Raw genomic sequence first — 113,304 nt, 5'->3', positions numbered from 1 at the left:
CGTCACGCACGGGTGCGGTGACGGCAGCCGCGGCAGCGGACAGCGCGGCGATGGCACCGACCTCCGCGGCCACTTCCGGCCGGGCGCCCGGCGGCGTGCTGTGGCTCGCGGGCGCCGAGGCCGCGGCCGGTGCGGCCTTCTCCGCCTGGGGCGCGGCCGGTGCCGGCGACGCGGCGCCTCCGGCCACGCGCAGCTTGAGAATCAGGTCGCCGGTGCCGACTTCGGCGTCCAGCTTGACCAGCACCTCCTCCACCACGCCGGCGGCCGGCGAGGGGATCTCCATGCTGGCCTTGTCCGACTCCAGGGTGATCAGCGATTGATCAGCCTCGATGCTGTCGCCGGCCTTGACCATGACCTCGATGACCTTGACCTTGGCGGAGGTGCCGATGTCCGGCACGTGCACATCCTGCACGCTCTCGCCGGCGGGCTCGGCCGCTGCTTGCGGCTCGGGTGCGCTGGGCGCCTCGGCCTCGTCGACGGCCTGGGTCGGCTTGCTCGGGGCCGGTGCCGAAGCCGCTTCGGACTTCGCCTCGGCGGCCGGGGCGGCCTCGACCTCCAGCTCCAGCAGCTCGTCGCCGGTCTTCAGCTTGTCGCCGAGCTTGACCTTCAGGTTCTTGATCACGCCGGCCTTGGGCGAGGGCACCTCCATGGAAGCCTTGTCGGATTCCAGGGTCAGGATGCTCTGCTCGGCCTCGACGCGATCGCCGACCTTGACCAGCAGTTCGATCACTTCACCTTCGCCGCCGATATCGGGTACGCGTATCAACTCGCTCACAATGCGTCTCCTCAGCAGTCCAGGGGGTTGGCTTTTTCAGGATCGATGCCGAACTTAGCGATGGCGTCGGCCAGCACCTTGGCTTCGATCTCGCCACGGTCGACTAGCGCCTCCAGCGCGGCCAGCACCACCCAGTAACGGTCCACCTCGAAGAAGTGGCGCAGTTTCTTGCGGCTGTCGCTGCGGCCGAAGCCGTCGGTGCCGAGCACCTTGTATTCCTTGCTGGGCACCCACTGGCGCACCTGCTCAGCGAACAGCTTCATGTAGTCGGTCGAGGCCACCACCGGGCCCTTGCGCCCGGTCAGGCATTCCTGAATGAACGCCTGCTTGGGCTTCTGCCCCGGGTGCAGGCGGTTCCAGCGCTCCACGGCCAGGCCGTCACGGCGCAGTTCGTTGAAGCTGGTGACGCTCCACACGTCCGAGCCGATGTTGAACTCGTCGCGCAGGATCTTCGCCGCCTCGCGCACTTCGCGCAGGATGGTGCCGGAGCCCAGCAGCTGGACGTGGTGCGCGGCTTCCTTCTTGTCTTCCTCGAGCAGGTACATGCCCTTGATGATGCCGTCCTCGGTACCGGCCGGCAGGGCCGGCTGCTGGTAAGACTCGTTCATCACAGTGATGTAGTAGAAGACGTTCTGCTGCTGCTCGATCATCTCCTTGATGCCGTGGCGGATGATCACCGCCAGCTCGTAGCCGTAGGTTGGATCGTAGGTCCGGCAGTTGGGGATGGTCGCGGCCATGATGTGGCTGTGGCCGTCCTCGTGCTGCAGGCCTTCGCCGTTCAGCGTGGTGCGCCCGGCGGTGCCGCCGATCAGGAAGCCACGGGCACGGCTGTCGCCGGCGGCCCAGGCCAGGTCGCCAATACGCTGGAAGCCGAACATCGAGTAGAAGATGTAGAACGGCAGCATCGGCTGGTTATGCGTGGAGTACGAAGTGCCGGCGGCGATCCAGCTGGACATGGCGCCGGCCTCGTTGATGCCTTCCTCGAGGATCTGGCCCTTTTTGTCCTCGCGGTAGAACATCACCTGGTCCTTATCCACCGGCTCGTAGAGCTGGCCGACCGAGGAGTAGATGCCGAGCTGGCGGAACATGCCTTCCATGCCGAAGGTACGCGCCTCGTCCGGCACGATGGGCACGATGCGTGCGCCCAGGTCCTTGTCCTTGACCAGCTGCGAGAGGATGCGCACGAAGGCCATGGTGGTGGAGATGTCGCGGTCGCCAGTTCCGTCGAGGATGGCCTTGAGGGTTTCCAGCGGCGGGGTCGGGATGCTGAAGCTCTGCGCGCGGCGTTGCGGCACGAAGCCACCGAGGGCGGCGCGGCGCTCGTGCAGGTACTTGTATTCCGGGCTGCCCGGCTCGGCGGTGACGAAGGGCAGGTTCTCCAGCTCGTCGTCCTTGACCGGGATGTCGAAGCGGTCGCGGAATTTCTTCAGGCTGTCGATATCGACTTTCTTGGTGTTGTGCGCGGTGTTCTTCGCCTCGCCAGCACCGGTGCCGTAGCCCTTGATGGTCTTGGCCAGGACCACGGTCGGCTGGCCCTTGTGGTTGACCGCCTGGTGGTAGGCCGCGTACATCTTGTACGGGTCGTGGCCGCCGCGGTTGAGGTTCCAGATTTCCTGGTCGGAGAGGTCCTTGACCATCTCCTTCAGCTCGGGGCTGTTGAAGAAGTGCTCACGCACGTAGGCCCCGTCCTTGGCCTTGTAGTTCTGGTACTCGCCGTCGATCACTTCGTCCATGCGGCGCTGCAGAAGACCGTCGACGTCCTTGGCCAGCAGCGGGTCCCAGAAGCGGCCCCAGACCACCTTGTTGACGTTCCACTCGGCACCACGGAACACGCCTTCGAGTTCCTGGATGATCTTGCCGTTGCCGCGCACCGGGCCGTCCAGGCGCTGCAGGTTGCAGTTGATCACGAAGATCAGGTTGTCCAGCTTCTCGCGGCCGGCCAGGGAGATGGCGCCCAGGGATTCCGGCTCGTCGCACTCGCCGTCGCCCATGAAGCACCAGACCTTCTGCTTGCCGGCGGGAATGTAGCCGCGGCTCTCCAGGTACTTCATGAAGCGCGCCTGGTAGATCGCCTGGATCGGGCCCAGACCCATGGACACGGTGGGGAACTGCCAGAAGTCCGGCATCAACCACGGGTGCGGGTAGGACGACAGACCCTTGCCGTCGACTTCGCGACGGAAGTTGTTCATCTGCTCTTCGCTGATGCGGCCTTCGAGGAAGGCGCGGGCGTAGATGCCGGGGCTGGCGTGGCCCTGGTAGAAGATCAGGTCGCCGCCGTGTTCTTCGGTCGGGGCCTGGAAGAAGTAGTTGAAGCCGATGTCGTAGAGGGTCGCGCTGGAGGCGAAGCTGGAGATGTGACCGCCCAGGTCCGGGTCCTGCAGGTTGGTGCGCATCACCATGGCCAGGGCGTTCCAGCGCACCAGCGAGCGGATGCGGCGCTCCATGAACAGGTCGCCCGGCATGCGTGCCTCGTGGCCAACCGGGATGCTGTTGCGGTAGGGCGTGGTGATGGCGTACGGCAGTTGGGTACCGCTGCGGGTGGCCAGTTCGCCCATGCGGGTCAGCAGGTAGTGGGCGCGGTCTTCACCTTCTTTGTCGAGGACGGACTCGAGGGCGTCCAGCCATTCCTGGGTTTCGACGGGATCGAGGTCTTGCATGGCTTGCTCCAGGGCGGAAAGGCTTCCAGAATCGGAGGCCTGGGCTCGTGCACGCTTTTTGGGCGGGCTACGTGAAGTCGTGTCGACCGACGTAGTCGTGGTCGCTCTTGTAGTTTTACTACATTTCGATGGCGCCTGTAGAGTCCGGGACACATTCTTTAGTAGTAAAACTACAGTTTCAGGAAGGGCAGCGGCGCCTGGGTATGGATCGGGATTCGCCGCCCGTCCCCAAGGATAGACCATGAGTTTGCCCGTACCGGCCGCCCTTCCGAACACCCTGCAAGCCCTCGCCGATCGTGCCTCTGCCGTGCTCCCTGCGGACTGGTCGGAGCCCCGCGCGCAGGACCTGCGCCGACTTTGTGCCCTCAGCGATTTCGTCCACGAGCAGGCCGTGCGCGACCCCGAGCTGCTGCCGACACTGGGGGCGAGCGGCGAACTGGAGCGACGCTTCGCCGCAGGCGAGCTGCGCGGGCAGTTGCAGGCCCTGCTGCAGGACTGCGCCGACGAGGACGAACTGGGCCGTCGACTGCGCCGCTTCCGCAACCGGCAGCAGGTGCGCATCGTCTGGCGCGATCTGACCCGCCGGGCCGACCTGGCCGAGACCTGCCGCGACCTGTCCGACCTCGCCGACGCCTGCATCGACGGCGCCTACCACTGGCTCTACCCGCGTCACTGCGAACAGTTCGGCACGCCGATCGGCCGGCGCTCCGGCCAGGCGCAGCACCTGGTCATCCTCGGCATGGGCAAGCTCGGCGCCCACGAGCTCAACCTGTCCTCGGACATCGACCTGATCTTCGGCTACCCCGAGGGCGGCGAGACCGAGGGCGTGAAGCGCTCGCTGGACAACCAGGAGTTCTTCATCCGCCTCGGCCAGCGCCTGATCAAGGCGCTCGACGCCATCACCGTCGACGGTTTCGTGTTCCGCGTCGACATGCGTCTGCGTCCGTACGGCTCGTCCGGCGCGCTGGTGCTCAGCTTCAATGCGCTGGAGCAGTACTACCAGGACCAGGGCCGCGACTGGGAACGCTACGCCATGATCAAGGCGCGGGTGGTCGGCGGCGACCAGGCCGCCGGCAAGCAGTTGCTGGAGATGCTGCGGCCCTTCGTCTATCGCCGCTACCTGGACTTCTCGGCCATCGAGGCGCTGCGTTCGATGAAGCAGCTGATCCAGCAGGAGGTGCGGCGCAAGGGCATGAGCGACAACGTCAAGCTCGGCTCCGGCGGCATCCGCGAGGTGGAGTTCATCGCCCAGGCCTTCCAGCTGATCCACGGCGGCCGCGACCTCAGCCTGCAGCAGCGGCCGCTGCTCAAGGTGCTCGATACCCTGGAAGGTCAGGGCTATCTGCCGCCGGCGGTGGTCGCCGAGATGAAGCAGGGCTACGAATTCCTGCGCTACACCGAGCACGCCCTGCAGGCCATCGCCGACCGCCAGACCCAGATGCTGCCGGACAACGACATCGACCGCGCGCGGGTGGCCTGCATCATGGGCTTCGCCGACTGGGCCAGCTTCCATGCGCGCCTGATGGAATGGCGCGGGCGCATCGAGTGGCACTTCCGCCAGGTCATCGCCGATCCGGACGAGGAGGAGGGCGGCGAGGCCGAGACCTGCGTCGGCGGCGAATGGCTGCCGCTGTGGGAGGAGGCGCTGGAGCCCGAGATGGCCGAGCGGCAGCTGGCCGAAGCCGGCTTCAAGGAGCCGGCCGCCGCGCTCAAGCGGCTGATCGACCTGCGCGGCGGCACCCAAGTGCGCACCATGCAGCGGCTCGGTCGCGAGCGCCTGGATGCCTTCATCCCGCGCCTGCTGGCCCAGGCGGTGGAACACGACGAGCCGGACCTGGTGCTGGAACGCGTGCTGCCGCTGGTGGAGGCGGTGGCGCGGCGCTCGGCCTACCTGGTGTTGCTCACCGAGAACCCCGGTGCGCTGCAGCGGCTGATGAGCCTATGCGCGGGCAGCCCGTGGATCGCCGAGCAGATCACCCGATTCCCGTTGCTGCTCGATGAGCTGCTCAACGAGGGGCGCCTGTTCAGCCCGCCGCTGGCGCCGGAGCTGGCCGCCGAGCTGCGCGAGCGGCTGACGCGGATTCCCGAGGATGATCTGGAGCAGCAGATGGAGGCCCTGCGCCACTTCAAGCTGGCTCACGGCCTGCGCGTGGCCGCCTCGGAAATCGCCGGCACCCTGCCGCTGATGAAGGTGTCCGATTACCTGACCTGGCTGGCCGAAGCCATCCTCGACCAGGTGCTGGCCCTGGCCTGGCGCCAGACGGTGGCCAAGTACGGCAACCCGCGTCGCGCCGACGGCAGCCTGTGCGACCCGGACTTCATCATCGTCGGCTACGGCAAGGTCGGCGGCCTGGAGCTGGGCCACGGTTCCGACCTCGATCTGGTGTTCATCCACGACGGTGATTCCCAGGCCGAGACCGACGGCGCCAAGCCCATCGACGGCGCGCAGTTCTTCGCCCGCCTGGGTCAGCGCATCATCCACCTGCTGACCACCCAGACCACTTCGGGGCAGCTCTACGACGTCGACATGCGCCTGCGGCCCTCCGGTGCGGCGGGGCTGCTGGTCAGCTCCCTCGGCGCGTTCCAGCGTTATCAGGAGAACGAGGCCTGGACCTGGGAACATCAGGCGCTGGTGCGCGCCCGCGTGCTGGCCGGCTGCGGTCGGGTGGCGGAAGGCTTCGAGCGGGTGCGTGCGGCGATTCTCGAGCGCGAACGCGACATGGCCAAACTGCAGGCCGAAGTCAGCGAGATGCGCGCCAAGATGCGCGACAATCTCGGCACCCCGACGACCGCCGCCGGCACCGCGGAAAACGCCTTCGACGCCGCGGCTTCCTTCGATCTGAAGCAGGACGCCGGCGGTATCGTCGATATCGAATTTATGGTGCAATACGCGGCCCTTGCGTGGTCGCGGCAGCACCCCGAGCTGCACCGCTACACCGACAACATCCGCATTCTCGACGGCCTGCGCGATGTCGGGCTGATGCCCGCCGCGGACGTCGAACTGCTGCAGGAGGCCTACAAGGCCTATCGCTCCGCCGCCCACCGGCAGGCGTTGCAGAAGCAGCCAGGCAAGGTCGGCGGCGACCAGTTCGCCGACGAACGCCGCAGCGTGATGCGCCTGTGGCGCGCGCTGGGCCTGAGCTGACCCGAATTTGAACGAGACGAATACTGAGGAGTGGCAACGATGTCGATGTCCGACCGTGATGGCGTGATCTGGTATGACGGCGAACTGGTGCAGTGGCGCGACGCCACCACCCACGTGCTGACCCATACCCTGCACTACGGCATGGGCGTATTCGAAGGCGTGCGCGCCTACAACACGCCGGACGGCACCTCCATCTTCCGCCTGCAGGCGCACACCGACCGCCTGTTCGACTCGGCCCACATCTTCAACATGCAGATCCCCTTCTCCAAGGAAGAGATCAACGAGGCCCAGCGCGCCGCGGTGCGCGAGAACGGCCTGGAGAGCGCCTACCTGCGCCCGATGGTGTTCTTCGGCAGCGAGGGCATGGGCCTGCGCGCCTCGGGCCTGAAGGTGCACGTGATCGTCGCCGCCTGGCACTGGGGCGCCTACATGGGCGAAGAGGCGCTGCAGACCGGCATCAAGGTGCGCACCAGCTCCTACACCCGTCACCACGTCAACATCTCCATGACCCGCGCCAAGGCCAACGGCAACTACATCAACTCGATGCTGGCCCTGCAGGAAGCCATCTCCGGCGGTGCCGACGAGGCCATGCTGCTGGACCCGGAAGGCTACGTGGCCGAGGGCTCGGGCGAGAACATCTTCCTGGTCAAGGACGGCGTGGTGTACACCCCGGAAGTCACCTCCTGCCTCAACGGCATCACGCGCAACACCATCCTGACCCTCGCCGACGAGCTGGGCATCAAGGTGGTGGAGAAGCGCATCACCCGCGACGAGGTGTACATCTGCGACGAGGCGTTCTTCACCGGCACCGCCGCCGAAGTTACGCCGATTCGCGAAGTGGACGGCCGGCAGATCGGCATCGGCCGCCGCGGCCCGGTCACCGAGAAGCTGCAGAAGGCCTACTTCGATTTGGTCACCGGCAAGACCAGCGCCCACGCCGAATGGCGTACCCCGGTCAAATAAGCCCGGATTGAAAAATCGTGACCGAAACCTTATGTATGGGTCACGATCGCTCCGCCGCGAACCGCCGTGGTTCGGGCCGGTGCGGTGACGAAAGAGATAAGAGGGCAGTGACTGGGGAGGCGTGAGCCTCCCCGCTCATTTCCGGAGTCGTGATGAGAATACTGATCGTGGGCCCGAGCTGGGTCGGTGACATGGTGATGGCGCAGACCCTGTTCGTCTGCCTCAAGCAACGCCACCCCGGCTGCGAGATCGACGTGCTGGCGCCCGAGTGGAGCCGGCCGATCCTCGAGCGCATGCCCGAGGTGCGCGCGGCGCTGAGCTTCCCGCTCGGCCATGGCGTGCTCGACATCGCCACCCGCCGCAAGATCGGCAAGTCCCTGACCGGCCGGTACGACCAGGCGATCCTGCTGCCCAACTCGCTCAAGTCCGCCCTGGTGCCGTTCTTCGCCGGCATCCCCAAGCGCACCGGCTGGAAGGGCGAGATGCGCTACGGCCTGCTCAACGACATCCGCAAGCTGGACAAAGAGCGCCTGCCGCTGATGATCGAACGCTTCATGGCGCTGGCGTACGAAGACGGTGCGGAGATTCCCAGGCCTTACCCGCAGCCGCGTCTGGTGATCGATGAGGCCAGCCGCGCCGCGGCCCTGGCCAAGTTCGGTCTGTCCCTGGATCGCCCGGTGCTGGCGCTGTGCCCCGGTGCCGAGTTCGGCGAGGCCAAGCGCTGGCCGGTCGAGCATTACGCCAAAGTTGCCGAGATCAAGATCCGCGCCGGCTGGCAGGTGTGGCTGTTCGGCTCGAAGAACGATCATCCCGGCTGCGAGGACATTCGCCACCGCCTGATTCCCGGGTTGCGCGAGGAAGCGGTCAACCTGGCCGGCGAGACCAGCCTGGCCGAGGCTATCGACCTGATGTCCGCCGCCGGCGCCGTGGTCTCCAACGACTCCGGCCTGATGCATGTGGCCGCCGCCCTCAATCGCCCGCTGGTGGCTGTGTACGGCTCCACTTCGCCGCAGTTCACTCCGCCGCTGGCCGATCAGGTGGAGATCGTGCGTCTGGGCTTGGAGTGCAGTCCTTGCTTCGACCGCACCTGCCGTTTCGGCCACTACAACTGCCTGCGCGAGCTCAAGCCGCGTCCGGTGCTCGAGGCGCTGGACCGCCTGGTCGGCGATCCCGTCGAGGTCGCCGGATGAGGGTGTTGCTGATCAAGACGTCGTCCCTCGGCGACGTGATCCACACCCTGCCAGCGCTCACCGACGCGGCGCGGGCGATTCCCGGCATCCAGTTCGACTGGGTGGTGGAGGAGGGCTTCGCCGAGATCCCGGCCTGGCACCCGGCCGTGGCCCAGGTGATCCCGGTGGCCATCCGCCGCTGGCGCAAGCACCTGCTGCAGACCTGGAAGAGCGGCGAATGGAAGCGTTTCAAGCAGCGCCTGGGCGAGGTCGACTACGACCTGGTGATCGATGCCCAGGGCCTGTTCAAGAGCGCCGTGCTGACCCGCTATTCCAAGGCGCCGGTGGCCGGCCTGGACCGCGACTCGGCACGCGAGCCGATCGCCTGCCGCTTCTACGATCATCTGTACCCGGTGCCCAAGGAGCAGCATGCGCTGGAGCGCACCCGTCAGCTGTTCGCTCAGGCCCTGGGTTACGAACTGTCCGAGACCATGGGCGACTACGGCCTGGATCGCGCGGCCATGGCCGATGCCGCCGCGCAGCCGTATCTGCTGTTCCTGCATGGCACCACCTGGGCCAGCAAGCACTGGCCCGAGGCCGAGTGGCGCGCCCTGGCCGAGCGCATGGCCGCGCAGGGCTGGGCCATCCGCCTGCCCTGGGGCAACGAGACGGAGCGTGAGCGTGCCCAGCGCATCGTCGCCGGCATCGACAATGCCGCCGTGCTGCCCAGGCTGAACCTGGCCGGCGTGGCCAAGGTGATCGCCGGCGCCACCGCCTGCGTGGCCGTGGACACCGGCCTCGGCCACCTGGCCGCGGCGCTGGATGTGCCGACCATCTCCCTCTACGGCCCGACCCTGCCGGGCAAGGTCGGCGCCTACGGTCGCGGCCAGGTGCACCTATGCGCCAGCGGCCCGGGAGCCGGTGAGGGCGATCGGCACAAGCCCTGTTTCGACGGCCTTGACGCCCAGCGCGTGGGCGATGCGCTGAACACCATGCTGCTGGCGCAGCAGGAGTCCGTGTGATGCAGCTGGCCTTCGTGCTCTACAAGTACTTCCCCTTCGGCGGCCTGCAGCGCGACTTTATGCGCATCGCCCTGGAGTGCCAGGCGCGTGGCCACGCCATTCGTGTCTATACGCCGATCTGGGAGGGTGAGATTCCCGCCGGTTTCGATGTGCGCGTGGCGCCGATCAAGGCGTTCTTCAACCACCATCGCAACGAGCGCTTCAGCGCCTGGCTGGCCGCGGATCTGGCGCGCGACCCGGTGGAACGGGTCGTGGGCTTCAACAAGATGCCGGGCCTCGATGTTTACTACGCCGCCGACGGCTGCTACGAGGACAAGGCGCAGACCCTGCGCGCGCCGATCTACAAGCGCTGGGGCCGCTACAAGCACTTCGCCGACTACGAGCGGGCGGTGTTTGCTCCCGAGTCGAAGACCGAGATCCTGATGATCTCCGAGGTGCAGCAGCCGCTGTTCATCAAGCACTACAAAACGCCCGAGGCGCGCTTCCACCTGCTGCCGCCGGGTATCGCCCAGGATCGCCGCGCCCCGGCCAATGCCGCCGAGATTCGCGCCGAGTTCCGTCGCGAGTTCAAGCTAGCGGATGACGACCTGCTGCTGGTGCAGATCGGCTCCGGCTTCAAGACCAAGGGTCTGGACCGCAGCCTCAAGGCCCTGGCCGCGCTGCCGCGGGCGCTGAAGCAGCGTACGCGGCTGATCGCCATCGGCCAGGACGATCCCAAGCCCTTCCTGCTGCAGGTCAAGGCGCTGGGGCTCAGCGATCAGGTGCAGATACTCAAGGGGCGCAGCGACATTCCGCGCTTCCTGCTCGGCGCCGACCTGCTGATTCACCCGGCTTACAACGAAAACACCGGCACCGTGCTGCTGGAGGCCGTGGTTTCTGGCCTGCCGGTGCTGGTCAGCGAGGTGTGCGGCTACGCCCACTACATCGCCGAGGCCGACGCCGGCCGCGTGGTGCCGGCGCCGTTCGCGCAGGACGAGCTCAATCGCATGCTGGCCGAGATGCTCGGCGACGACGCGGCGCGGGCGAAGTGGGGCGCCAACGGCCTGGCCTTCGCCGATACCGCTGACCTGTATTCCATGCCGCAGCGCGCGGCCGACGTGATCCTGGCGGAACGCGCATGAAGCTGATCCTCGCCGAGCCATTCAAGTCGCTGTGGGCCGGGCGTGATGCCTTCGCCGCCGTGGAGGCCTTGCAGGGCAAGGTCTACCGCGAGCTGGAAGGGCGCCGCACGCTGCGCACCGAGGTCGAGGGGCGTGGCTACTTCGTCAAGATCCACCGCGGCATCGGCTGGGGCGAGATCGCCAAGAACCTGCTCACCGCAAAGGCGCCGGTGCTCGGCGCCGGCCAGGAATGGCGCGCGATCCAGCGTTTGACCGAGGCCGGCGTGCCGACCATGACCGCCGTGGCCTATGGCGAGCGCGGCGGCAACCCGGCGGCGCAGCATTCGTTCATCGTCACCGAGGAACTGGCGCCGACCACCGACCTCGAGCAACTGACCCTGAGCTGGGCCGAGCAACCGCCTGCGCCGCGCCTCAAGCGCGCGCTGATCGCCGAGGTGGCGAAGATGGCCGGCACCATGCACCGCGCCGGGGTCAATCATCGCGACTGCTACATCTGCCACTTCCTCGTGCACACCGACCGGCCGATCAGCGCCGACGACTTCCGCCTGTCGCTGATCGACCTGCACCGCGCCCAGGTGCGCGCCGCCACGCCGCTGCGCTGGCGCAACAAGGACCTGGCCGCCCTGTATTTCTCGGCCCTCGACATCGGCCTGACCCGGCGCGACAAGCTGCGCTTCCTGCGCGCCTATTTCCAGCGTCCGCTGCGCGACATCCTGCGCGACGAGGCGGCGCTGCTGAGCTGGCTGGAGCGCAAGGGCGAGCGCCTGCGTGAGCGCTACCTGCGCAAGTACGCGCCAGGAGCTTCGCGGTGAGTGGCTGGCGTCTGACCGAGGAGGCGACTGACGCGCTCGCTCGGGAGCTCCCCGGACTCGAGCAGGTGTTCGCCCTGGAAGGCGAGCAGGTGACGCGCGACCCGCTGTCCGAGGTGATCCTGATCGAGCGCGACGGCGTGCGTTACTACGTCAAGCGCTACTGGGGTGCCGGCAAGGGGCTGCGCCGCTACATCGGTCGCCCGCGGGTGAAGGCCGAGTGGCAGAACCTCAGGCATTTCGCGCGGTGGGGCATTCCTACCGCGCCCATCGTTGGCTACGGGCTGGAACGCAAGGCCGGCGCGTTCGTGCGCGGTGCGTTGATCACGCGTGAGCTGGTGCAGACGCGCGACCTGGCGGTGATGGCGCGAAGCGCTGACGAGCGGCTGCGCGATGCCGGTTGGGTGGACGGTGTCAGTCGACAGCTGGCCAGGGCGACCCGAGCCCTGCACGACCATCACTTCGCCCATAACGATCTGAAGTGGCGCAACCTGCTGGTCAACCAGCAGGGCGAGCTGTTCTTTATCGATTGCCCGACCGGCGCCTTCTGGTGGGGGCCGTTCCTGCGCTATCGCATCGTCAAGGACCTGGCCTGTCTGGACAAGGTGGCCAGCAAGGTGCTGTCGCGCAGCCAGCGCCTGCGTTTCTACCGGCAGTACAGCGGTCGCCAGCGCCTGAACGCCGCCGACAAGCGCCAGGTCAGGCAGATTCTGAAGTTCTTCGAGGGCAGGGAATGAGCGATTTCATCGCCGCTGAGGATCGGGCATTGCTCGAACGCCATGGATTGGCCAGCTACGACGCCCTCTGGGCGCTCGAGCTGGAGGCGGTGGACGAACCCAATTGCGAGCGTGGCGGCTGGAGCAGCGTGTATCGGCTGGACCTGGGCGAGGCCGCCTACTACCTCAAACGGCAGAGCAATCACCTGGCCCGCAGCATTCTGCGGCCGCAGGGTGAGCCGACCTTCGCCCGGGAGTTCCGCAATATCCACCGCTACGCGGCGCTGGGCATTCCCGCTCTGAAAGCCGCCTTCTTTGGCGAGCGGCGTGTGGCCGGTGAGCGTCGGGCCGTTCTGCTGACCCGGGCACTCGACGGCTGGCAGGATCTGGACCAGTGGCTGCAGGACTGGCCGCGTGTGACCGAGGTGCGCCGCGCCGCCATTCTGCGCGCCTGCGGAGCGCTGGCCAGGCGCCTGCATGACGCGGGTCAGAAGCACGGCTGCTTCTATCCCAAGCATATTTTCCTGCGTGAGACGCCGGACGGGTTCGAGGCGCAGCTGATCGACCTGGAGAAAACCCGTCCGCTGCTGCTGGGCGAGCGCGACCGTGTCAAGGACCTCGAGCCGCTGCTGCGCCGAGCCAGTGCCTGGAGCGAGGCCGAGGTGCGCCAGTTGCTGGCCGCCTATCTGGGCGAGGGCAAGGATCTCGAGCGCTGGAGCCGGCGCCTCGGCGCCCGTCGCCAGCACAAGGAGTCGCGCTGATGCGCTTGCACGAACTGCGGCAGGCGGGGCGCGAGCCGAACCTGCCGCTCGCGCTGGAGCTGAACGGCGAGGCCCTTGCGATGGAGCGCCTGCTGCGTGTGCTGCCGGGCCAGCGATACGTCGGCCTGGCCCGCTGGCGCGGGCGTGCGGTGCTGGCCAAGCTGCTGGTCGGGGACAAGGCCGAGCGACACTTCCGGCGCGAGCTGAACGGTGCGCGACAGCTCGCCGAGCAGGGCCTGGTCACGCCGTCGCTGCTGGCGGACGGCTTCGAAGCCGGCGAGGGCGGCTGGTTGCTGTTCGACTACCTGGACGATGCCGAGAGCCTCGGCGACGCCTGGCGTGCGGTCGAGCGCGAGCCGCTGCTGGCGCAAGCGCAGCAGGCGGTTCTGGGTGAAGCGCTGGCGGCAATCGCGCAGATGCATGCCTGCGGGCTGTGGCAGGACGACCTGCACCTGGACAACCTGCTACGGCACGAAGGCTTGCTGTATCTGATCGACGGCGGCGGCGTGCAGGCCGAGGCGGCCGGCCAGCCACTGTCCCGGCAGAGGGTGCTGGAGAATCTCGGTGTGTTCTTCGCCCAGCTGCCGGCCGAGCTGGAGCCCTTTATCGAAGAGTTGCTGGTGCATTACCTGCTGGCCAATGCCGAGCATGCCTTGCCGTTGGAGGCTCTGATGAAGGAAGTGGCGCGGGTACGCCAGTGGCGCCTGCGCGACTACCTGAAAAAAGTCGGGCGCGACTGCAGCCTGTTCGCGGCACGCATCGGTGCCTTCGGCCTGCGCGTGGTGCGCCGCGAGCACGAAGCCGAACTGGCGCCGCTTCTGGCGGACCCGGACAGGCATATCGCCGCTGGCCAGTTGCTGAAGGACGGCGGTAGCGCGACGGTGGTCTGCCTCCACTGGCAGGGTCGTCCGCTGGTGCTCAAACGCTACAACATCAAGGGCTGGCAGCACTGGCTGAAACGCTTCTGGCGCCCGAGTCGCGCCTGGCACAGTTGGGTCGAGGGCCATCGCCTGGAACTGCTGGGCATCGCCACGCCCAGGCCGCTGGCGGTGGTCGAGCGACGCTGGTGCTGGCTGCGGTCCCGCGCCTGGCTGGTCACCGACCATTGCGCAGGCGAGGACCTGACCACGCGCTTCGCCGCCCATGTCGACGGCGTGCCGCCGGAGGTCGAGCTGCAGGCGCTGGACCGGCTGTTCGCCGCGCTGATCCGCGAGCGCATCAGCCATGGTGACTTCAAGGGCACCAACCTGTTCTGGCACGAGAACCGCTGGAACCTGATCGACCTGGACGCCATGCACCAGCACGCCGATCAGTCCGGCTTCGCCCGCGCCTATGCCCGCGACAGGGCGCGCTTCCTGCGCAACTGGCCGGCCGAGTCCGCCCTGTACCGTCTGCTGGACCAGCGCCTGCCGCGACTGTAGCGCGACCGCGCGGTCGGCACCGGCGATACCCGCGGCCGGAGTCTGTCGTTATAATCCCCGCCTTTGCGTGGGCGAAACCGTTCGCCCCTCCACTTTCCCGGCGGCCCAGCCCGCCCGTAGCTGTAAGAGGCTTTTCCCGTGGCATTGACCATTCTCGGCCTGTCCGGCGCACTCAGCCATGACCCGTCCGCCGCCCTGTACATCGACGGCAAGTTGATCGCGGCGGTCGAGGAAGAGCGCTTCGTGCGCGACAAGCATGCGAAGAACCGCATGCCCTACGAGTCCGCCAAGTTCTGCCTGGAACAGGCCGGGATCAAGCCTTCCGACGTCGACGTCGTGGCCATTCCCTTCGCCCCGATCAGCCTGTTCGGCAAGGCCCGCTGGCACTACGCCAAGCGCTACTGGTACGCCCCGGACCGTTCGCTCGACGCGATCCTGATGGGCAACCGCCGCTACAAGCGCTACCACAAGAAGATCCAGTGGTGTCTGGAGCAGCTGGGCTTTGACCTGAAGAAGGTCAAGATCGAGCCGGTCGAGCACCACCTGGCCCACGCCTCCAGCGCCTACCACTGCTCGGGCTTCAAGGAAAAGACCGCGATCCTCGGCATCGACGGCAAGGGCGAGTACGCCACCACCTTTTTCGGCTACGGCGAGAACGGCAAGATCCACAAGATCAAGGAGTTCTACGACCCGGATTCGCTCGGCGGCCTGTATGGCGCGATCACCGAATTCCTCGGCTTCGAGATGCTCGACGGCGAGTTCAAGGTCATGGGCATGGCGCCCTACGGTGACGCGGCCAAATACGATTTCTCTCGCCTGGCCAAATTCGAGAACGGCGAGCTGATCATCAACACCGACTACGCCAACGTCATCGGCTTCCGTCGCTATAAGGAAAACGGCAAGGGCTATTACTTCTCGCCCAAGCTGATCGAGTGGCTGGGGCCGAAGCGCCAGGGCGACATCGCCGACGACCCCTACATCCACTACGCCGCCAGCATGCAGGCGCTGTTCGAGAAGCTGGCGCTGGAGATGATGGAGTATTACCTCGGCGACATCCTCAAGGAGACCGGCAAGATCGCCTTCGCCGGCGGCTGCGCGCTGAACGTCAAGCTGAACCAGAAGATCATCGCCCGCGACGACGTGAAGGAGCTGTTCGTGCAGCCCGCCTCCGGCGACGCCGGTACCTCGGTCGGCGCCGCCGCCTATGTCTCGCACCAGCGCGGCGTGCCGGTGGAGAAGATGGAGCACGTCTACCTCGGCCCGTCCTACTCCAACGAGGACGTGATCGCCGCCTGCGCCCGCCACCCGAACAAACCCGTCTGGCAGAAGGTCGACGACGTGCCCGAGCGGATCGCCAAGATCATGGTCGACGGCAACCCGGTGGCCTGGTTCCAGGGTCGCATGGAGTTCGGTCCGCGCGCCCTCGGCGGCCGTTCGATCATCGGCTGCCCGAGCGTGCCGGGCGTGGCCGACCGCATCAACGAGCAGATCAAGTTCCGCGAGCGCTGGAGACCCTTCTGCCCATCAATGCTCGACACCGTCGCGGCGCAGATGCTCAAGGTCGACCATCCGAGCCCGTTCATGACTTTCACCTTCGAGGTCAACGAGGGGTGGAAGGAACGTGTCGGCGAAGTGGTGCACGAAGACGGCACCTCCCGCGCCCAGGTACTGGAGCGCCGCTTCAACCCGCGCTGGTACGACCTGATGCTCGAACTGGAGAAGCTGACCGGCAACGGCGTGTCGCTGAACACCTCGCTCAACCGCCGCGGCGAACCGATGATCTGCTCGCCGACCGACGCGCTGGACATGTTCTATGGCTCGGATCTGCAGTACCTGATCATGGAAGACATCCTGGTGATCAAGGACCAGGCCGGCCATACCGCAGTCGCCGTTGAAGCAGCGCAATAGCCGATGGCCCGACTGAAGGCGATTCTGTTCAACGACACTTCTTCGGAAGGGCATCACGGCTGCCAGCTGGTGATGCGGCAGATATTCACGCTGGCCGAGCGCGCGGGCATCGATATCCAGCGTGCATGTCCGATGTATCACGATTGGCAGACGGACCCGGACTTGCAGCGGGATATCCAGGCCGCCGATCTCTGCATCGTCAATGGTGAAGGCACGATGCACGACGATGCTCCGCTGGCGCTGCGTTACGGCGCCCTGGCCCGCTACTGCCAGGAAAAGGGCGTCCCCTGCTTTCTGATCAATTCGGTCTGGCAGAACAACGTCAAGCTGAACGCAGACGCGCCGTGCTTTACCGCCTTGTACATGCGCGACACGATGAGCCAGGCGGCATTGGCCGAAGTAGGGGTCGCCGCGCAGGTCGTGCCCGATCTGACTCTTTCCTACGAGCACACGCCGGCAGGGCGGTCGCGTCGGGGAGTGCTGGTCAACGGTAGTGTCATCGTCGAGCGGTTGCGCGAGGCCTGGCAAGCCAAGCTTGCGAACCCAGAGCTGCGCTACGTCAGCATTCGTACCGTGGCGCCCCTGCAGATGGGTAGAGGTTTCGACTTCTATCTGATGCGCAGCCTGCGCAAACGCCTCAAATCCTACAAGCGGATCGTCGCGAGCTATTTCTACCGCTATCCCGCCGACCTGCCGAAATCTCTGATCGACAGGCTGCGCTGGCGTTATTCCGTGTTGTCGACCGACCGTTTCCTGGCACTGCTGGGGCGCTCGGAGGGTGTGATTACCGGTCGTTTCCATCTGGTAACCCTGTGTTTGGTGACCGGCACGCCTTTTTTTGCCCTGCCTTCCAATACCCACAAGATCGAGGCGCTGCTGGCGCAGGCCGGGCTGGCTGGCCGCCTGCAGCCTTCCTACGAGCGGGCGCTGTCCGGCAGTGCTGGCATGGCCTTCAGCGAAGCTGAACTCGCCGGTATTGAGCGCTTTCTTAGGGAAAGCAGGGAGAAAGCCGCTGAGATGTTCGGAGCGATGGCGCAGCTCGCGAGGAATCACAGGGTGGCCGCCACCCTAACAGTCGCAGCCGTCAGCCACTCCCATCAGCAGTAGAGTCTTCTTCCATGAACGCTAGCAACGCAGACCAACAATGAGCGCTAGCAATATCACGCAGTCCTGGATTCTGCAGATTTGTCATGGCTATGACGGGCCGTTTCTGGACTGCGCTCGCCAATATGCCAGTCTGTTTTCCGGCACGCCGTACAAGGTGCTAACCGTGTACCTGACTGGGCGCGCCGATGCCGTGGTCGAAAAAGGTTCGGCGTCCGATGAGGTGGTTTTTCTCGGCTACGACTCGCGCGATATGCGCGGTCTCAAGCTGCGGGCCATTCGCGACATCCGGCGTCTGTCCCGCTCGCGCAGCTTCACACTGTGCATCGCGCACCGTTTCAAGCCTACCTATGTGGCCTGTCTGGCCACGGGGCTGCCGGTCATCGCCGTGAACCATGCCTTCGGGGTGTATCGTCGACGTGTCCGCCAGATATTCGCCCGCCTGTTCCGCCAGCGGCTGACGCTGCTCGGCGTCTCCAATGCGGTGCGTGACGACATCCGAACCTGCCTGCCCGGCTGGCTGATCGACCGAGTTGCCACCCTCTACAACAGGCTCGATGTGGCAGGCGCCGAGATGCATCTGGTCGAGCGGCGGGAAGCGCGTCTCGCGCTGGGCCTGCCCGAGGATGCCTGGGTCGTCGGCAACGTAGGGCGGCTGCATCCTGACAAGGATCAGGCAACGTTGATCAGGGGATTCGCCGCGGCCTTGCCGAGCCTGCCTGCGAACAGCGTACTGGCGATAGCCGGCAGAGGGCGCCTGGAAAAGACGCTGAAAAGCCTGGTTGCCGATCTCTCGATTGAAGAACGCACGGTGTTTCTCGGGCAGGTTCCTGACGTTCGCAGATACTTCCGCGCCTTCGATGCGTTCGCCCTGAGTTCGGATCATGAACCATTCGGCATGGTGCTGCTCGAGGCGATGGTGGCAGGGGTCCCGGTCATCTGCACGAGCTGTGGTGGTGGTCGCGAAGTGGCCGAAGGCGTCGGTTCGCTGTTCCCGCTGGGGCGCCCCGATAAGCTGGCCGAATGCCTGATCGAGCTTTCGCGGCTCTCGCCCGAGGGGGCTCGAGAGATCCGCCAGGCGATGCGGCAGCGTCTGACGGAGCACTTTTCAGATAGGGCGGTCAGGCAGCAGTTTTGGGCGCTACCGGCCGTGAAGAAACTCATGGATCAATCTGGATTTTGTGAATGAAGGAGCAACACGCTCAGGAAGGCGGCGCCCCCAGCATCCGCTTCCTCATCCCCTATTTCGGCCGCTGGCCGTTCTGGTTCGAATTCTTTCTGGAGAGCTGTCGCCGCAACCCCAGCATCGACTGGCTCTTGTTCACCGACTGCCCCATCCCCGATGACGCGCCCGGCAATGTGCAATTCACCCGCATCGGCTTCGACGAGTACTGCGAGTTGGTCTCTGCGCGCCTGGGCATCGACTTCCGGCCTCGTGACCCCTACAAGCTGTGCGACATCAAGCCTGCTTTAGGGGCAGTGCATGCCGACGCGCTGGCGGGATACGATTTTTGGGCGTTCGGCGATATCGATGTCGTTTACGGGGATCTTCGTCGGTACTTCACGGCGGATCGCCTAAGTCGCAAGGATCTGTTCGCCACCCATCAGCGTCGAATTTCCGGGCACCTCTGCCTGCTGCGTAACACGCCGCGCATGATCAATGCGTTTCGCCGCATTCCGCGCTGGCAGCAACGCTACGAGGATCAGGCTCATCAGGCACTGGACGAGGGCGCCTTCAGCCGTATCTTCATCCGTCACAAGAACTGGCCCGAGCCCTTGCAGCGCTTCGCGGCCCGCTTCAACACCTGGAACCGGCAAAGCGAGTTCATGGAAGCCCACAGCACCTACACCCTGCACGAGGACGGGCGCCGAGTGGTGCCCGAAACCTGGTTCTTTCGAGAGGGTCGCCTGACCAACAGTGAGCAAGGGGGCACCGAGCTTCCTTATCTGCATTTCATGGTCTGGAAGAACAGTGCCTGGAAGGGCGTATCGCCAGATGTTCTGCTCGGGCCGCCGGGCCTGCCCAAGGCGGACGCCTGGCAGATTGGCCCGCAAGGTTGGCGAGCGTTGCCGGTCGAGGAGAGGGTTCAATGAATGCCCACGAGCCGCTTATTTCGGTCCTCGTACCTTGCTACAACTACGCCTCGTATGTAGGGGAAGCCTTGCGTAGCGTGCTGGAGCAGGACTATCCGAACTTCGAGCTGATCGTCGTCGACGACGGCTCTACGGACGAGAGCGTGCAGGTCATCGAGCACACCTTGCAGGCCTGTCAAGGTTCGAGCAGGGTGCGTCGCCTGCACTTCGTCAGGCAGGCGAACCAGGGCGTCAGTGCCGCGCTGAATGCCGGGCTCGCACTGGCGCAAGGCGTGTTTGTCGCGACATTCGATGCCGATGATGTGATGCCGGCGGGTCGGCTGGCGCTGCAGGCCGCCTACCTGAGCGAACATCCGGAGGTGGGCTGCCTCGGGGGCGTTGCGATTCGTATAGACGAGCAGGGCGCTGTGCTGCCCAAAAAGGACAAGCAGCGGGGCGTTCGGCGCTACGATTTCGCTCAGGCCTTGGCGGCTGCCCTGGTGGTTGGCGGCAATATCGCGGTTTATCGACGCGACGCGATGGTCGCGGTGGGAGGCTATGACGCCACCATTAAGGTGCAGGATTTCCAGATGACCTTGAAGGTGGCGCAGGCGGGCTACTTCGTCGATATCCTTCCCGATGTCGTAACGCTCTACCGCAAGCATGCCAACAGCTTGTCCAAGAACTACAAGTCCGAATACGACTACGGTCTGCAGGTCATCCAGGCCTATCGGGAACATCCGGCCTACGGTTCGGCCAAGGCCAGGCTGATTACCAAGGCGCTGCGGATGGCGGTCACCGACGACAAGCCCTATGCGTGGGGCCTGCTGCGTCAGGTGCCTTTCAAGTATTGGGACAAGCAGCTATTGAAACGGATAAGGCACTTGCTGTTGAAGAAGAGCAATGCCGTGGAGAAACGCCATGCTTGATTCGCAGAGCAGCCCGGCTGTCATGGACGTGGTCATCCTGAGTTTCGCCAAGAATGACGAGCTTCGACGCATGACGGAACACTGTCTGCGCACGCTTCTGGCTTCGGAAGATCCTGCTGCGATCGAGTTTCGGGTCAAGGTCATCGAGTCCAACCATGCATCGCCGGTCTACGACTTCGAGCGCGTCGAGACGCTTTATTTACCGCCTCCCTTCAATTACCACCGTTATATGAATCGAGGCATCGCCGCGGGTAACGGTGCTTTTGTGGCGATCTGCAATAACGATCTGGAATTTCATCCGGGATGGGCGTCGAGTCTGCTCAAGGCGTTTGCGGAAGACCGGCAGTTGGTCAGTGCGAGCCCAGTCTGCTCCCGGCACCATCCCCCCAGTGGCTTCCCGCTGAATAGCGGGCTTTATTATGGCTATGGAGTCCTGAAGGAAATATCCGGTTGGTGCCTCGTTTTCCGACGCAGCTTGCTGGATGTCATCGGTAAGTTGGATGAGCGATTCTATTTCTGGTACGCCGATGATGATTATGCGCTGACGCTTCAATCCCACGGTCTCAAACATGCGTTGGTGTCAACGGCCGTCGTCGACCATCTCGACAGCCGAACATTGGCAACCCACACTTCCGCCAGGCAGTGGCTGATGACAAAGCGCGCCAAATACATATTTGAAGAAAAGTGGAAAGGAAGAAGCTGGAGCTATTTGCTGCGTAAGCGCCTCAAGCTCTACCTGAAATTTCCGCTCTATTATTTGGGTTTGAAGAAAATCAAATGATCGTTCATCGCGCTTTACGAGGCTCTGCTTGATATCAATCGTCATATGCAGCGTGCAACCCGAGCGCCTGCAGGCCGTCGCTGCCAATATCGCCTCGACTATCGGCGTCGAACACGAGCTTATCGCCATAGACAACAGAGTCGAGGGGCGCGGGCTGTGCGAGGTGTATAACGAAGGTGCATCGAGTGCGAGCTACGACTTCATCTGCTTCGTGCACGAGGATGTCGAATTTTTGAGTGAGGGTTGGGGCGTGCGAGCGCTCGCTCATTTCACTGCCGATGCGGATCTCGGGCTGGTCGGTCTCGCGGGGAGCCGATACAAGGCGAAAGTGCCGTCCGGCTGGCACTGTGGCGATAAGCGCGATATCTGCATCAACATCCTTCACGGCTCGAGCCGCGAAGCTGCGGTGACGGGATTCTGCAAGCCAGAAGCCCTTGCGGACGCGAGCAGTATTCCCGTCGTGGCGATCGATGGCGTATGGATGCTCGTCCGGCGCTCTGTCTGGTCCGCGGTTCGCTTCGATGAGGCCCGCAAGGGCTTTCACTTCTACGATGTCGATTTCAGCCTGCGGGTATCCCAGGCAGCTAAGGTCGCGGTGATCTACGACGTCGATCTTCTGCATTTTTCCCTCGGCAGCTTCGGCGAGGCTTGGGCTTCAAAGGCGCTGGATTATGCGGCCAGCCCACCTTTCCCTTTTCCGGCAGGCGTGAGCGGAGCAATCAAAAACGGCCGTAGTAAGGAAATTCTCGCCGTGCGCTACTGGTTGCGCCTGCTCAGGCGTGCGCGCCTGCCGCTGCCGCTGCGTCTCCGCTGGCTCAAGGCCTCTGGCGTGTATCGATATCCCTCCCAGTGGCGTTTTGCGCTCAGGTTCCTCCTGAGTTAATTGCCGTCTGCAGCAATGATGTCTGCATAACGAAATATGGACGCGCCCAAGACAAAGTCGGCGAGAGCCTGCGTCGAGACAGGGTGCTGAGCCAGCGCGATCAGTTGCTCGACATTGGAAAAGTTGGGCAGATCCCCCACCTCGAGATTCAGGCTGGGCGCGAGATAAAGCGCGCAGGGGATATCGAACAGCGTCGCCTCGAACAAGCTGGTCGTATTGAAGCCTACTGCCAGATCGTATCGTTGCTGGGTAAGTGTTTGTGCCAGCGTCTCGTTGGTATCCAGTATCGCATTGCGGGGTAGTGCTTCTCTGATTTCACGACTGTCTGCCAGCAATGGGTGCAGGCGAATCGTGAGTTCATAGTCGCTCGGTAGATCACGCAGTAGATGAAGTAGAGCAGTACAATCTTGCACATAACGCTTGCCAGGCAGTAGGCAAACGATTCGGGTCAAGTCGGATTGGTGCGACTTGCTGATAGGTGCACTACGCTCGATAGAGTTGATATAGCCGGCTACGGTTATATTGAATTCAGGTGTTCTGCCCAACTCACGATGAAATTCCATTATTTCGTTACGGCAGAAATCACTCCAAACAAGCAGTTCCTGCGCAGTGACGTTGTCATAATTAATGATGTCGATAGGGCGTTCATGGCGATAACGGTGATAGAGGCCGTGCTGTAGTGAATAGGTCTTGATGTCCCGCTGCCGGCACATATTGACTAGAAAGCACTCCGGAATATTGGCGCTGTTGTAGCTTACCACGGAGGTTAATCGGTCGAGTATTTTTGCCTCTTTTATAGCTTTTACATGTTTTATGCTGTGGCAGAGTGCGCAAAAGATATAAATGCGCTCGAGTAGTGATTGTTTGCACTGAAGTGTGATCCTCAGTGCCGCACCCATGGCTCTCCAATCCAAAGACTTGCAGGAGTCTTTCTTGATGTCAGGGAGGAAGTTGATGTTTAGCTTTTTCTTCCGGGAAATTTCCTTGGCGATGCTCAGTGCGAGTTGCGCTTGATCCTCTCTGTCGCAATGCCAGATAAAAGCGTCCCCCTTTAACGTATCCCGGCAGCTGTACCGCGGAGTGAGCGTGATCAACTTGAGAGCGCGGCGGATTTTCTTTCTAACGGGTCGGTGATCGAAGAAAATATGCGCCAGCAATGCCGCGGTTGGGTTACAAATGTCGTATCCGCCATGGCTGGCGAGTCTTAAGTTTTCTTTTGTCTTGGCGTAAAGTTCGTACATGATGCAAAGGTTCCTGCCATCGCTGCGCTGCAAGCGTCACGCGTCAATAAGATTCATAATATAAAAGGGCTTAGGTGTGGGGAAGTTGGTTGTTTTTCAAAAAGATGATTTAGGGCAGAGTCAGATTCGGGCGTTGACCCAGGTGTTTCAAGGACTGGTCGATTTCTCGCCGGGCAGGGCCGTTGCCAAGATTCATGGTGAGGACGGGGCGGTCTTCGTCAAGCGCTATCGTAGGTCAATGAAGCCTTGGTGGAAGAGACTCTTTCGCAAGCCATACCATTCTCCACTGTTTGACGAGGCGACCGTCTTAGCCAAGCTGCATGAGCTTCGTTATCCGTCTCCCGAGCCCCTCATGTATACCGAGTCCCATCGTCCCGGCTTCCACGAGAGCTTGCTGTTGACTCGCCACCTTCCGGGAGTGCCATTGGCCACCCTCGCCGGCCAGGAATTGCGGTCGGGTGCGTGCCTGTCGCTAGCGCTCTTGGGGCGTTTGCATGCCCTCGGTATCGCTCATGGCGATTGCAATCCGTATAACTTTTTGATTGACACGGAAGCCTATGTGCTGGATTTCGAACGCTCAGTGGCGTTTACGGAAGCCGGAGGCATCGAGGATTTCAAGAAGATTATGTTGCGCCTACGTGCCTTGGGTTTAGGCAACTCGGACATGAACGCAGCCGCCACAGCCTATCTCGATAACGCAGGTGTAGCGACATTCGATGCGCATGCACTGCTAGCGGAGTGGCGTGACGAAGTCCTCCTGGTAAAGCCGACGAGATGGCGGCCGCCTCAGGAACTGCACCTGCCTCGGTAGGGCTGGGCGACCGAGGCTGTTCATTGGAAAATGAGGCATGGGGCACTGGCCCTCATTTAATTTGGCTGCCGGGGTCCGAGTGATACACTTGCGTGCTTCGCTCCAGAGCCAGTGTCTCATGTCTGATCCTCGCGTTAATCAGTCCTCCCTCTCCAGCTTCAAGCTCTACATGCGCTTGCTGAGCTACATGAAGCGCTACTGGCTGATGTTCGGGGTCAGCATGGTCGGCTACATCATCTTTGCGTCGACTCAGCCGATGTTGGCCGGTCTGCTCAAGTATTTTGTCGACGGTTTGGCCGACCCGCAGGCGGCTGCGGTCGATCTGCCGCTAGCGGGCGACGTCCACCTGCTTTACGGGGTGCCGCTCGCGCTTCTGATGATCACCGTCTGGCAGGGGATAGGGTCCTTTCTCGGTGGCTACTATCTCGCTCGCGTGTCGCTCGGTCTGGTGCAGGATCTTCGTATCGCGTTATTCAACAATCTGCTGACGCTGCCTAACCGTTACTTCGACAACCATGCCACGGGTTATCTGATTTCCCGCATCACCTACAACGTGGGCTCCGTCACCGGAGCCGCGACGGATGCCTTGAAGGTGATGGTGCGGGAGGGGCTGACGGTCGTTTTCCTGTTCGGATATCTGCTGTGGATGAACTGGAAGCTGACCATGGTGATGGTGGCGATCCTGCCGTTGATCGCACTGATGGTGAAGAGCGCGAGCAAGAAGTTCCGCAGCCAAAGCCGCAAGATTCAGAGCGCCATGGGCGAGCTGACCCATGTGTCGTCGGAAACCATTCAGAATTATCGAGTGGTACGCAGCTTCGGCGGTGAACGCTATGAACGCGAGCGCTTCCGCGAGGCGAGCGAGGACAGTACGCGCAAACAGCTGCGTATGACCCGCACCAGCGCAATCTATACCCCGACTCTGCAGCTGGTGAACTACGCCGCCATGGCATTCCTGATGTTCCTGGTGCTCTTTCTGCGTGGGGATGCGAGCGTGGGTGATCTGGTGGCCTATATCACGGCGGCCGGATTGCTGCCCAAGCCGATCCGTCAGCTGTCCGAAGTTAGCTCGACGATTCAGAAGGGGCTGGCCGGCGCGGAAAGCATCTTCGAGCAGCTAGATGAAACGCCAGAGCCCGACTCTGGAACTGTCGAAAAGGGTGACGTGCGCGGAACGCTCGAGGTGCGCAATCTCAGCTTCGTCTATCCGGGCACCGAGAAGGTCGTTCTGCAGGACATCAGTTTCAGTGTGGAGCCGGGGCAGATGGTCGCTCTGGTCGGCCGTTCCGGCAGCGGCAAGTCGACCTTGGCCAACCTGATACCCCGCTTCTACCAGCACACGGATGGCCAGATCCTGCTCGATGGAACCCCGGTCGAAGACTATCGCGCCGAGAACCTGCGTAAGCACATCGCTCTGGTGACGCAGCAGGTATCACTGTTCAACGACACGGTGCGCAACAACATCGCCTACGGAGATCTGCGCGATCTGCCGCGGGAGGCCATCGAGCAAGCGGCCCAGTCGGCCTATGCCAGCGAATTCATTGACCGCCTGCCGCAGGGCTTCGATACCGTCGTGGGCGAAAATGGCGTGATGCTCTCGGGCGGTCAGCGCCAGCGGCTGGCTATCGCACGTGCCCTGCTTAAGAGTGCGCCGCTGTTGATTCTGGACGAGGCGACCTCGGCCTTGGATACGGAGTCCGAGCGCTATATCCAGAGTGCGCTGGATACCGTCATGGAAGGGCGCACCACGCTGGTTATTGCGCACCGGCTGTCGACCATCGAGAAGGCGGATCTAATACTGGTGATGGACCAGGGGCGAATCGTCGAGCGCGGTACCCATGGGGAATTGTTGGCGGCAAATGGATACTATGCGCGGCTTCACGCCATGGGGCTGGATGATGAGCAGCCGCCTGTTCAGGCTGACGTCTGAGGCGTCTTTGAATACCGACCTGTTATTGCGTTAAGCGTTAGGTAGCCAATGGCTGATAAGCTGATCAGTGTGGTCATTCCGACTTACAACTACGCCTCTGTGCTGCCGCGAGCGGTAGGGTCGGTGATGGCGCAACTGTCGGATGCCGATGCCGAGTTGCTGGTCATCGACGATGGCTCCACGGATAACACTCGCCAGGTGATTGCCGAGCTGCGGGACCTGTATGGCGACCGCTTCACTGCCCTGCATAGGGAAAACGGCGGTCTGGCCTCGGTGAGAAATCACGGGATAGCTGCTTCTCGTGGCCAGTACCTCGTTTTTCTCGATGCCGACGATGAAATGCTGCCCGGCGCATTGGCTGCCTTGAGTCTTCATATCTCGCAGCAGCCGCACACCAGAATGGTCATCGCCGGTCATCACTCTGTGGCCTTCGACGGGCGAAAGTTCGAACATCCCGTGGGGCAACTGCCCGCTACGCCCGATGCACGTCTAATAGCTTACCTGTTCGACAAGACCCTCTCGCTGTGCAATGGCGCTTGTGCCATGCACCGAGAGGTATTCTCCGCGGGGGTGTACCCGGAGCGTATTCGTAATGCCGAGGACATCCCGGTGTTCGCGCAGGTGCTGGCACGTTTCCCCTGCACGGTGCTGAATGCGCCGATGGCGGCGATCTACAAGCATCCCACTAGCTTGCGGCGCAATCTCGACTACGCGCGGCAAACCGGCGTCGAGCTGGTCGATGAGGTGTTTTCGGAACGGCGGATGCCGGCAGATCACCAGCACCTGCGGCGTCGCTATCACGCTCAGCGTTGCCTCTCGCTCTTTCGCCTGTTCAGCACTGCGGAGCGCAACGCAGAGGCGATGAAGTTCTTTCGTGACGCCCTGAAAGCGGATCCCCGGGTGCTGCTGCGCTGGACTTACACACGTAAAGCGCTACGCATATTGCTGGGCTTGCGGAGCCGGAGGCGGCCCTCATGACGCGCCGTTTCAAAGTGCTGCAGCTGCAGAATCGCTACAACGTCAGCGCCGCCGACCTGGCCGAGCAGATCGTCAAGGCGCTGCCTGGCGAGCGATATGAAGTCACCACCGCCTTCCTGCGCGGGCGCCCCTCGGCCGATGAACCGCACAGTTGTGCGCCTCGTTCCGTGTATTTCGGCTTCAGCCAGGCGGCGACCAAGGGCATGCGTCTCAGAGTGCTGTGGGCGCTATACCGGCACTGTCGGGAAAACGATTACGATCTTGTGATCGGGCATCGTTTCAAGCCTATCAACCTGCTCATGCTGCTGAACCGGGTCTTGAGATTCCCCGCCTGCGTCGGTGTATTGCATGGCCTGGGCGAGTTTGACCGTCGCTATCGCCAATGGGTGACGCGAGGTCTGTTGACCGGGCAGTGGCGCTTCGTCGGTGTTTCCCGGGCGGTCAGGGAAGATCTGCTTGGTTCCAGCTGTGGAATGGAGCCGGGCAATACGGTCCAGATCAACAACGCCATCGATATCGAGCGGTCCGAGGCGTTGCAGCTGGACCGCGGCGAGGCCCGTGCGCGCTTGGGGCTGGAGGCATCCGCGTTGATCGTCGGCACCATAGGCCGCCTCGTGCCGGTCAAGGGGCATATCTACCTGCTGGAGGCGTTTGCCCGCCTGAAGCAGGAGTTCCCGGCGGCACAGCTCGTTATCATCGGTGACGGAAGATGCCGCGCCGAATTGCAAGCCTGCATCGACCAGCAAGGGCTGCAGGGCCGCGTACACCTGCCGGGTACACTGGATGACGCCCTGCAATACGTGAAGGCTTTCGATATCTTCATCATGCCGTCGCTGAGTGAAGGGCTGCCGCTTGCGCTGCTGGAGGGTATGAGTGGCCGACTCCCGGTCATGGGGGCATCCATCGATAGCCTGAAGCCGATCCTCCAGGATTGTGGCGGCCTGATGTTCGAGCCTGCCGACGTTCCCTCGCTGGAGCGGCAGCTGCGCAACATGCTCGGCCAGCCTGCCGAGGCGCGCGAGGCGATGGGCCGGCGCGCATACGACTATCTGCGCGGTTCACATGCGGTCGAAGATTTCCGGCGGCATTATCGCGAGCTGATCGAGCGGATGCTGGAGCGCCGTGATGTCTGACCAACCTCTGGTCAGCGTGATCATCGCCTCATATAACCATGCTCCCTACATCGAAGCGGCGATCGAGAGCGTCCTGTCTCAAGCCTACGCACCGATAGAGCTGCTGGTGGTCGACGATGGCTCCACGGACGACAGCGTCGCACGTATCCAGGCGCTGCAGCGCACGCACGGTTTTGACTTCCGGACCCAGGCCAACCAGGGGCTTGCACGTACGCTCAACGATTGCATCGCTCGCTCGCGCGGCAGCCTGATTGCGCCATTCGGTTCCGACGACGTGATGCTGCCCGGGCGCCTCGCCACCCAGGTGGCCTACATGCGAGACAAGCCGGAGGTCGGCATCTGTGCCGGCAACATCGCCCATATCGACGGTAACGGAGCCTCGCTGTCGAAACGAGACCGTGAGCGAGCCTTCCGTCGGCTGGATTTCGATGCCGTGTTTTGCGGCGATCAGGCGGGCGCGCCGGCGCCCACATTGCTCTTTCGGCGTGAGGCGCTTGAGCGGGTCGGCGGCTTCGATCCCAGCATTCGTCTGGAGGATCTGCTGATCGAACTCAAGATTACGCAGGCGGGTTACTTCATCGATGTGTTGCCGGACGTGTTGGCCCAGTATCGCGTGCATGGCGCGAATACCTACAAGAACCGGCGCTTCATGATCGAGACGGTCATGGCGACCTATGCGCGCTTCGCCGACCATCCTGCCTATCCACAGGTCTGTGCGCGCTTTCTGAATTCGATGCTGTTGAAATGCGCTCGCCAGGACAAGCCGCTCGCTCGCGAGCTGTTACGGCAACTTCCCCTGCGCCATTGGAACGCCAAGACGCTACGGGCGCTGGGGCGGTTGCTCTTCGCTTGAGCGCCGAGCGTCAGCTTTCGAGTTGTCTTAGCGAGCTTAGACCGAGTGCTTTCTGAGGCCAGGCTCGGCTGCACAGGCGTCAAGGGATTTTGATCGCCTGCAGCGCGCGCTCGAGCCTGTCCGCAAATATATCGCCGCAGCGTTGCCGATAGCCGGCCAGGAGCGCCGCTCTGTGCTGTTCGGCCAGCCAGCTCCGGTCTTCCGCATAGCGCAGCATGTGCTGAAGGTTGCGTGCGCGCTTCCAGTGGGAGAGCGCTTGCTTGCCGATCTGCATGTCGGACAGGTCGATCAATCCCAGCCTGTCATCTGGAAGGATGAGCACATTGCCCAGGTGCAGCGAGCGGAAATAGATGCCCTTCTCGTGCAATTCGCCGAGGAATGAGCCGAATCGTTGTACTTCCTGCTGGCGTTCGACTGCGGCAAGCGTCTTCCAGTGCTGGCGCAGTGTTTTGCCTGGCAGTGGACGGTAGCGGACGGCATTGAGTTGTCGTGCTGGAATGACCAGCAGGTCGGTGATGGCCGGCGCGACAAAACCCAGCGTTTGCAGCCGCTGCGCATTACGTGCGAACAGCTTGGCGGGCAGCGCCCAGAGTGCCGACGAAAGCAGGCGCTTGCGGCGATAGAGCTTGAGGAAGTCGCCATCCTTGAGGCGTGCCACCTTGACGCCGTAACCGTCTTGCTCGATCACCTCCGAGCCTTCGAGAAGGCTGTCGAGGTCCTTGTCGCGCAGCGTCCTCATCGCTCTGCGAGGCCTCTATGACTGATCGACAGTGCGGCGATCAACGACAGGGGAATCCAGATGATGAACCAGCTTTCATTGGGGCGGGCCAGGAAGTTGCTGCCCTCCGTCAACCCGGCGGCCAATCCGTAGATCAGCAAGGCCGACGCGATCTGGAAGCGGGGTAGGTGACGCTGGCGATAGCAGCGCCAGAGGCTGAGCAGGTGCATGCTCAGCCAGGCGATCAGGCCGACTATCCCGAGCTCCAGGAGCACTGCCAGTTCGACGTTGTGGGGGTCGGTCAGGGGAGTGTGCCCCGGCACATCGAATACGAAGCGGCTGTCATAGCCATGCCCGATCCAGAATGCCTCGAGGGCCTGACGCAGCGCGTCCGTCCAGAGCTCCGGACGGAACGAGACGCCACGCTGCAGCAGCCAGTCCGGTGCGAGCACAACGACGAGCGCGGTCACGGCAGCCAGCGCGCCTATCAATACCCGGCCTCGCTGCCAGGAGAAAAAAGTCAGCCAGCCGCAGACGATCACTAGGGCCATCAGCGAGGTGCGGGATCCTGTCGCCAGGCAGGCGGCGAGCAGGGGCGCCGCCAACAGCAGCGGGAGCCATTGTCGTTGCTCGTTTCGGCTGGCCCAGCTCGCCACCCAGAACGTCAGAAAGAAGCCGAACACGTGGGAGCTCAACAGGGAATTGCGCAATGCTCCCCCGCCGACCATGCGCACGCTCGGCGATGTCCACAGGTGGTAGGTCACGTTGATGAGCGCTGCCAGACTGGCGGCAATGGCGGCAAAGCGCAGCGCTTTCATCAGCAGCGCCTGGTCGCGCAGGGCGATCAATGTGCAGGATGCGATGGCCATGAATACATAGAGCGGCCGCTTTGCCAGGCTGGTGAGGCTGGAGTCGGAGGTCGTCCAGGTCAGACTCAGCAGCAACCAGGCGGCGAGGCCCAGGTAGGCGAGCACGATGGGCTCACGCAGCATTTCCCCCAGCACCCTGGGCGCGAGAATCATGGCCAGCAGAGCCGGGGCGGCCATGGCGGCGTAGTACACCTTGGTGTGGGCGCTGGGGTTCGGAAGCCAGAACAGCCCGGTCAAAAGCAGGAAGTAGCCGAGCGTGAGCCAGCGCATGCTGATGAAGTCGCTTAGCGGCGCATAGAGAGAGGGCAGGCGATGACTCGATGGATAGTGCATTACTGAGACTGGGCCAGATATCGGAGGGGGGATTCTAAAGGCAATCGCCGCCGAGCGGCAGTAACCGCTGTTGCGTGGCTTGATATCTGGCGCCAGGCGCGGCCGGGCTGACTCGGCTGCCGGCCCGACATGCTATGATCCGCGGCGATTTTGCCGCTCCCCTGCCGAGAGTTCTGTGTCCATGAAGCTGTCCATGCCCCGTTACGACCAAGCCCCCGTTCTGGTGGTGGGCGATGTGATGCTTGATCGCTACTGGCATGGCGGCACCTCGCGCATCTCCCCCGAGGCGCCGGTGCCGGTGGTCAAGGTCGAGCAGATCGAGGATCGCCCGGGTGGCGCCGCCAACGTCGCGCTGAACATCGCCGCGCTCGGCGCGCCGGCGCAGCTGGTCGGGGTGACCGGCGAAGACGAAGCCGCCGACAGCCTCACCGACAGTCTCAACGCCGCCGGTGTGAGTGCCCACTTCCAGCGCATCGACACCCAGCCGACCATCGTCAAGCTGCGCGTCATGAGCCGCCACCAGCAACTGCTGCGCATGGACTTCGAGGAGCCCTTCGCCACCGACGCCGAGGCCCTGGCCCGCGAGGTCGACGGTCTGCTCGCCGGGGTCAAGGTGATGGTGCTGTCCGACTACGGCAAGGGCGCGCTGAAGAACCACCAGGCGCTGATCCAGCTGGCCCGCGCCAAGGGCATCCCGGTGCTGGCCGATCCCAAGGGCAAGGACTTCTCCATCTACCGCGGCGCCAGCCTGATCACCCCCAACCTCAACGAATTCGAGACCATCGTCGGCCACTGCGCCGACGAGGCCGAGTTGGTGGCCAAGGGCGCCGAGCTGATGCGCGAGCTGGAGCTGGGCGCGCTGCTTGTGACCCGCGGCGAGCACGGCATGACCTTGCTGCGCCCGGACTATGCACCGCTGCACCTGCCGGCCCGTGCCCGTGAGGTGTTCGACGTGACCGGCGCTGGCGACACGGTGATCTCCACCCTGGCCGCCTCCATCGCCGCCGGCGAGGAGCTGCCGCAGGCCGTGGCCCTGGCCAACCTGGCCGCCGGCATCGTCGTCGGCAAGCTGGGCACCGCCGCCATCAGCGCCCCCGAGCTGCGCCGCGCGGTGCAGCGCGAGCAGGGTTCCGAGCGTGGCGTGCTGGGCCTCGAACAGCTGCTGGTGGCCATCGAGGACGCCCGCGCCCACGGCGAGAAGATCGTCTTCACCAACGGCTGCTTCGACATCCTGCATGCCGGCCACGTGACCTATCTGGAGCAGGCCCGCGCCCAGGGCGATCGCCTGGTGCTCGCGGTCAACGACGATGCCTCGGTATCGCGCCTCAAGGGCCCGGGCCGACCGATCAATTCGGTGGACCGGCGTATGGCCGTGCTCGCCGGCCTCGGCGCGGTGGACTGGGTGGTGAGCTTCAGCGAAGACACTCCGGAGAACCTGCTGCGCGCGGTACGCCCAGACGTGCTGGTCAAGGGCGGCGACTACGGCATCGACCAGGTGGTCGGCGCCAACATCGTCCGCGCCTACGGCGGCGAAGTGCGGGTGCTCGGCCTGGTGGAAAACAGCTCGACCACCGCCATCGTCGAGAAGATCCGCAGCAAGTGATGCCCGCGGCCGCCCTGCGGCGGCCGCTTCCCCTCAGCCGACCAGGCGGCCGGGTTCTCTCTCCGCCTGGTTCAGGCGCGCCAGCCAGTCCCGCCAGCGGATGCGCTCGTCGCGTACCAGCCAGCCGTCCTGCGCGGCGAAACTCTCCGATAGCCACAGGCCGCGGGTGCTGATCGGCGTCAGCTCGCCGCGGCGCAGGGTGAGCAATTCGCCGCTCGGCTTGCCCTGGTTCAGCGGCAACAGGTAGATGTCCGGACGGCGCCGCTCCAGGCAGGCCACCAGCTCCTCGCCCTCCAGGCGTTCGTCGACATGGAACAGGCTGGGCTTGCGGCAATCGGCTGGCAATTCCAGGCGCAGGTCGTAGACCAGTTGCAGCGAGGCGGTGGGCAGATGCACGTAGGCGCGCGGGCGTTCCATCAGCATCAGGTTGCCGCACTGCACCGGACGCGCGGAGCCGGACAGCGGGCTCAGGCGAAAATGGCTGCCCTCGCGGTAGCGCAGCGGGTAGGGCGTCGGCAGCCAGGTGTCGGCGTAGCGGCCGCCGAGCCAGAAATCGCCGTCGCTCTCGATCAGGCATTCCTCGGCGACCTCCTGGATGGCAGTGAGCAGCGGCAGGTTCAGTTCGTGGGCCGGCACGTAGCCCGAGATCAGCTTGAGCACGGTGTCGCCACGGTCCGGGCGTTGCTGGCGCACCACCACCCAGTGATCGCGGCCCTGCCAGGCCAGGGTCAGGCGTACCGAGACACCGAGGTTGGCCAGCTCCAGAGCGAAGCGCTGGCCGTCGGCAACCTGCACCGGCCGGCGCCGCTCGAGCATCTGGGTGAAATTCAACGGCAGGCCGAGGCCGCGGTAATTCAGTCCGTCCGCCGTGGCTTCCACGTACAGCGGCAGGGTCTTGAAGTTGCCTGGGGCCTTGCGGGCCAGCAGTCTCGACATGTCGGCTCCTCGTTCGGCAGCGCTGGGCTGCATCGGATGGGCGGGTACGCGGTCAGGTTCAGACCGCGGTCGGAGCCTTGCAGTTTAGCCGCGGATCACCGCGGCGGCGGCGGCCGCGTTTGCCGCCAGATGTTGCGGATTGATGGTGCCGACAATGGCGGCGCCGACGCCCGGGTGGCCGAACACCAGCTCGAGGCTGGCGCGCACCGGATCTTCCCCTACCAGCACCGCATGCCCGCTGGCCAGCGCTTTCTTGATCAGGATGCCCTTGCCGTGGTCCGCGGCGTGGTCGAGCACCGGCTTCTCGCCGCGCTCGGCCAGGTTGTAGGTGACCATGGCGCAGTCGCCGCGCTCGAGCGCCAGCAGGCCGCCTTCCACGGTCTTGCCGGACAGGCCGAAGGCGAGGATCTTGCCCTCGCGCTTGAGCTCGGCCAGGGTCTCGTACACGCCGCTGTCACGCAGGATGGCCACGTCGTTGCCGTCCGAGTGCACCAGCACCAGTTCGATGCGGTCAGTCTCCAGGCGCTTCAGGCTGCGCTCGACCGACAGGCGGGTGTGCGCCGGCGAGAAGTCGAAACGCGACAGACCGCCCTCGAATTCCTCGCCGACCTTACTGACGATCACCCAGTCCTCGCGCTGGCCGCGCAGCAGCGGGCCCAGGCGCTGCTCACTGACGCCGTAGGCCGGCGCCGTGTCGATCAGGTTGATGCCCAGGTCGCGGGCCTGATGGAGCAGGGCGCGGGCGGCGGCGTCATCGGGGATGGTGAAGCCGTTGGGGTATTTCACGCCCTGATCGCGGCCTAGCTTGACGGTGCCGAGGCCCAGCGGCGAGACGATCAGGCCCGTGTCGCCCAGCGGGCGATGCAGGTCTTGCAGGCTCACGGCAGCAGTTCCTCCCACACCGGCTCGCCCAATGGCGGGCGCGGCAGCTCGGGCAACGGAGCGTGTGTGCCTGGGGCGATGCCGTCGCGCTCGAGCGCGGCGATGACCCGGTCGGCAAAGTCCGGCGACAGCGCCAGCTTGGTCGGCCAGCCCACCAGCAGGCGGCCCTGTTCGGCCAAGAAGGCGTTATCCGGGCGCACCAGGCCGGACTGCGCGGGCTCGGCGCGGTCGACGCGCAGGGTTGCCCAGCGGGCATCGGAGAGGCCGATCCAGGGCAGCAATTGTTGTACTTCCTTCTGCGCCGCGGCGATCTGCGCCGCCTCGCTGCGGGCCACGCCATCGGCCTCGGCGATGTCGCCGCCGAGGTACCAGACCCACTGGCCATCGGCGGCCGGGTGGCTGGTCACGGTGATCCGCGGTTTGGGTCCGCCGCCCAGGCAGTGGGCGTATAGCGGCTTGAGGGCCTTGCCCTTGACCAGCACCATGTGCAGCGGGCGCAGCTGCTGGCGGGGTTGTTCCACGCCGAGGGCGGCGAGCAGCTCGGCGTTGCCCTGGCCGGCGCTGAGCACCACGCGGCGGGCGCGGATCTCGCGGCGGTCGACGCGCAGGCCGATCAGCTCGTCGCCTTCGCGCAGCGGCGTGATCTCCCGGCCGGCCAGCAGGCTCTCGCCGGCCAGCTCGGCCAGGCGGGCGATCAGCCCGGGCACGTCGAGCACCAGCTCGGCCAGGCGGTAGACCTTGCCCTTGAATTTCGGATGCTGCAGCGCTGGCGGCAGTTGCTCTCCCTTGACCTGGTCGACCCGGCCGCGCACCGCCTTGCTGGCGAAGAAGCTGGTCAGGTTGCCGGCCAGGCTGCCCGGCGACCATAGGTAGTGGGCCTCGGACAACAGGCGCACGCCGGACAGGTCCAGTTCGCCATGGCCCTCGATGGCCTCGCGCCAGCGCCGCGGCATGTCGGCGATGGCCTCGGAGGCGCCGGTCAATGCGCCGTGCAGGGCGTACTTGGCGCCGCCGTGGATGATGCCCTGGGACTTCAGGCTCTGGCCGCCGCCGAGGCTGCCGCTCTCCACCAGGACGGTGGCGTAGCCGAGCGCGCGCAGGCGGGCGTTGAGCCAGAGGCCGGCGATACCGCCGCCGACGATCAGGATATCGGTGCTGAGGGACTGGGACATGCCGGGGCTCGCTGCGAAACAGGCGCGCAGTATAACCGGCCGCGCTCAGTGGCCGCTGCTGCCGGAGAACAGCTGGATCACCAGTACGCCCGCGATGATCAGGGCCATGCCCAGCAGCGCCGCCAGGTCGAGCTTCTGGCCGTAGACCAGCAGGCCGGCGATGCTGATCAGCACGATGCCCAGGCCCGACCAGATGGCATAGGTCACGCCCACCGGGATGGTCTTCATCACCAGGCTGAGCATCCAGAACGCGATGCCGTAGCCGATCACCACCAAGATCAGCGGCAGCGGCTTGCTGAAGCCGTCCACGGCCTTCAGCGCGGTGGTGGCGATGACTTCGGCGACGATGGCGATGGCCAGGTACAAATAGCCGCTCATGACATGCTCTCCAGGGGATCGGCGCGCATTGTGGCACGCCGGTCGGGTGCCAGGCCCGCGCTGTTGGGGATTGAGCGGAGCCGCGGCGGCGTAGGTGGATCCCCCTTGGCCTGCTAAGCTGCGCGCCCATGAACAGACCGCTCTATACCCTGATCCTGCATCTGGCCCTGCCGTTCATCTTCCTGCGTCTGGCGTGGCGCGCCTGGCGTGCTCCGGCCTACGGGCAGCGCATCGGCGAGCGTTTCGCTGTCGGCCTGCCGGCGTTTTGCCGCGGCGGCATCTGGATTCACGCTGTGTCGTTGGGCGAGAGCATCGCCGCGGCTCCGCTGATCCGTGAGCTACTGGCGGGCCATCCCGAGTTGCCGATCACCGTCACCTGCATGACGCCGACCGGCTCCGAGCGCATCCAGACGCTGTTCGGCGACCGCATCCAGCACTGCTACCTGCCCTACGACCTGCCCTGGGCCTGCGCCCCTTTCATCGAACGCCTGCAGCCGCGGCTGGCGGTGATCATGGAGACCGAGCTGTGGCCCAACCATATTCATGCCTGCCATAAGCGCGGCATTCCCGTGGCGCTGGCCAATGCGCGGCTGTCCGAGCGCTCGGCGCGCGGCTATGCACGTTTCGCCAGGCTGACCGCACCGATGCTGGGTGAGCTGGATCTGATCGCGGTGCAGACCGCCGCTGAGGCCGAGCGCTTCCGTCGGCTGGGTGCGCGGTCCGATTGTGTCGAGGTGACGGGCTCGATCAAGTTCGACCTGAGCGTAGACGCCGCGCTGCCGCGCAGCGCAGCCGAGCTGCGCGCCTCCTGGGGCGCACAGCAGCGGCCGGTATGGATCGCCGCCAGCACCCATCTGGGCGAGGACGAAGTGGTGCTCGCGGCCCATCGCCAGTTGCTCGCCGAGCGGCCGGATGCATTGCTTATTCTGGTGCCGCGCCATCCCGAGCGCTTCGAGCAGGCCGTCGAGTCGAGCCGACGCGAGGGCTTCGCCACGCTGCGCCGCTCCACCGGCGAGGCGGTGACGGCGGATACCCAGGTGCTGGTCGGCGATACCCTCGGCGAGCTGCTGTTCCTCTACGCGTTGGCCGACCTGGCCTTCGTCGGTGGCAGCCTGATTGCCAACGGCGGACATAACCTGCTGGAGCCGGCGGCGCTGGGCAAGCCGTTGCTCACCGGCCCGCACCTGTTCAACTTTCTCGAAATCGCTGCCCAGCTGCGTGGCGCCGGCGATCTGCTGGAGGTCGAGGATGCGGCGCAGCTGCACGCGGGGCTGCGCCTGCTGTTCGCCGACCCGGCCGAGGCGGCACGGCGGGCCGATGCCGGGCTGGGTGTACTGCGCGCCAATCAGGGCGCCCTGGCGCGCCTGCTCGCCGGTCTAGAGCGCCTGCTGGCGCGGGCGTAGCAATCCGCGCAGGGCCATGCCGCCGAGAGCCAGCGCCAGGCAGGGCAGCCAGACCCAGCGGGCCTCCGACGCCAGCACTTCGAGCCCGCGCTGGCTGAAGAAGCCATGAATGAAGGGCGAGACCTCGATCGGCCGCCAGGGCAGGAAGTGGCGCTGCTCGCTCCACGGCCATAGCCAGACCACGCCGAGGCCGCCGTCGGTGGCCGCGTCCAGCAGGCTGTGCGAGGCGGTGGCCAGTGCGATCCAGCAGAAGGCCCTGAGCGGGCCGCAGCGCAGCAGCCGGCAGGCGAGCGCTCCCAGGACGCCGCAGCATCCGGCGAACAGCAGCGAATGGCTGAAACCGCGGTGGCCGAAGGCGTCGGCGTAGGCGATGCCGAACTTGAAGGCCAGCATGTCGGCGTCGGGCAGCAGGGCGAGCAGGAAACCGGCCAGCAGCAGGCGCGGCGGAATCACCCGCGGCCCGAGTGCCAATCCAAGCGCCAGGATCGGCAGCGGGTGGGTGATCAGCGTGGTCACGTGTGTTCGTGCATGCGCGCCAGCTGGCGCTCCAGCAGCGAGGGATAAGGCTCGAGCAGGCGCTCGACGCAGCTGGCGCCCTCGGGGCTGGCGATGGCGCGGATGCGCGCGCACTTACGCAGCAGCGGGTCGTCGGCGACGCTGCGCTGCACCAGCAGCAGATTGCGGCTGTGCTGGGCCAGGGCCAGCGCGTCCTGGGCCGCTTCACTGAGCAGTAGTTCGGCGTGGCTCGGGCTGATCTCGTCGTCGGTGCGGGTCAGGCCCAGTTGCAACTGGAGGGTGATACCGCTGTCGGCCACCTCGATCTGCAGGGCGTGGCCGAGGGCGCGCATCAGCTCGCCGCAGCACAGGGCATGGGTCAGGTAGTCGTCGCCGCTCTGCTCGCTGCTGAAGAGCATCAGGCTGCTGCCGTCGCTGAGGGTGAACAGCTTGCCCTGGTACAGCGCGGCGGCGCGTTCCAGGCAGTCGCGGTAACGCTGCAGCAGCTCCAGCAGGCGGGCGCGCGGCAGGTGGCGCAGCTGTTCCTGGGCGCCAAGCTGGATGGCCAGCACCGCGCTGCTGACGGCCTGCTCGGGCTGCGACGGCTGATAGGTCGGCAGCGGCGCAGGCTCGGCGGGAGTCGTTGGCGCTGCGACTTCGCTGTGCAGATCGCGGACCTCGGCGAACGGATCGTCCTCGTCATGCGGCGGTGTGGGCGTCGTACGCGGCGCGGGTTCGTCGAACGCGTCGTCGTCATCCGGCTCGGCGCGCAGCCCGGCGGCGTCGAATGTGGCCTCGCGGTCGTCGTGCTCGCCGTCGAATTCGAGGTCGGCGTACTCGTCGTGCTCCTCCAGCTCTTCCGGCTCCAGCTCGGGCTCCGGCTTCGGCGGCACCAGACGGGATTGCAGTTGGCGGGCCAGATCACCGATTTCGTCCTGGCGGCCGGCGCCGGGAGCGGGGTCGTCCGGATCGCGCAGCCAGACGCGCAGCTGCAGCAGTGGCGTGGAGATGTGTCGGCCCAGGCGCAGGCTCAGAGACATGGCCAGCGCTAGCAGGATCAGGCTGAGCAGCCCCATGCTCTGCAGGCTGATGGTCATCGGTTGCTGGAACTGCTGCATGTCCAGGCTGATGCGCAGCTGGCCGGCGATCACTTCCTGGAAGGTGATGGGCGTGGAGTAGAGCCCCTCGTTTTCGCCGAGGATGCTCTGGGTCGGACGCGAGCCGGCCTCGGCGAGGATGCGGTTGTCCACGCTGTAGATGGCCGCATGGGCCACCAGAGGGTTCTTCGCCAGGTTGCTGAGCAGCACGTTGAGGCTGAGGATGTCGTTGGACACCAGCAGCTCGGTGGCCGAGGCGGCGGTCTGCACGGTCAGGCTCTGGCCGAGGGCATCGGCCTGCTGCTGCATGGCCTGCTTGAACTGCATGCCCATCACCCAGGCGTAGATCACCAGTGCGAGGGCGACCAGCAGCAGGCTGTGGCTGGCGATACGCAGGGCGAGCGGCACGCGGCGCTGGCGCAGGGCATTGAACAGCAACAGGAAGAAATTATCGGGCTTGACCTGAACGGGCCGGTTCACAGAGCGCGGCTCTTCTCGACTTGAATTGCCGCGCAGTATAACCAGCGCCCCCAGGCGGGCAAAGCGCCGCCCGTGCGCCGAAGGGCCGGATTAGGGGTAGAATGTGCGCCTTTTCGCCGACCCATTTGTACGCCTGGAGTGAAGCCTTGCGCGAAATCGTCCTGATCAACATCACCGGGGAAGATCGCCCGGGCCTGACCGCGGCCGTCACCGGCGTGCTGGCGCAGGGCGGCGTGAACATCCTCGACATCGGCCAGGCGGTGATCCACGACACCCTCTCGTTCGGCATCCTGGTCGAAATTCCGGACACCGAGCGCGGCTCCTCGGTGCTCAAGGACGTGCTGTTCACCGGCTACAAGCTGGACCAGCAGGTGCGCTTCACCCCGGTGTCCGAGACCGACTACCAGCAGTGGGTCGGCGGCCAGGGCAAGAGCCGCTACATCGTTACCCTGCTGACCCGCAAGGTGACGGCCGAGCAGCTGCAGCGGGTCAGCGCGATCACCGCCAAGTACGGTCTCAACATCGACCATATCGACCGCCTCTCCGGGCGCATGCCGCTGGACATGCCGGCCGACGAAGGCAAGGGCTGCATCGAGTTCTCGGTACGTGGCGAGCCGGCGGATGTCGATGCCCTGCGCGCCGAGTTTCTCAGCGTGGCCCAGGAGCTGAACGTCGACATCGCCTTCCAGCGTGACTCGGTGTTCCGCCGCAACCGCCGCCTGGCGGTGTTCGACATGGACTCCACGCTGATCGAGGCGGAGGTCATCGACGAGCTGGCCAAGGCCCATGGCGTGGGCCACAAGGTGTCCGAGATCACCGAGCGCGCGATGCGCGGCGAGCTGGATTTCCGCGCCAGCTTCAAGGAGCGCCTGGCCCTGCTGCAGGGGCTGTCGGAGGGCGTGCTGGAAGAGATCGGCGCCTCCCTGCGCCTGACCGAGGGCGCCGAGGTGCTGTTCGCCGAGCTCAAGCGGCTGGGCTACAAGACCGCCATCCTCTCCGGCGGCTTCACCTACTTCGCCAAGCAACTGCAGGCCAGGCTGGGCATCGACTACGTGTTCGCCAACGAGTTGCAGACCGTCGACGGCAAGGTCACCGGCGTGGCCGTCGAGCCGATCGTCGACGCCCAGCGCAAGGCCGACCTGCTGCGCGAGCTGGCCGAGAAGGAAGGCCTGCGCCTGGAGCAGACCATCGCCGTCGGCGACGGCGCCAATGACCTGCCGATGCTCGGCCTGGCCGGCCTCGGCGTGGCCTTCCGCGCCAAGCCGCTGGTCAAGCAGTCGGCCAAGCAGGCGATCTCCACCTTGGGCCTAGACGGCATTCTTTACCTGCTCGGCTTCCGCGATCGCGACGGTCAGGAGTAGTCGCCTAGCGCACCGAACGAGTGGCCCGGCGGTGCGCATGGCGCGTCCCGGAGGTAACGAAAAAGCCCCGCGATTGCGGGGCTTTTTTCATGGGGATGGATCACTCGTCGCCGGCGGAGAAGTCGTAATCCATCGACTGGCTCGGGCCCTGAAGGTAGTGGCCCTGAATGTAGTTGACCCCGGCCTGCCAGAGGGTGGCCAGCACGCTGGCGCTCTCGACGAAGGGCACGATGGTCAGCTTGGCCTGGGCATGCAGGCTGGCCAGCAGGGTCTTCAACGCCTCCTGGTTGTCCGCGTTGGTCAGGTCCTGGGAGAAGGAGCCGTCCACCTTCACGAAGTCAACGCCGATGTGCTTGAGGGTGTTGAAGGGGTTCAGCGCGCAACCGAACTGGCTCAGGGCGACCTTGCAGTGCAGCTCCGCCAGCCCCTGGGTGAGCGCCTTGGCCTGCTTGAGATAGGCCACGGCGTCGGGCTCGCCGATCTGAAACACCAGCGCATCCGACGGCAGGCGTGCGGCCTTGAGTGCCACGCTGAGCCAGGGCAACAGGGTCTGATCCTGCAGGCTGTTGGCCGACAGGTGCACGAACAGGCGAGTGCTGTGGCCCTTGCTGCGGTGCTCGGCGAGCAGCTTTATCGAGTTGAGGATCACCCAGCGATCGATCTTCTCGGCCAGCCCGGCGTCCTTGGCGGCGCTGAGGAAATCCGCGGCCGGGACCTCTTCGCCCTGTGGATTGAGCAGGCGCAGCAGCACTTCGTAGTGCTCGTCGCTGTCGCCACGCAGGCTGATGATCGGCTGGAACAGCAGGCGGAAGCTGTTGTTCTCCAGGGCCTGCTGGATCATCGCCACCAGGCTGCCGCGGTTGGCGGCGGCGGCGAGTTCGTCGGCCGGGTTGTAGACCTTGATCGCGTTGCCATCGAGCTCGTCGGCGCAGCGGTGCGCGCGATCGAGAACTTCCTGGGCCTTGCTGGTCTGCTCGCTGAGGCCGGCGATACCGACCGACAGGGTGGTCTGCACCGTGCGCCCGGCGACGTCGAAGAGATGGCCTTCGACCCTCTTCAGCAACGGCTGCAGCTGTTCCTGCAGCTGCTGCGGCGAAACCTGAGCCAGCAGGGCGGTGAACACGTCGTCGCCGAAGCGAGCCAGCTCGGCATTGTCGCCGAAATGGGCACGCAGCATGTTGGCCAGGTCGGTGAGCAGGATGTCGATGCCGGCCACGCCGACTTCGCCCATGGCCTCGTTGTAGCGGTCGATGCGGATGTAGGCGAGGCTGGAAATCTGGTTGTCGTTGACCGCGCGCTGTGCCGCGCCGTCCATCAGCTCGAGGAAATAGTTGCGGTTGTAGAGGCCGGTGACCAGGTCCTGGCTGCTGATTTCGCGCAGCTTCTCTTCCAGCTCGGCGTTGTCGCTGTCGGCGCGGATCACCACCTGGATGCATGGCTCGCCGTCGTAGGTGGCCGGCGAGAAGGTCATGCGCGCCTGGAAGCGCTGGCCGTCCGGCTTGACGCCGCCGCAGCTGAGCTCGGTGCTGCCTTCGCCGCTGGCGTAGCCCTTGAGGAAATCCTTGAAGCGTACCTGATCGTCGCAGTGGATCAAGTCGATCATCGGCATGCCTTCCAGCTCTTCGGCATCTTCGTAGCCGAACAGCTGCAGGTAGGCGCGGTTGGCATAGATGTGCATGCCGTCGTGGACGTAGGTGATGGCGTCCACCGAGCTGTCCAGCAACAGCTGGCAGCGCTTCTCGGCTTCGCGCAGGGCCACTTCGGCGGCGCGGCGGGAGCGGCGCTCCTCGAGGTTGGCCAGCTCGCGGTTGGCCACCAGTATCAGGCGCTCGTCCTCGCCCTGGGGCAGGGCATCCTGAGCGCCCAGCATCAGGGCTTCGGTGATGGCATCGGAGTCGTTCTCGGCGACCAGCTGGATTACCGGGATGTCCTTGGACTGGCGGCGGATGGCGGTGATCGCCTCGCTCGGCTCGAGGTGCTCGCTCTCGGGCGCGCTGATTAGCAGATCCCAGCTCTGCTGCAGGGCGTCGGCGAGGTTATCGCTGGAGGTGATGCGGTGAACGCGCGTGGCCCGACCGGCATTGCGAAACAGGCTGACCAGACGTTCGGCCTCGTTCTGCGAATCCTCGAGGATCAGCAGGCGTATGGTTTTTTTCTCGATGGCCATTAGGGGATTTTGCTTGGAAAGCGCCGAAGAACGGGCGCAAAAAGGCGACGGATGGTCTGTTCCGGCAATCTACAGCGACTTCCAGAGTGAGTCAAAGTCTTCCTCGCCGCCCTTGCCGGGGGCTTTCGTGGCTGTGACGGAGGTCCCGGTCGCCGCCGGCGCTTCGCCGATCACGCGATATTCGAACTGGCTGAAACTGCCCGTACTGGTCTGTTTGCGGCTGAGCACGGCGCGGGTTTCCTCGCCGTTGTGGTTGATCACCACCTTGTTGCTTTCCTGGAACGGCAGGCGCGGCGTGATCAGCGTCGCTGCCCGGGAGATCACGCGGATTTCCGGCAGCAGCAGGGCGCGCAGATATTGACTGTTCTGCTCGCTCTTGCGCACCAGCTGCACACCGCAGGGCTGGGCGTGAGGGGCGATCAGCTCGATACCCATCTGCGTGCCGCCGCCGCGCACCTGGCGGATCCAGCGCACCACCGCCACGCTCCAGGCCGAGTCGGGGCTGTCCTGCACGCCGAGCAGCTCGCCGGCCTGCAGCTGGGGAGGAACCTCCCTGGGCCAGGTCAGGCAGTAGCCGCCGGGACTGTGGTTGACGATGGCCAGCTCGTGGCTGGGGTAGCTCTCGGTGACTTCCTCGGGCGGCGGATCGCCGGGCTTGGAAGCGGCCTTGTATTGGATCTCTTCCAGCGGCAGACCATATTCCCACTGGCTGTTGCGCTGGGCGTCGAAGGCGTTGGCCCAGACGTCCGGTCCGCTGCCGGCGCCGAGCTTGGCGGCTTTGAACTCGGCGCTGCGCGGCGCTTCTTCCTGCTTGAGGACATCGGCGAACTTGCGCTTGCCGGCCAGGTTGAAATGCAGGGCCGACATGCCGATGCACAGGGTCAGCACGCCGCGGCCGGGGTTGCGCTGGAAGGTGCGCTCGGCGATGTCGCCCCAGGCCGAGGCCAAGTGCTGCAGCAGGTCGACGGTCATGCCTTCCGGTATCGGCAGGCGGCGCGGTTCGGTGCTGTCCGGTGGCAGCAACAGATATTCCTTCAGCGCGTCGACCAGGGCATGCGGGTCGAGGCCGATCAGGCTGTGCAGTTCGTTGTCGCCGAACAGCGACTTGTAGCGCGGAGGGCCGTCCAGTTGCGGGGCGATGGCGAACAGGCTGTTCGGCGAGTCGACGCGCTCCAGTCGGGCCAGGGCGCCCCAGTCTTCCAGCGCCTCCGCCAGGCGGGCGATGCCGCTCTGGCGCATCTGGTTGCAGCGGGCGCAGCCGAGCAGCAGCGCGGCGAGGTAGATCTGTTCCTGGCTGAGGCTCTTGCCGTTGCGCGCCAGGCCGTCGCGCACCTGCACTTGATGCAGGCCGTGCTGACGGGCGAGGCGCGACATCTGATGAAGCTCCAGCCACAGCCCCTCGGGCACCGGGCAGTACAGCTGGCTGGCTCTCACCAGGGGGCCGAGCAGGGCGTGGCTGGCACGCTGCAGGGAGACGGCCAGCAGCTGGGTGCGGTCCTTGGTAAGGCGCGGCAGTTCCTGGAGGATGATCAGCTTGTAGCCGATCGCCATGTGGTTCTGCAGCGCCTGGCACAGGTTGGCGACCTTGCGCGGGCGCTCGTCGAGGACGATGGACTGGTTGAGGAAGTGTCGCTCAAGGTGGGTGCAGACGAAGTGCACCTCGGGGCGCAGCAGCTCCATGAGCTGCAGGCGGTTGTCGCTGGGGGTGATCAGCTGATTCAGTTCGATCAGGCCCTGGTACAGCTGGCGCGCCGTCTCGCCGATGTTGGCCTTGGGCAGGCCGGCGATCCAGCGTTTCACGTCACGGGGAGTGGCCTCGCAGAAGGACAGGCCCTGGCGGTCGGGGGTAGGTGCGCGCAGGAGCAGGTGAGGGCTCTGTTTATCCATACCGGGAGGAAAGTCCGTAGCAGGCGGAAGGCGACCCTTCGCCGGGTGTTTTCGGAACTCTAGCAGCATCGCAGCGGAGCCGCAGCCTTGCCGCCGGCAAATGCGGAGTCATGCCGATTAGGACTCCGCGGCCCGCTGGACGTTCCTTCCGCGGGCCGCAGGTGGCGGGTTCAGACCCGCGCCGAACCCATGTTCTGGCCCATGCGTACCGGGCTGCCGGCGACCAGCTCCTCGGCCCACCGCACCTGTTGCGGCCCGAACAGAACGATGGCGGTGGAGCCGAGCTTGAAACGGCCCAGCTCGGCACCCTTGGCCAGCTCGATGGCGCCGCGGGCAGCCTCGTCGTAGCGAGTGGTCTTCAGCTCGCGCTTCGGTGGGGTCACCAGGCCGGCCCAGACCGTCTCGATGCTGGCGACGATCATGGCGCCGACCAGCACCACGGCCATCGGCCCGCGTTCGGTGTCGAACAGGCAGACCACCCGCTCGTTGCGGGCGAACAGTTCGGGCACGTTCTCCGCGGTGGTCTGGTTGACCGAGAACAGGCGGCCCGGCACATAGACCATCTCGCGCAGGGTGCCCGCCAGCGGCATGTGCACGCGGTGGTAGTCCTTCGGCGACAGGTAGACGGTGGCGAAGTCGCCACCCATGAACGGTGCGGCGCGCTCGGCATCGCCGCCGAGCAGCTCCAGCACGCTGAAGCTGTGCCCCTTGGCCTGGAAGCAGCGACCCTGCTCGATCGGCCCGAGCTGGCTGACCGCGCCGTCGGCCGGGCAGAGGATGGCGCCGGGCGTTTCGTCCAGCGGGCGGGCGCCGTCCTTCAGGGCACGCGTGAAGAAGGCGTTGAAGTGCTCGTAGGCGGTGAGCTCTTCCACCTGCGCCTCGGCCATGTTGACCTGGTACTGCCTGGCGAACCAGCCGATCAGGCGGTCCTTGAACCAGGCCGCGCGGCAATCGGCGGCAAAGCCGATCAGGCGCGACAGCAGGTGGTGCGGCAGCAGGTACTGGCTGAGGATAAACAGGCGCTCTTTCATCGGGGTTCCTTGCATCAATATTCGATCGGGGTGTCGGGCAGATTGCCCCACTCGGACCAGGAGCCGGCGTAGGCCCTGACCCGCGGATAGCCCAGCGCCTTGGCCACCACGTAGGTGAAGCCGGAGCGGCGATGGGTTTGGCAATGGGTGATCACTTCCTTGTCCTTGGTGATGCCGAGGCCTTCCAGGACCTCGGCCATGTCGGCGCGGATGCGCAGGCCGCGCTGCGGGTCCATGCCGGCGGTCCACTCGAAGTTGACCGCGCCGGGCACGTGACCGCCACGGGCGGAGAGGAGTTTCTCGCCGCGGAATTCCTCGGGCCCGCGGGCATCCCATACCGCCAGGTCCGCCGCGCCGAGGCGGTTCTGCAAATACTCGCGGCTGGCGGTGGGTTCGTCTTGCAGGACCAGGTCCACACTGCCGGAGATCGGCGCCGGAACATCACGGCTTAGCGTGCGGCCCTCGCCCATCCAGGCCTGTAGTCCGCCATTGAGGAAGTGATAGCGCGGGTGGCCGATCACGTCGAGCAGCCAGATGAAGCGGCCGGCCCAGCCGCCGCCCTCGTCGTCGTAGACCACGTAGACCGCCTCGGGGCGATGGCCGAGGTCGGCGAACAGGGTTTCGAGCTGCGCCTTGTCCGGCAGCAGACCGGGGGCTGGCGGCTGGCCCCACTGGGTGCGCTTGCTGTCGACCCAGCGGGCACCCGGCAGGTGGCCCTCGGCGTAGCGGGCGGCCGGGCTGAGGTCGACCAGGATCAACTCGGGGGCCTGCAGGCGAGAGGCCAGCTCGGCTGGCTCGATCACCAGCGGCAGGCCGGAGAAGACGGACATGCAGAGTCTCCGGGGCGGGATCAAAGGGGCGATTGTATCAGCTGCCCCGGCGGGCGAAGCCGGCCAGCGCGCGCTCGATGCATTGCACGGTTTTGCCGAACACCGGCAGGGTCGTCTCGTTGAGTTCGCCGCCGCCCTGGTCGACCACCAAGAGCATCGCCACCCGGCCGTTGCTGGCGATCGAGCGCAGGATCAGGTGCTCGCCGGCGAACAGCGCCTTCAGGCTGCCAGGCAGCAGTGCCGAGACCTGCGCCAGGTTGGCCGGGCTCAGGCGCAGTTGCCCGGGTTCGGCGAGCAGGCGGCGCAGCACCTGGCTCTGGGCCGGGTCCAGGCGCAGATTCGCCGCGCCCTCGGCCAGCCCCAGTGCTTGCTGCGCCTGCAGACGCGTGTGGTTGCGGTCGGCCAGCAGCACCAGCACACGCCGCATGCCGGCGCACTTGAGCGCCAGACTGGCGCACTCGGTGAGCTGCACCACGTTGGCGAAGGCCGAGGGCTGCGCCAGCAGGCGCGTGCACTGTTCCTTCCACTGGCGGACCGTGTCGGCGTTCGGCGGCGCGGCCGGCTTCGGCGCCTGCAGCAGCTTGAGGCGGCAGGCATCCCAGGGCCACAGCAGCGCTTCGGCCGGGTGCCACAGCCCTGGTTGCTGGTGCTGGCGGGCGCTTAGCGCGGCCTGCTGGTGAATCAGCTGCTGCAGCTCCGGTATTGCCGTGTGCAGGTAGAGCCCGGCGAGGCGCTGCCAGCGCAGGTGGTGCTCGCAGCTCCAGTTGTGGTGGCTGGACAGCGCCAGACCGTTGGCCAGCAGCACGCTGTTGCCCGGCTGGGTCAGCCAGCGCTGCAGGGTCGGGTCGGCGTCCAGCTGCTGTTGCTGGTGCAACGGGTGTTCGTTGTCGCGGGCGATATGCAGAGCCTTGACCAGCAGGCGGCGGTCTTCGACCAGCAGGCGGTAGCCCTGGATGATCCATTCCGGCAGGCGCCAGTGCCGCGCCAGCGCCAGGCACAGCTGCAGCAGCGGTACGCCGAGCAGCTCGCGTTCGACCTTGCTGGCCGGTTCGCCCTGGCCCAGCACCCGGCGTTCCCAGGCCTCGAACAGCTCCGGCCGGGACGCCGCGAGCGGCCACAGCGGCGCGAGGAACAGCAGGCTGCCCCAGTGAATCTCCTGCCACAGGCGCGCCAGGCGCCCGGCGAACAGGCCGCTGGCCTGTTGCGAGGCGTGCAGGCCGATCAGCTGCAGCTGGCGCAACGGCAGCGGAATGTCCTGTTCGTCCTGCACCGGCAACTGGGCCAGCAGGGCTTCGGCGCGCTTCAGGCCGAGACGGGTGAGGGCAAGCTCCAGGCTCTCGGCCGGCTCGCCCAGTTCGCTGACGTGTCGGTTGGCATCGCGCAGCACGGCGAGGGCGATGGCCGGGCTGGCCTGCATGCGATCGGCGATCTCGCGCATCGACTTGCGGCTGTCCGCCAGGGTGCGGCGAATGGTCTCGTGGTGGCTGCTGTCCACGGGCAGGCGTATGCCGTCCAGCTGCTTGAGCCAGGCGTCGAGACTGCGTGGTAGGGCGTTCTGAGTAGGCATGCGGGGGTGGCCAAACTGGCTTTTCGCCTTTACAGCCTATAGTCTGGCGCAATACTTCCGATAAATAGAAGGGTTGTTTGACACAACCCTTTCGACTGGCTCTTCAAGCGTTAATCTCCATGGTCAAAATCATCGGCATTCTGGTTGTCTTCGGCTGCGTGTTCGGCGGCTTCATTCTGTCCGGCGGCAAATTCATGGCGCTGGTGCACCCGTTCGAGGTGATGATCATCGGCGGTGCCGCGCTGGGGGCCTTCCTCCAGGCCAACCCCGGCAGCGCCTTCATGAAAGTATTCAAGAAGTCGCTGGCGATGTTCAGCAGCCGCTTCACCCACGCCTTCTACCTGGAAGTGCTGAAACTGCTCTACGAGATTCTCAACAAGAGTCGCCGCGAGGGCATGATGGCCATCGAGGCGGATGTCGAGGATCCGGCCGCCAGCCCGATCTTCAGCAAGTACCCGGGCGTGTTGAAGGACCCGCAGATGACTGCCTTCATCTGCGACTACCTGCGCATCATGTCCAGCGGCAACATGGCGCCGCACGAACTGGAAAACCTGTTCGACATGGAAATCAACAGCCTGAAGGAAGAGCTGGAGCACCCGGCTCACGCCGTGTCCAAGGTCGCCGACGGCATGCCGGCCATGGGTATCGTGGCGGCAGTACTGGGCATCGTGATCACCATGTCCATCCTCGCCACCGCCGACAACGCGCAAATCGGTGAGAAGGTAGGTACCGCGCTGGTCGGTACCTTCCTCGGCATTCTGGCGTCCTACGGCTTCTTCGCCCCGCTGGCGGGTGCGCTGGAGCACGACGCCAAGGAAGAACTGAACCTCTACGAGTCGATCAAGGCGACCCTCGTGGCGTCCGCGTCCGGCATGCCGCCGACCCTGGCCGTGGAGTTCGGCCGCAAGGTGCTGCTGCCCGCGCACCGGCCGAGCTTCAGCGAGCTCGAACAGGCCATGCGTGGCAGCTGAGGCGGGTCGCTGAATCATGGAAAACAACCAGCCGATACTGGTCAAGCGGGTCAAGAAGATCGCCGGGGGCCATCACGGTGGCGCCTGGAAGATCGCCTTCGCCGACTTCGCCACGGCGATGATGGCGTTCTTCCTGGTGATGTGGCTGATGTCGTCCGCCACGCCGGAACAGAAGAAGGCGATTTCCGGCTATTTCCAGGACCCCATCGGCTTCACCGAGAGCGCCAGTCCCTACGTCATCGACCTCGGCGGCACGCCGACGCCGGCGCCGGATCGCACCCTCAATCCCGAGCTCAAGGATGCCCCCGACTCCGCCGAGGCGGCCGTCGATTCGCAGTCCGACCAGCAGGGCTCGGTCGACAAGGAGCAGGCCGAGAGTCTGGCCGAGCAGGTCGAGCGCGAGCGCCTGGAATTGCTGCTGCAGGAACTGCAGACCAAGGTCGACGAGAACCCGCAGCTGCAGAAATTCAAGGACCAGATCCTCTTCGAGATCACCCAGGACGGCCTGCGCATCCAGATCATGGACGCCGAGAACCGGCCCATGTTCGACCTCGGCAGCGCGCGCCTGCAGCCGTACTTCGAGGACATCCTGCTGATCCTCGCCGAAACCATCAGCGCGGTACCGAACAAGATCAGCGTCAGTGGTCATACCGACGCCAAGCCGTTCGCCGGCTCCGGCGATTTCGGCAACTGGGAGCTGTCGGCGAGCCGTGCCAACGCCGCGCGCCGCGCCCTGGTGGCCGGTGGGTATTCGGAAGGCAACGTGGCGCGGGTGGTGGGTTATGCCTCCTCGGCGCTGTTCGACCGCAACGATCCGCTGAATCCGGTGAACCGGCGCATCGACATCATCGTGCTGACCAAGAAGGCGCAGCGCGCCATCGAGGGCGAGCAGGACGGCGACGCGGCGGCCGAGCCGCCGATCCCCAGCGAGGCCATGGCGCCCGGTCAGGCGCCGGCGGGTACGGATGATCCGCTGCAACCCGAGGAGCTGCGCGAGCGCCTGAACATCTTCGAGGATGGGGCCCTGCAGTTCGACGAACCCCAGGAATGAAAACGAAGAGGCCGCGATGATCGCGGCCTCTTCGTTTTGGCTCAGTACTCGGGTTCGGGCAGGCTGGCGAGGATGTGCCGGTAGCTGGCCATCCGCTGCGGCTGGATACGGCCATCCTCTAGGGCCTGGAGCAACGCGCAGCCGGGCTCGCGGTCGTGCTTGCAGTCACGGAAGCGACAGGTGCCGAGCAGGTCGCGGAATTCGATGAAGCCAGCCTCCACGTCGTCGCGACTGACGTGGCCCAGGCCGAATTCGCGGATGCCGGGTGAGTCGATCAGCTCGCCGCCGCCGGGGAAGTGGAACAGCCGCGCCGTGGTGGTGGTATGAGTGCCCTTGCCGGTGACTTCCGACAGCTCGCCGACGCGGGTGTCCACACCCGGCAGCAGGCTGTTGACCAGCGACGACTTGCCCACTCCGGACTGGCCGACGAACACGCTGACGTGCCCGTCCAGGCGCTGCTGCAGCAGCTCCATGCCGCCGCCCTGGCGCGCCGAGACTTCCTGCAGCTCGTAACCGAGCTGGCGATAGGTACTCAGCAGGTTTTCCAGGTGCGCCGAGTTCTCTTCGTCGATCAGGTCGGCCTTGTTCAGCAGCAGCAGCGGGCGGATGCCGGCATGTTCGGCGGCGATCAGGTAACGGTCGATCAGGTTGGCGTGCGGATGTGGCAGCGGGGCGAAGACGATGACGATCAGGTCGACGTTGGCCGCCACCGGCTTGAGCTGGCCGCGCATGTCCGGGCGGCACAGCTCGGAATTGCGCGGCAGTTGGGCGACGATCACCCCGTGGCCCTGGTTGCCGGCGCGCCACACCACGCGGTCGCCGGTGACCAGCGCCGGCAGATTGGCGCGCAGGTGACAGCGTTGCGTCTGGCCGAGCAGCTCGCCTTCCAGGGCCTCGACCTCGACCTGCACGCCGAAGTGGGCGATGACCAGGCCGGTCTGCTCCGGGCCCAGGTCGCCGCCTTCCAGCTCCTCGAGCAGGCGCGATTCGCGCTTGGCCGCGCGGGTGGCGCGCTCTTCCTGGACTTTTTCGATGCGCCAGCTCTGGCGGCGGGTCAGTTGGCGTTTGGCCATGGCCTTTCCGGTGGGATGAGAAACGGCGGCGAGTTTAGCACGGGCCCCATCTGGTTCTGGCGGCGGCCTGCTGGTACAACGGGCGCCATGCTCGACACCCTGCGCTGCCGCTATCCCGCCGTTCTCGCCCTGCTGGCCCAGCTCCTGGCCCTGGCCGCGTTGGCTGTGGCCGTGCTCGCCGCGGCGCGCTTGGGCGAGTGGCGGCCGAGCTTGTGGCAGGCGGCGCTGGGTCAGGGCGGGCTGGCCGCGGCGCTCGGCCACTGGCTGGGCCTGCGGCGCTGGTGGTTGCCACTGAACCTGGCGTTCGTGCCCGGGCTCCTGGCGCTGCAAAGCCGCGAATGGCCTGCCTGGTGGTTCCTCGCCGCGTTCCTGTTGCTGTTGTTGCTCAACTGGAACAGCTTCCGCGAGCGTGTGCCGCTGTATCTGAGCGGCGCGCGCACCCGCCAGCGGCTCAGCGAGCGCCTGGTCGGGCTGCCGGCGGACTTCCGCTTCGTCGACCTGGGCTGCGGCCTGGGCAGTGCCCTGGTACAGCTGGCGCGTGACTACCCGCGGGCGCGGCTGGTCGGCGTCGAGACGGCGCCGCTGGTCTTCCTCTTCGCCTGGCTGCGCTGCCTGCCGTACCGCAACTGCCGGGTGCGCTACCGCAGCCTGTGGGACGAGCCGCTGGGTGGCTACGACGTGGTCTACTGCTTCCTCTCGCCGGCGCCGATGGCCGAGCTGTGGACCAAGGCCCGCTGCGAGATGCGCCCGGGCAGCCTGCTGATCAGCAACAGCTTCGAGATCCCTGACGTGGCGCCGGACGAGGTCATCGAACTGACCGACTGGCGCGCTTCGCGGCTGTTGCTCTGGCACCTATAACGGGCCCGGCGGCGTTCACAAACGGCTAAACTGCCCGGCATTCGCACAGGAGCAGACGTCATGCCGCAGAACCCCAACAACCTGATCTGGATCGACCTGGAAATGACCGGGCTGGAGCCGGAGCGGGACGTGATCATCGAGATCGCCACCATCGTCACCGACAGCGAGTTGAACGTGCTGGCCGAGGGCCCGGTGATGGCCATCCACCACAGCGACGCGGTGCTGGCTGGGATGGACGAGTGGAATACCCGCACCCACGGCGAGAGCGGCCTGACCCAGCGCGTGCGCGACAGCGCCATCGATACCGCGGCGGCCGAGGCGCAGACCATCGCCTTCCTCGAGCAGTGGGTGCCCAAGGGCAAGTCGCCCATCTGCGGCAACAGCATTGGCCAGGATCGGCGCTTCCTCTACAAGTACATGCCGGCCCTGGAGGCCTACTTCCACTACCGCTACCTGGACGTGTCGACCCTGAAGATCCTTGCCGGCATGTGGGCGCCGCAGGTCAAGGATTCGTTTCAGAAGCAGGGCGCGCACCTGGCGCTGGACGATATCCGCGAATCCATCGCCGAGCTGCGGCACTACCGCCAGCACTTCCTCAAGGTCTGACGGCTCTTTCGTAGGAGCGGAGGGCGCCCGGTTATTTGCTCGCAAACCGGGGTGCGGCGAGAGCTTGGCAGCAGATATCGCGCCTGCAATCGTCGCCAGAGGCCAATCCTGGGACGCAGGGAATTTCGCCCGCGGATTGCATCCGGGCTACCGTGCTTCCTGAGGTGTAAGCCCAGCCTTCCGTAGGGTGCGCTGTGCGCACCGCCGGTCTACCGACAGCGTTCCTGGGTGCGCACGGCGCACCTAGCTTCCGCGTTGCTGGTGGCGCGCCAGCGCCCATTGCACATGCTCGCGCACCAGTTCCGACGGATGCTCGCGGCGTGCCTCCAGCGCCTGCAGCACGGGAATGGTCGAGGGCGCGTTGCCCAGCCCCACGGCCAGGTTGCGCAGCCAGCGCTCGTAGCCGGCGCGGCGCAGCGGCGAGCCTTCGGTGCGGGTAAGGAATTCCTCCTCGGTCCACAGGAACAGCTCGACCAGGCCGCCGCTGTCCAGGCCGTGGCGCGGCTGGAAGTCGCCCTGCTCGGTGGGGCGGGCGAAGCGGTTCCACGGGCAGACGATCTGGCAGTCATCGCAGCCGAATACCCGGTTGCCGATGGGCCCGCGCAGCTCCTCGGGAATTGCGCCCTTCAGCTCGATGGTCAGGTAGGAAATGCAGCGCCTCGCGTCCAGCACGTAGGGGCCGACGAAGGCATTGGTCGGGCACACGTCCAGGCAGGCGCTGCAGCGGCCGCAGTGCTCGCTGCCGTGCGGGGCGTCCACCGGCAGAGCGATGTCGACGAACAGCTCGCCGAGGAAGAACCAGCTGCCGGCCTTGCGGTTGAGCACTAGGGTGTTCTTGCCGATCCAGCCCAGGCCGGCCTTCTCCGCGATGGCCTTCTCCAGCACGGGCGCACTGTCGACGAAGGCGCGGTAGCCGAACGGGCCGATTGCGGCCTGAATACGCTCGGCCAGTTGCTGCAGGCGCTTGCGCACCAGCTTGTGGTAGTCGCGGCCCAGGGCGTAGCGCGACACGTAGGCCTGCTCCGGCTGGGCCAGGCGCTCGGCCATCCGGGTGTCGCCGGGCAGGTAATCCATGCGCAGCGAGACTACCCGCAGGGTGCCGGGCACCAGTTCGTCCGGGTGGGAACGTTTCGAGCCATGGGCGGCCATATAGTCCATCTCGCCCTGATAGCCGGCCTCCAGCCAGCGTCGCAGGTGCGCCTCGTGCTCGCCCAGCTCCACGTCGGCGACGCCCACCTGCTGGAAGCCCAGCTCTCGGCCCCAGTCCTTGATGGACTGCGCCAGTTGAGCGAGGTCGAGCGGGGAGTCGGGCATGATGGGACGGCAAGGCGGGGGAGATGGGTATAATTCTGCCAGACCTCAGCCCCATAAGCCGAACCATGCCCGCTGCCGACGCCGCATTACCCCTTCCGCTATACAGCGCAGCCCAGGTCCGCGACCTGGATGCCCGCCTGATCGCCGCCGGCACGCCCGGTTTCGAACTGATGCAGCGCGCCGCCCATGCCGCCTGGCGAGCCCTGCGTCGCCGCTGGCCGCAGCTCGGCGAGATCACCGTGCTGGCCGGCGCCGGCAACAACGCCGGCGATGGCTACCTGATCGCCGAACTGGCGCAGAAGGCCGGCTGGCGCGTGCGTGTGCTGGCGGTCGGCGCGCCGGAGACGCTGAGCGGCGATACCGCAGTGGCCCGCGACGCGGCACGTGCAGCCGGTGTAGCGGTCGAGCCCTGGAGCGAGCCTGCCGAATTGCGCGGCGTGCTGGTCGACGCCCTGCTCGGCACCGGCTTTCGTGGCGAGTGGCGCGCGCCTTATGCCGCCGCCGTCGAGGCGATCAATGCCGCGGGCCTGCCGGTGCTGGCCGTGGATATCCCATCGGGCTTGTGCGCCGACACCGGCCGGGTCGCGGAGTCGGCGGTGCGCGCCGATCTCACCGTCAGTTTCATCGGCCTCAAGCTGGGGCTGTTCACCGGCGACGCACCGGACTGGGTCGGCGAGCTGGCGTTCGATGATCTGCAGGCCGATATCGTGCTGGTCGCCCAGCAGCCGCATGTCGCGCTGCGTCTGGCGGACGACGCCGTGCCGCTGCTGGCGCCGCGCGCCCGCACCGCGCACAAGGGGCGCTTCGGTCACGTGCTGGTGATCGGCGGCGACCGTGGCTTCGGCGGCGCCGCTTTGCTCAGCGCAGAAAGCGCGCTGCGTGCCGGCGCCGGCCTGGTGTCCTTGGCGACCCGCAGCGAGCATCTGCCCGCCAGCCTGGCGCGCCTGCCCGAGGTGATGTGCCAGCCCACCGAGTCCACCTATCAGCTGCTCGGCCTGTGCGAGCGCGCCGATGTGCTGGTGGTCGGTCCCGGTCTCGGCCAGCAAGCCTGGGGGCGCAGCCTGCTCAGCGCCGCGCTGGCCAGCGAGCGGCCGCAGGTCTGGGATGCCGATGCCCTCAATCTGCTGGCCGAGGGCGTGGTGCAGGCGCCGCGTGATGCGGTGCTCACGCCGCATCCGGGCGAGGCAGGTCGTCTGCTGGGACTGTCCACTGCCGAAGTGCAGGCCGACCGCCCTGCGGCTGCCCTGGCGCTGGCGCGCAAGTACCAGGCGGCAATCGTGCTCAAGGGCGCCGGCAGCCTGGTAGCCGCGCCCGATGGCCGGCTGCTGTTGTGCGACCTCGGCCACCCAGCCATGGCGACCGCCGGGCTGGGCGATGTCCTCGCCGGGCTGATCGGCGCGCTGCGTGGGCAGGGGCTGGCGGCCTTCGAGGCCGCCGCGCTGGGCGTCTGGCTGCACGCGGGCGCCGGCCAGCGCCTCGGCGAACACGGCCGCGGCCTGGCGGCCAGCGATCTGATTCCGACCATTCGTCAGCTGTTGCAGGAGCATGCGCCGTGTCTGAGGTGACCCCGTCGAAGGCGACGCCGCCAGCAGTGACCCTCTATGCCGAGGGCGAAGACGCCATGTACCAACTGGGCGCGCGCATCGCCCAGGCGACCGGCGGTCGTGGAGTGATCTACCTGCACGGTGATCTGGGCGCCGGCAAGACCACTCTGTCGCGCGGCATCCTGCGTGGCCTGGGGCATGGAGGTGCGGTGAAGAGCCCGACCTTCACGCTGGTCGAGCCCTACGAGCTGGGCGAAACGCGGGTCTTCCACTTCGATCTGTATCGTCTGGCCGACCCGGAAGAGCTGGAGTTTCTCGGCATTCGCGATTACTTCGAAGGCGATGCCTTGTGCCTGATCGAGTGGCCCGAGCGCGGTGCCGGCGTTTTGCCAAAGGCCGACCTGGACATTACCATTAGCCCGCAAGGAGTCGGCCGCGCGCTGCAGTTGCAGCCACATGGCGCGCGAGCCGAGGCGTGGTGTGCTGCCTTATAAGAGTTCAAGAAAGATGGGGAAGGCTATGCGCATGCTGGCACGGATGAGTGGTGTTGGGCTGGTGCTGGCGGCGCTGGCCGCGGACGTCCTCGCCGCGAGTGAAATCCGCAGTGTTCGCCTGTGGCGCGCCCCCGACAACACCCGGCTGGTCTTCGACCTGTCCGGCCCGGTGCAGCACAGCGTGTTTACACTGGCCGCGCCGAACCGCATCGTCATCGACGTCAGCGGCGGCCAAATGTCCACGAAACTGGATCAGTTGTCGCTGAGCAATACCCCGATCACCGGTATCCGCTCGGCCCAACGCTCGCCCAACGAGCTGCGCCTGGTGCTCGATCTGTCCGCCGTGGTCACGCCGAAGAGCTTCAGCCTGGCGCCCAATCAGCAGTACGGCCACCGCCTGGTGGTAGATCTGTTCGATCAGGAATCCGCAGCGCCGAGCACGCCCCAGGCGCCGCAGGTCACCCAGCCGGCCGCGGGCGTCACGCCGCCGCCGGTGGTCGCGGTGCCGGGCAGTGCGCCGGCCAAGCTGCCCGTTGCGCCAGGCGCCAAGCGCGACATCGTGATCGCCATCGACGCGGGCCACGGCGGTGAGGACCCCGGCGCCCTCGGCCCGGGCCGCAAGCTGTACGAAAAGAACGTCACCCTGGCCATCGCCAAGGAGTTGCAGCGGCAGATCAATGCCGAGAAAGGCTTCCGCGGCGAGCTGGTGCGTACCGGCGATTATTTCATCCCGCTGCGCAAGCGCACCGAGATCGCCCGCAAGAAGGGCGCCGACCTGTTCGTCTCCATCCACGCCGACGCGGCGCCGCGGGCTGCGGCCTTTGGCGCCTCGGTCTACGCCCTGTCCGAGCGCGGCGCGACCTCCGAGACGGCGCGCTGGCTGGCCGATGCCGAAAACCAGTCCGACCTCATCGGCGGCGCCGGCAACGTCAGTCTCGACGACAAGGACCGCATGCTCGCCGGCGTGCTGCTCGATCTGTCCATGACCGCCTCGCTGTCCTCCAGCCTCAACGTCGGCCAGAAGGTCCTGAGCAACATGGGCCATATCACCCCGCTGCATAAGCGCCGGGTCGAACAGGCCGGCTTCATGGTGCTGAAGTCGCCGGACATCCCGTCGATCCTGGTGGAGACCGGCTTCATCTCCAATCCCAACGAGGCCAAGAAGCTGTCGACCTCCCGGCATCAGCAGGCCCTGGCGCGCTCGATCACCGCGGGCGTGCGGCAGTTCTTCCATCAGAATCCGCCGCCCGGCACCCTCATCGCCGTGCTGCGCGACCAGGGCAAGATCACCGCGGGCCCGCGCGAGCACGTGGTCACCTCCGGGGAGAGCCTGGCGCTGATCGCCCAGCGCTATCAGGTCAGCCTGTCGTCCCTGCGCAGCGCCAATGCGCTCAAAAGCGACACCATCAAGGTCGGCCAGACCCTCAGCATTCCGGCCACGGCCCTGGCGGGCCAGCCATGAGTGAGCTGCGCCGCATCCAGCTGCTGAGTCCGCGGCTGGCGAACCAGATTGCCGCCGGCGAGGTGGTCGAGCGGCCCGCCTCGGTGATCAAGGAGCTGCTGGAGAACAGCCTGGACGCCGGCGCCCGCCGGGTCGACATCGAGGTCGAGCAGGGCGGCATCAAACTGCTACGGGTGCGCGACGACGGCGGCGGCATTCCCGCCGACGACCTGCCGCTGGCCCTCGCCCGCCACGCCACCAGCAAGATCCGCGAGCTGGAAGACCTGGAGGCGGTGTGCAGCCTCGGTTTCCGCGGCGAGGCGCTGGCCTCGATCAGCTCCGTCGCGCGCCTGACCATGACCTCGCGCACCGCCGATGCCGAACAGGCCTGGCAGGTGGAGACCGAAGGCCGCGACATGGAGGCGCGGGTGCAGCCCGCGGCGCATCCGGTCGGTACCTCGGTGGAAGTGCGCGACCTGTTTTTCAATACCCCGGCGCGGCGCAAGTTCCTGCGCGCTGAGAAGACCGAGTTCGATCACCTGCAGGAAGTGATCAAACGCCTGGCCCTGGCCCGCTTCGATGTCGCCTTCCACCTGCGCCACAACGGCAAGACGGTATTCGCCCTGCACGAGGCGCCGGACGAGATCAGCCGCGCCCGTCGGGTGGCCAGCGTCTGCGGCCCGGCCTTCCTCGAGCAGGCGCTGCCCATCGAGGTGGAGCGCAGCGGCCTGCGCCTGTGGGGCTGGGTCGGCCTGCCGACGTTCTCGCGCAGCCAGGCGGACCTGCAGTATTTCTACGTCAATGGCCGCATGGTGCGCGACAAACTGGTCGCCCACGCTGTGCGCCAGGCCTACCGCGACGTGCTGTTCAATGGCCGTCATCCGACCTTCGTGCTGTTCCTCGAGATCGATGCGGGGGTGGTCGACGTCAATGTGCACCCGACCAAGCACGAGGTGCGCTTCCGCGACAGCCGCATGGTTCACGACTTCCTCTATGGCACCCTGCACCGGGCGCTGGGCGAGGTGCGGCCGGAGGACCAGTTGGCGGCACCGGCGGCGGTGGGGCAGATCGTGCGTCCGAGTGGTCAGGCGGCCGGCGAGTTCGGCCCGCAGGGCGAGATCGGTCTGGCCGCCACCGTGCTGGAGCGGCCAGCGGTCGAGTCGTCCGTCTGGCGCTCGCCGGGCGCCGGTTATCAGTCGCCGCGGCCGCAGCCGGCCATCCCGCAGGCCGAGGCCCAGGGCGCTTATCGCGAGTACTTTGCACCGCTGGCCGAGCCGTCGGCCGTATTGCCTCAGACTCAGGGCGATATCCCGCCGCTGGGCTATGCCCTGGCTCAACTCAAGGGCGTCTACATCCTCGCCGAGAACGCCCAGGGCATGGTGCTGGTGGACATGCACGCGGCTCACGAGCGCATCACCTATGAGCGGCTGAAGACCGCCATGGCCTGCGAGGGCCTGCGCGGCCAGCCGCTGCTGGTGCCCGAATCCATCGCCCTGAGCCAGCGCGAGGCCGATTGCGCCGAAGAACACGGCCAGTGGTTCCAGCGCTTGGGCTTCGAGCTGCAGCGTTTGGGTGAGGAGAGTCTGGCGATCCGTCAGATTCCCGCGCTGCTCAAGCAGGCCGAGGCGACCCAGCTAGTGCGCGACGTGCTCGCCGACCTGCTGGAGTACGGCACCAGCGACCGCATCCAGGCCCATCTCAACGAGCTGCTAGCGACCATGGCCTGCCACGGCGCGGTGCGTGCCAACCGGCGCCTAACCCTGCCGGAGATGAACGCCCTGCTGCGCGATATGGAGCACACCGAGCGCAGCGGTCAGTGCAACCACGGCCGGCCGACCTGGACCCAGCTGGGCATGGATGATCTGGACAAGCTGTTCCTGCGCGGTCGCTGAGGCAGCGTTCGTGCGGCTACGCGTGCTCGCGTCACGTTGAAAATCCGTTCGGATTGCTCGGGTGCAGCGAGTAAACTGCGCGTCCCTCACCGATTCATGTCTCGCTCGAGCGTCACTTGCGACGCTCGGCGAGCGACTCCAGAGTTATGACCGAGCGCCTGCCTCCCGCCATCTTCCTGATGGGCCCCACCGCCTCCGGCAAGACCGACCTGGCCCTGGCCCTGGCCGATGCGCTGCCGTGCGAGCTGGTCAGCGTCGATTCGGCGCTGATCTACCGTGGCATGGATATCGGCACGGCCAAGCCTGACAACGCCACGCTGGCGCGCTATCCGCACCGCCTGGTGGACATTCGCGATCCGGCCGAGAGTTATTCGGCGGCGGAATTCCGCGCCGACGCCCTCGCCGCCATGGCCGAAATCACGGCGCGCGGACGCATCCCGCTGCTGGTGGGCGGCACCATGCTGTATTACAAGGCGTTGCTCGAAGGCCTGGCGGATATGCCGGGCGCCGATCCTGTCGTTCGCGCCGAGCTTGAGGCCTGGGCTGCGGCCGAGGGCTGGGAGGTGCTGCACCGGAACCTCGCGCGACTCGATCCGGAGTCGGCGGCGCGTATTCATCCCAATGACCCCCAGCGCCTGATCCGGGCGCTGGAGGTGCAGCGGGTCAGCGGCCTAAGCATGACCGAGCACCGTCAGCGTCAGGCGGCGCAAAATGGCGGTCTAGAGGCGCCAGGCGCGCGGCATTTGCCTTATACTGTCGCGCAATTTGCCATTGCCCCGGATCAGCGTCAGGTGTTGCACGAGCGGATCGCCCGCCGATTTCACCTGATGCTGGAACAGGGCTTTGTCGAAGAGGTCGAAGCGTTGCGCCTGCGGGGTGACCTGCATGCGGGACTGCCATCGATCCGCGCGGTAGGCTATCGCCAGGTATGGGATTACCTGGAAGGAAGCCTCGACCGCGAGGAGATGGCCGAGCGGGGCATCATTGCCACGCGTCAGCTGGCCAAGCGCCAGTTCACCTGGCTCCGTGGCTGGGAAAATCTGCAGTGGCTGGACAGTCTGGCCAGTGACAATCTGACTCGTGCCTTGAAATACCTGAAGGCGGTCTCCATATTGTGATGAGACCTGCCTATTCGCCGTCTATCCTTGGTTTTGATACGGCATAAGCCATTTTTAGCGTTACTACAATTTGACCCCTTGAAGGAGTGCGGCACATGTCAAAAGGGCATTCGCTACAAGACCCTTACCTGAATACCCTGCGTAAGGAACGCGTACCGGTTTCCATTTATCTGGTTAACGGCATCAAGCTGCAAGGCCAGATCGAATCCTTTGACCAGTTCGTGATTTTGCTGAAGAACACTGTCAGCCAGATGGTCTACAAACACGCCATTTCCACCGTGGTGCCAAGCCGCCCGGTGCGCCTGCCCAGTGCTACGGAAGGCGAACAGGTCGAGCCGGGCAACGCCTGATAGGAGCCTGACTTGTTCTTCGAGCGTCACGGTGGCGGTGAGCGGGCCATTCTCGTTCACCTGGAAGGCAGTAACCCCGAGGCGGCCGAAGATCCGCAGGAGTTCCAGGACCTGGCTCTTTCGGCGGGCGCGGACATGGTGGCCCTGGTCACCGTGACGCGCCACATGCCCACGGCCAAGTTCCTCATCGGCAGTGGCAAGGTCGAGGAACTCCGCGACCTGGTCAAGGAGTCCGAGGCCGAGCTGGTCATCTTCAATCACACCCTCACCCCGAGCCAGGAGCGCAACCTCGAGCGCGTCTTCGAGTGCCGGGTGCTCGACCGTACCGGTCTGATTCTCGATATCTTCGCCCAGCGCGCCCGCACCCACGAGGGCAAGCTGCAGGTGGAGCTCGCCCAGCTCGACCACATGAGCACGCGCTTGGTGCGTGGCTGGACCCACCTCGAGCGGCAGAAGGGTGGCATCGGTCTGCGTGGCCCGGGTGAAACCCAGCTGGAGACCGACCGTCGTCTGCTGCGTGTGCGCATCCGCCAGATCAAACAGAAGCTGGAGAAGGTGCGCAGCCAGCGCGAGCAGGCTCGTCGTGGGCGTCGACGTGCGGACATCCCTTCGGTGTCGCTGGTCGGCTATACCAACGCCGGCAAGTCCACGCTGTTCAACGCGCTGACCACCTCCGAGGTCTATGCGGCGAACCAGCTGTTCGCCACCCTGGACCCGACCCTGCGGCGCCTCGAGCTCGAAGACCTTGGAGCGGTGGTGCTGGCCGACACCGTGGGATTCATTCGCCACCTGCCACACAAGCTGGTGGAGGCCTTCCGTGCGACGCTTGAAGAGTCCAGCAACTCCGACCTGCTGCTGCACGTGATCGACTCCCACGAGCCGGAGCGCGAGCAGCAGATGGAGCAGGTCATGGCGGTGCTCGGCGAGATCGGCGCCAATGAATTGCCGATGCTCGAGGTGTACAACAAGATCGACCTGGTCGAAGGTGTCGAGCCGCAGATCCAGCGCGATGGCGACGGCAAGCCCGAACGGGTCTGGCTGTCGGCGCGCGACGGTAAAGGACTCGAATTATTGCGCCAGGCGATTGCCGAACTGCTGGGCGAGGACCTGTTCGTCGGTACGCTGCGCCTGCCTCAAAGCCTGGGGCGTTTGCGTGCGCAGTTCTTCGCCGCCAACGCGGTTCAGAGCGAGGCACATGACGAGGTCGGTGATACGCTGCTGGCGATACGCCTGCCGCGCGCCGAGCTCAATCGGCTTGTGAGCCGCGAAGGTCTGAAGCCGCAGGACTTCCTCGCGCAACACACTTTGCAATAAAGCCTGGATCGCGGTTTTTGCCGCGACTCGGGGGCTTCGGTAGCATGGGGCGGCGCGCCGCGGGCGCGTCTTTGCTTTATCAGATGGAGAGCGCTATGGCTTGGAATGAGCCGGGTGGCAATTCGAACAATCAGGATCCCTGGGGTGGCCGCAAAGGCGGTGGTCGCCAGGGACCACCGGATCTCGACGAAGCCTTCCGCAAGCTGCAGGAGAGCCTGAACGGCATCTTCGGCGGCGGCAAGAAACGTGATGGCCAAGGCCAAGGTGGTGGTGGCTGGGGCCTGCTCGGCATCGGCGCAGTGCTGCTGGTCGCGATCTGGCTGTGGAACGCCGTGTACATCGTCGACGCCCAGGAGCAGGCGGTGATCCTGAGCCTCGGCAAATACGACCGCACCGTCGAGCAGGGCCTGAACATCTACTTCCCGCCGATCGAGAAGAAATTCCAGGAGAACGTCACCCGCGAGCGTTCCTTCTCCAAGGAAGGGCAGATGCTCACCGAGGACGAGAACATCGTCGAGGTGCCGCTGACCGTTCAGTACAAGATAAGCAACCTCAAGGACTTCGTGCTCAACGTCGACGCGCCCGAAGTGAGCCTGCAGCACGCCACCGAGAGTGCGCTGCGCCACGTCGCCGGTTCCACCTCGATGGACGAGGTGATCACCCTGGGTCGCGCACAGATGGGCCTCGAGGTCAGTCAGCGCCTGCAGAACTTCCTCGACGACTACGGCACCGGTATCACCGTCACCCAGGTCAACATCCAGCGCGCCACGGCTCCAGCCGAGGTCAAGGACGCCTTCGACGACGTGATCCGTGCCCGTGAGGACGAGCAGCGCGAGAAGAACCAGGCCGAGACCTATGCCAACGGCGTGGTGCCCGAGGCCCGCGGTCAGGCCCAGCGCATCATCGAGGATGCCAACGGTTACCGCGACGAAGTCGTTGCGCGTGCCGAGGGTGAGGCGGATCGCTTCAGCAAGCTGGTGGCCGAGTACCGCAAGGCGCCGGAAGTCACTCGCCAGCGTCTGTACCTGGACACCATGGAGCAGGTCTTCAGCAACACCAGCAAAGTGCTGGTGACCGGCGAGGAAGGCCAGAACAACCTGCTCTATCTGCCGCTGGACAAAATGATCGACAGTCGCGCCGGCACTGGCGCCGCTCCCAGCGTGCCGAGCGCCAGTGGCGAAGCCGGCAGCCGCGTAATCAACAATGTCGAGCGGGGCGACCTGCGCTCTAGGGAGAGCCGCTGATGAGCAACAAGTCGCTGTTTGCCCTGATCGCCGCTGTGGTGGTCGTGGTGCTGGCATGGAACAGCCTGTACATCGTCACCCAGACCGAGAAGGCCGTCCTTCTGCGCTTCGGTAAGATCGAGAACCCGAACGTGCAACCCGGGCTTCATGTGAAGATCCCGGTGGTGAACCAGGTGCGCAAGTTCGACGGCCGCCTGCTGACCTTGGAGTCGCCGATCCAGCGCGTGCTGACCCTGGAAAAGAAGGCCGTCATGGTCGACGCCTACGCCAAGTGGCGCGTCGCCGACGCCCAGCGTTACTACACCGCGACCTCCGGCATTCGTCAGATCGCCGATGACCGTCTTTCCCAGCGCCTGATCGCCGCTCTGGCCAACCAGTTCGGTACCCGCACGCTGCACGAGGTGGTCTCCGGCGAGCGCGATGCGCTGATGGCGGCGATCACCAAGTCGCTCAACAGCATGGCGCAGAAGGAGCTCGGCATCGAGGTGGTGGATGTTCGCGTCAAGGCCATCGACCTGCCGAAAGAGGTCTATCGCAGTGTATTCGACCGTATGAGCTCGGAGCGCGAGCGTGAGGCCCGCGAGCACCGCGCCAAGGGCCGCGAGCTGGCCGAAGGCATTCGCGCGGACGCCGACCGGCAGAAGCGTGTGATCCTCGCCGAAGCCTATCGCGAGTCCGAAGAGATCCGCGGTGACGGCGATGCCAAGGCCGCTTCGATCTACGCGGCCGCCTATGGCCAGGACGCCGAGTTCTATGCGTTCTATCGCAGCCTGGGTGCGTACCGCGACAGCTTCTCCAGCAAGAACGACGTACTGGTGCTGGATCCGAAGAGCGAGTTCTTCCGCTATCTGCAACAATCCAAGCCGTGATGCATCGCCCCGACCGGCCGTTCGGCCGTGTCGGGGTGACCGCACGGGAAAACGTGTTATCATGGGTCAGCCGGGAAAAACCCGGCTTTTTTGCGTCTGGGAATCATGTGGCAGGAACTCGGCATCGCGTTTTGTCTGATGTTGGTGCTGGAAGGCGTCCTGCCTTTCCTCTATCCACGACGCTGGCGCGGAACGATCGCGCAACTGGCACAGCTGCCTGACCGTCAGTTGCGCCTCATGGGGCTTGCTAGCATGTTGCTGGGGACCGCCCTCCTGTATCTGCTTCACTGATGGCTTGCCGCCCGTACCGAGAGGGGAATGGCGAAATGGCAACGGTAGACCGCTGGCTCCTGCCAGATGGCATCGAAGAAGTACTGCCGCCGGAAGCGGCACTGATCGAGGCGGCGCGCCGCCAGGTGCTGGATCTATTTCAGCGTTGGGGCTACGAGTTCGTCGTCACCCCGCACATCGAATATTTGGAATCCCTGCTCACCGGTGCCGGCCAGGACCTGGATCTGCGCACCTTCAAGGTGACCGACCCGCTTTCCGGTCGGCAGATGGGCTTCCGCGCCGACATCACGCCGCAGGTGGCGCGGATGGATGCGCACACCCTGCGCCGCGAAGGCCCGAGCCGCCTGTGCTACGCCGGCAGCGTGCTGCATGCCAAGCCGCGCGCCCTGGCCACCTCGCGCAGCCCGATCCAGCTGGGTGCCGAGCTGTACGGCGACGCCAGCCCGGCCAGCGACGTGGAAGTCATCAGCCTGATGCTCGACACCCTGGCTCTAGCCCGCGTGCCGGATGTGCACATGGACCTCGGCCATGTCGGCATCTACCGCGGCCTGGCCCGAGCCGCCGGCCTGTCCGGCGAGGCCGAGCAGCAGTTGTTCGACGCCCTGCAGCGCAAGGCTGTCGACGAGGTCGATGCACTCACCGAATCGCTGCAGCCGCACCTGGCCAGCATGCTCCGTGCCCTGGTCGAGCTGTGTGGCGGTCGCGAAGTGCTGGACCTGGCCCAGGCCTGCCTGGTGGAGGCTCCGGCCGAGGTGCATGCCGCGCTGGATCAGCTGGTGGCCATCGCCGACCAGCTGGAGCTGCGCTATCCCGAGCTGCCGCTGTACTTCGATCTCGGCGAGCTGCGCGGCTACCACTACCACACCGGCGTGGTGTTCGCCGCGTTCGTGCCGGGCGTCGGCCAGTCGATCGCCCAGGGCGGCCGCTACGATGACGTCGGCGGCAATTTCGGTCGGGCGCGCCCGGCCACCGGTTTCTCCACCGATCTGAAGACCCTGGTCACCCTCGGCGACATGCGTGTCGACGAACCGGCCGCCGGGGTCTGGGCGCCGGATCATCATGATCTGTACCTGTGGCAAGCCGTGCAGCGCCTGCGCAGCGAGGGCGTGCGCGTGGTCCAGGCTCTGCCCGGGCAGGATGTAAGCGCGGCGGGCGAGGCGGGCTGTGACCGCCAGCTGCAGCTGCGCGATGGACGTTGGCAGTTGGCGCCGCTGGCGTCCTGATGGTTTTCCGCCGGCTATGGCCGGCATCGAGCTTCCAAAGAGGACAAGTGTTATGGGTAAGAATGTCGTGGTCCTGGGCACCCAGTGGGGTGATGAGGGCAAGGGCAAGATCGTCGATCTGCTGACCGAGCAGGCTGCCGCGGTAGTGCGCTACCAGGGTGGTCACAACGCCGGCCACACGCTGGTGATCGACGGCGAGAAGACCGTGCTGCACCTGATCCCGTCCGGCATCCTGCGCGAAGGCGTGCAGTGCCTGATCGGCAACGGCGTGGTAGTCGCCCCCGACGCCCTGATGCGCGAGATCACCAAGCTGGAAGAGAAGGGAGTACCGGTGCGCGAGCGCCTGCGCATCAGCCCATCCTGCCCGCTGATCCTGTCCTACCACGTGGCCCTCGACCAGGCCCGCGAGAAGGCCCGTGGCGACGCCAAGATCGGCACCACCGGTCGCGGCATCGGCCCGGCCTACGAAGACAAGGTGGCCCGCCGCGGCCTGCGCATCGGTGACCTGTTCCACCGCGAGCGCTTCGCCTCCAAGCTGGGCGAGCTGCTGGACTACCACAACTTTGTGCTGGTCAATTACTACAAAGAGCCGGCCATCGACTTCCAGGCCACCCTGGACGAGTGCATGGCGTTCGCCGAGCTGCTGCGCCCGATGATGACCGACGTCACCGCCGACCTGCACGAGCTGCGTCGCGCCGACAAAGACATCATGTTCGAAGGCGCCCAGGGCTCGCTGCTGGACATCGACCACGGCACCTACCCGTACGTCACCAGCTCCAACACCACCGCCGGCGGTACCGCCACCGGTTCCGGTTTCGGCCCGCTGTACCTGGACTACATCCTCGGTATCACCAAGGCCTACACCACCCGCGTCGGCTCCGGCCCGTTCCCCACCGAGCTGTTCGACGAGACCGGCGCCTACCTGGCCAAGAAGGGCCACGAGTTCGGCTCCACCACCGGTCGTGCCCGTCGTTGCGGCTGGTTCGACGCCGTGATTCTGCGTCGCGCCATCGAGATCAACAGCATTTCCGGCCTGTGCCTGACCAAGTTGGACGTGCTCGACGGCCTGGAAACCATCCGCATCTGCACCGGTTACAAGGATGCCGCCGGCAACCTGCTGACCGACGCGCCGACCGACGCCGACAGCTACATCGGCCTGCAGCCGGTGTACGAAGAGATGCCGGGCTGGACCGACTCCACCGTCGGCGCCAAGAGCCTGGAAGAGCTGCCGGCCGCGGCGCGTGCCTATATCAAGCGCGTGGAAGAGCTGGTCGGCGCGCCGATCGACATCATCTCCACCGGCCCGGACCGCAACGAGACCATCGTCCTGCGTCACCCGTTCGCCTGATCCCGCTATAACGAAAAAGGCCGCTTTTGAGCGGCCTTTTTTGTGGGCGCGGTTTCCAATAGGCAAATCGCAGGCAATAAAAAGGCCGGCTTGTGGCCGGCCTTCAGGGGGTGGTACTGGCTTATTTTTGGTAAGCCGCTACCGCCTTCAGAATTGCTTGGCGGGCTTCGTCAGCGTTGCCCCAGCCTTCGACCTTGACCCACTTGCCCTTCTCGAGATCCTTATAGTTCTCGAAGAAGTGCTTGATCTGCTCCAGCAGCAGGGCCGGCAGGTCGGTGTACTCCTGGACGTCCTTGTAGATCACGGACAGCTTGTCGTGCGGGACGGCGATCAGCTTGGCGTCGCCGCCGGCTTCGTCGGTCATGTTCAACACGCCCACCGGACGGCAGCGGATGACCGAGCCCGGAGCGACCGGGTACGGGGTCACGACCAGCACGTCGAGGGGGTCGCCGTCGTCGGCCAGGGTGTGCGGGATGAAGCCGTAGTTGGCCGGGTAGAACATCGGGGTGGCCATGAAACGATCGACGAACAGGCAGTCGGTGTCGTGATCGATTTCGTATTTGATCGGCGCGTGATTGGCCGGAATCTCGATGGCGACGTAGATGTCGTTCGGCACGTCTTTGCCGGCCGGAACTTTGCTGTAGCTCATGGGCGACTCCCTTGGGTGGGCCAAAAAAAGTGGGCGGATTATAGGCACATTCCGGTGGCGTTACTACGACTGCCTGTTCATCCGTTGGTCGTGTCGCGGTAATCCGGATGGCTTTGCTGCAGGGCCTGCAGGCGGGCGAGCGGGTCCTGGCGGTAGAAAGCGGCGAGCTGGGTGTACACGGCCGGGAAGGCCTCGTGCAGCAGATCGGGCGCGGTGAAGAAGTATTCGCTGGTGACGGCGAAAAACTCGGCGGGATTCTCCGCCGCGTAGGGATCGATGGCGGTTGCAGCCTCGGGATCGGCGTCGAGCACCACGTTCATCCCGTCGTAGGCGGTCTGCATGGCCTGGGCCCAGTCCTGCACGCGCATGTCGCGGTGCAGCGGTGGCAGGCCGTTGGCGTCGCCACCCAGCATGTCGAGCTTGTGCGACAGCTCGTGGATCACCAGGTTATAGGCGTCCCAGCCACCTCCGGCCTGCACGCCGGGCCAGGCGAGGATCACCGGGCCCTGATGCCAGGCCTCGCCGCTGCGCTCGTCGTCCCATTCGTGTTCGATGCCGCTGGCATCGCGGTGGCGTTGCGGGCTGACGAAGTCGTCCGGGTACAGCACGATCTCGTGGAAGCCCTGATACCAGTCCAGGTCGGCCAGGTGCAGCAGTGGCAACTCGGCCTGGGCGGCCAGCGCCAGGCGGTCGATCTCGTCTAGCTCGACGCCGGGCAGGGCGGTTAGGCGCTTGCGATGAAGGAACAGGACGGCGCGCTGGAGCAGGCGCTGCGTTTCGGCCTCGCTCAGGCCGTCGAGGATCGGCAGGCGCGCGCGTGTTTCGCGCCAATGCTCGGGGGTGTAAGGCGAGCGGGACAGGATGCGCCGGCGGCGCCAGGCGCGGAAGGACCACATGGCTATGTCTCGGGCGATGCGGACGAGCAGCGGCTCGCCCGCGCGGCTATCAGTCGCCCAGCTCCAGGATGTAGTTCTTGAACAGGGCGTCTTCGCGGAAGCCGATGGACTCGTAGGTCTTCTGCGCCACCTCGTTGCTCACGCTGGTGGCCACGCGCATGCGCACGGCGTTGGTTTCCCTGGCCATCTGTTTGGCGGTCTGCAGCAGGCGGTCGGCGACCAGCATGCGGCGGGCGTCCTCGGCGACGAAGATGTCGTTGAGAATCCACACGCGCTTGAGCGACAGCGAGGAGTAGCTGGGAAACAGCTGGCAGTAGCCGAGCAGCTTGTCCTCGTCATCGGCCAGGGCCAGGTAGATCACCGACTCCTTGCGCTTGAGGCGGGTCTCGAGGAACTTGCGCGAGGAGTCCGGGAACGGCAGCTCGCCATAGAACTCACGGTACTTGATGAACAGCGGGGTCAGCAGGTCCAGGTGCTCCAGCGTGGCTTGGACAATGCGCATGGCGGGCCTCGTCGTCTTGAAGTGTGAGGGTGGCGCTGCAGATGCTGTGCCGGGTCATCCCGATGCTGCCCAATGCCGATGGAAAGCGCAATCCAAGCAAACGTTTGATTGCAGCGCAGGCGGCGAGTCGCCGCGCGGCGCGGCTCAGAGCCGGCCGTGCAGGGCGTTGGTGAACAGTTGGCCGACTTTCTCCTCGGTCAGCGGCAGCGGGTTGCCGCCGGCGGAAGGGTCGGCCACCGCCATCTGCGCGATCAGTGCGGTCTTGCCGTCGTCCAGCCCGAGTTCGGCCAGGCTGTGCGGCACGCCGACCTCGGCTCGCAGTTGCAAAACCATTTCCAGGAAGCTGTCGAAGCCGGGATTGGCCAGGCCCAGGTAGGCCGCCAGGCGGGTGATGCGCTCCTCGATGGCGCTGCGGTTGAACTTCAGCACGTAGGGCATCAGCGTGGCGTTGGTCATGCCGTGGTGAGTGTCGTACAGCGCGCCGATCGGGTGCGCCAGCGCGTGCATGCCGCCGAGGCCCTTCTGGAAGGCGGTGGCGCCCATGGCTGCGGCGGCGAGCATGTCGGCGCGGGCGTCGAGGTCGTCCGGCTGCTTGACCGCGCGCACCAGCGCGCCCTTGACCAGGCGCATGCCCTCCACCGCGATGCCGTCGGCCAGCGGGTGGAAACCCGGCGCGCAGTAAGCCTCCAGGCAGTGGGAGAGGGCGTCCATGCCGGTACCGGCGGTGATGAAGGCCGGCATACCGACGGACAGCGCCGGGTCGCTGATGACGATGCGCGGCATCATCTGCGGGTGGAAGATGATGCGTTTGGTGTGCGTGCGCTCGTCGGTGAGAATGCCGGCGCGGCCGACTTCCGAGCCGGTGCCGGCGGTGGTTGGCACGGCGATGATCGGGGCGATGCCGCGCGGATCGGCGCGGGTCCACCAGTCGCCGATGTCCTCGAAGTCCCACACCGGTCGCGCCTGGCCGCTCATGAAGGCGATCAGCTTGCCCATGTCCAGGCCGCTGCCGCCGCCGAAGGCGACCACGCCATCGTGCTTGCCGGCGCGGTAGGCGGCCAGGCCGGCGTCGAGGTTGCCTTCCACCGGGTTGGGCTTGAGGTCGCTGAACAGCGCGGCGCCGAGGCCGGCTTCCTTGAGCGAGTCGACGGCGGCGAGAGTGATCGGTGCGCTGCCCAGGCCGCGGTCGGTGACCAGCAGCGGGCGCAGCATGCCGATGCTCTTGCACAGCTCCGGCAGCTCTTGGATGCGGCCGGCACCGAAGCGCACCGAGGTCGGGTAGTTCCAGTTGGCGGTCTTGCTCATGGCGGGCTTCCTTGTTGGGTGGTAGCCCGGATGTAATCCGGGGCAGTGCCATCCCGGATCGCATCCGGGCTACGGGGGTGTTCTCGCGAAGCCTTGCGGGTGGCGATTCGCGAGCGAAGCGCGTTTCTCCAAAAGGGGGCCGGTATCCTCCTTGGCGTCAGAGCTGGTGGCGCAGGTGGAAGGACTTGGGCCGGGTCAGGTGCTCGTAGCCCAGGCGCGAGAGGGTGGCGCCGCGTCCGGTGTGCTTGACGCCGGTCCAGGCCAGGGCCGGGTCCAGGTAGTCGCAGCGGTTCATGAACACAGTGCCGGTCTCCAGCTGTTGGCCGATGCGCTCGGCGGCGTCCAGGTCCTCGGTCCAGATGGCCGCGCTGAGGCCGTAGGGGCTGTCGTTCATCAGGGCGATGGCCTCGGCCTCGCTGGCCACCGGCATGATGCCGACCACCGGGCCGAAGCTCTCGTCGCGCATCACCGCCATTTCGTGGTTGACCCCGGTCAGTATCTGCGGCGCCATGTAGGCGGTGCCGGGTGCGTCGTTGGCGAAGCTGGCGGGATCGATCAGCGCCTTGGCGCCCTTGGCCTTGGCCTCGGCGATCTGCCCGCGGACGAATTCGGCGGCGCTGCTGCGCACCAGGGGGCCGAGGGTGGTGGCCTCGTCCAGCGGGCTGCCCAGCGCGTACTGTTTGGTCAGCTCGACGAAGCCCTCGACGAAGGCCGGGTACAGGGCCTTGTCCACATAGATGCGCTCGATGCCGCAGCAGCTCTGCCCGGAGTTGAAGAAGCTGCCGTCCACCAGGTTTTCCACCGCATGCGCCAGGTCGGCGTCGCCACGCACGTAGGCCGGGTCCTTGCCACCCAGCTCCAGGCCGACGCCGATGAAGTGGCCGGCGGCGGCGCTCTCCATCAGACGGCCGCCTTCCACCGAGCCGGTGAAGTTGACCTGCTGCACCTGGCCGGAGGCGATCAGGGTGGCGGTCTGGCCGTGGTCCAGCACCAGGTTGTGGAACAGCCCGGCCGGCAGGCCGGCGCGCCTGAAGGCCTCGGCGAAGCGTTCGCCAACCAGCAGGGTCTGGCTGGCGTGCTTGAGCAGCACGGCGTTGCCGGCCATCAGCGCCGGGATGATCGCGTTCACCGCGGTCAGGTAGGGGTAGTTCCACGGCGCCACCACCAGCACGGTGCCCAGTGGCTCGCGGCGGATAAAGCGACGGAAGCCTTCCTGGGGATCGGGCACCACGTCGGCCAGAGCGCTCTCGGCGATGCCGATCATATGGCGCGCGCGCTCCTCGAAGCCGCGCAGCTCGCCGGCGCCGAAGCGGATCGGACGGCCCATCTGCCAGGCCAGCTCGGGGACGATTTCGTCCTTCATCGCCAGCATGGCGTCCACCGCCTTCAGGCAATAGACGGCGCGCTCCGTGATGGGCAGCTCACGCCAGGCGCGCTGGGCCTCGCCGGCCTGGCGCAGGACCTGTTCCAGCTGGTTGCTGCCGATGAGTGGGCGCTCGGCGTAGAGGCTGCCGTCCACCGGCGAGATCAGGCGAATATGGTTCATCGCTCTTCCTTAGTACGAGTAGGGTGGAATACGCCGAAGGCTTTTCCACCATGGCTGCCGGTGGAAAACGCCATGCGGTTTTCCACCCTACGAAGTTTTCCTAGTAACGCTCGAAGCCGCGGCGCAGCTCCCAGTCGGTCACCCGGCGGTCGTATTCCATCTGCTCCCAGCGCGCGGTGTGCAGGTAGTGTTCGACCACCTCCTCGCCCAGGGCCTGGCGCAGCAGTTCCGAGCGGTCCAGCGCGTCGGTGGCGCCGCGCAGGGTCTTGGCCACTTCCGGCAGTTCGTCGTTCTCGTAGGCGTCGCCGGAGAAGGGCGCCGGGAGCTCCAGCTGTTCGTCGATACCGGCCAGGCCGGCGGCGATCAGCGCGGCATAGGCCAGGTAGGGATTGAGGTCGGCGCCACCGATGCGGCACTCGATGCGGATGCCCTTGCTGTCCGCGCCGCACAGGCGGAAGCCAGCGGTGCGGTTGTCGCAGCTCCACACCGCGCGGGTCGGGGCGAAGGTGCCGGCCTGGAAGCGCTTGTAGGAGTTGACGTAGGGGGCGAGGAAATAGGTGATGTCGCTGGCGTACTTGAGCTGGCCGGCCACCCACTGGCGCATCAGCTTGGACATGCCGTATTCGCCGGCCGGGTCATGGAACAGCGCCTGCTCGCCGTCGAGGCTGAACAGCGAGTTGTGGATATGGCTGCTCGAGCCCGCCAGGTCGTAGTTCCACTTGGCCATGAAAGTGACGGCCTTGCCCTGCAGCAGGGCGATCTCCTTGCAGGCGTGCTTGATGATGCTGTGCCGGTCGGCCATCACCAGCGCCTCGGCGTAGCGCACGTTGATCTCTTCCTGGCCCGGCCCCCACTCGCCCTTGGAGTTCTCCACCGGGATGCCGGCGGCCTGCAGGTGCTTGCGGATGGCGCGCATCACCGGCTCCTCGCGGATGGTCTGCAGGATGCTGTAGTCCTCGATGTAGTAATTGGCCGTCTTCGGGTTCTGATAGCGCCCGGTGTGGATGCTCTCGTAGCTCTGGTCGAACAGGTAGAACTCCAGCTCCGAGGCGAACATGCCCTTGTAGCCGCGCTCGGTGAGGCGGGCGATCTGCCGCTTGAGGATGCCGCGCGGGCTGTGCGGCAGGTCGTGGTGGTGATGGTCCTGCACGTCGCACAGCACCAGGGCCGTGCCTTCCAGCCAGGGCACCACGCGCATGGTGGAGAGGTCGGGCTTGAACACGAAGTCGCCGTAGCCCTGCTTCCAGCTGGCGGCGGCGTAGCCGGGCACCGGCTCCATGTCGATGTCGTCGGCCAGCAGGTAGTCGCAGCCGTGGGTTTCCTCATAGGCGCTGTCGAGGAAGAACTCGACCTGGAAGCGTTTGCCGATCAGGCGGCCCTGCATGTCGACCATGCAGGCCAGAACGGTGTCGATCTTGCCGGCCACGGCGAGTTCGCGCAGGCCGGCCAGGGTGAGGTGGGCAGTCATCCGTTGGTCTCCGCAAAGGGTCGACCGCACCCGCGGGCGCGGCCGGGACTCATCAGCTGTGGGTCTTGTTCTGTTCGCGCCGCTCCATGGCAAATTCCTCTTCTGGCGAGAGGATCAGGCGATGACGGCCGACGATGGCGAAGTAGGTGATGCCGATGCCGAACCACACCGCCACCCAGAACACGCCGAGGGTGTAGGCCGGATCGCCAGTGAGCTGGAAGTACAGCGTCACGGCGGCGATCAGCATGGTCAGCACCGCGCCCGGCACGCCCAGCGGGCTGCGGTAGGGGCGCTCGATGTCCGGCATCTTGCGCCGCAGCAAAATGAACGACAGGGCCTGCATGAAGTAGGAGAACATGGCGCCGAACACCGCCATGTTGAGCAGGGTGCCGCCGATCACCGCGCCGCCCTTTTCCTCACCGAAGAGGAACCACAGGGTCATCATCACCGCCAGCGCCATCAGGCTGCCGATCAGCATGGCCACATAGGGCGTCTTGCGCTGGCCGTGGGTGATCGACAGTTGCGGCAGGAAGTAGCCGGCGCGGCTCAGCGAGTAGATCTGCCGGCCCATGGCGAAGATGATGGTGTGGAAGCTGGCGATCAGGCCGAGCACCGCCACCAGCGCCAGCAGCTTGGCGATGTCGTCACCGTAGATGGCCTTGAAGCCGTCCAGCAGCGGCTCGCCGGAGGAGCCCAGCGCGTGGGCGCCGACACCGGTCACCGCCGGGTTCAGCCAGAGGATCATGAAGGCCGAGAGGATCAGGGTGAACATGCCGAGGATGATGCCCTTGGGCATGTCGCGCTTCGGGTCGACCGACTCTTCCGCCGCCAGCGGCAGCTGCTCGATGGCGAGGAACAGCCACACCGCGAACGGCATCGCCGCCAGCACGCCGAGCAGGCCGTTGGGCAGGAACGGGCCGTTGCCTTCCGGTAGCTCGACGCCGCCCGGACCGACGTTCATGGCGAAGCGATTGAAGTCGATGTGCGGGATGGCGCTAATCCAGAACACCACCAGGCACGACAGGGCCAGCAGGGTGACCACCAGGGTGACCTTGAACGACAGCTCCACGCCGATGACGTTGAGCCAGATGAACACCACGTAGAAGCCGATCCACCACAGCGGCTGGTACTCGCTGGGCGTGCCGAAGATGCTGCCCATGTAGCTGCCGATGAAGAACACGATCACCGCCGGGGTGAGCACGTACTCCACGTTCTCCGCCAGGCCGGTGAGGAAGCCACCCCAGGGGCCCATGGCGCTGCGCGCGAAGGAATAGGCGCCGCCGGTGTGGGGCAGGGCTGGCGACATCTCCGCCAGGGAGAAGGTCAGACCCAGGTACATGATGGCGATGATGATGGCGGCGATCAGCATGCTGCCCCAGCCGTTGGCCAGGCCGAAGTTCCAGCCGGAGAAGTGGCCGGAGATCACCGCGCCGACGCCCAGCGCCCACAGCGACCAGACGCCGGCGTAGCGGCGCAGGCCGCGTTTCTCGAAGTAGGTCTGATCGACCGTCGTGTAGCTGACTCCCGATTGCTGCTTCATGGTCCTCTCCTGCATTTCGCGTTGGCTCGGGTTCTTGTAGGAATTGCGGCCTTGCTTGAAACGGGATGGAGCACAGCGGCTGACAGCGGGAGGATGCGGAGGACGGGGCCGATGGTGATGCGGCGGTTGACTTCCCCCGGAGGCCGGAAACATTTCCGGCGAGCATGGTGCGCAGACGAACATCCGGTCGCTGACAGCTTGCGGGCATGGACGACGAGGAACCTCATGCCGCCTCGGTGTTCCGAGACTCCTGACACTCTAGTCGAGAAAACGCGGGGCGGTACGGCAGCCTGTCCGGTGCCGCCCTGTGCTACCCTGCGGCCAGTTCTGCCGGGGCTTCCCGGCGCTTTTCGAGGTCATCGATGCACATCCATATTCTCGGCATCTGCGGCACCTTCATGGGCTCCCTGGCGGTACTGGCCAAGGAGCTGGGGCACCGCGTCACCGGCTCCGACGCCAGCGTCTACCCGCCCATGAGCACCCAGCTGGAAGCCCAGGGCATCGAGCTTATGCAGGGCTACCTGCCCGAACACCTGCAGCCGGCCCCCGACCTGGTGGTGATCGGCAACGCCCTGAGCCGCGGCAACCCGGCGGTGGAGTACGTGCTCAACCAGGGCCTGCCCTATGTGTCCGGCCCGCAGTGGCTGGCCGACCATGTATTGCAGGGCCGCTGGGTGCTGGGTGTGGCCGGCACCCACGGCAAGACCACCACCACCAGCATGCTGGCCTGGGTGCTGGAACATGCCGGCATGAGCCCGGGCTTTCTGATCGGCGGTGTCCCGCAGAACTTCGGTGTGTCCGCGCGCCTGGGCGGCACGCCGTTCTTCGTGGTCGAGGCCGACGAGTACGACAGCGCCTTCTTCGACAAGCGCAGCAAGTTCGTCCACTACCGCCCGCGCACGGCGATCCTCAACAATCTCGAGTTCGACCACGCCGACATCTTCCCGGACCTGGCCGCCATCGAGCGGCAGTTCCACCATCTGGTGCGCACCGTGCCGGGTGAGGGCCTGATCATTCATCCGCAGGCCGAAGAGGCGCTGGCGCGGGTGGTCGAGATGGGCTGCTGGACCCCGGTGCAGACCACCGGCGCCGGCGGCCAGTGGCAGGCACGCCTGCTCAGCGAAGACGGCTCGCGCTTCGAGGTGGTGTTCGACGGCAAGGTCGAGGGCACCGTGGAGTGGGAGCTGACCGGCCAGCACAACGTGGCCAACGCCCTGGCCACTCTGGCTGCCGCGCGGCATGTCGGCGTGGTGCCGGAGCTGGGCATCGCCGGCCTGTCGTCCTTCAAGAGCGTCAAGCGGCGCATGGAGAAGGTCGCGGAAGTGAAGGGCGTGACCCTCTACGACGACTTCGCCCACCACCCGACCGCCATCGCCACCACCCTCGACGGCCTGCGCAAGCGCGTCGGCGATGCGCCGATAATCGCGGTGATCGAGCCGCGCTCCAACTCCATGAAGCTCGGCGCCCACCGTGACGGCCTGCCGGATTCCGTGGTGCAGGCCGACCGGGTGTTCTGGTACGCGCCGGCCAACCTGGGCTGGGACCTGGCCGCCACCGTCGCCGGCTCCAGCGTGCCGACTCAGGTCTGCGACTCGCTGGAGGCCATCATCGACGGCGTGAAGGCCCATGCGGTGCCCGGCGCGCAGGTGGTGATCATGAGCAACGGCGGCTTCGGCGGCCTGCACGGCAAGCTGGCGGCGGCACTAGGCAGCTGATGCCCGTAGCCCGAATGCAATCCGGGAAAGCCCCCCCGGATTGCATCCGGGCTACGGGCTGGCTGAGGCTTGAGGTAATTCGTAGGGTGGATAGCCGAGTTAGCGCTATCCACCAGACTTTCTGGTGGAAAAGCCGCAGGCGGCGTTTTCCACCCTACGCATATGTGGAGATCCTATGAACGGGCCCGAACGCATCACCCTGGCCATGACCGGCGCCTCCGGCGCGCAGTACGGCCTGCGCCTGCTCGACTGCCTGGTGCAGGAAGACCGCGAGGTGCACTTCCTGATCTCCAAGGCCGCGCAGCTGGTGATGGCCACCGAGACCGACGTCACCCTGCCGGCCAAGCCCCAGGCCATGCAGCAGTTCCTCAGCGAGTACACCGGTGCAGCCTCCGGGCAGATCCGCGTGTACGGCAAGGAAGACTGGATGGCGCCGCCGGCCTCCGGCTCCGGCGCGCCGAGCGCCATGGTGGTGGTGCCGTGCAGCACCGGCACCCTGTCGGCCATCGCCACCGGCGCCTGCAACAACCTGATCGAGCGCGCCGCCGACGTGGTGCTCAAGGAGCGCCGCCAGTTGATCCTGGTGCCGCGCGAGGCGCCGTACTCCAGCATCCACCTGGAGAACATGCTCAAGCTGTCCAACCTCGGCGTGACCATCCTGCCGGCCTCGCCCGGCTTCTATCACCAGCCGCAGACCCTGGACGACCTGGTCGACTTCGTGGTAGCGCGCATCCTCAACTGCCTGGGCATACCGCAGGACATGCTGCCGCGCTGGGGCGAACACCATCTCTCCAGCGATGACTGATTGCCTGGCTCGCGAGGTCGGCGTGGGCGCATGCCGCGCGGCGCGTTCCTGCTTCGTCGGCCTCGCCCTGCTGCTGGTGCTGCCCGGTTGCGCCAGCGTACGCACCCTGGATGCGGCCAAGCCGGGTGCGCCGATCATCTATTCCGGCACCCGCCTGGACTGGTATTCGCTGCAGGGCGGCTGTTGTCCGATGGATCGTTTCGGCGCCGAGGCGCCCAAGTATCCGGGCCTCGACCTGCCGTTCGCCGCGCTGCTGGAGACGCTGCTGCTGCCCTTTGCCGTGGCGGCCGAGCTGGGTGTCGGGCTCGGTGTCAGCGGCGGCAACTGAGGTAGGCGCTTCTTCCGGATAACCTCCGGCTGGTGCGCGTGGCGCACCCTGCGCGCGTCGAGCGCGGCGCACGCAGTGCGTTCAGTCGAGCGCCTGGCACACGTCCACCCACTCGCCGTCCACCAGTTCGGCCATCTGCCGCGGGCAGATGCGCACGGCGCTGTGCAGGGCGCCGGCGGCCGGCAGCACCTCGTCGAAGGCCTGCAGCGACAGGTCGACATACACCGGCAGCTCGGTGGCCAGGCCGAACGGGCAGACACCGCCGACCGGATGGCTGGTCAGCGCCTGCACCGTCTCGGCGTCGAGCATCCTGGCCTTGGCGCCGAAGGTCTCCTTGAGCTTGCGGTTGTCCAGGCGCGCGTCGCCGCGGGCCACCACCAGCAGGTTGCGTTCGCCGACGCGGAAGGCCAGGGTCTTGGCGATGCGTCCCGGCTCCACGCCATGGGCCTCGGCGGCCAGGGCGACGGTGGCGGTGCTGGTCTCCAGCTCGATGATGTCGATGTGCGGCGCCTTCTCGGCGAAGAAGCGGCGGACCGATTCCAGACTCATGCGGGGCTTCCTTCCGGCAAAAGCGCCATGCTTGCCGGCGCGCTGGGGTGCGTCAACCCGCGAGCGTCAGTCGGCCCAGCCGCGCCAGACCCAGGTCATTGGCCGCGGGCCCTGCAGGTAGCTGCTGTGTACTTCGCGGATATGGAAACCGCCGGCGCCGAGCAGGGCGGGGATGTCGCGGTTGAGATGGCAGCCGCCAGCCAGCGGCTTCCACAGCGGGGTGATGCGGTCCTGCCAGGCGCGCACGCCGGCGTCTGGCGCGCGGCCATGCTCGCTGAACAGCAGCTTGCCGCCGGGCTTGAGCACCCGGCGCATCTCCTGGAGCGCGGCCAGCGGATCGGGGATGGTGCACAGGGTGAAGGTGCAGACGATGCTGTCGAAGCTGGCGTCCGCGGCCTGGATCTGCCCCAGCTCGAGAGCGATCATCTCCACCGGAATGCCGATGTTCGCCGCGCGCTGGCGCGCCAGGCTCTGCATCTGTGCGGCCGGGTCCACGCCGACGATGGCACTGACCTTTTCGCGGTCGTAGAAGCTGAGGTTGAGGCCGGTGCCGATGCCGATCTCCAGCACCCGGCCCTCCGCCATGGGCACCACCTGGGCACGGGTCTTCATCACATGGCCCATGCCGCAGGCGAAGTCGATCAGCCGCGGCAGGATTTTCTCGTCGTAGAACTTCATCAGCGCCCCAGGCGGCGCAGCTGGTCGGACTCCACCACCCGAACCCCGTCGCTCTCCTCCAGGGCCAGGCGCCACAGCGCGCGGGCCAGCACAGCAGCCTCGATGCCGCGATAGCGGCCGGGAATCCAGCGCAGCAGCGGCGCGGCCAGGCGCTCGCCGAGGCGGAACTCGCGGCGCGGGCCGAGCAGCAGGGACGGGCGGGCGATGGTCAGCTGCGGCCAGTCCATCGCCTTCAGCGCCTCTTCCACCTCGCCCTTGACCCGGTTGTAGAACACCGATGATTGGGCGTTGGCGCCCATGGCGCTGACCACGAGGAAATGCCGCGCGCCGAGCTCGCGGGCGCGGCGGGCGAAGGCCAGCACCAGGTCGTGGTCGACGGCGCGAAAGGCCTCCTGGGAGCCGGCCTGCTTGATGGTGGTGCCCAGGCAGCAAAACGCCGCGTCGATGCGGCCGTCGAGGTGGGGCAGCAGATCGGCGAGCTGGCCGACCGGGTTGTCCAGGTGCGCGTGCTCGGCCAGCGGGCTGCGGCTTGGCGCCAGCACGCGGCTGATGGTCGGCTCGCTGAGCAGGCGATCGAGCAGGTGCTCGCCGGTGAGGCCGGTGGCTCCGGCGAGCAGGATGTGCTGGGGCGTCAGGTACATGCTGGGTCTCCGCTGATAAGGACCAGCTTAGAACGAAACGGCAGGACGAGCCGACAATTGATCGCCATCAGCGCGCTTCCGGTGCCGCGCTCAGGGCCTGCTCGGCCTGCTGCTTGCGCAGCCGCTTCCAGTGCTCCAGCACCGCGTCGGGCGCCCACAGCTGTGGCTCGGAGGGTTCGAAGCCGTCGGCCTTTTCGCGCTCGGCGACCCTGGCCGTGGCCAGCTCGAAGGCGCGGGCGAGGTCGTCGGTCTGGTTGAACGCCTCGGCGAACAGGGCGCGGCCGAAGTAGGTGAAGTCGTTCTCCTCCGAGCAGCCGAAGGACACCCGGTCGGCGCGCGCGGCGGTCATCACCAGGGTCCTGTCGTCTTTCAGCGGCGGGATGAAGCCCCCGGAATAACACGCCGAAATCACCACCACCTTGTGGCGGTCGCGCAATGGTTCGAGCAGCGCCGCCAGCTCGCTGGCCGGCAGGTCGGCCAGCTGCAGGCGCGGCTGGTCGATGCTCAGCTTGTGGTCGTCCGAGCCGTGGCTGGTGAGGTAGAGGAATACCAGGTCCTCTGGGCCGCTGCGCTCGGCCAGGGCCTGCACCGCGCGGGTCAGGCTCTCGCGGGTGGCCAGCGGGCGATCGGCCAGATGGTCGCGGTGGTTGGTCAGGGTGACGTTGCCGCGGGCACCGAAACGCTCGCGCAGCAGCCGGCTGACGTAGTCGGCCTCGCGCAGGAACACGCTCTGCTTGCCGTCGCCGGCCAGGGTCAGGCTGTACAGCTCGACGGCCGGGGTGGAGGCGGGCAGGGCGTCCAGGGCCTGCTGCAGCAGCAGGCCCTGTTGCAGCAGGCCCAGCTCCAGCGGGTCGGGACGCGACTGGCCATCGGCCTGACGCAGCAGTTCGCCGTCGTTCCAGATGCCCTGGGTGCGAACGCCATCGAGGGCGGTGAGGGTGCCTTCGCCGGCGTATTCGCCGTTGGCGAACTGGCCCTGGTAGACGCCGCCGTCGGCCAGGCTCAGCTTGCCCTGGCCGTGGAAGCGCCAGTACCGGAACTCGCCCGCGTAGTGACGGCCGTCCGCGCCGCGGAACTCGCCCTTGCCGGTCAGCGCGCCGTCGGCGAAATGCCCGCTCCAGACCTCGCCCTCGGCGTTCTGGTAACGGCCCTTGCCGTGGAACAGGTCGTTGCGAAAGCCCCCGGTGTAGCTCTCGCCGTCTGCACCCTTGTAGCTGCCTTCGCCCTGCAGCATGCCGTTCTTGAAGGTGCCGGCAAACTCGCCCTCGGCATTACTGCGCAGGCCTTTGCCCTGCGGCTCGCCACGCACGAAATGGCCCTGGTAGCGGCTGCCGTCCGGCCATTCCAGAGTGCCCAGGCCGTGGTAGCGGTCGTCGCGGAACTCGCCGCGGTAGCTCATGCCGCCCTGCTGCAGATGGCCCTCGCCGTGCATGCGGCCCTGTTTGAAACCGCCCTGGTAGCGGGTGCCGTCGCTGTAGACGAATTCGCCCTGGCCATGGAACAGGCCCAGGTGGAAGTTGCCCTGGTAGCGTTCGCCGCTGGCGCCATGCCATTCGCCGGGGCCTTCGAACAGGCCGTCCTGGAAGCGGCCGGTGTAGTACACGCCGTTGGCGTAGTCGATCCGGCCCTCGCCCTGCAAACGGCCGTCCACCACCTCGCCGCGATAACGACCGCCGTCGGGCAACACGGCATCGGCGGGCAGCAGCGGTTCGCCGTCGCCGCAGGCGGCGAGCAGCAGGGCGAGGGCGAGCGGGGCGAGGTGGCGGGGCATGGCTGACGTCCGGGTCGGTGGTGACGCGAGTATGCCAAAGCGCCAATGAAAACGGGGCGCCAGAGCGCCCCGTGCGGCCCCGCCGGTTCGGCTCAGACGAAGCAGAGCGACAGCGATTCGGCGATGTAGGCGGGCTTCTCCTCGCCTTCGATCTCGAGGGTGGCCTCGACCTTGAACAGCCACTGGCCGGGACGCTTCTCGGTGATGTCGAGCACCTTGGCGGCCAGGCGCACGCGCGAGTTCACCTTGACCGGCTGAATGAAGCGCACGCTGTCCAGGCCGTAGTTGACGGCCATCTTCAGGCCCTCGGGGGCGAGCATCAGCTTCTCCATCAGCACCGGGATCAGCGAAAGGCTGAGGAAGCCGTGGGCGATGGTGGTGCCGAACGGGGTGTGCTTGGCCTTGACCGGGTCGACGTGGATGAACTGGTGGTCGCCGGTGCATTCGGCGAACTGGTTGATGCGCTGCTGATCGATGGTCAGCCAGTCGGAACGTCCGAGTTCCTTGCCTACATAGTCTTGCAGTTGCGATACGGGTACTAACGGCATAGATCCTCCTTGAGGATGCGAGGTTATTTGTTGTTCTTGGGTGAACCTGGCTGGCCCTAGATCAGCATGAGTGATCGGCCACGGTCAAGCCGCACGCCAGCGTTTATGACGCACCCTCCAGCGCGTCTATAATGGGCCGCCCTTCACGTCGGAGATTTCCGCATGCTGCTTCGCGGCCTGACCTGGCTGGTGCTGTTCCAGTTGCTCGGCACCGCCATCAATGTGCTGTTCCTGACCCTGTTACCGGGGCCGATCATCGGCATGCTCCTGCTGTTCGCCTTCCTCGTGGTGCGGGGCGAGGTGGGCGCGCCGATCGCCGAGGCCTCCTCCGGCCTGCTGCGCTACCTGCCGTTGCTGCTGGTGCCGCCGGCGGTGGGCGTGATGGTCTACGCCGAGCAGATCGCCGCCGACTTCTGGGCACTGGCCGGTGCGCTGGGCCTGTCGCTGATCGTCTCGCTGCTGTTCGCCGGCTGGCTGATGCAGAAACTGATCGACCGCCAGGCGCGGCGCGAGGAGCGCCCATGAGCCTGGATTGGCACGCCGCACTGCAGGCCGTGGTGCATCACCCGCTGTTCGGCGTCGGCATCACCCTGGCGGTGTACCAGGCGGCGCTGGCGGCCTATGAACGCACGCGCTGGATGTTCCTGCAGCCGGTGCTGGTATCCATGGCGGTGCTGATCGGCGTGCTGCTGCTCGCCGGGCTGACCTACCAGGAGTACCGCGACAGCACCTTCCTGCTCAGCGTGCTGCTCGGCCCGACCACCGTGGCCCTGGCCGTGCCGCTGTTCCTCAACCTCAAGCGCATCCGCCAGCTGTTCTGGCCGACCCTGGTCACGCTGCTGTTCGCCGGCGTGCTGGCCACGGCGCTGGGCGTGGCGCTGGCCTGGGCCTTCGGTGCCGACCGCATGATGCTGATGACCATGGCGCCGAAGTCGGTGACGTCGCCCATCGCCATGCTGGTGGCCGAGCAGATCGGCGGCGTGGCCGCGCTGGCCGCGGTGTTCGTGCTGATCACCGGGGTGCTCGGCGCCATGTGCGGGCCGGAGCTGCTGCGGCGCATCGGCGTGCATCATCCGGCGGCCCAGGGCATGGCTCTGGGCCTCACCGCCCACGCCGTGGGCACCGCCCGCGCGCTGCAGGAAGGCGAGGAGAGCGGCGCCTTCGCCGCCCTGGCCATGAGCCTGATGGGCATGTTGACGGCGGTGCTGTTGCCGCTGGTCGTCGTTCTGGTCGCCTGAGGAGCTTCGCATGCGCTATCCGCTGTTTCCCCTCGGTATCGTGCTGTTTCCCGGCTGCAACCTCGACCTGCAGATCTTCGAGGCGCGCTACCTGGACATGGTCAGCGCCTGCATGCGCCGTGGCGAAGGCTTCGGCGTGGTGACGATTCTCGAGGGCCAGGAAGTCGGCGAGGCGGCCCGGCGCTTCTCGCAGGTGGGCTGCGAGGCGCTGATCTGCGACTTCCAGCAGCGCCCCAACGGCCTGCTCGGCATCCGTGTCGAGGGCGGGCGCCGCTTTCATGTCGGCGATGTTTCGGTGCAGGCCGATCAGCTGACCCTGGCCGAGGTGCAGTGGCTGGACGAAGTCGAGGATGCGCCGCTGCAGGTCGAGCACGCCGACCTCGCCGCGCTGCTCGGTGCACTGGCCGAGCATCCGCTGGTGGCCGACCTGGGCATGGGCGGTGCGGTCGGCGGCCAGCAGGCCCTGGCCAATCAGCTGGCCTACCTGCTGCCGTTCGCCACCGAGCAGAAACTGCAGCTGCTGGAGCAGGCCCTGCCGGCGCAACGGCTGCAGCTGATTCAGCAATTCCTCGACCAGATGCAGGGCGAGATGACCGCGTAGGCGCATCCCCGCGGAGTGGATTCGGAGCGAAGCGACAATCCGCCACGCGCCGCCGAGCGATGTATGGCCGGCGGCGAGCGGTACGCCACCCGGGCCGACTAGTAGCGATACAGCTCGATCGCCTCCGGCAGCGACCAGGCGCTGACCCCGCCGAGCAGGGCCAGGGTCGCCGGCAGCACCAGCCACCACACCCGCGCGCCGAGCGGTCGCATCGGTTCGCGCCGCTGCAGCCAGGCCAGGCAGGCCGCACATACGCTGCCGGCGAGTAGCGCACCGGCGAGGATGTCGGTCGGCCAGTGCACACCCAGGTAGACCCGCGAGGCAGCGATGCTCAGCGCCGGCAGGCTGGCCACCAGCAGCCAGGTCAGGCGCGTGCGCGCCGAGGCGCCGCGGCCGGCGAGAATGCCCAGGGCGAGGAAGAAGGCGAAGGCCGCCGAACTGTGCCCGCTGGGCAGGCTGAAGGTTTCCAGGGGTTGCTGCAGCACGTCCGGGCGGGCGCGGGCGAAGAACAGCTTGAGGCCGGTGGTGGCCAACGCGGTGAACAGCGTGCAGCTGGCCAGGAAGATCGCCGCATGGAAGCGCCGAGCGATCAGCAGCAGCACGGTCACCATCACGCCGGCGGCGATCTGCGTGTGGAAGTCGCCGAGGCCGGTGATCAGCATGGCTAGGCCGTCGACGCTGGCGCTGCGGTGTTCCTGGACGAGGGTGATCAGGCCCTGGTCCAGGGCGTCCAGGTGCGGCACGCCGATCAGCAAGGCGGTCAGCAGCGTGGCACTGGCGCCGGCCGCTGCCGGCACCGTCCAGCGTTGTTCACGCAGGCTGCTGAAAATCAGCGTGACCAGCATCAGCCCGACACCGGCGGCGACGATGCCGGCGGCGGTCCAGAAGCCTTCCGGCAGCGGCAGGCGGATGGCCGCGCCGGTGGCCCAGCCCGGCAGCATGTAGGCCACGGCCCAGCCGGCGGCCGCCAGCATGCTGACCAGGACGAAGCGCACGAAGGGCATGTCGAGCATGCCCGCCACCAGCGGCAACATCGGCCGCAGCGGGCCGATGTAGCGCCCCACCAGCAGGCTGACCACGCCGTAGCGCTGGAAATAGGTCTCGGCGCCCGCCAGCCACTCGGGGTGGTCGCGCAGCACCGGCAGGCGGCGGATGCCCTGGTGGAAGCGCCGGCCCAGGCCGTAGGAGATGGCGTCGCCGAGCAGGCCGCCGGCGTAGGCCAGCAGCAGCGTGTCGCTGAGGTCCAGGGCGCCGCTGCCGGCCAGCACGCCGAGGGTGAACAACAGCACCGTGCCGGGGATCAGGATGCCGGCCACCGCCAGGCATTCCAGGCAGGCGGCCAGGAAAATGGCCAGTCCCAGCCATTCGGGGTTGGCTTCCAGCCAGTGCGACAGGGTCGCGAACCATTCGCTCATGGTCATTCCTCGGGGTTCAACAGAAAGTAGTCACGGCCTTCGACCTGCCCGCGGCGCAGCGGGTTGCGTGTGCAGTGGCGGGCGTAGGCGGCATCGACGAAGCGATAGGGCAGATGCTCGTCGCGGCCCGCCGGAATGCCCAGGCGGGTGGTCTGGATGATGCTCTCGGGGCGCTGGCCGACATCTTCGACGAACAGCCGCTGCGGGTCGAAGCGCTGCGCGTCCCACTGCGCCACCTTCAGGCCGAGCGACTTGCACAGCAGGGTCTGGCCGGCGCACAGACGCTCCGGGTGACGATGGTCGCCGGCGGCCGATGGATTGTTGGCCTGCATGCGCGGCAGGGCGTCGTCTGCGCAGTGTTCGTCCAGCCAGGGCACGGCCGACTTGATCAGCACGGCATTGCCCGGCCCCTGGGCGCTGAAGTTCAGCGAGTCGCCGCCGCGGGCGTAGTACATGTAGATGTGGCCGCCGTCGAGAAACAGCGCACGGCGCTTCTCGGTATAACCGAGCGAGGCGTGGCTGCCCTTTTCTTCACGGTAGTAGGCCTCGGTCTCGATGATGCGCGCCGCCAGCCAGTGGCCGCGATGGCGATGGCGGATGACCTTGCCCAGCAGCGCTCGGGCCAGCAGCTGGGCGTCGCGGTCGAAGAAGCGGTCGGGCAGCGCGGCGGCTGCGGGCCAGGGCAGAACGGTCATGCGGCGATCGGTAGTCGTGAAAGACGCGATCTTAGCAATGCCCGCGGCCCTCGGCGGCGAATCTTGTTCCGCGATGTTGCGCGCCGGCGCCATCCGCCCGGCAGTGCTGGGCGTGGCGGGGCCTGCCCGCTATAATCAGCCCCTTTTTTCCAACCGCCAGACGTATGCCGACCATGACCGAGTCCGTGCTCGACTACATGACCCGCCTGGGCCGCGCCGCGCGCGACGCCTCGCGGGTGCTCGCCCGGGCCAGCACCGCGCAGAAGAACCATGCGCTGCAGGCCGCCGCCAACGCCCTCGACGCCGCCCGCGCCGAGCTGACCGCCGCCAACGAACTGGACCTGAGCGCCGCCCGCGCCAATGGTCTGGAGCCGGCGATGGTCGACCGCCTGGCGCTGACGCCGAAAGTCATCGACGGCATGATCGAAGGCCTGCGCCAGGTCGCTACCCTGCCGGACCCGATTGGCGAGATCCGCGACATGCGCTTCCTGCCGTCCGGCATCCAGGTCGGCAAGATGCGCGTGCCGCTGGGCGTGATCGGCATCATCTACGAGTCGCGCCCCAACGTGACCATCGACGCCGCCAGCCTGTGCCTGAAGTCCGGCAACGCCACCATCCTGCGCGGCGGCTCGGAGGCCATCCACTCCAATCAGGCCATCGCCCGCTGCATCCAGATCGGCCTGGCCGAAGCCGGCCTGCCGGCCAGTGCCGTGCAGGTGGTGGAAACCACCGACCGCGCTGCCGTCGGCGCGCTGATCACCCTGCCCGAATTCGTCGACGTGATCGTGCCGCGCGGCGGTAAGGGCCTGATCGAACGCATCAGTCGCGACGCCAAGGTGCCGGTGATCAAGCATCTGGACGGTGTCTGCCACGTGTACGTGGACATCGCCGCCGACATCGACAAGGCCATCCGCGTCTGCGACAACGCCAAGACCCAGCGCTACTCGCCGTGCAACACCATGGAGACGTTGCTGGTGCATGCCGGCATCGCCGAGCGCGTGCTGCCGCCGCTGGCCGCCATCTACCGCGACAAGGGCGTGGAGCTGCGCGGCGACGCCGCGACCCGCGCGCTGCTCGGCAATGACGTCCTGGAAGCGAGCGAGGACGACTGGTACGCCGAGTACAACGCGCCGATTCTGGCGATCCGCATCGTCGACTCGCTGGATGCGGCCATCGAGCACATCAACACCTACGGCTCGCAACACACCGACGCGATCATTACCGAACACTTCAGCGATGCCCGTCGCTTCCTCACCGAGGTGGACTCCGCCTCGGTGATGGTCAATGCCTCGACCCGTTTTGCCGACGGCTTCGAGTACGGCCTGGGCGCGGAGATCGGCATCTCCACCGACAAGCTGCATGCCCGCGGCCCGGTCGGCCTGGACGGCCTGACCAGCGAGAAGTACGTGGTATTCGGCGACGGGCACATTCGTACCTGATGGCACGACGCATCGGCATACTCGGCGGCACCTTCAACCCGGTGCACATCGCGCACCTGCGGGGCGCGCTGGAAGTGGCCGAGTTCATGGGGCTGGACGAGCTGCGGCTGATCCCCAGCGCCCGGCCGCCGCATCGCCAGGCGCCGCAGGTCACGGCCGAACAGCGCCTGGCCATGGTCGAACTGGCCGCCGCGGGGGAGCCGCTGCTGGCGGTCGACGACCGCGAGCTGAAGCGCGACAAGCCGTCGTTCACCTACGACACCCTGGAGTCGGTGCGCGGTGAGCTGGCGGCGGACGACCAGCTGTTCCTCCTGCTGGGCTGGGATGCCTTCTGCGGCTTGCCGACCTGGCATCGCTGGCAGGAGCTGCTGACGCACTGTCACCTCCTCGTGCTGCAGCGGCCGGATGCCGACAGCGAGGCGCCGGAGGAGCTGCGCGACCTGGTCGCCGCGCGCAGCGTGCACGATCCGCTTGGCCTCGCCGGTCCGGGCGGGCAGATCAGTTTCATCTGGCAGACGCCGCTCGCGGTGTCCGCCACCCAGATTCGCCAACTGCTGGCGGACGGGCGCTCGGTGCGTTTCCTGGTGCCCGACGCCGTGTTGGCCTATATCCATGCGCACGGCCTGTACCGTGCTCACACCGTTTCATGAGGTAGCAATGCAAAACGAAGAACTGGCCCGGGTCGCCATCGACGCCCTGGAAGAACTCAAAGGCAAGGACATCACCACCATCGATGTGCGCGGCAAGACCAGCGTCACCGATTTCATGGTCATCGCCAGCGGCACCTCCAGCCGTCACGTCAAATCCCTGGCCGAGAACGTGCTGGAGAAGGTCAAGGAGCAGGGCGTGCGCCCGATCGGCAACGAAGGTCTGGACGGCGGCGAATGGGCCCTGCTCGACCTGGGCGACGTGGTGGTCCACGTGATGCAGGTCGCCACCCGCCAGTTCTACGACCTGGAGCGCCTGTGGCAGGGCGCCGAGCAGAGCCGCGCGCAGCACCAGGACCCGGCCGAGTAAGCCCGCCTCGTGCGTATCAGACTGATCGCCGTCGGCTCGCGCATGCCGCGCTGGGTGGAGGAGGGCTGGCAGGAGTACGTCAAGCGCCTGCCGGCCGAGCTGCCGCTGGAGCTGGTGGAGATTCCGCTGAGCACTCGCGGCAAGAACGCCGACGTCGCCCGCCTGATCCGCCAGGAAGGCGAGGCCATGCTGAGCAAGGTGCAACCCGGTGAACGCATAGTGACCCTGGAGGTCACAGGCAAGCCCTGGAGTACCGAACAGCTGGCCCAGGAACTCTCGCGCTGGCGCCTGGATGCGCGCAACGTCAACCTCATGGTCGGCGGCCCCGAGGGGCTGGCACCGGAGGTCTGCGCGCGCAGCGAGCAACGCTGGTCGCTGTCGCCGCTGACCCTGCCGCACCCGCTGGTGCGCATCCTGGTCGGCGAACAGATCTACCGGGCCTGGACCGTGCTGTCCGGCCACCCGTATCACAAGTAAGCAGTAGTCGATGCCGCAACCCATCCGCCTGAAGGACCACGAGAAGGACGCCCGCCTGGTGCGTCGACGGGTCATCGTGGGCGGCCTGGTCGTGCTGCTGCTGACCGGCGTGCTGGTCGCGCGCATGTACTACCTGCAGGTGATCCAGTACGAGCACCACTCGACCCTGGCGGAAAACAACCGCATCCACGTGCAGCCGATCCCGCCGACCCGGGGCCTGATCTTCGACCGCAACGGCACGATCATCGCCGACAATCGGCCCAGCTTCAGCCTGACGGTCACCCGCGAGCGCGCCGGTGACTGGCAGCAGGTGCTGGACACCATCGTCGAGGTGCTGGAGCTGACGCCGGATGATCGCGCGCTGTTCGAGAAGCGCATGCGCCAAGGCCGCCGCCCCTTCGAGCCGGTGCCGGTGCTGTTCGAGCTGACCGAGGACCAGATCGCCCGCGTGGCGGTGAACCAGTTCCGCCTGCCGGGGGTGGAGGTCGATGCACAGCTGGTGCGGCACTATCCGCAGAAGGGCCATTTCGCCCATTCGGTCGGTTATGTCGGACGGATCAACGAGAAGGAACTGAAGGAACTCGACCCGACCGACTACGCCGGCACGCACCATATCGGCAAGACCGGCATCGAGCGCTTCTACGAGGACCTGCTGCACGGCCAGGTGGGCTACGAGGAAGTCGAGACCAACGCCCGCGGCCGGGTGCTGCGGGTGCTCAGGCGCACCGACCCGATGCCGGGGATGGACCTGACCCTGACCCTCGACGTGGGCTTGCAGGAAGCCGCCGAGCAGGCGCTGGGCGGGCGCCGCGGCGCGGTGGTGGCGATCGAGCCGTCCAGCGGCGATGTGCTGGCGATGGTCAGCCAGCCCAGCTTCGACCCCAACCCCTTCGTCACCGGCATCGGCTTCAAGGCCTACGCCGAGCTGCGCGACTCCATCGACCGCCCGCTCTACAACCGGGTGCTGCGCGGCCTGTACCCGCCGGGTTCGACGATCAAGCCGATGGTCGCGGTGTCCGGCCTGGATGCCGGCGTGGTGACGCCGCAGACGCGGGTCTACGACCCCGGCTTCTACCAGTTGCCCGGCCACAGCCACAAATACCGCAACTGGAACCGCTCGGGCGACGGCTCGGTGAACATGGAGTACGCCATCATGCGCTCCAATGACACCTACTTTTACGATCTCGCCCACAAGATGGGCGTGGATCGCATGCACGACTACATGAGCCGTTTCGGCCTGGGCCAGAAGGTGTCGCTGGACATGTTCGAGGAGACGGCCGGCCTGATGCCGTCGCGCGAATGGAAGCGCGCGCGTTACCGCCAGCCCTGGTATCCGGGCGAGACGCTGATCCTCGGCATCGGTCAGGGCTACATGCAGACCACGCCGCTGCAGCTGGCCCAGGCGGTGACGCTGATGGCCACGCGCGGCAAATGGATTCGCCCGCACTTGCTGAAGAACGCCGAGGACATGAGCCCCTCCGAGCTGATGGAGCAGGACCTGATCCCGCATACGCCGGCGCCGCCGGACATCCAGCTGCGCGATCCCAAGTTCTGGGATTACGGGCGCATCGGCATGGAGATGGTGATGCACGGCCCGCGCGGCACCGCCGCCAAGGTCGGCGCCACGGCCGCGTACCGCATCGCCGGCAAGAGCGGTACGGCGCAGGTGGTGGCGATCAAGCAGGGCGAGAAGTACGACCGCAACAAGATCGCCGAGCGCCACCGCGACCACGCGCTGTTCGTCGCCTTCGCCCCGGCCGAGGCGCCGAAGATCGCCGTGGCGGTGATGGTGGAGAACGGCGAGTCCGGCTCCGGGATCGCCGCGCCGGTGGTCAAGCAGGTGATGGACGCCTGGCTGTTGGGCCCGGACGGCCAGCTCAAACCCGAGTACCGTCCGCCGGTGCCGACCGCAGAAGAGGCCAGCGTGCAGCGATGAAGCGCCAGGAGTTCGACCGCACCATTTCCCACGAGGACGTGTTCAAGCGCCGCGCCACGCTACTGCAGCGCCTGCACATCGACGGCTGGCTGCTGCTGATCCTGCTGGCGCTGTGCGCCGGCAGCCTGTTCGTCCTCTATTCGGCCAGCGGCAAGAACTGGGACCTGGTGATCAAGCAGGGCACCTCCTTCGGCATCGGCCTGGTCGCCGCCATCGTCATCGCCCAGTTCGAGCCGCGCTTCATGGCGCGCTGGGTGCCGCTGGCCTACCTGGCCGGGGTGGCGCTGCTCGCGGTGGTGGAGGTGATGGGTCATACCGCCATGGGCGCGACCCGCTGGATCAACATTCCCGGGGTGATCCGCTTCCAGCCGTCGGAATTCATGAAGATCATCATGCCGGCGACCATCGCCTGGTACCTGGCCCGGCACAACCTGCCGCCCAAGCTCAAGCACATCGCCATCAGCCTGGTGCTGATCCTGGTGCCCTTCGTGCTGATCCTGAAACAGCCGGACCTGGGCACCGCGCTGCTGATCCTCGCCTCCGGCGCGTTCGTGCTGTTCATGGCCGGCCTGCAGTGGCGCTGGATCATCGGCGCGGTGGCGGCCGTGGTGCCGGTCGCCGTGGCCATGTGGTTCTTCGTGTTGCACCAGTATCAGAAGCAGCGGGTGCTGACGTTCCTCGATCCCGAGAGCGATCCGCTGGGCACCGGTTGGAACATCATCCAGTCCAAGGCGGCCATCGGTTCCGGCGGTGTGTTCGGCAAGGGCTGGCTGCTGGGCACCCAGTCGCACCTGGATTTTTTGCCCGAAAGCCACACGGACTTTATCATTGCCGTGCTGAGCGAAGAGTTCGGCATGGTCGGGGTGTGCATCCTGCTGTTCGTCTACCTGCTACTGATCGCCCGTGGACTGGTGATCACCGCCCAGGCGCAGACGCTGTTCGGCAAGCTGTGGGCCGGTAGCCTGACCATGACCTTCTTCGTCTACGTATTCGTTAACATCGGCATGGTCAGCGGACTGTTGCCGGTGGTGGGGGTGCCCCTGCCTTTCATTAGCTACGGCGGAACCCATCTGGTGACGCTGTTGTCAGGGTTCGGGGTTTTGATGGCGATCCAGACGCATCGCAAGTGGATCGCCCAGGCATGACAAGAGTGCAGAATTTGAAGCAGGTAATGCGTAGCTGGGGAGTCGCCGTGGTGGCGGCGTTCGGCCTGGTCGGTCAGGCTCAGGCCGTAGGGGAATATCAGGGTTCGCCCAAGGTCGCCGAGTTCGTCGGCGAAATGACCCGCGACTACGGCTTCGCCGCCGAGCAGCTGACCACGCTGTTCGACCAGGTGGAGCGCAAGCAGGCGATCCTCGACGCCATCTCCCGTCCGGCCGAGAAGGTCAAGCCGTGGAAGGAATACCGGCCGATCTTCATCACCGAGGCGCGCATCAGCAAGGGTGTGGACTTCTGGAACAAGCATGCCGAGGCCCTGGCCCGTGCCGAGAAGGAGTACGGCGTGCCGGCCGAAGTGATCGTCTCGATCATCGGCGTGGAAACCTTCTACGGCGGCAACACCGGCAGCTGGCGTGTGCTCGATGCCCTGTCCACCCTGTGCTTCGATTACCCGCCGCGGGCCGAATTCTTCTGCCAGCAGCTGCGTGAGTTCCTCATCCTGGCCCGCGAGCAGCAGGTCGATCCGCTCACCCTCAAGGGCTCCTACGCGGGCGCCATGGGCCTGCCGCAATTCATGCCGAGCAGCTTCCGCGCCTACGCCGTGGACTTCGACGGCGACGGCCACATCGACATCTGGACCAACCCGGTGGACGCCATCGGCAGCGTCGCCAGCTACTTCAAACGCCACGGCTGGACTACCGGTGAAGCGGTGGTCAGCCGCGCCCAGGTCAAGGGCGAGCAGGCCGACAGCGGCCTGACCCAGGGTCTCGACCCGGTCAAGAACGTCGGCGAGCTGCGTGCCCTGGGCTGGGTCAGCGCCGACGTGCTGCGCGACGACATTCCCGTCACCGCCTTCCGTTTCGACGGCGCCGAAGGCCAGGAGTACTGGATGGGCCTGCCCAACTTCTACGTAATCACCCGCTACAACCGCAGCGCCATGTACGCCATGGCGGTTCACCAGCTCTCCGGCGAGCTGGCCGCCAAGCGGGGTCAGCCGTGAAGCCCGTCCTGCGCACCCTGACCGCCACGGCCATCGGCCTGGCGCTGGTCAGCTGTTCCAGCAATCGGGCCCCTCAGCCGGTCGAGCCCGGCTCCCGGCCCATCTCCGGGCCCTCGGACTACGCCCGGCCGCACCGCGACGGCGCACCCTGGTGGGACGTCGATGTATCGCGCATCCCCGACGCCGTGCCGATGCCGCACTACGGCAACTTCAAGGCCAACCCCTACACGGTGCTGGGCAAGACCTATTACCCGATCCGCGACAGCCGCCGTTATCAGGCCACCGGCACCGCCTCCTGGTACGGCACCAAGTTCCACGGCCAGGCCACCGCCAACGGCGAGGCTTACGACCTGTACGGCATGACCGCCGCGCACAAGACGCTGCCGCTGCCGAGCTATGTGCGGGTGACCAACCTGGACAACGGCAAGACCGTGATCCTGCGCGTCAACGACCGCGGCCCGTTCTACTCCGATCGCATCATCGACCTGTCCTTCGCCGCGGCGAAGAAGCTCGGCTATGCCGAGAGCGGCACCGCGCGGGTCAAGGTCGAGGGTATCGATCCGCATGAATGGTGGGCGGCGCAGGGCCGTCCGGTGCCCATGGTCCTGGCACAGCCGAAGATGGCCGCCCCGGCCGTGCCGGCCGTCGCCGAGCCGGTAGCCGCGGCCGCCAGCCAGCCGATCGAGCAGTACACGCCGCCGCCCGCGCAGCATGCCGCGGCCGTGCTGCCAGTGCAGGTCGACGTAAAAAAAAACGCTACGCCCGCAGCCTCTGGCCTGTATCTCCAAGTGGCCGCCTTCGCCAATCCGGACGCTGCGGAGCTCCTCAAGGCCAAGCTGAGTCAGACGGTGCCTGCCAAGGTGTTTATCAGCTCGGTGGTGCGCAATCAGCAGATCTTGCATCGGGTGCGCCTGGGGCCGGTCGGAACCCAGGCTGAGGCGCAGCAGCTGCAGAACAGCGTGCGCCTGGCCAATCTCGGCGACCCGGCCCTGGTCAAGGCCGACTGAAGACTTCGTGCGTCGCCCTCGCGGGCGGCGGTGAATGTGGGCGGACCTCGGTTCGCCCATTCCATTGTTGAAAAGCTATAGAGAGAAGGATGAACATCGCCCGCCTTGCCCAACGCCTGTCCCTGCTCGTCACGCTTCTGGCCGCGCCTCTCGCGGCATCCGCCGACCAGGCCATCCCCTCGCCGCCGCAGCTGGCCGCCAAATCCTACGTACTGATGGATGGCAGCAGTGGCAAGGTGCTGGTGGAGAACAACGGCGACCAGCGCCTGCCCCCGGCCAGCCTGACCAAGCTGATGACCGCCTATATCGCCACCCTGGAGATCCGCAAGGGCAAGATCGGTGAGCAGGATCTGGTGACCGTCAGCGAGCATGCCTGGCGCACCGGTGGCGCCGCGTCCGGCGGTTCCACCATGTTCCTGCCGATCAACAGCCAAGTCTCCGTGGACGACCTGCTGCACGGCATCATCATCCAGTCCGGCAATGACGCCAGCATCGCCCTGGCCGAGTACATCGCCGGCAGCGAGGACGCCTTCGCCGACATGATGAACGCCGCCGCCGAGAAGCTGGGCATGAAGAACTCGCACTTCATGAACGCCACCGGCCTGCCGCACCCGGAGCACTACTCCAGCGCCCACGACATGGCCATCCTGGCCCGCGCCATCATCAACGAAGACCAGGAGCACTATGCGATTTACTCGCAGAAGGAGTTCTACTGGAACAACATCAAGCAGGGTAACCGCAACCTGCTGCTGTGGCGCGACAGCACCGTGGACGGTCTGAAGACCGGCCACACCGAAGAGGCCGGCTATTGCCTGGTGGCCTCGGCCGTACGCGACGGTGCGCGCATGATCACCTCGGTGTTCGGCACCGACAGCGAGAAGACCCGCGCCGCCGAGACCCAGAAGCTGCTGACTTACGGCTTCCGCTTCTTCGAGACCCAGACCTTCTACAAGCAGGGCCAGGAACTGGCCCAGGCCCAGGTTTGGAAGGGCACCACTCGTCAGGTCAAGGCCGGCCTGGCCCAGGACCTGACCCTAACCCTGCCGCGCGGCCAGGTGAAGCAGCTGCAGGCCTCCATGGTGCTGGAGCCGCAACTGGTTGCGCCGCTGGCGCAGGGCGACGTGATCGGCAAGGTCGAGGTCAAGCTGGGCGAGCAGGTGGTGCACAGCGCGGACCTGATCGCTCTGGAATCGGTGGAAGAGGGCGGGTTCTTCCGCCGCTTGTGGGATAGCATCCGTCTGTTCTTCTACGGACTGTTCAACTAAGAGTCGTCTGGCAGCTTGAAACACCGCCGTTCGGGCCCCAGATAAGGGACTGGACTGAAGACTCTCAAGGACGCCCCGGAATCGGGGCGTTCGCATTTCACGGGTGACAACCCGGAGCGACCGCGATGACAGATACCGACGTACAAGCCCCGAAAATCGAATTCCCCTGCGAGCGCTACCCGATCAAGGTGATCGGCGAGGCCGGCGAAGGCTTCTCCGACATGGTGGTCGAGATCGTCCAGCGCCATGCGCCGGGCTTCGACGCCGCCAGTCTGGTGGTGCGCGACAGCCGCAACGGCCGCTTCCTCTCGGTGCAGGTACTGATCACCGCCACCGGCGTGGAGCAGCTGCAGGCGATCCATGGCGACCTCAAGGCCACCGGCCGCGTACACATGGTGCTCTAAGTGGCCGAGCTGGTCGTGCGTCACCTGGGATTGGCGGAGTACCTGCCGACCCTGGAAGCCATGCGCAGCTTCACCGCCGAGCGCGACGAAAACACGCCCGATGAGATCTGGCTGCTGCAGCACCCGCGGGTGTTCACCCAGGGCCAGGCCGGCAAGGCGGAGCACCTGCTGGCGCCCGGCGACATTCCGGTGGTACAGGTCGAGCGCGGTGGCCAGGTCACCTATCACGGTCCCGGACAGCTGGTGGCCTACCTGATGCTCGATCTGCGCCGGCAGAAACTGGGCGTGCGCGAGCTGGTGACTGCCATGGAGCGGGCGCTGGTCGACGTGCTGGCCAGCTACGGTATCGAGGCGGCGCCGAAGGCAGACGCCCCTGGCGTCTACGTCAACGGCGACAAGATCGCCTCGCTGGGCCTGCGGGTGCGCAACGGCTGCTCGTTTCACGGTCTGGCGCTGAATGTGGACATGGATATGTCGCCGTTTCAGCGCATCAACCCCTGCGGTTATGCCGGTCTGAAGATGATCCAGCTGAAGGACCTGCTCGAGGCGCCGCCCGCGCTCGACGAGGTGGCGCAGCGCCTGGAGCACGCCCTGCGCGAGCGTCTGGGTTACCGCTGAGGTTATTGAGAGAGGCGCCAAACAAAAGGCCCTGGGCGTATGCCACAGGGCCTTTTCTGTTTTCAGGCTGAGGCTCAGTTCAGATTGAGCGCCGGGATCAGGCTGTCGTCCTGCTGCTGGCCGGGTACCGGGACGGGAGCGGCCAGGCCCAGGTTGTTCTTCTCGAACACCCGGTCGGCCCGGTAGCTGGAACGCACCAGCGGGCCGGCGGCGACTTCCATGAAGCCTTTCTCCAGGCCAATATCGCGGAAGCGGTTGAACTCATCAGGGCTGACCCAGCGCTGCACTTTCAGGTGGTTGCGCGTGGGTTGCAGATACTGACCGAGGGTGAGGATGTCAACGCCGATGGCGCGCAGGTCATCCATGGTCTCGAGAATTTCCTCGTCGGTCTCTCCCAGGCCCAGCATCAGGCTGGTCTTGGTGATGACGGTGGGGCGATGGCGTTTGGCGTGCTGCAGCACCTTCAGCGTCTTCTCGTAGCCGGCGCGGGGGTCGCGTACCACGTGGGTGAGGCGCTTGACCGTCTCGACGTTCTGCGCGAACACCTCCAGGCCGGAATCCACCACGCGGGCGATGGCCTCGTGGTCGCCGTCGAAGTCCGGCGTCAGCGCTTCCACCACCACTTGCGGCGTATTGGCCTTGATCGCCTGTACGCAGGCGGCGTAGTGCGCGGCGCCGCCGTCGGGCAGGTCATCGCGGTCCACCGAGGTCAGGACGATGTAGCGCAGGCCCATCAGCTCCACCGACTTGGCGGTGTTCTGCGGCTCTTCCAGGTCCAGCCAGCCATTCGGGTTGCCGGTGTCCACGGCGCAGAAGCGGCAGGCGCGGGTGCATACCGAGCCCATCAGCATGATGGTGGCGGTACCGTTGGACCAGCACTCGCCCATGTTCGGGCAGTGGGATTCCTGGCAGACGGTGCTCAGGCGATGTTCGCCGACGTTGCGCTTGACCGCGTCGAAGCGGCTGCCGCTCGGCGCCTTGACCCGCAGCCAGCTCGGCTTGGGCTCGACGACCTGCGGCTCGGCCGAAGCGCGGCGCTTCTGGCCATCCTTGATCGCGGTGATGCCCTGGGGCGTGCGGAATTTTTCGCCGCTGGATACGGGCTTGGGCGAGGCAGTGTCGGACATCGAATCTCGGCTCCGGTAGGGGCTTCGGTAGCAGGCTTGTGGCCGGGGCGGAGTCTATCACGGAAGGCGCCGCGCGCGGCTGGCGGCCGTCGCCGCGCGGCCCGGATGCCGCTGGCGGAGCCGCTCGCGACACGCGGTTGCCAGCGTCAGGTCTTCAGCTGGCTGGCGAACTGGCCGATGGCCTGCACCACCTGCTGCGCGCCTTCTTGGATCTCGATGATCACCGCGCCGGCCTCGTTGGCCAGGCTCAGACCTTGCTCGGCCTGCTGACGGCTGCTGGACATGCTGTCCACGGCGCTCTTCGCCAGGCTCTGGTTCTTCTGCACCACCTCGACGATCTCCTCGGTGGCCTGGCTGGTGCGGCCGGCCAGCTGGCGCACCTCGTCGGCGACCACGGCGAAACCGCGGCCCTGATCACCGGCGCGGGCGGCTTCGATGGCGGCATTGAGCGCCAGCAGGTTGGTCTGGTCGGCGATGCCGCGGATGGTCTGCATGATGGTGCTGATCAGCAGCGACTGCCGGTCCAGCGCCTCGATGCCTTCGGCGGCCTCCTGCACCTTGTGGGCGATCTGGTGCATGACGTCGACCGTCTGCTGCACCACCGACGCGCCCTTGTTGGCGCTCTCGTCGGTGTGCCGGGAGATGCCGTAGGCGATGTTCGCCGCCTCGGCCACGGCCTGCTCCTGGTTGATCTGGTCGGTGATCACGGTGGCGAACTTGACCACCTTGTACAGGCGGTCGTGGGCGTCCAGCACCGGGTTGTAGGAGGCTTCCAGCCACACCGGCCGACCGTGGGCGTCGACGCGGCGGAAGCGCCCGGCGACATACTCGCCGCGGTTGAGCTGACCCCAGAAATCGCGATAGGCCTGGGAGTTGTACTCCTCCGGGTCGCAGAATTGTCTATGGTGCTTGCCCTTGATGTCCTCCAGGCGGTAGCCCATGGCGCGCAGGAAGTTGTCGTTGGCGGTGACTACCTCGCCGGCGAGATTAAATTCGATGACCGCCGTGGAGCGCAGCAGCGCCTTGATCAGGCCCTCGTGCTCCTTGGCCGTCTCGATGGTCTGGGTCAGGTTGTTGGCACACAGGGCGAAGTACCGCAACTGGCCGCCGCCATCATTGACCGGCTGCAGGATCGCGCGCAGCCAGGCTTCCCTGCCGTCGCCGCGCTGCAGGCGGAAGGCGCCACTCCAGTGCTCGCGGTTGCGCATGGCGCCGAGCAGGCGCGGATAGTTGGGATCGTTACGGAAGGATGCCGGCAGCAGCGTCTCCAGCTGCTGGCCGATCAGCTGATCGGCGCGATAGCCCATGTCGTCGAGCAGGTGCTGATTGGCGAAGCGCACGCGGCCGTTGGGCTCGAGCTCCAGCACCAGCATTGCATCGTAAAGCGATTCCTTGATCTGGCGGACGCTGGCGAGTTCATCGCGCAGTTCTTCCATTTCCTGCTTCAAGCCTTTGTTGAACATGGTGGCACCCACTTGTTGTTTGACGTGCGTTCCCTCTGCTTCGGCAGTCTAGGCTAATCCTTGACCGCCAGTGGTCGGCGGCGAGCCGGGCTCGGCGGATCAACCGGTCGGCGTTAAGCTCGGTGTTTTGCCGAGGCGCGACATGACCCTAATCGAATGCGTTCTGACCCTGCCCGCGGACTATCGTGTGGCCGACCTGCTGACCTTTCAGCGCCGGGATGCCCAGCAAACCGGCGAGCGGGTGAGCGAGGCGGGCTTCGACAAGGGCATCGTCTGGCGGGACTTGCCGGCTTGCCTGAGTGTCCGCTTCTCAACCGGCATCGCGCGGGTGACGTTGGCCGTGGATGGCGAAGTGGTACCCGAGGTCGAGGCGCTGCGCGGCCTGGCGAGTCGCATGCTCGGGCTGACCCAGCCGGTCGAGGCCTTCGAGGCGGAACATGCCGATCATCCGCTGCTGGGCGCCCTGATCGCCGGCAATCGCGGCCTGCGCGTGCCGCAGTCGGCGAGTCCGTTCGAGGCGCTGACCTGGGCCATCAGCGGCCAGCAGATCAGCCTGCCGGTGGCCATCACCCTGCGGCGCCGGCTGATCCAGCTGGCGGGGCAGCCGCACTCGGGCGGGCTGCTCTGCTACCCGGATGCGCAGGCGGTGGCGAGGCTGGATGAGGACACCCTGGGCCGCGCCGGCTTTTCTCGGGCCAAGGCCCAGGCCCTGCTATTGCTTGCCCGCGAGGTCGAGGCGGGGCGCCTGCCGCTGGAGACCTGGTTGGCGGACGAGCCGGCCGAGGCCATCGCCGAGCGCCTGCTGGCCCTCAAGGGCATTGGCCCCTGGACGGTGGACTATGCGCTGCTGCGCGGCTTCGCCCGGCTGGACGGCTCGTTGCACGGCGATGCCGCGGTGCGCCGCCAGCTGCAGCAGCTGCTCGGCTCGGAGGAGAAGCTCGGCCAACCCTTCGTGCGCGACTGGCTGCTGCCCTTCGCACCCTGGCGCGCATTGGTCGCGGCGCATCTTTGGGCGATGCCGGGGAAATAGATCGATGAAGAGTGTGGTGGGCTGCCGCTGCGCGGCGAGGCCACCCTACGCCGTGGCGCATCGCTGCCTGTGGGGCGATACATCGTCTCCGTCGAGGTGAGAAGGTTCGGCGGGTGGCGTGATGCTCTTGTAGGGGCCTCGACCTTGGTGCTGTCCGCCGCGTCCGGACGTATTGGTTCAGCCTTGGAGATGATCCGTAGCGCGTGATGGTGGGCTGCCGCTGCGCGGCGAGGCCACCCTACTTCCTGGGTCATCGCTGTCCGGCCGGCGACGTGAGCGCCTTGGGCGTACTCGCCCGGCAGGGTAGTGCGCCATTTCCATGGCGCGGCTTTCGTCAGCGCAGCCGTTGCAGCAGCGCGGGGGTCGGGTAGCCGTCGGCCGGTAGGCCCAGGCTCTGCTGGAAGGCGCGCACGGCGCGGCGGGTGTTGGCGCCGATGATGCCGTCGGCCGGGCCGGGTTCGAAGCCCTTGGCGCTCAGGCCCTCCTGCAGCTCGATGCGCTCGCTGCGGCCCAGCGGGCGCTCGTCCTTCGGCCAGCTGGCTAGCAGCGGGCCGCCGCCGTCCAGGCGCTGACCGAGCAGGCCGACGGCCAGTGCATAGGAAGACGAGTTGTTGTACTTGAGGATGGCGCCGAAGTTGCGGAACACCAGGAAGGCCGGGCCGCGGTGGCCGGCTGGCAGCAGCAGGTAGCCGGCGTCGTTGGGGTCGACATTGGTTGGCGTGCCTTTCACGCCGTACGCCTGCCACTGGGCATAGGTCTTACGCACGGCGGTGTCGGCCAGGGCGTAGTCGAAGCCGCTGGGCAGGGCCACCTGAATGCCCCACGCCTCGCCCTGTTGCCAGCCGGAGGCTTGCAGATAGTGGGCGGCCGAGGCCAGGGCGTCGGCGCTGGAGTTCCAGATGTCGCGACGGCCGTCGCCGTCGAAATCCACCGCGTGAGTCAGGTAGGTGGTGGGGATGAACTGGGTCTGGCCCATGGCCCCGGCCCAGGAACCGCGCAGGCCGTTGGCGCCGATGTCGCCGTTCTGCAGGATCTGCAGGGCGGCCAGTAGCTGGTTCTCGGCGAACTGCGGGCGCCGTCCCTCGTAGGCCAGGGTCGCCAGCGAGCGAATGACCGAGTTGTCGCCCATGAACTGGCCGAAGCTGCTCTCCATGCCCCAGATCGCCACCAGGGTCTCGCGGTCGACACCGTAGCGCTGTTCGATGGCGTCCAGGGTGGCGGCATGCTCGGCCAGCAGGGCCTGGCCCTTGCGCACGCGCACCGGCGAAATGGCGCCGTCCAGGTATTCCCACACTGGGCGGGTGAATTCGGGCTGCGCCCGGTCGGCCTTGACCACGCTCAGGTCCGGGATGACGCCGGCGAAGGCGCGGTCGAACAGCTCGGCCGGGATGCCGGCGCTCAGCGCCTTGCCACGGAACTGCGCACGCCAGTCCTCGAAGGAGATGGCCGGGGTCAGTTGCACGGCGTCCTGCGCCGGCGCGCTGCTTGCGGCGACCTGCTGGGGTTGCGCGGCGGCTTTATCGGGCGCTGCCAGTTGCGGGGCGGGATTCGGCGTTTCGGCACAGGCGCCGAGGAGGAGGGCGGTGCCGACGAGCAGGCTGCTCAGGCGGCCCTTGGTGGAAAGCTGGAACATCGGGGTGTCTCGGTCTTGCCAATCAGACCGCGACCTTAACATGACCCGGCCGCTCCCGGTTTCACGGAGTACGGCTCTGGGGCGGGATTCTCTGGCCGGCTAGGCGCAACGCAACACGGGGCCCATAAAGCAAGAAGCCTCCCAGTTTTGCTGGGAGGCTTCGCGGCGGTAGCTGCCTTTGCCCTTCTTCGGCTGTTCCTGGCGGCTGCGGAACAGCGGTTGGGCGACGATGGACTTGGCCTTGTTCGGCCGCTTGGGGGCTTTCTTGCTCATCGGAGGTTCCTCGCATGGCCCGCGACGTTGCGGGCGGCGCGGACTATGCGCCGCTGGTTAAAAAATGTCCATGGCGGCAAAGTGCTGGCGCGGCGGGGCGAGCGGATCGTTGGAGTAACGCCTGCAGCGAGTAGGCCGAGAAGCGCCTGCTGGTGCGAGGTTACTCGCTGAGCGGCAGGCGCTGGCCGGCCATCAGCAGGGCCAGGCGGGCCAGGCTGCTCCAGGCGTCGCCGGCGGCCTGGCCTTTGACCTGGGCGTCGATGCGCTGGGCGTCGATCAGCAGCTGGTTCCAGCGCGCGGCGGTGTGGCGCTGCAGGGCCTTGCTCATCAGCGGGCGGCGCTTGTCCCAGATGGGTGGGCGGGCGCTGGCGAAGGCCTTTTCCAGCGGCACGCCCTGGCTGAACTGCAGGGCCAGGCCGGCCAGTTGGCGCAGCTCGCGGGCCAGCATGACGACGATGAACAGCGGTTCCACACCCTCGCCGCGCAGCCCTTCGAGCATGCGCAGGGCGTGGCTCGCCTCACCATTGAGCACCGCGTCGATCAGGCCGAACACGTCGTAGCGGGCACTGTCGGCCACGGCGGCCTGCACGGTGCCGGCGTCGATCTGGTTGCCTTCGGCCAACAGCTTGAGCTTCTCGATCTCCTGCGCCGCGGCCAGCAGATTGCCCTCGACCCGCGCGGCGATCAGCTCCACCGCTTCCTGGCTGGCGGCCAGGCCGGCCTGGGACAGGCGCTGGCGAATCCAGTTGGGCAACTGGGCGACCTCGATTGGCCAGATCTGCAGGAACTGGCTGTGCTGCCCGTCGATCAGGGCCTTGGCCCACTTGGTCTTCTGTGTGCTGCCGTCGAGCTTGGGCAGGCTGATCAGCAGCACCGTGTCTTCCGGCGGCCGCTCCAAGTACTCGAGAATGGCTGCGGTACCCCTGTCGCCAGGCTTGCCGTTGGCGATGCGTAGCTCGATCAGGCGCTTCTCGGCGAACAGCGAGAGGCTGGCGCCGGCTTCGTAGAGCAGCCCCCAGTCGAAGCTCGCCTCGGCGTGGAATACCTGACGCTCGCTGAAGCCCTGCTGGCGGGTGGCGGCGCGGATGGCGTCCTCGGCCTCCTGGCACAGCAGCGGCTCGTCGCCGCTGACCACGTAGACCGGGGCCAGGCCGCCTTGCAGGTGTTTGCCGAGTTGCGCGGGATTCAGTTTCATCGAAAGCCGAGTTTCATCGGGGCTCGTGAAAAGGGCCGGTCGCCCGGCCCTTCTCGATCACTGCTGCGGGATCGGCAGCTGGATCGGCGATTGCTGCGGCATCGACTCCTCGGCCGCGCGGCGGGCGGCGGCGGCCGCTTCGGCCTCGGCGGCGGCGCGGGCCTCGGCCTCCTGCTGCAGCTGCTCCAGGCGCGCCGGGGTCAGCAGTTGCAGGCGCAGGGACACCTGCTGGATCAGCTCGCGGCGCATTTCCTGGCGCAGCTGGGCGGATTCCTGGCTGGAGCCGATCAGGTTGTTCTCGTCGTGGACGTAGACGCGCTGCACTTCCAGCTTGTCGCGCAGCAACAGCATGTTCTTCTCGCCGCGGATCTCGTAGTCCAGGTGGGTGGTCAACTCGTACTCGGCGCTGCGCGCGCTGCTGGTGACGCTGGCGGTGCGCTGGGTTTCCTGTTCGTTGGCCAGGAACAGCAGGTAGGGCGCGCCGTTGTGCACCTTCACGTCGCTGTTTTCCAGCAGCTGGCGCAGCTGCTTGACGGTGTCGCCGTAGGCATTGCGCGCCTGCAGGTCGATTTCCTTGAGGGCGAACTCGGCGCTGCCGGTGCCACGCAGCTGGAAGCCGCAGGCGCTGAGCAGGACGGCGAGGCCGATGACCAGCATGTTCCGTTTCATCATTGTTGTTTCCCCTTGAGAAACCCGGCGCCTGGGCACCGGGCCGAATCAGTTGGCGACCGTTTAGTTGGCGACGATGTTGACCAGCTTGCCCGGCACGACGATGACCTTGCGGATGGTCACGCCCTCGGTGAAGCGCTGCACGTTCTCGTTGGCGCGGGCGGCGGCCTCGACATCCTCGCGAGAGGCCGACGCCGGCACCTCGATCTGGCCGCGCAGCTTGCCGTTGACCTGGATGACCAGGGTCAGGCTGTCCTGCACCAGTGCCGATTCGTCGACCTGCGGCCACTGCGCGTCGATGACGGCACCGGCCTTGCCCAGCTGCTGCCACAGCTCATGGCAGATGTGCGGGGTGATCGGCGCCAGCAGCAGGGCCACGGCCTCCAGGCCTTCCTGCAGTAGCGCGCGGTCCTGCTCGCTGGCGGTCGCGGCCTTCTCCAGCACGTTCATCAGGGTCATCACCTGGGCGATGGCGGTGTTGAACTTGTGATTCTGGCCGACATCGTTGCTGGCCTGCTTGATGGCCAGGTGGATGGCGCGGCGCACGGCCTTCTGCTCGTCGTTCAGGCTGCTCTTGTCGAGTTCGCCCGGCAGGCCGGCGCCGACATGGCCGTGGGCCAGGCGCCAGACGCGGCGCAGGAAGCGGTTGGCGCCTTCGATGCCGGCGTCGGACCATTCGCAGCTCATGTCGGGCGGCGAGGCGAACATCATGAACAGACGGCAGGTGTCGGCGCCGTAGGCGTCGATCATGGCCTGCGGGTCCACTCCGTTGTTCTTCGACTTGGACATCTTCTCGGTGCCGCCGATTTCCACCGGCAGGCCGTCGCTCTTCAGCCTGGCGCCGATGACCTTGGCCTTGGCGTCGCGCTCGACTTCCACGTCGGCCGGGTTGAACCAGTCCTTACCCCCGTTTTCCAGGGTGCGGTAGTAGGTCTCGGCGACCACCATGCCCTGGGTCAGCAGGTTCTTGAACGGCTCGTTCGAGCTGACCAGGCCTTCGTCACGCATCAGCTTGTGGAAGAAGCGCGCGTACAGCAGGTGCAGGATGGCGTGTTCGATGCCGCCGATGTACTGATCCACCGGCAGCCAGTGGTTGGCGGCCTGCGGGTCGACCATGCCGCCCTCGTAGTTCGGGCTGGCGTAGCGGGCGAAGTACCAGGACGACTCGACGAAGGTGTCCATGGTGTCGGTTTCGCGCTTGGCCGCGCTGCCGCATTTCGGGCAGCTGCAGGCGTAGAACTCGGGCATCTTGGCCAACGGCGAACCGGCACCGTCCGGTACCACGTCTTCGGGCAGCACGACCGGCAGCTGGTCTTCCTGCACTGGCACGTCGCCGCAGCTCGGGCAGTGGATGATCGGAATTGGGCAGCCCCAGTAGCGCTGGCGGCTGATGCCCCAGTCGCGCAGGCGGAACTGGGTCTTGCGCGCGCCGTGGCCGCTGGCTTCCAGGTCGGCGACGATAGCGTCGAAGGCATCAAGGAAGCCCTTGCCGTCGTACTTGCCGGAGTTGATGGTGACCAGGCCGTCCTTGTCGCCGTACCAGGCCTGCCATTGGCTGGCGTCGTAGTCCTTGCCCTCGCCGGCGTAGACCTGCTTGATCGGCAGGTCGTACTTGTTGGCGAATTCGAAGTCGCGCTCGTCATGCGCCGGCACGGCCATCACGGCGCCTTCGCCGTAGCCCCACAGCACATAGTTGGCGACGAACACCGGCAGTTTGTCGCCGGTCAGCGGATGGAGGACGAACTGGCCGGTGGCCAGGCCCTTCTTCTCCATGGTGGCCATATCGGCCTCGGCAACCGATCCGGCCTTGCACTCGGCGATGAAGGCCTGCAGCTCGGCGTTGTTCTCGGCGGCGCGCTGGGCCAGCGGGTGCTCGGCGGCCACGGCCACGTAGGTGGCGCCCATCAGGGTGTCGGGGCGGGTCGAGTAGACCTTCAGCTGGCCCTCTATGCCGACGCTGGCGACGTCGTAGTCGAAGGCGATGTCGGCACCGAAGCTCTTGCCAATCCAGTTGCGCTGCATGGTCTTGACCTGTTCCGGCCAGCCATCCAGCTCGTCCAGGCTGCTCAGCAGCTCCTCGGCGTAGGCGGTTATCTTGAAGTAGTACATCGGGATTTCGCGCTTCTCGATCAGCGCGCCCGAGCGCCAGCCGCGGCCGTCGATGACCTGCTCGTTGGCCAGCACGGTCTGGTCGACCGGGTCCCAGTTCACGGTGCCGTTCTTGCGGTAGATCACGCCCTTCTCGAACAGGCGGGTGAACAGCCACTGCTCCCAGCGGTAGTAGTCCGGCTTGCAGGTGGTGACTTCGCGGGTCCAGTCGATGGCCAGGCCCAGCGATTTCAGCTGGGACTTCATGTAGGCGATGTTCTCGTAGGTCCATTTGGCCGGGGCGACGTTGTTCTTCATCGCCGCGTTCTCGGCCGGCATGCCGAAGGCGTCCCAGCCCATCGGCTGCAGTACGTTCTTGCCCTGCATGCGCTGGTAGCGGGCGATCACGTCACCGATGGTGTAGTTGCGCACGTGGCCCATGTGCAGCTTGCCGCTCGGATAGGGGAACATGGACAGGCAATAGAAGGTGTCCTTGCCCGGCTGTTCGCTCACGACAAAGGACTTTTGCGCGTCCCAATGAGCTTGGGCGGCGGCTTCGATTTCACGGGGCGAATACTGTTCGTGCATGGGCTTTCGGCGCTGAAATGAGGGCTTGCGAGAAGCGCCGTAGCATACATGACCCCCCTCGATTCAGGGAAACCCTGATTGTGCCGCGCCGCCGTTTGTCGCGGCGTCCGGTTGCGGCTGCGGCCGGCGCTAAGCTTGCCTGTGAGAGGCGCGCAGTCAGGGTCGGGCGCCCGGTCGAGGTGAGGGATGGCAGAGTTGCGGCGGGCTGAGATCGAGGGTGGGCTCTACGAGCGTCTGTTGCAACGCCTTGCGCTGGCCCTCGAAGAAGCGGACACCGCGACCCGTCTGCGCGACGCCCCTCCGGACGAGCTGGAACTGCGCGGCCTGACCCCGGCGGAACTGGAGCTGATCCGCGCCTACCTGGACCGCGACCTCAACTGGCTGCGTGGCTGGCATGCCGCCGCCGAAGAGCTGGCGGTGATCGAGCAATTGCCGGCCGCGGGCAAGGCCTCCGCCAAGCTGCCCTCGCGCCCGGGGGCCAAGGCGCCGCGCGGCAAGCCGCTGATTCGCAAGCGCCAGCAGTTGCGCTGCGCGCTCTGTGGTGCGGTTGCCGAGGTGCAGCGTGGCGAGGGCGTGCTGCCCTGCGTGGCGTGCGGCTCCAAGCTGTTCCGCGCTGGAGGCCCGCGCTGAGAGTCGCCGCACGAGCGCCGGTCGGGTAGCCTTCCAGGGCACAGGAGGTGCCCATGGAACTGCGCTTCATCCTCAAGCAACTGATTCTTCCGCCCGGCGGCCTGATGCTGCTGATCCTTCTGGCCTGGCTGTTGTGGACCTGGGCGGGACGGCCGCGGCTGGCCGCCCTGTGCCTCGTCGGCGGCCTGGGCGGTTTGTGGCTGCTGAGCCTGCCGGCGGTGGTGGAATGGGCGGCGCGGCTGATCGAGCGTGAGCCGGCGCTGGCCGAGGCGCAGTGGGCCGGGTTGGCGCAGCGGGCCGAAGTGATCGTGGTGCTCGGCTCGGGGCGCGAGGAGGCCGATCCGGCCTGGGGCAGCGATCAGCCCAGCGTCACCGCCATCGAACGCCTGCGCTACGCGGCGCGTCTGCACCGGGCCTCGCAGCTGCCGATTCTGATCAGTGGCGGGTTGCATTACGGCCAGCCGCCCAGCGAGGCCGGGCTGATGGCCGAGGCGCTGCAGCGCGACTTCGGCGTGGCCACCCGCTGGCGCGAGGAGCGCAGCCGCACGACCTGGGAGAACGCGTTGTTCAGCGCGCAGATGCTTAAGGCCGAGGGCATCCGCCGCGTGGTGCTGGTGACCCAGGCCTCGCACATGCCGCGCTCGCGCTGGTGCTTCGAGCGCGCCGGGCTTGAGGTGGTGGCGGCGCCCCTGGGGTTCCTCGGCGTGCCCAATGAACGTCCGCTGGGCGGCTGGCTGCCGGAAGGCAAGGCGCTGTGGCAGAGCACGCGCTTGCTCAACGAGGTGATCGGGCTCGCGGTATACCCGCTGCTGTATCGCTAAGTGCAGCGATAGGCGTGAGCTCTGCTCGCGAACGGCATCCTGGCTGCCGTTCGGCTCGAGCAGAGATTGCCGTGCTCAGGCGGCCTGCATGGCGTCGTTAGAGCGCGCCGCGCGGCGGCGAGCGACGAAGGCCCAGCCCAGAAGCAGGGCGCACAGTACGACCAACGGCCAGGCGCGCCACTGCAGGTAGGGCGTCAGGCCCTGCATCGGCTGCACTTCTCCGTAGAGGATGGCCTGCTGGAACTGCGGGATCTGTCCGGTGATGCGGCCCTGCGGGTCGATCAGCGCGGTGACGCCGTTGTTGGTGGCACGGATCATCCAGCGCCCGGCTTCGAGGGCGCGCATCTGCGCCATCTGCAGGTGCTGCAGCGGGCCGATCGAGGTGCCGAACCAGGTGTCGTTGCTCACCGTCAGCAGCAGGTCGCTCTGGGCGGACAGGCCGGCGGCGAATTCGGGATAGACCACTTCGTAGCAGATGAAGGGCGCGATCTTCAGGCCCTTGGCCAGCAACGGGCCCTGGTCGGAGGGGCCACGGGCGAAGTCGGACATGGGCAGGTCGAAGAAGGCGATGAGCCCGCGCAGCACGTCCTGCAGCGGCACGTATTCGCCGAACGGCACCAGCTTCTGCTTGAGGTAGGTGCCTTCGCCCCAGCCGGTGACGGTGATCGCGTTGTAGTAGCGCTTCTCGCCGTGCTCGTTGGCTTGGCGCACCGGCACGCCGGTGATCAGCGCGGCGTCACGCTCGGCGGCGACCCGGCCCATCACCTTCAGGTAACCCTCGGCGAACTCCTTGAGCACCGGCACGGCGGTTTCCGGCCAGACGATCAGGTCGGCGGGGCGGCTGCTCAGGGTCATGTCGCGGTACAGCGCCAACTGGGCATCCAGCTGGGCCGGATCCCACTTCATATTTTGTGCCACGTTGCCCTGAAGGGCGGCCACCTTCACCGGCTCGCCCTTGCTGGCGGTCCAGGCGTGGTTTTTCAGTGCCAGGCCGGCGAGCCAGGGCGCCAGCAGCAGGAGCACGCCGGCGGCGAGGCGCGGCTTGTCGGCGAACAGGCGCGGCAGGTTGATCAGCAGGGCGGCGGACAGCGCCAGCGTCAGCGAGATCAGCCACATGCCGCCGACCGGCGCCAGGCCGGCCAGCGGGCCATTCAGCTGGCTGTAGCCGGCATAGAGCCAGGGGAAACCGGTGAGGAACCAGCCGCGGAAAGCCTCCTGGGCCAGCCACAGGGCGGCGAAGGCCAGGGCATCGGCGATCGGTGAGTCGTTGCGGCGCAGCCAGCGTGCCCAGAGCCAGGCCGGCAGGGCGAAGAACAGCGCGACCCCCGCGCAGAAGCCGAAGGTGAGAAAGCCGGCCAGCGCGGGCGAGGCGGCGCCGTAGTCGTGGATGCTGACGTAGATCCAACTGGTGCCGGCGAGGAACAGGCCGAGGCCATAGAGCCAGCCGCGCAGCAGGGCCTGGCGCGGGCTCAGCTCACGCAGGCCGAGGTAGAAGAGGGCGATGGCGACCAGGGCCAGCGGCCAGATATCGAAGGGAGCCAGGGCCAGGGTGGTGGAGGCGCCGCCGGCCAGGGCCAGCAGATGGCCCGGCCAGCCGGGTTGGGTGATCCAGCGCATCGTGCGTCCTTGATCGGGAATCAGGCGGGCAAGGGTACTGGAAGGGCGGGGAGGCTGGAAGTCGAGCGGTCTGGAGAGCGGGGTGGGCATCTCGCGCCCCCGGAGGTCCGTTGGCGAGAACGTAGCCCGGACTTCAGTCCGGGGCGTGGCGGCCCGTTTCCCGGACTGAAGTCCGGGCTAAGAGATGCGTTGTGTGGGTATGGATCGCAACAAGGCCGTTGTCACGGCCTAGGTTGCGATGGGCTGGGCTTAACGCTCCAGCGGCGTCAGGCGCAGCAGATGCACGCGACGGCTGTCGGCGTTGAGCACGCGGAAGCGGAACTCGCCGATCTCGGTCACTTCGTTGCGCTTGGGCAGGTGGCCGAAGGCGTTCATCACCAGGCCGCCGACGGTGTCGAACTCGCTGTCGGGGAACTCGGTGTCGAAGGCTTCGTTGAAGTTCTCGATCGGCGTCAGCGCCTTGATCAGAAAGTCGCCTGAGGGCAGCGGCTTGATGTAGCTGTCTTCCTCGACATCGTGCTCGTCCTCGATGTCGCCGACGATCTGCTCCAGCACGTCCTCGATGGTCACCAGGCCGGCCACACCGCCGTACTCGTCGATGACCACCGCCATATGGTTGTGGTTGGCGCGGAACTCGCGCAGCAGCACGTTGAGGCGCTTGGACTCCGGTACGAAGGTGGCCGGGCGCAGCAGTTGCTTGATGTCGAACGGCTTGTCGCCATTGATGATCAGCGGCAGCAGGTCCTTGGCCAGGAGGATGCCGATGACCTCGTCGAGGCTCTCGCCGATCACCGGGTAGCGCGAGTGCGCGGAGTCGACGATGGCGGGCAGGAACTCGGCCGGCGTGTGGCTGGCCTTGATGCTGATCATCTGCGAGCGCGGCACCATGATGTCGCGTACCTGCAGGTCGGCGACCTGGATGGCGCCCTCGACGATGGTCAGGGCCTCGCTGTCGAGCAGCTTGTTCTGGTGGGCTTCGCGCAGGACTTCCAGCAGTTCCTGGCGGTTTCTCGGCTCATGAGCAAAAGCCTGGGTCAGCTTGTTGAACCAGGACTTCTGCTCGTTGCTCGATCGGTCTTCGCTCATGGTGAGTCTCGGTGCCTTCTCTGGCGGTTATTCTTCGTCGGCGGCGTACGGGTCGGGATGACCCAGTTCGGCCAGCAATTCCCGTTCCAGCGCCTCCATCTCCTCGGCTTCCTCATTCTCGAGGTGGTCGTAGCCGAGCAGGTGCAGGCAGCCGTGGATGACCAGGTGCGCCCAGTGCGCCTCCGGTGTCTTGCCCTGTTCGAGAGCCTCGCGCTCGACCACCGGCACGCAGATCACCAGATCGCCGAGCAGCGGGATGTCGAGAATGCCCTCGGGCACTTCGGCGGGAAAGGACAGCACGTTGGTGGAGTAGTCCTTGTGCCGCCAGGTGCGGTTCAGCTCGCGGCCCTCTTCTTCATCGACCAGGCGAATGGTCATCTCCGAGTCGGCGGTGCGCTGGCGCAGGGCCAGCTCGCACCAGCGGCGCAGCTGCGCCTCGCCGGGCAGGTCGGTGGCGCTGGAGGCATTCTGCAAGTCCAGTTCAAGCATCGCGCGGGGCGTCCTTGCCGGGCTGGCGCTCCTCGAAGCGCTCGTAGGCCTCGACGATGCGCTGCACCAGGGGGTGGCGCACCACGTCCTTGGGCTTGAAGTGGGTGAAGCTGATGCCCGGCACGTCCTTCAGCACTTCCATCACGTGGCCGAGGCCGGACTTGGTGCCGCGCGGCAGGTCCACCTGGGTGATGTCGCCGGTGATCACGGCGGTGGAGCCGAAGCCGATACGGGTGAGGAACATCTTCATCTGCTCGAGCGTGGTGTTCTGACTCTCGTCGAGAATGATGAAGCTGTTGTTAAGCGTGCGGCCGCGCATGTAGGCCAGCGGGGCGATCTCGATCACCTGCTTCTCGATCAGCTTGGCCACGGTCTCGAAGCCGAGCATCTCGTACAGCGCGTCGTAGAGCGGGCGCAGGTAGGGGTCGATCTTCTGCGCCAGGTCGCCAGGGAGGAAGCCGAGCTTCTCGCCCGCCTCGACCGCCGGTCGTACCAGCAGGATGCGCCGCACCTGCTCGCGTTCCAGCGCATCCACCGCGCAGGCCACGGCCAGGTAGGTCTTGCCGGTGCCGGCCGGGCCGATGCCGAAGTTGATGTCGTTGTCGAGGATCGCCTTGACGTAGCGTTGCTGGTTGGCGCCGCGCGGCTTGATCATGCCCTTCTTGGTACGTAGGGTCACACCGGCGTCGGCCTTGCCGCTGTCCAGCGCCTCCAGGCCGGATTCCTGCAGGTACAGATGGACCGTTTCCGGCGACAGCTCGGTGCTCTTGGTCTCGCGGTACAGGCGGCGAAGAAGGTTCTCGGCGGACTGGGTGTGCTTGCTCGGGCCGACCAGTTCGAACTGGTTGCCACGGTTGCGGATCTCGATGGCCAGGCGTTGTTCGATCAGGCGCAGGTGCTCGTCGAATTGCCCGCAGAGGTTGGCGAAGCGGTGTGCTTCGAAAGGTTCGAGGGTGAAGCGATGCGGTTCTATGGGTGCGTTCAATGTGGTCCGTTGGCCGTTGTTCGGCTGGGGATGATGGTCGAAGGATAACTCCGCACGCCCGAGGGTGAAAGTTCGGGTGGCGGGGTTTCGGACTAGCCGTTAGTCGAGCAGGGTGCCGCGCAGCGAGTGGGGCAGCGCGCCGTCGATGTGCACGTTGACGAACTGGCCGATCAGCGCCGGGTTGTCTGAGCGGAAGTTGACGATGCGGTTGTTCTCGGTGCGGCCCTGGAGCATGCCCGGGTCCTTCTTCGAGTAGTCGCTGACCAGGATGCGCTGGGTGCTGCCGGTCATCTTGTGGCTGATCTCGTAGCCCTGCTGGTGAATGCGGCTCTGCAGGATCTGCAGGCGCTGCTTCTTCACCTCCTCCGGCGTGTCGTCGACCAGGTCCGCCGCCGGGGTGCCCGGGCGCGAGCTGTAGATGAAGGAGAAGGAGAAGTCGAAGCCAACGTCCTCGATCAGCTTCATGGTCTGCTCAAAGTCCTTCTCGGTCTCGCCGGGGAAGCCGACGATGAAGTCCGAGCTGATGCAGATGTCCGGCACCGCCGCCTTCAGCTTGCGGATGCGCGACTTGTATTCGAGCGCCGTGTGGTTGCGCTTCATCGCCGCCAGCACGCGGTCCGAGCCGGACTGAACCGGCAGGTGGAGGAACTTCACCAGCTGCGGGATATCGGCGTGGGCCTGGATGATGGCGTCGGAGAACTCCAGCGGGTGGCTGGTGGTGTAGCGGATGCGCTCGATGCCGTCGATGGTCGCCACCGCGTAGAGCAGGTCGGCGAAATCGGCGATGTCGCCGTCCGGCGTCGCGCCGCGGAAGCCGTTGACATTCTGCCCGAGCAGGGTGACTTCCTTGACGCCTTTCTCGGCGAGCTGGGTGATCTCCAGCAGCACGTCGCCCAGCGGGCGGCTGACTTCCTCGCCGCGGGTATAGGGCACCACGCAGAAGGTGCAGTACTTGCTGCAGCCCTCCATCACCGAAACGAAGGCGCTGGGGCCGTCGACGCGCGGC

Annotated in this window: 103 protein-coding genes and 2 pseudogenes (2 of these 105 cut by a window edge); 60 read left to right on the top strand and 45 right to left on the bottom strand. The window is 66.3% G+C overall.

Features of this window, described 5'->3' with window-relative positions:
- On the bottom strand, nt 1-775 hold the start of the coding sequence (gene aceF / locus NF616_RS18450) for a dihydrolipoyllysine-residue acetyltransferase (protein ID WP_252275023.1). 917 nt of this gene lie to the left of the window's left edge; only the first 775 of its 1,692 coding nucleotides appear in the window; the start codon lies at nt 773-775; its stop codon lies beyond the left edge, outside the window.
- An 11-nt stretch (nt 776-786) separates the two neighbouring features.
- Nucleotides 787-3,432 (bottom strand): pyruvate dehydrogenase (acetyl-transferring), homodimeric type, encoded by a 2,646-nt coding sequence (gene aceE / locus NF616_RS18445; protein WP_252275021.1) that lies wholly within the window; start codon nt 3,430-3,432, stop codon nt 787-789.
- A gap of 241 nt (nt 3,433-3,673) precedes the next feature.
- On the opposite strand from aceE, the gene glnE reads away from it, so the two are divergent.
- The 16 genes from glnE to NF616_RS18365 all read left to right on the top strand — a co-directional run bounded on the left by glnE (nt 3,674) and on the right by NF616_RS18365 (nt 22,237).
- The gene (gene glnE / locus NF616_RS18440) at nt 3,674-6,577 is read left to right on the top strand and encodes a bifunctional [glutamate--ammonia ligase]-adenylyl-L-tyrosine phosphorylase/[glutamate--ammonia-ligase] adenylyltransferase (RefSeq protein WP_252275019.1); all 2,904 of its coding nucleotides are present in this window, start codon (nt 3,674-3,676) and stop codon (nt 6,575-6,577) included.
- 39 nt (nt 6,578-6,616) lie between these two features.
- Nucleotides 6,617-7,540, top strand: a complete 924-nt coding sequence (locus tag NF616_RS18435) for a branched-chain amino acid transaminase (protein WP_252275017.1) — start codon at nt 6,617-6,619, stop codon at nt 7,538-7,540.
- Between the two features lie 152 nt (nt 7,541-7,692).
- Complete coding sequence (gene waaF / locus NF616_RS18430; protein ID WP_252275015.1) at nt 7,693-8,730, top strand: lipopolysaccharide heptosyltransferase II; 1,038 nt, start codon at nt 7,693-7,695, stop codon at nt 8,728-8,730.
- On the top strand, nt 8,727-9,731 hold the full coding sequence (gene waaC, locus NF616_RS18425) for a lipopolysaccharide heptosyltransferase I (RefSeq protein ID WP_252275013.1): 1,005 nt from the start codon (nt 8,727-8,729) through the stop codon (nt 9,729-9,731). Before waaF ends, waaC begins: the two co-directional genes overlap by 4 nt.
- Complete coding sequence (locus NF616_RS18420) at nt 9,731-10,852, top strand: glycosyltransferase family 4 protein (protein ID WP_252275011.1); 1,122 nt, start codon at nt 9,731-9,733, stop codon at nt 10,850-10,852. The genes waaC and NF616_RS18420 overlap by 1 nt, the downstream gene beginning before the upstream one ends.
- Nucleotides 10,849-11,664, top strand: coding sequence for a lipopolysaccharide core heptose(I) kinase RfaP (gene rfaP, locus NF616_RS18415; RefSeq protein ID WP_252275009.1), 816 nt, complete (start codon nt 10,849-10,851; stop codon nt 11,662-11,664). Before NF616_RS18420 ends, rfaP begins: the two co-directional genes overlap by 4 nt.
- A complete protein-coding gene (locus NF616_RS18410) occupies nt 11,661-12,398 on the top strand; it encodes a lipopolysaccharide kinase InaA family protein (RefSeq protein ID WP_252275007.1) in 738 nt (245 codons plus the stop codon). Before rfaP ends, NF616_RS18410 begins: the two co-directional genes overlap by 4 nt.
- Nucleotides 12,395-13,138 (top strand): lipopolysaccharide kinase InaA family protein, encoded by a 744-nt coding sequence (locus NF616_RS18405; protein ID WP_252275005.1) that lies wholly within the window; start codon nt 12,395-12,397, stop codon nt 13,136-13,138. Before NF616_RS18410 ends, NF616_RS18405 begins: the two co-directional genes overlap by 4 nt.
- Nucleotides 13,138-14,559, top strand: coding sequence for a lipopolysaccharide kinase InaA family protein (locus tag NF616_RS18400; protein ID WP_252275003.1), 1,422 nt, complete (start codon nt 13,138-13,140; stop codon nt 14,557-14,559). Before NF616_RS18405 ends, NF616_RS18400 begins: the two co-directional genes overlap by 1 nt.
- Nucleotides 14,560-14,697: 138 nt before the next feature.
- Nucleotides 14,698-16,467, top strand: coding sequence for a carbamoyltransferase family protein (locus NF616_RS18395; protein ID WP_252275001.1), 1,770 nt, complete (start codon nt 14,698-14,700; stop codon nt 16,465-16,467).
- A 3-nt stretch (nt 16,468-16,470) separates the two neighbouring features.
- Nucleotides 16,471-17,574: a polysaccharide pyruvyl transferase family protein gene (locus tag NF616_RS18390; protein ID WP_252275000.1), complete on the top strand. Its 1,104-nt coding sequence runs from the start codon at nt 16,471-16,473 to the stop codon at nt 17,572-17,574.
- A gap of 37 nt (nt 17,575-17,611) precedes the next feature.
- Nucleotides 17,612-18,760 (top strand): glycosyltransferase, encoded by a 1,149-nt coding sequence (locus NF616_RS18385; RefSeq protein ID WP_252274998.1) that lies wholly within the window; start codon nt 17,612-17,614, stop codon nt 18,758-18,760.
- Nucleotides 18,757-19,665, top strand: coding sequence for a DUF6625 family protein (locus NF616_RS18380; RefSeq protein ID WP_252274996.1), 909 nt, complete (start codon nt 18,757-18,759; stop codon nt 19,663-19,665). Before NF616_RS18385 ends, NF616_RS18380 begins: the two co-directional genes overlap by 4 nt.
- Nucleotides 19,662-20,573, top strand: coding sequence for a glycosyltransferase family 2 protein (locus NF616_RS18375; RefSeq protein WP_252274995.1), 912 nt, complete (start codon nt 19,662-19,664; stop codon nt 20,571-20,573). Before NF616_RS18380 ends, NF616_RS18375 begins: the two co-directional genes overlap by 4 nt.
- Nucleotides 20,566-21,354 carry a glycosyltransferase family 2 protein gene (locus NF616_RS18370; protein WP_252274993.1) on the top strand — a complete coding sequence of 263 codons (789 nt, stop codon included), beginning with the start codon at nt 20,566-20,568 and terminating at the stop codon, nt 21,352-21,354. Before NF616_RS18375 ends, NF616_RS18370 begins: the two co-directional genes overlap by 8 nt.
- Nucleotides 21,355-21,382: 28 nt before the next feature.
- Nucleotides 21,383-22,237 (top strand): glycosyltransferase, encoded by an 855-nt coding sequence (locus NF616_RS18365; RefSeq protein ID WP_252274991.1) that lies wholly within the window; start codon nt 21,383-21,385, stop codon nt 22,235-22,237.
- Here NF616_RS18365 and NF616_RS18360 read toward each other — a convergent pair.
- Entirely contained in the window at nt 22,234-23,478 is a 1,245-nt protein-coding gene (locus NF616_RS18360) for a hypothetical protein (RefSeq protein ID WP_252274989.1), read from the bottom strand. The genes NF616_RS18365 and NF616_RS18360 overlap by 4 nt on opposite strands.
- A 76-nt stretch (nt 23,479-23,554) precedes the next feature.
- On the opposite strand from NF616_RS18360, the gene NF616_RS18355 reads away from it, so the two are divergent.
- From NF616_RS18355 to NF616_RS18335, 5 genes are all read left to right on the top strand, one after another.
- Nucleotides 23,555-24,289 (top strand): lipopolysaccharide kinase InaA family protein, encoded by a 735-nt coding sequence (locus NF616_RS18355; RefSeq protein WP_252274988.1) that lies wholly within the window; start codon nt 23,555-23,557, stop codon nt 24,287-24,289.
- 118 nt (nt 24,290-24,407) lie between these two features.
- Nucleotides 24,408-26,219, top strand: coding sequence for a lipid A export permease/ATP-binding protein MsbA (gene msbA / locus NF616_RS18350; RefSeq protein WP_252274986.1), 1,812 nt, complete (start codon nt 24,408-24,410; stop codon nt 26,217-26,219).
- A gap of 48 nt (nt 26,220-26,267) precedes the next feature.
- Nucleotides 26,268-27,197, top strand: a complete 930-nt coding sequence (locus NF616_RS18345) for a glycosyltransferase family 2 protein (protein WP_252274985.1) — start codon at nt 26,268-26,270, stop codon at nt 27,195-27,197.
- Nucleotides 27,194-28,330 carry a glycosyltransferase gene (locus NF616_RS18340; RefSeq protein ID WP_252274983.1) on the top strand — a complete coding sequence of 379 codons (1,137 nt, stop codon included), beginning with the start codon at nt 27,194-27,196 and terminating at the stop codon, nt 28,328-28,330. Before NF616_RS18345 ends, NF616_RS18340 begins: the two co-directional genes overlap by 4 nt.
- Nucleotides 28,323-29,183 carry a glycosyltransferase gene (locus tag NF616_RS18335; protein WP_252274981.1) on the top strand — a complete coding sequence of 287 codons (861 nt, stop codon included), beginning with the start codon at nt 28,323-28,325 and terminating at the stop codon, nt 29,181-29,183. Before NF616_RS18340 ends, NF616_RS18335 begins: the two co-directional genes overlap by 8 nt.
- Before the next feature lie 79 nt (nt 29,184-29,262).
- Here NF616_RS18335 and NF616_RS18330 read toward each other — a convergent pair whose 3' ends face one another.
- Nucleotides 29,263-29,922 (bottom strand): lipopolysaccharide kinase InaA family protein, encoded by a 660-nt coding sequence (locus NF616_RS18330; protein ID WP_252274979.1) that lies wholly within the window; start codon nt 29,920-29,922, stop codon nt 29,263-29,265.
- The gene (locus tag NF616_RS18325; RefSeq protein WP_252274977.1) at nt 29,919-31,040 is read right to left on the bottom strand and encodes an O-antigen ligase family protein; all 1,122 of its coding nucleotides are present in this window, start codon (nt 31,038-31,040) and stop codon (nt 29,919-29,921) included. The genes NF616_RS18330 and NF616_RS18325 overlap by 4 nt, the downstream gene beginning before the upstream one ends.
- 244 nt (nt 31,041-31,284) lie before the next feature.
- On the opposite strand from NF616_RS18325, the gene hldE reads away from it, so the two are divergent.
- Entirely contained in the window at nt 31,285-32,706 is a 1,422-nt protein-coding gene (gene hldE / locus NF616_RS18320; RefSeq protein ID WP_252274975.1) for a bifunctional D-glycero-beta-D-manno-heptose-7-phosphate kinase/D-glycero-beta-D-manno-heptose 1-phosphate adenylyltransferase HldE, read from the top strand.
- Between the two features lie 33 nt (nt 32,707-32,739).
- Here hldE and NF616_RS18315 read toward each other — a convergent pair whose 3' ends face one another.
- The 4 genes from NF616_RS18315 to NF616_RS18300 form a co-directional block, all read right to left on the bottom strand.
- On the bottom strand, nt 32,740-33,642 hold the full coding sequence (locus NF616_RS18315; protein ID WP_252274973.1) for a metal ABC transporter ATPase: 903 nt from the start codon (nt 33,640-33,642) through the stop codon (nt 32,740-32,742).
- Nucleotides 33,643-33,726: 84 nt separating this feature from the next.
- Nucleotides 33,727-34,524: an aldo/keto reductase gene (locus NF616_RS18310; RefSeq protein WP_252274972.1), complete on the bottom strand. Its 798-nt coding sequence runs from the start codon at nt 34,522-34,524 to the stop codon at nt 33,727-33,729.
- On the bottom strand, nt 34,521-35,696 hold the full coding sequence (locus NF616_RS18305) for an NAD(P)/FAD-dependent oxidoreductase (protein WP_252274970.1): 1,176 nt from the start codon (nt 35,694-35,696) through the stop codon (nt 34,521-34,523). The genes NF616_RS18310 and NF616_RS18305 overlap by 4 nt, the downstream gene beginning before the upstream one ends.
- A gap of 45 nt (nt 35,697-35,741) precedes the next feature.
- On the bottom strand, nt 35,742-36,074 hold the full coding sequence (locus tag NF616_RS18300; RefSeq protein ID WP_252274968.1) for a DMT family transporter: 333 nt from the start codon (nt 36,072-36,074) through the stop codon (nt 35,742-35,744).
- 128 nt (nt 36,075-36,202) lie between these two features.
- On the opposite strand from NF616_RS18300, the gene waaA reads away from it, so the two are divergent.
- Nucleotides 36,203-37,477, top strand: a complete 1,275-nt coding sequence (gene waaA / locus NF616_RS18295; RefSeq protein WP_252274966.1) for a lipid IV(A) 3-deoxy-D-manno-octulosonic acid transferase — start codon at nt 36,203-36,205, stop codon at nt 37,475-37,477.
- Here waaA and NF616_RS18290 read toward each other — a convergent pair.
- Both NF616_RS18290 and NF616_RS18285 read right to left on the bottom strand, forming a co-directional pair.
- Nucleotides 37,451-37,993: a metal-dependent hydrolase gene (locus NF616_RS18290; protein WP_252274965.1), complete on the bottom strand. Its 543-nt coding sequence runs from the start codon at nt 37,991-37,993 to the stop codon at nt 37,451-37,453. The genes waaA and NF616_RS18290 overlap by 27 nt on opposite strands.
- Nucleotides 37,990-39,549 carry a histidine kinase gene (locus NF616_RS18285; protein WP_252274963.1) on the bottom strand — a complete coding sequence of 520 codons (1,560 nt, stop codon included), beginning with the start codon at nt 39,547-39,549 and terminating at the stop codon, nt 37,990-37,992. Before NF616_RS18285 ends, NF616_RS18290 begins: the two co-directional genes overlap by 4 nt.
- A gap of 146 nt (nt 39,550-39,695) precedes the next feature.
- On the opposite strand from NF616_RS18285, the gene serB reads away from it, so the two are divergent.
- Nucleotides 39,696-40,910 (top strand): phosphoserine phosphatase SerB, encoded by a 1,215-nt coding sequence (serB, locus tag NF616_RS18280; RefSeq protein ID WP_252274962.1) that lies wholly within the window; start codon nt 39,696-39,698, stop codon nt 40,908-40,910.
- A gap of 100 nt (nt 40,911-41,010) precedes the next feature.
- Here serB and NF616_RS18275 read toward each other — a convergent pair whose 3' ends face one another.
- From NF616_RS18275 to NF616_RS18255, 5 genes are all read right to left on the bottom strand, one after another.
- On the bottom strand, nt 41,011-43,077 hold the full coding sequence (locus NF616_RS18275) for an EAL domain-containing response regulator (protein ID WP_252274960.1): 2,067 nt from the start codon (nt 43,075-43,077) through the stop codon (nt 41,011-41,013).
- Nucleotides 43,078-43,146: 69 nt separating this feature from the next.
- Entirely contained in the window at nt 43,147-44,964 is a 1,818-nt protein-coding gene (locus NF616_RS18270) for a cyclic-di-GMP receptor FimW-related protein (protein ID WP_252274958.1), read from the bottom strand.
- Between the two features lie 170 nt (nt 44,965-45,134).
- Nucleotides 45,135-45,995, bottom strand: coding sequence for an archaetidylserine decarboxylase (gene asd / locus NF616_RS18265; protein ID WP_252274957.1), 861 nt, complete (start codon nt 45,993-45,995; stop codon nt 45,135-45,137).
- Nucleotides 45,996-46,009: 14 nt separating this feature from the next.
- The gene (locus NF616_RS18260) at nt 46,010-46,825 is read right to left on the bottom strand and encodes a rhodanese-like domain-containing protein (protein ID WP_252274955.1); all 816 of its coding nucleotides are present in this window, start codon (nt 46,823-46,825) and stop codon (nt 46,010-46,012) included.
- 37 nt (nt 46,826-46,862) lie between these two features.
- Nucleotides 46,863-48,392, bottom strand: coding sequence for an HDOD domain-containing protein (locus NF616_RS18255; protein WP_252274953.1), 1,530 nt, complete (start codon nt 48,390-48,392; stop codon nt 46,863-46,865).
- A gap of 119 nt (nt 48,393-48,511) precedes the next feature.
- On the opposite strand from NF616_RS18255, the gene motA reads away from it, so the two are divergent.
- A complete protein-coding gene (gene motA / locus NF616_RS18250; RefSeq protein ID WP_252274952.1) occupies nt 48,512-49,363 on the top strand; it encodes a flagellar motor stator protein MotA in 852 nt (283 codons plus the stop codon).
- A 16-nt stretch (nt 49,364-49,379) separates the two neighbouring features.
- Nucleotides 49,380-50,414, top strand: coding sequence for a flagellar motor protein MotB (gene motB / locus NF616_RS18245; protein WP_252274950.1), 1,035 nt, complete (start codon nt 49,380-49,382; stop codon nt 50,412-50,414).
- Between the two features lie 41 nt (nt 50,415-50,455).
- Here the strand turns inward: motB and rsgA are convergent, their stop codons facing one another.
- Nucleotides 50,456-51,487, bottom strand: a complete 1,032-nt coding sequence (rsgA, locus tag NF616_RS18240) for a small ribosomal subunit biogenesis GTPase RsgA (protein ID WP_252274948.1) — start codon at nt 51,485-51,487, stop codon at nt 50,456-50,458.
- Between the two features lie 87 nt (nt 51,488-51,574).
- On the opposite strand from rsgA, the gene NF616_RS18235 reads away from it, so the two are divergent.
- Together NF616_RS18235 and orn are read left to right on the top strand one after the other, a co-directional pair.
- Nucleotides 51,575-52,345, top strand: a complete 771-nt coding sequence (locus tag NF616_RS18235; protein ID WP_252274946.1) for a class I SAM-dependent methyltransferase — start codon at nt 51,575-51,577, stop codon at nt 52,343-52,345.
- Between the two features lie 60 nt (nt 52,346-52,405).
- Nucleotides 52,406-52,951, top strand: a complete 546-nt coding sequence (orn, locus tag NF616_RS18230) for an oligoribonuclease (protein ID WP_252274944.1) — start codon at nt 52,406-52,408, stop codon at nt 52,949-52,951.
- 243 nt (nt 52,952-53,194) lie between these two features.
- On the opposite strand, the gene queG is transcribed toward orn, so the two are convergent.
- Nucleotides 53,195-54,265 (bottom strand): tRNA epoxyqueuosine(34) reductase QueG, encoded by a 1,071-nt coding sequence (gene queG, locus NF616_RS18225; protein WP_252274942.1) that lies wholly within the window; start codon nt 54,263-54,265, stop codon nt 53,195-53,197.
- Nucleotides 54,266-54,330: 65 nt separating this feature from the next.
- On the opposite strand from queG, the gene NF616_RS18220 reads away from it, so the two are divergent.
- The 12 genes from NF616_RS18220 to NF616_RS18165 all read left to right on the top strand — a co-directional run bounded on the left by NF616_RS18220 (nt 54,331) and on the right by NF616_RS18165 (nt 67,393).
- Complete coding sequence (locus tag NF616_RS18220) at nt 54,331-55,830, top strand: NAD(P)H-hydrate dehydratase (RefSeq protein WP_252274940.1); 1,500 nt, start codon at nt 54,331-54,333, stop codon at nt 55,828-55,830.
- Between the two features lie 56 nt (nt 55,831-55,886).
- Nucleotides 55,887-56,303, top strand: coding sequence for a tRNA (adenosine(37)-N6)-threonylcarbamoyltransferase complex ATPase subunit type 1 TsaE (gene tsaE, locus NF616_RS18215; protein ID WP_252275080.1), 417 nt, complete (start codon nt 55,887-55,889; stop codon nt 56,301-56,303).
- Between the two features lie 13 nt (nt 56,304-56,316).
- Nucleotides 56,317-57,765 carry an N-acetylmuramoyl-L-alanine amidase gene (locus tag NF616_RS18210; protein WP_252274938.1) on the top strand — a complete coding sequence of 483 codons (1,449 nt, stop codon included), beginning with the start codon at nt 56,317-56,319 and terminating at the stop codon, nt 57,763-57,765.
- A complete protein-coding gene (gene mutL / locus NF616_RS18205) occupies nt 57,762-59,636 on the top strand; it encodes a DNA mismatch repair endonuclease MutL (protein WP_252274936.1) in 1,875 nt (624 codons plus the stop codon). The genes NF616_RS18210 and mutL overlap by 4 nt, the downstream gene beginning before the upstream one ends.
- 146 nt (nt 59,637-59,782) lie before the next feature.
- Entirely contained in the window at nt 59,783-60,754 is a 972-nt protein-coding gene (miaA, locus tag NF616_RS18200; protein ID WP_252274935.1) for a tRNA (adenosine(37)-N6)-dimethylallyltransferase MiaA, read from the top strand.
- Nucleotides 60,755-60,849: 95 nt separating this feature from the next.
- Entirely contained in the window at nt 60,850-61,104 is a 255-nt protein-coding gene (gene hfq, locus NF616_RS18195) for an RNA chaperone Hfq (RefSeq protein WP_021701802.1), read from the top strand.
- Between the two features lie 12 nt (nt 61,105-61,116).
- Complete coding sequence (gene hflX, locus NF616_RS18190) at nt 61,117-62,418, top strand: ribosome rescue GTPase HflX (protein ID WP_252274933.1); 1,302 nt, start codon at nt 61,117-61,119, stop codon at nt 62,416-62,418.
- Nucleotides 62,419-62,513: 95 nt separating this feature from the next.
- Nucleotides 62,514-63,662, top strand: a complete 1,149-nt coding sequence (gene hflK, locus NF616_RS18185; protein WP_252274931.1) for an FtsH protease activity modulator HflK — start codon at nt 62,514-62,516, stop codon at nt 63,660-63,662.
- Nucleotides 63,662-64,531 carry a protease modulator HflC gene (gene hflC / locus NF616_RS18180; protein WP_252274929.1) on the top strand — a complete coding sequence of 290 codons (870 nt, stop codon included), beginning with the start codon at nt 63,662-63,664 and terminating at the stop codon, nt 64,529-64,531. The genes hflK and hflC overlap by 1 nt, the downstream gene beginning before the upstream one ends.
- Before the next feature lie 105 nt (nt 64,532-64,636).
- On the top strand, nt 64,637-64,822 hold the full coding sequence (locus tag NF616_RS18175; protein WP_252274926.1) for a DUF2065 domain-containing protein: 186 nt from the start codon (nt 64,637-64,639) through the stop codon (nt 64,820-64,822).
- A gap of 35 nt (nt 64,823-64,857) precedes the next feature.
- Entirely contained in the window at nt 64,858-66,045 is a 1,188-nt protein-coding gene (locus tag NF616_RS18170) for an ATP phosphoribosyltransferase regulatory subunit (RefSeq protein ID WP_252274925.1), read from the top strand.
- Between the two features lie 52 nt (nt 66,046-66,097).
- Nucleotides 66,098-67,393, top strand: coding sequence for an adenylosuccinate synthase (locus NF616_RS18165; RefSeq protein ID WP_252274922.1), 1,296 nt, complete (start codon nt 66,098-66,100; stop codon nt 67,391-67,393).
- A 121-nt stretch (nt 67,394-67,514) separates the two neighbouring features.
- On the opposite strand, the gene ppa is transcribed toward NF616_RS18165, so the two are convergent.
- The 7 genes from ppa to NF616_RS18130 all read right to left on the bottom strand — a co-directional run bounded on the left by ppa (nt 67,515) and on the right by NF616_RS18130 (nt 75,299).
- Nucleotides 67,515-68,042, bottom strand: a complete 528-nt coding sequence (gene ppa / locus NF616_RS18160; RefSeq protein ID WP_021701809.1) for an inorganic diphosphatase — start codon at nt 68,040-68,042, stop codon at nt 67,515-67,517.
- Between the two features lie 77 nt (nt 68,043-68,119).
- Nucleotides 68,120-68,938: a M90 family metallopeptidase gene (locus NF616_RS18155; protein WP_252274920.1), complete on the bottom strand. Its 819-nt coding sequence runs from the start codon at nt 68,936-68,938 to the stop codon at nt 68,120-68,122.
- Nucleotides 68,939-68,987: 49 nt separating this feature from the next.
- The gene (locus NF616_RS18150) at nt 68,988-69,440 is read right to left on the bottom strand and encodes a GNAT family N-acetyltransferase (protein WP_252274918.1); all 453 of its coding nucleotides are present in this window, start codon (nt 69,438-69,440) and stop codon (nt 68,988-68,990) included.
- A 144-nt stretch (nt 69,441-69,584) separates the two neighbouring features.
- Nucleotides 69,585-70,745 carry an iron-containing alcohol dehydrogenase gene (locus NF616_RS18145; RefSeq protein WP_252274916.1) on the bottom strand — a complete coding sequence of 387 codons (1,161 nt, stop codon included), beginning with the start codon at nt 70,743-70,745 and terminating at the stop codon, nt 69,585-69,587.
- Between the two features lie 157 nt (nt 70,746-70,902).
- Entirely contained in the window at nt 70,903-72,291 is a 1,389-nt protein-coding gene (locus tag NF616_RS18140) for an aldehyde dehydrogenase family protein (protein ID WP_252274914.1), read from the bottom strand.
- A 100-nt stretch (nt 72,292-72,391) separates the two neighbouring features.
- Nucleotides 72,392-73,759 (bottom strand): glutamine synthetase family protein, encoded by a 1,368-nt coding sequence (locus tag NF616_RS18135; RefSeq protein WP_252274912.1) that lies wholly within the window; start codon nt 73,757-73,759, stop codon nt 72,392-72,394.
- A 52-nt stretch (nt 73,760-73,811) separates the two neighbouring features.
- Nucleotides 73,812-75,299, bottom strand: coding sequence for an amino acid permease (locus NF616_RS18130; protein WP_252274910.1), 1,488 nt, complete (start codon nt 75,297-75,299; stop codon nt 73,812-73,814).
- 362 nt (nt 75,300-75,661) lie between these two features.
- Between NF616_RS18130 and mpl the strand changes: the two genes are divergently transcribed.
- From mpl to NF616_RS18115, 3 genes are all read left to right on the top strand, one after another.
- A complete protein-coding gene (mpl, locus tag NF616_RS18125) occupies nt 75,662-77,014 on the top strand; it encodes a UDP-N-acetylmuramate:L-alanyl-gamma-D-glutamyl-meso-diaminopimelate ligase (RefSeq protein ID WP_252274909.1) in 1,353 nt (450 codons plus the stop codon).
- Nucleotides 77,015-77,189: 175 nt separating this feature from the next.
- Nucleotides 77,190-77,819, top strand: a complete 630-nt coding sequence (gene ubiX / locus NF616_RS18120) for a flavin prenyltransferase UbiX (RefSeq protein WP_252274907.1) — start codon at nt 77,190-77,192, stop codon at nt 77,817-77,819.
- Nucleotides 77,812-78,147 carry a YceK/YidQ family lipoprotein gene (locus NF616_RS18115; RefSeq protein ID WP_252274905.1) on the top strand — a complete coding sequence of 112 codons (336 nt, stop codon included), beginning with the start codon at nt 77,812-77,814 and terminating at the stop codon, nt 78,145-78,147. The genes ubiX and NF616_RS18115 overlap by 8 nt, the downstream gene beginning before the upstream one ends.
- A gap of 81 nt (nt 78,148-78,228) precedes the next feature.
- On the opposite strand, the gene NF616_RS18110 is transcribed toward NF616_RS18115, so the two are convergent.
- The 5 genes from NF616_RS18110 to NF616_RS18090 form a co-directional block, all read right to left on the bottom strand.
- Nucleotides 78,229-78,696, bottom strand: coding sequence for a YbaK/EbsC family protein (locus tag NF616_RS18110; RefSeq protein ID WP_252274903.1), 468 nt, complete (start codon nt 78,694-78,696; stop codon nt 78,229-78,231).
- Between the two features lie 66 nt (nt 78,697-78,762).
- Nucleotides 78,763-79,374: a class I SAM-dependent methyltransferase gene (locus tag NF616_RS18105; protein WP_252274901.1), complete on the bottom strand. Its 612-nt coding sequence runs from the start codon at nt 79,372-79,374 to the stop codon at nt 78,763-78,765.
- On the bottom strand, nt 79,374-80,015 hold the full coding sequence (locus NF616_RS18100) for an oxidoreductase (protein WP_252274899.1): 642 nt from the start codon (nt 80,013-80,015) through the stop codon (nt 79,374-79,376). Before NF616_RS18100 ends, NF616_RS18105 begins: the two co-directional genes overlap by 1 nt.
- Nucleotides 80,016-80,082: 67 nt before the next feature.
- Nucleotides 80,083-81,786: a C13 family peptidase gene (locus tag NF616_RS18095; protein ID WP_252274897.1), complete on the bottom strand. Its 1,704-nt coding sequence runs from the start codon at nt 81,784-81,786 to the stop codon at nt 80,083-80,085.
- 92 nt (nt 81,787-81,878) lie between these two features.
- Complete coding sequence (locus tag NF616_RS18090; RefSeq protein ID WP_252274895.1) at nt 81,879-82,334, bottom strand: MaoC family dehydratase; 456 nt, start codon at nt 82,332-82,334, stop codon at nt 81,879-81,881.
- Between the two features lie 162 nt (nt 82,335-82,496).
- Here NF616_RS18090 and NF616_RS18085 point away from each other — a divergent pair, with 162 nt between their 5' ends.
- The 3 genes from NF616_RS18085 to NF616_RS18075 are packed head-to-tail and all read left to right on the top strand — an operon-like array spanning nt 82,497 to nt 84,173.
- Nucleotides 82,497-82,859, top strand: coding sequence for a CidA/LrgA family protein (locus NF616_RS18085; protein WP_252274892.1), 363 nt, complete (start codon nt 82,497-82,499; stop codon nt 82,857-82,859).
- 2 nt (nt 82,860-82,861) lie between these two features.
- Nucleotides 82,862-83,572, top strand: a complete 711-nt coding sequence (locus tag NF616_RS18080) for an LrgB family protein (RefSeq protein ID WP_252275078.1) — start codon at nt 82,862-82,864, stop codon at nt 83,570-83,572.
- Nucleotides 83,573-83,582: 10 nt separating this feature from the next.
- Entirely contained in the window at nt 83,583-84,173 is a 591-nt protein-coding gene (locus NF616_RS18075) for an LON peptidase substrate-binding domain-containing protein (protein ID WP_252274888.1), read from the top strand.
- Nucleotides 84,174-84,271: 98 nt separating this feature from the next.
- Here the strand turns inward: NF616_RS18075 and NF616_RS18070 are convergent, their stop codons facing one another.
- Nucleotides 84,272-85,588 carry a bifunctional DedA family/phosphatase PAP2 family protein gene (locus tag NF616_RS18070; RefSeq protein ID WP_252274886.1) on the bottom strand — a complete coding sequence of 439 codons (1,317 nt, stop codon included), beginning with the start codon at nt 85,586-85,588 and terminating at the stop codon, nt 84,272-84,274.
- Nucleotides 85,589-85,590: 2 nt separating this feature from the next.
- Nucleotides 85,591-86,283, bottom strand: a complete 693-nt coding sequence (locus tag NF616_RS18065; protein WP_252274884.1) for a DNA-3-methyladenine glycosylase — start codon at nt 86,281-86,283, stop codon at nt 85,591-85,593.
- A gap of 173 nt (nt 86,284-86,456) precedes the next feature.
- Here NF616_RS18065 and NF616_RS18060 point away from each other — a divergent pair, with 173 nt between their 5' ends.
- From NF616_RS18060 to lipB, 11 genes are all read left to right on the top strand, one after another.
- On the top strand, nt 86,457-87,722 hold the full coding sequence (locus NF616_RS18060; RefSeq protein ID WP_252274881.1) for a glutamate-5-semialdehyde dehydrogenase: 1,266 nt from the start codon (nt 86,457-86,459) through the stop codon (nt 87,720-87,722).
- Nucleotides 87,722-88,372 (top strand): nicotinate-nucleotide adenylyltransferase, encoded by a 651-nt coding sequence (nadD, locus tag NF616_RS18055; RefSeq protein WP_252274880.1) that lies wholly within the window; start codon nt 87,722-87,724, stop codon nt 88,370-88,372. Before NF616_RS18060 ends, nadD begins: the two co-directional genes overlap by 1 nt.
- A 7-nt stretch (nt 88,373-88,379) precedes the next feature.
- Nucleotides 88,380-88,739 carry a ribosome silencing factor gene (gene rsfS, locus NF616_RS18050; protein ID WP_252274877.1) on the top strand — a complete coding sequence of 120 codons (360 nt, stop codon included), beginning with the start codon at nt 88,380-88,382 and terminating at the stop codon, nt 88,737-88,739.
- 9 nt (nt 88,740-88,748) lie between these two features.
- Nucleotides 88,749-89,216, top strand: coding sequence for a 23S rRNA (pseudouridine(1915)-N(3))-methyltransferase RlmH (gene rlmH / locus NF616_RS18045; RefSeq protein WP_252274874.1), 468 nt, complete (start codon nt 88,749-88,751; stop codon nt 89,214-89,216).
- Between the two features lie 10 nt (nt 89,217-89,226).
- Nucleotides 89,227-91,152, top strand: coding sequence for a penicillin-binding protein 2 (gene mrdA / locus NF616_RS18040; RefSeq protein WP_252274871.1), 1,926 nt, complete (start codon nt 89,227-89,229; stop codon nt 91,150-91,152).
- Nucleotides 91,149-92,297: a rod shape-determining protein RodA gene (gene rodA / locus NF616_RS18035; protein WP_252274868.1), complete on the top strand. Its 1,149-nt coding sequence runs from the start codon at nt 91,149-91,151 to the stop codon at nt 92,295-92,297. Before mrdA ends, rodA begins: the two co-directional genes overlap by 4 nt.
- Before the next feature lie 5 nt (nt 92,298-92,302).
- Nucleotides 92,303-93,310 (top strand): lytic murein transglycosylase B, encoded by a 1,008-nt coding sequence (gene mltB / locus NF616_RS18030; protein ID WP_434091909.1) that lies wholly within the window; start codon nt 92,303-92,305, stop codon nt 93,308-93,310.
- On the top strand, nt 93,307-94,317 hold the full coding sequence (locus NF616_RS18025) for a septal ring lytic transglycosylase RlpA family protein (protein ID WP_434091908.1): 1,011 nt from the start codon (nt 93,307-93,309) through the stop codon (nt 94,315-94,317). The genes mltB and NF616_RS18025 overlap by 4 nt, the downstream gene beginning before the upstream one ends.
- 89 nt (nt 94,318-94,406) lie before the next feature.
- Nucleotides 94,407-95,582, top strand: a complete 1,176-nt coding sequence (locus tag NF616_RS18020) for a D-alanyl-D-alanine carboxypeptidase family protein (RefSeq protein ID WP_252274864.1) — start codon at nt 94,407-94,409, stop codon at nt 95,580-95,582.
- 125 nt (nt 95,583-95,707) lie between these two features.
- The gene (locus NF616_RS18015; RefSeq protein ID WP_252274862.1) at nt 95,708-95,986 is read left to right on the top strand and encodes a DUF493 domain-containing protein; all 279 of its coding nucleotides are present in this window, start codon (nt 95,708-95,710) and stop codon (nt 95,984-95,986) included.
- Nucleotides 95,987-96,604, top strand: a complete 618-nt coding sequence (gene lipB, locus NF616_RS18010) for a lipoyl(octanoyl) transferase LipB (RefSeq protein ID WP_252274860.1) — start codon at nt 95,987-95,989, stop codon at nt 96,602-96,604. It abuts the gene before it with no gap.
- A 74-nt stretch (nt 96,605-96,678) separates the two neighbouring features.
- Here the strand turns inward: lipB and lipA are convergent, their stop codons facing one another.
- The 3 genes and pseudogenes from lipA to NF616_RS21465 form a co-directional block, all read right to left on the bottom strand.
- The gene (gene lipA / locus NF616_RS18005) at nt 96,679-97,731 is read right to left on the bottom strand and encodes a lipoyl synthase (RefSeq protein WP_252274858.1); all 1,053 of its coding nucleotides are present in this window, start codon (nt 97,729-97,731) and stop codon (nt 96,679-96,681) included.
- Nucleotides 97,732-97,877: 146 nt separating this feature from the next.
- Nucleotides 97,878-98,312: pseudogene (locus NF616_RS21470) on the bottom strand (methyl-accepting chemotaxis protein); the annotation flags it as partial.
- Nucleotides 98,313-98,417: 105 nt separating this feature from the next.
- A pseudogene (locus NF616_RS21465) lies at nt 98,418-99,167 on the bottom strand (PAS domain-containing protein); the annotation flags it as partial.
- A gap of 169 nt (nt 99,168-99,336) precedes the next feature.
- On the opposite strand from NF616_RS21465, the gene NF616_RS17995 reads away from it, so the two are divergent.
- Nucleotides 99,337-100,224 carry a DNA-3-methyladenine glycosylase family protein gene (locus tag NF616_RS17995; RefSeq protein WP_252274854.1) on the top strand — a complete coding sequence of 296 codons (888 nt, stop codon included), beginning with the start codon at nt 99,337-99,339 and terminating at the stop codon, nt 100,222-100,224.
- Nucleotides 100,225-100,558: 334 nt separating this feature from the next.
- Here the strand turns inward: NF616_RS17995 and NF616_RS17990 are convergent, their stop codons facing one another.
- From NF616_RS17990 to leuS, 5 genes are all read right to left on the bottom strand, one after another.
- Nucleotides 100,559-101,857 carry a lytic murein transglycosylase gene (locus tag NF616_RS17990; RefSeq protein WP_252274852.1) on the bottom strand — a complete coding sequence of 433 codons (1,299 nt, stop codon included), beginning with the start codon at nt 101,855-101,857 and terminating at the stop codon, nt 100,559-100,561.
- Nucleotides 101,858-101,956: 99 nt separating this feature from the next.
- Nucleotides 101,957-102,130, bottom strand: coding sequence for an alternative ribosome rescue factor ArfA (gene arfA / locus NF616_RS17985; protein WP_252274850.1), 174 nt, complete (start codon nt 102,128-102,130; stop codon nt 101,957-101,959).
- Between the two features lie 160 nt (nt 102,131-102,290).
- The gene (gene holA, locus NF616_RS17980) at nt 102,291-103,325 is read right to left on the bottom strand and encodes a DNA polymerase III subunit delta (RefSeq protein ID WP_252274848.1); all 1,035 of its coding nucleotides are present in this window, start codon (nt 103,323-103,325) and stop codon (nt 102,291-102,293) included.
- A 57-nt stretch (nt 103,326-103,382) separates the two neighbouring features.
- Complete coding sequence (locus tag NF616_RS17975; protein ID WP_252274846.1) at nt 103,383-103,997, bottom strand: LPS-assembly lipoprotein LptE; 615 nt, start codon at nt 103,995-103,997, stop codon at nt 103,383-103,385.
- Nucleotides 103,998-104,057: 60 nt separating this feature from the next.
- The gene (leuS, locus tag NF616_RS17970) at nt 104,058-106,670 is read right to left on the bottom strand and encodes a leucine--tRNA ligase (protein WP_252274844.1); all 2,613 of its coding nucleotides are present in this window, start codon (nt 106,668-106,670) and stop codon (nt 104,058-104,060) included.
- Nucleotides 106,671-106,856: 186 nt separating this feature from the next.
- On the opposite strand from leuS, the gene NF616_RS17965 reads away from it, so the two are divergent.
- Nucleotides 106,857-107,300, top strand: coding sequence for a hypothetical protein (locus NF616_RS17965; RefSeq protein WP_252274842.1), 444 nt, complete (start codon nt 106,857-106,859; stop codon nt 107,298-107,300).
- A gap of 53 nt (nt 107,301-107,353) precedes the next feature.
- Nucleotides 107,354-108,121 (top strand): YdcF family protein, encoded by a 768-nt coding sequence (locus NF616_RS17960; protein WP_252274840.1) that lies wholly within the window; start codon nt 107,354-107,356, stop codon nt 108,119-108,121.
- Between the two features lie 75 nt (nt 108,122-108,196).
- On the opposite strand, the gene lnt is transcribed toward NF616_RS17960, so the two are convergent.
- The 5 genes from lnt to miaB all read right to left on the bottom strand — a co-directional run.
- Nucleotides 108,197-109,738, bottom strand: a complete 1,542-nt coding sequence (lnt, locus tag NF616_RS17955; RefSeq protein ID WP_252274838.1) for an apolipoprotein N-acyltransferase — start codon at nt 109,736-109,738, stop codon at nt 108,197-108,199.
- 249 nt (nt 109,739-109,987) lie between these two features.
- A complete protein-coding gene (locus NF616_RS17950; protein ID WP_252274836.1) occupies nt 109,988-110,824 on the bottom strand; it encodes a CorC family transporter in 837 nt (278 codons plus the stop codon).
- A 27-nt stretch (nt 110,825-110,851) separates the two neighbouring features.
- Nucleotides 110,852-111,313: an rRNA maturation RNase YbeY gene (ybeY, locus tag NF616_RS17945; RefSeq protein ID WP_252274834.1), complete on the bottom strand. Its 462-nt coding sequence runs from the start codon at nt 111,311-111,313 to the stop codon at nt 110,852-110,854.
- Nucleotides 111,306-112,298 (bottom strand): PhoH family protein, encoded by a 993-nt coding sequence (locus tag NF616_RS17940; protein ID WP_252274832.1) that lies wholly within the window; start codon nt 112,296-112,298, stop codon nt 111,306-111,308. Before NF616_RS17940 ends, ybeY begins: the two co-directional genes overlap by 8 nt.
- A gap of 99 nt (nt 112,299-112,397) precedes the next feature.
- Nucleotides 112,398-113,304 carry the 3' portion of a tRNA (N6-isopentenyl adenosine(37)-C2)-methylthiotransferase MiaB gene (gene miaB, locus NF616_RS17935; RefSeq protein ID WP_252274830.1) on the bottom strand. The gene runs 422 nt beyond the window's last position, so only the last 907 of its 1,329 coding nucleotides appear in the window; its start codon lies beyond the right edge, outside the window; the stop codon is at nt 112,398-112,400.

The organism is Pseudomonas subflava (assembly GCF_023823685.1).
GTDB classification, from domain to species: Bacteria; Pseudomonadota; Gammaproteobacteria; order Pseudomonadales; family Pseudomonadaceae; genus Aquipseudomonas; species Aquipseudomonas subflava.
The sequence above is the reverse complement of the archived record's forward strand: the minus strand, read 5'-3'. Positions and strand labels throughout refer to the sequence as shown.

Coding starts and splice junctions, on each gene's coding strand:
- aceE (WP_252275021.1), bottom strand. CDS start 3,432: ATGCAAGACCTCGATCCCGTCGAAACCCAGGAATGGCTGGACGCCCTC.
- glnE (WP_252275019.1), top strand. CDS start 3,674: ATGAGTTTGCCCGTACCGGCCGCCCTTCCGAACACCCTGCAAGCCCTC.
- NF616_RS18435 (WP_252275017.1), top strand. CDS start 6,617: ATGTCGATGTCCGACCGTGATGGCGTGATCTGGTATGACGGCGAACTG.
- waaF (WP_252275015.1), top strand. CDS start 7,693: ATGAGAATACTGATCGTGGGCCCGAGCTGGGTCGGTGACATGGTGATG.
- waaC (WP_252275013.1), top strand. CDS start 8,727: ATGAGGGTGTTGCTGATCAAGACGTCGTCCCTCGGCGACGTGATCCAC.
- NF616_RS18420 (WP_252275011.1), top strand. CDS start 9,731: ATGCAGCTGGCCTTCGTGCTCTACAAGTACTTCCCCTTCGGCGGCCTG.
- rfaP (WP_252275009.1), top strand. CDS start 10,849: ATGAAGCTGATCCTCGCCGAGCCATTCAAGTCGCTGTGGGCCGGGCGT.
- NF616_RS18405 (WP_252275005.1), top strand. CDS start 12,395: ATGAGCGATTTCATCGCCGCTGAGGATCGGGCATTGCTCGAACGCCAT.
- NF616_RS18400 (WP_252275003.1), top strand. CDS start 13,138: ATGCGCTTGCACGAACTGCGGCAGGCGGGGCGCGAGCCGAACCTGCCG.
- NF616_RS18390 (WP_252275000.1), top strand. CDS start 16,471: ATGGCCCGACTGAAGGCGATTCTGTTCAACGACACTTCTTCGGAAGGG.
- NF616_RS18385 (WP_252274998.1), top strand. CDS start 17,612: ATGAGCGCTAGCAATATCACGCAGTCCTGGATTCTGCAGATTTGTCAT.
- NF616_RS18380 (WP_252274996.1), top strand. CDS start 18,757: ATGAAGGAGCAACACGCTCAGGAAGGCGGCGCCCCCAGCATCCGCTTC.
- NF616_RS18375 (WP_252274995.1), top strand. CDS start 19,662: ATGAATGCCCACGAGCCGCTTATTTCGGTCCTCGTACCTTGCTACAAC.
- NF616_RS18370 (WP_252274993.1), top strand. CDS start 20,566: ATGCTTGATTCGCAGAGCAGCCCGGCTGTCATGGACGTGGTCATCCTG.
- NF616_RS18360 (WP_252274989.1), bottom strand. CDS start 23,478: ATGTACGAACTTTACGCCAAGACAAAAGAAAACTTAAGACTCGCCAGC.
- msbA (WP_252274986.1), top strand. CDS start 24,408: ATGTCTGATCCTCGCGTTAATCAGTCCTCCCTCTCCAGCTTCAAGCTC.
- NF616_RS18345 (WP_252274985.1), top strand. CDS start 26,268: ATGGCTGATAAGCTGATCAGTGTGGTCATTCCGACTTACAACTACGCC.
- NF616_RS18340 (WP_252274983.1), top strand. CDS start 27,194: ATGACGCGCCGTTTCAAAGTGCTGCAGCTGCAGAATCGCTACAACGTC.
- NF616_RS18335 (WP_252274981.1), top strand. CDS start 28,323: ATGTCTGACCAACCTCTGGTCAGCGTGATCATCGCCTCATATAACCAT.
- NF616_RS18330 (WP_252274979.1), bottom strand. CDS start 29,922: ATGAGGACGCTGCGCGACAAGGACCTCGACAGCCTTCTCGAAGGCTCG.
- NF616_RS18325 (WP_252274977.1), bottom strand. CDS start 31,040: ATGCGCTGGCTCACGCTCGGCTACTTCCTGCTTTTGACCGGGCTGTTC.
- hldE (WP_252274975.1), top strand. CDS start 31,285: ATGAAGCTGTCCATGCCCCGTTACGACCAAGCCCCCGTTCTGGTGGTG.
- NF616_RS18315 (WP_252274973.1), bottom strand. CDS start 33,642: ATGTCGAGACTGCTGGCCCGCAAGGCCCCAGGCAACTTCAAGACCCTG.
- NF616_RS18305 (WP_252274970.1), bottom strand. CDS start 35,696: ATGTCCCAGTCCCTCAGCACCGATATCCTGATCGTCGGCGGCGGTATC.
- NF616_RS18300 (WP_252274968.1), bottom strand. CDS start 36,074: ATGAGCGGCTATTTGTACCTGGCCATCGCCATCGTCGCCGAAGTCATC.
- waaA (WP_252274966.1), top strand. CDS start 36,203: ATGAACAGACCGCTCTATACCCTGATCCTGCATCTGGCCCTGCCGTTC.
- NF616_RS18275 (WP_252274960.1), bottom strand. CDS start 43,077: ATGGCCATCGAGAAAAAAACCATACGCCTGCTGATCCTCGAGGATTCG.
- NF616_RS18270 (WP_252274958.1), bottom strand. CDS start 44,964: ATGGATAAACAGAGCCCTCACCTGCTCCTGCGCGCACCTACCCCCGAC.
- asd (WP_252274957.1), bottom strand. CDS start 45,995: ATGAAAGAGCGCCTGTTTATCCTCAGCCAGTACCTGCTGCCGCACCAC.
- NF616_RS18260 (WP_252274955.1), bottom strand. CDS start 46,825: ATGTCCGTCTTCTCCGGCCTGCCGCTGGTGATCGAGCCAGCCGAGCTG.
- NF616_RS18255 (WP_252274953.1), bottom strand. CDS start 48,392: ATGCCTACTCAGAACGCCCTACCACGCAGTCTCGACGCCTGGCTCAAG.
- motA (WP_252274952.1), top strand. CDS start 48,512: ATGGTCAAAATCATCGGCATTCTGGTTGTCTTCGGCTGCGTGTTCGGC.
- motB (WP_252274950.1), top strand. CDS start 49,380: ATGGAAAACAACCAGCCGATACTGGTCAAGCGGGTCAAGAAGATCGCC.
- rsgA (WP_252274948.1), bottom strand. CDS start 51,487: ATGGCCAAACGCCAACTGACCCGCCGCCAGAGCTGGCGCATCGAAAAA.
- NF616_RS18235 (WP_252274946.1), top strand. CDS start 51,575: ATGCTCGACACCCTGCGCTGCCGCTATCCCGCCGTTCTCGCCCTGCTG.
- orn (WP_252274944.1), top strand. CDS start 52,406: ATGCCGCAGAACCCCAACAACCTGATCTGGATCGACCTGGAAATGACC.
- queG (WP_252274942.1), bottom strand. CDS start 54,265: ATGCCCGACTCCCCGCTCGACCTCGCTCAACTGGCGCAGTCCATCAAG.
- NF616_RS18220 (WP_252274940.1), top strand. CDS start 54,331: ATGCCCGCTGCCGACGCCGCATTACCCCTTCCGCTATACAGCGCAGCC.
- tsaE (WP_252275080.1), top strand. CDS start 55,887: ATGTACCAACTGGGCGCGCGCATCGCCCAGGCGACCGGCGGTCGTGGA.
- NF616_RS18210 (WP_252274938.1), top strand. CDS start 56,317: ATGGGGAAGGCTATGCGCATGCTGGCACGGATGAGTGGTGTTGGGCTG.
- mutL (WP_252274936.1), top strand. CDS start 57,762: ATGAGTGAGCTGCGCCGCATCCAGCTGCTGAGTCCGCGGCTGGCGAAC.
- miaA (WP_252274935.1), top strand. CDS start 59,783: ATGACCGAGCGCCTGCCTCCCGCCATCTTCCTGATGGGCCCCACCGCC.
- hfq (WP_021701802.1), top strand. CDS start 60,850: ATGTCAAAAGGGCATTCGCTACAAGACCCTTACCTGAATACCCTGCGT.
- hflK (WP_252274931.1), top strand. CDS start 62,514: ATGGCTTGGAATGAGCCGGGTGGCAATTCGAACAATCAGGATCCCTGG.
- hflC (WP_252274929.1), top strand. CDS start 63,662: ATGAGCAACAAGTCGCTGTTTGCCCTGATCGCCGCTGTGGTGGTCGTG.
- NF616_RS18175 (WP_252274926.1), top strand. CDS start 64,637: ATGTGGCAGGAACTCGGCATCGCGTTTTGTCTGATGTTGGTGCTGGAA.
- NF616_RS18170 (WP_252274925.1), top strand. CDS start 64,858: ATGGCAACGGTAGACCGCTGGCTCCTGCCAGATGGCATCGAAGAAGTA.
- NF616_RS18165 (WP_252274922.1), top strand. CDS start 66,098: ATGGGTAAGAATGTCGTGGTCCTGGGCACCCAGTGGGGTGATGAGGGC.
- ppa (WP_021701809.1), bottom strand. CDS start 68,042: ATGAGCTACAGCAAAGTTCCGGCCGGCAAAGACGTGCCGAACGACATC.
- NF616_RS18155 (WP_252274920.1), bottom strand. CDS start 68,938: ATGTGGTCCTTCCGCGCCTGGCGCCGCCGGCGCATCCTGTCCCGCTCG.
- NF616_RS18150 (WP_252274918.1), bottom strand. CDS start 69,440: ATGCGCATTGTCCAAGCCACGCTGGAGCACCTGGACCTGCTGACCCCG.
- NF616_RS18145 (WP_252274916.1), bottom strand. CDS start 70,745: ATGAGCAAGACCGCCAACTGGAACTACCCGACCTCGGTGCGCTTCGGT.
- NF616_RS18140 (WP_252274914.1), bottom strand. CDS start 72,291: ATGAACCATATTCGCCTGATCTCGCCGGTGGACGGCAGCCTCTACGCC.
- NF616_RS18135 (WP_252274912.1), bottom strand. CDS start 73,759: ATGACTGCCCACCTCACCCTGGCCGGCCTGCGCGAACTCGCCGTGGCC.
- NF616_RS18130 (WP_252274910.1), bottom strand. CDS start 75,299: ATGAAGCAGCAATCGGGAGTCAGCTACACGACGGTCGATCAGACCTAC.
- mpl (WP_252274909.1), top strand. CDS start 75,662: ATGCACATCCATATTCTCGGCATCTGCGGCACCTTCATGGGCTCCCTG.
- ubiX (WP_252274907.1), top strand. CDS start 77,190: ATGAACGGGCCCGAACGCATCACCCTGGCCATGACCGGCGCCTCCGGC.
- NF616_RS18115 (WP_252274905.1), top strand. CDS start 77,812: ATGACTGATTGCCTGGCTCGCGAGGTCGGCGTGGGCGCATGCCGCGCG.
- NF616_RS18110 (WP_252274903.1), bottom strand. CDS start 78,696: ATGAGTCTGGAATCGGTCCGCCGCTTCTTCGCCGAGAAGGCGCCGCAC.
- NF616_RS18105 (WP_252274901.1), bottom strand. CDS start 79,374: ATGAAGTTCTACGACGAGAAAATCCTGCCGCGGCTGATCGACTTCGCC.
- NF616_RS18100 (WP_252274899.1), bottom strand. CDS start 80,015: ATGTACCTGACGCCCCAGCACATCCTGCTCGCCGGAGCCACCGGCCTC.
- NF616_RS18095 (WP_252274897.1), bottom strand. CDS start 81,786: ATGCCCCGCCACCTCGCCCCGCTCGCCCTCGCCCTGCTGCTCGCCGCC.
- NF616_RS18090 (WP_252274895.1), bottom strand. CDS start 82,334: ATGCCGTTAGTACCCGTATCGCAACTGCAAGACTATGTAGGCAAGGAA.
- NF616_RS18085 (WP_252274892.1), top strand. CDS start 82,497: ATGCTGCTTCGCGGCCTGACCTGGCTGGTGCTGTTCCAGTTGCTCGGC.
- NF616_RS18075 (WP_252274888.1), top strand. CDS start 83,583: ATGCGCTATCCGCTGTTTCCCCTCGGTATCGTGCTGTTTCCCGGCTGC.
- NF616_RS18070 (WP_252274886.1), bottom strand. CDS start 85,588: ATGAGCGAATGGTTCGCGACCCTGTCGCACTGGCTGGAAGCCAACCCC.
- NF616_RS18065 (WP_252274884.1), bottom strand. CDS start 86,283: ATGACCGTTCTGCCCTGGCCCGCAGCCGCCGCGCTGCCCGACCGCTTC.
- NF616_RS18060 (WP_252274881.1), top strand. CDS start 86,457: ATGACCGAGTCCGTGCTCGACTACATGACCCGCCTGGGCCGCGCCGCG.
- nadD (WP_252274880.1), top strand. CDS start 87,722: ATGGCACGACGCATCGGCATACTCGGCGGCACCTTCAACCCGGTGCAC.
- rsfS (WP_252274877.1), top strand. CDS start 88,380: ATGCAAAACGAAGAACTGGCCCGGGTCGCCATCGACGCCCTGGAAGAA.
- mrdA (WP_252274871.1), top strand. CDS start 89,227: ATGCCGCAACCCATCCGCCTGAAGGACCACGAGAAGGACGCCCGCCTG.
- rodA (WP_252274868.1), top strand. CDS start 91,149: ATGAAGCGCCAGGAGTTCGACCGCACCATTTCCCACGAGGACGTGTTC.
- NF616_RS18020 (WP_252274864.1), top strand. CDS start 94,407: ATGAACATCGCCCGCCTTGCCCAACGCCTGTCCCTGCTCGTCACGCTT.
- NF616_RS18015 (WP_252274862.1), top strand. CDS start 95,708: ATGACAGATACCGACGTACAAGCCCCGAAAATCGAATTCCCCTGCGAG.
- lipA (WP_252274858.1), bottom strand. CDS start 97,731: ATGTCCGACACTGCCTCGCCCAAGCCCGTATCCAGCGGCGAAAAATTC.
- NF616_RS17995 (WP_252274854.1), top strand. CDS start 99,337: ATGACCCTAATCGAATGCGTTCTGACCCTGCCCGCGGACTATCGTGTG.
- NF616_RS17990 (WP_252274852.1), bottom strand. CDS start 101,857: ATGTTCCAGCTTTCCACCAAGGGCCGCCTGAGCAGCCTGCTCGTCGGC.
- arfA (WP_252274850.1), bottom strand. CDS start 102,130: ATGAGCAAGAAAGCCCCCAAGCGGCCGAACAAGGCCAAGTCCATCGTC.
- holA (WP_252274848.1), bottom strand. CDS start 103,325: ATGAAACTGAATCCCGCGCAACTCGGCAAACACCTGCAAGGCGGCCTG.
- NF616_RS17975 (WP_252274846.1), bottom strand. CDS start 103,997: ATGATGAAACGGAACATGCTGGTCATCGGCCTCGCCGTCCTGCTCAGC.
- leuS (WP_252274844.1), bottom strand. CDS start 106,670: ATGCACGAACAGTATTCGCCCCGTGAAATCGAAGCCGCCGCCCAAGCT.
- NF616_RS17965 (WP_252274842.1), top strand. CDS start 106,857: ATGGCAGAGTTGCGGCGGGCTGAGATCGAGGGTGGGCTCTACGAGCGT.
- NF616_RS17960 (WP_252274840.1), top strand. CDS start 107,354: ATGGAACTGCGCTTCATCCTCAAGCAACTGATTCTTCCGCCCGGCGGC.
- lnt (WP_252274838.1), bottom strand. CDS start 109,738: ATGCGCTGGATCACCCAACCCGGCTGGCCGGGCCATCTGCTGGCCCTG.
- NF616_RS17950 (WP_252274836.1), bottom strand. CDS start 110,824: ATGAGCGAAGACCGATCGAGCAACGAGCAGAAGTCCTGGTTCAACAAG.
- ybeY (WP_252274834.1), bottom strand. CDS start 111,313: ATGCTTGAACTGGACTTGCAGAATGCCTCCAGCGCCACCGACCTGCCC.